At 68.2% G+C, this 108,067-nt stretch carries 101 protein-coding genes and 1 riboswitch; of the genes, 52 read left to right on the top strand and 49 right to left on the bottom strand.

Translation table 11 applies throughout. The annotated features are described in order from the left end of the window. The first annotated feature begins 228 nt into the window (after positions 1-228). Positions 229-1,353 carry an FUSC family protein gene (locus RN51_RS03190; RefSeq protein ID WP_052674560.1) on the top strand — a complete coding sequence of 375 codons (1,125 nt, stop codon included), beginning with the start codon at positions 229-231 and terminating at the stop codon, positions 1,351-1,353. 5 nt (positions 1,354-1,358) lie between these two features. On the opposite strand, the gene RN51_RS03195 is transcribed toward RN51_RS03190, so the two are convergent. Next, positions 1,359-1,949: an ArsR/SmtB family transcription factor gene (locus RN51_RS03195; protein WP_045262606.1), complete on the bottom strand. Its 591-nt coding sequence runs from the start codon at positions 1,947-1,949 to the stop codon at positions 1,359-1,361. 74 nt (positions 1,950-2,023) lie between these two features. Here RN51_RS03195 and RN51_RS03200 point away from each other — a divergent pair, with 74 nt between their 5' ends. After that, on the top strand, positions 2,024-3,409 hold the full coding sequence (locus tag RN51_RS03200; RefSeq protein WP_045262607.1) for an MFS transporter: 1,386 nt from the start codon (positions 2,024-2,026) through the stop codon (positions 3,407-3,409). 24 nt (positions 3,410-3,433) lie between these two features. On the opposite strand, the gene RN51_RS03205 is transcribed toward RN51_RS03200, so the two are convergent. Continuing rightward, positions 3,434-3,652 carry an SCO4848 family membrane protein gene (locus tag RN51_RS03205; RefSeq protein WP_045262608.1) on the bottom strand — a complete coding sequence of 73 codons (219 nt, stop codon included), beginning with the start codon at positions 3,650-3,652 and terminating at the stop codon, positions 3,434-3,436. A 188-nt stretch (positions 3,653-3,840) separates the two neighbouring features. Here RN51_RS03205 and RN51_RS18145 point away from each other — a divergent pair, with 188 nt between their 5' ends. The 6 genes from RN51_RS18145 (at position 3,841) to RN51_RS03230 (ending at position 10,891) form a co-directional block, all read left to right on the top strand. After that, entirely contained in the window at positions 3,841-4,398 is a 558-nt protein-coding gene (locus RN51_RS18145) for a MauE/DoxX family redox-associated membrane protein (RefSeq protein ID WP_197073171.1), read from the top strand. Between the two features lie 702 nt (positions 4,399-5,100). After that, a complete protein-coding gene (locus RN51_RS03210) occupies positions 5,101-5,382 on the top strand; it encodes a hypothetical protein (RefSeq protein WP_197073172.1) in 282 nt (93 codons plus the stop codon). A gap of 86 nt (positions 5,383-5,468) precedes the next feature. Beyond that, positions 5,469-6,149 (top strand): RNA polymerase sigma factor, encoded by a 681-nt coding sequence (locus RN51_RS03215; RefSeq protein ID WP_231579198.1) that lies wholly within the window; start codon positions 5,469-5,471, stop codon positions 6,147-6,149. Then, a complete protein-coding gene (locus RN51_RS03220) occupies positions 6,146-6,601 on the top strand; it encodes a hypothetical protein (RefSeq protein ID WP_045262610.1) in 456 nt (151 codons plus the stop codon). The genes RN51_RS03215 and RN51_RS03220 overlap by 4 nt, the downstream gene beginning before the upstream one ends. 57 nt (positions 6,602-6,658) lie before the next feature. Further along, a complete protein-coding gene (locus tag RN51_RS03225) occupies positions 6,659-8,227 on the top strand; it encodes a S8 family peptidase (protein WP_045262611.1) in 1,569 nt (522 codons plus the stop codon). Positions 8,228-8,440: 213 nt separating this feature from the next. Beyond that, positions 8,441-10,891 carry a CHAT domain-containing protein gene (locus RN51_RS03230; RefSeq protein ID WP_045262612.1) on the top strand — a complete coding sequence of 817 codons (2,451 nt, stop codon included), beginning with the start codon at positions 8,441-8,443 and terminating at the stop codon, positions 10,889-10,891. Between the two features lie 246 nt (positions 10,892-11,137). Here the strand turns inward: RN51_RS03230 and RN51_RS03235 are convergent, their stop codons facing one another. The 7 genes from RN51_RS03235 to RN51_RS03265 all read right to left on the bottom strand — a co-directional run bounded on the left by RN51_RS03235 (position 11,138) and on the right by RN51_RS03265 (position 15,587). Further along, the gene (locus RN51_RS03235) at positions 11,138-11,485 is read right to left on the bottom strand and encodes a type II toxin-antitoxin system PemK/MazF family toxin (RefSeq protein ID WP_045262613.1); all 348 of its coding nucleotides are present in this window, start codon (positions 11,483-11,485) and stop codon (positions 11,138-11,140) included. After that, positions 11,482-11,718, bottom strand: a complete 237-nt coding sequence (locus tag RN51_RS03240) for a hypothetical protein (RefSeq protein WP_045262614.1) — start codon at positions 11,716-11,718, stop codon at positions 11,482-11,484. Before RN51_RS03240 ends, RN51_RS03235 begins: the two co-directional genes overlap by 4 nt. A 33-nt stretch (positions 11,719-11,751) precedes the next feature. Further along, the gene (locus tag RN51_RS03245; protein ID WP_045262615.1) at positions 11,752-12,528 is read right to left on the bottom strand and encodes a DeoR/GlpR family DNA-binding transcription regulator; all 777 of its coding nucleotides are present in this window, start codon (positions 12,526-12,528) and stop codon (positions 11,752-11,754) included. Next, positions 12,525-13,382 carry a class II fructose-bisphosphate aldolase gene (locus RN51_RS03250; RefSeq protein WP_045262616.1) on the bottom strand — a complete coding sequence of 286 codons (858 nt, stop codon included), beginning with the start codon at positions 13,380-13,382 and terminating at the stop codon, positions 12,525-12,527. The genes RN51_RS03245 and RN51_RS03250 overlap by 4 nt, the downstream gene beginning before the upstream one ends. Then, a complete protein-coding gene (locus tag RN51_RS03255; protein WP_045262617.1) occupies positions 13,379-14,323 on the bottom strand; it encodes a 1-phosphofructokinase family hexose kinase in 945 nt (314 codons plus the stop codon). The genes RN51_RS03250 and RN51_RS03255 overlap by 4 nt, the downstream gene beginning before the upstream one ends. Further along, the gene (locus RN51_RS03260) at positions 14,320-15,126 is read right to left on the bottom strand and encodes an ROK family protein (RefSeq protein WP_082066323.1); all 807 of its coding nucleotides are present in this window, start codon (positions 15,124-15,126) and stop codon (positions 14,320-14,322) included. The genes RN51_RS03255 and RN51_RS03260 overlap by 4 nt, the downstream gene beginning before the upstream one ends. A gap of 161 nt (positions 15,127-15,287) precedes the next feature. Beyond that, a complete protein-coding gene (locus RN51_RS03265; RefSeq protein WP_021200128.1) occupies positions 15,288-15,587 on the bottom strand; it encodes a chorismate mutase in 300 nt (99 codons plus the stop codon). A gap of 63 nt (positions 15,588-15,650) precedes the next feature. Here RN51_RS03265 and RN51_RS03270 point away from each other — a divergent pair, with 63 nt between their 5' ends. Then, a complete protein-coding gene (locus RN51_RS03270) occupies positions 15,651-16,883 on the top strand; it encodes an AI-2E family transporter (RefSeq protein ID WP_045262618.1) in 1,233 nt (410 codons plus the stop codon). Between the two features lie 25 nt (positions 16,884-16,908). Here the strand turns inward: RN51_RS03270 and RN51_RS03275 are convergent, their stop codons facing one another. From RN51_RS03275 to RN51_RS03310, 8 genes are all read right to left on the bottom strand, one after another. Beyond that, positions 16,909-18,312, bottom strand: coding sequence for an ABC transporter permease (locus RN51_RS03275; protein WP_045262619.1), 1,404 nt, complete (start codon positions 18,310-18,312; stop codon positions 16,909-16,911). 137 nt (positions 18,313-18,449) lie between these two features. Then, entirely contained in the window at positions 18,450-19,364 is a 915-nt protein-coding gene (locus RN51_RS03280) for an ABC transporter substrate-binding protein (protein WP_045262620.1), read from the bottom strand. 83 nt (positions 19,365-19,447) lie between these two features. Then, positions 19,448-20,173: an ABC transporter permease gene (locus RN51_RS03285; protein ID WP_045262621.1), complete on the bottom strand. Its 726-nt coding sequence runs from the start codon at positions 20,171-20,173 to the stop codon at positions 19,448-19,450. Then, on the bottom strand, positions 20,170-20,853 hold the full coding sequence (locus tag RN51_RS03290; protein ID WP_045262622.1) for an ABC transporter permease: 684 nt from the start codon (positions 20,851-20,853) through the stop codon (positions 20,170-20,172). The genes RN51_RS03285 and RN51_RS03290 overlap by 4 nt, the downstream gene beginning before the upstream one ends. After that, positions 20,850-21,722, bottom strand: coding sequence for an ABC transporter ATP-binding protein (locus RN51_RS03295; RefSeq protein ID WP_045262623.1), 873 nt, complete (start codon positions 21,720-21,722; stop codon positions 20,850-20,852). Before RN51_RS03295 ends, RN51_RS03290 begins: the two co-directional genes overlap by 4 nt. Before the next feature lie 100 nt (positions 21,723-21,822). Continuing rightward, positions 21,823-22,125: a DUF427 domain-containing protein gene (locus RN51_RS03300; RefSeq protein ID WP_045262624.1), complete on the bottom strand. Its 303-nt coding sequence runs from the start codon at positions 22,123-22,125 to the stop codon at positions 21,823-21,825. A 160-nt stretch (positions 22,126-22,285) separates the two neighbouring features. Then, positions 22,286-23,722: a dihydrolipoyl dehydrogenase family protein gene (locus RN51_RS03305; protein ID WP_045262625.1), complete on the bottom strand. Its 1,437-nt coding sequence runs from the start codon at positions 23,720-23,722 to the stop codon at positions 22,286-22,288. 113 nt (positions 23,723-23,835) lie between these two features. Beyond that, complete coding sequence (locus RN51_RS03310; protein ID WP_045262626.1) at positions 23,836-24,423, bottom strand: biotin transporter BioY; 588 nt, start codon at positions 24,421-24,423, stop codon at positions 23,836-23,838. A 131-nt stretch (positions 24,424-24,554) separates the two neighbouring features. On the opposite strand from RN51_RS03310, the gene RN51_RS03315 reads away from it, so the two are divergent. Then, positions 24,555-26,027, top strand: coding sequence for a class I adenylate-forming enzyme family protein (locus RN51_RS03315; protein WP_045262627.1), 1,473 nt, complete (start codon positions 24,555-24,557; stop codon positions 26,025-26,027). Further along, positions 26,024-27,268, top strand: a complete 1,245-nt coding sequence (locus RN51_RS03320; protein WP_045262628.1) for a beta-ketoacyl-[acyl-carrier-protein] synthase family protein — start codon at positions 26,024-26,026, stop codon at positions 27,266-27,268. The genes RN51_RS03315 and RN51_RS03320 overlap by 4 nt, the downstream gene beginning before the upstream one ends. Positions 27,269-27,280: 12 nt before the next feature. Here the strand turns inward: RN51_RS03320 and RN51_RS03325 are convergent, their stop codons facing one another. From RN51_RS03325 to RN51_RS03355, 6 genes are all read right to left on the bottom strand, one after another. Then, a complete protein-coding gene (locus RN51_RS03325; RefSeq protein ID WP_045262629.1) occupies positions 27,281-28,390 on the bottom strand; it encodes a lactonase family protein in 1,110 nt (369 codons plus the stop codon). 10 nt (positions 28,391-28,400) lie between these two features. Next, a complete protein-coding gene (locus tag RN51_RS03330; RefSeq protein WP_045262630.1) occupies positions 28,401-29,687 on the bottom strand; it encodes an adenylosuccinate synthase in 1,287 nt (428 codons plus the stop codon). A gap of 216 nt (positions 29,688-29,903) precedes the next feature. Beyond that, the gene (locus RN51_RS17915) at positions 29,904-32,912 is read right to left on the bottom strand and encodes an AbfB domain-containing protein (RefSeq protein ID WP_156149072.1); all 3,009 of its coding nucleotides are present in this window, start codon (positions 32,910-32,912) and stop codon (positions 29,904-29,906) included. Positions 32,913-32,955: 43 nt separating this feature from the next. Then, a complete protein-coding gene (locus RN51_RS17920; protein WP_156149073.1) occupies positions 32,956-35,406 on the bottom strand; it encodes an FG-GAP-like repeat-containing protein in 2,451 nt (816 codons plus the stop codon). Positions 35,407-35,505: 99 nt separating this feature from the next. After that, positions 35,506-36,666 (bottom strand): hypothetical protein, encoded by a 1,161-nt coding sequence (locus RN51_RS03350; RefSeq protein WP_045262631.1) that lies wholly within the window; start codon positions 36,664-36,666, stop codon positions 35,506-35,508. Positions 36,667-36,693: 27 nt separating this feature from the next. Beyond that, entirely contained in the window at positions 36,694-40,533 is a 3,840-nt protein-coding gene (locus tag RN51_RS03355) for a putative toxin (RefSeq protein ID WP_156149074.1), read from the bottom strand. A gap of 472 nt (positions 40,534-41,005) precedes the next feature. Between RN51_RS03355 and RN51_RS03360 the strand changes: the two genes are divergently transcribed. Both RN51_RS03360 and RN51_RS03365 read left to right on the top strand, forming a co-directional pair. After that, positions 41,006-41,953: a DMT family transporter gene (locus tag RN51_RS03360; protein WP_052674565.1), complete on the top strand. Its 948-nt coding sequence runs from the start codon at positions 41,006-41,008 to the stop codon at positions 41,951-41,953. 58 nt (positions 41,954-42,011) lie between these two features. Further along, positions 42,012-42,704 (top strand): Pr6Pr family membrane protein, encoded by a 693-nt coding sequence (locus RN51_RS03365; RefSeq protein ID WP_045262632.1) that lies wholly within the window; start codon positions 42,012-42,014, stop codon positions 42,702-42,704. Between the two features lie 52 nt (positions 42,705-42,756). On the opposite strand, the gene RN51_RS03370 is transcribed toward RN51_RS03365, so the two are convergent. After that, the gene (locus tag RN51_RS03370; RefSeq protein WP_156149075.1) at positions 42,757-44,178 is read right to left on the bottom strand and encodes an NAD(P)-binding domain-containing protein; all 1,422 of its coding nucleotides are present in this window, start codon (positions 44,176-44,178) and stop codon (positions 42,757-42,759) included. A 470-nt stretch (positions 44,179-44,648) separates the two neighbouring features. Between RN51_RS03370 and RN51_RS03375 the strand changes: the two genes are divergently transcribed. The 10 genes from RN51_RS03375 (at position 44,649) to RN51_RS03420 (ending at position 55,754) form a co-directional block, all read left to right on the top strand. Next, a complete protein-coding gene (locus RN51_RS03375) occupies positions 44,649-44,903 on the top strand; it encodes a putative quinol monooxygenase (protein ID WP_045262633.1) in 255 nt (84 codons plus the stop codon). Between the two features lie 157 nt (positions 44,904-45,060). Beyond that, entirely contained in the window at positions 45,061-45,327 is a 267-nt protein-coding gene (locus RN51_RS03380) for a hypothetical protein (RefSeq protein WP_045262634.1), read from the top strand. A gap of 198 nt (positions 45,328-45,525) precedes the next feature. Then, positions 45,526-46,611: an AAA family ATPase gene (locus RN51_RS03385; protein ID WP_231579199.1), complete on the top strand. Its 1,086-nt coding sequence runs from the start codon at positions 45,526-45,528 to the stop codon at positions 46,609-46,611. Positions 46,612-46,638: 27 nt separating this feature from the next. Continuing rightward, positions 46,639-47,526 carry a DUF58 domain-containing protein gene (locus RN51_RS03390; protein ID WP_045262635.1) on the top strand — a complete coding sequence of 296 codons (888 nt, stop codon included), beginning with the start codon at positions 46,639-46,641 and terminating at the stop codon, positions 47,524-47,526. After that, positions 47,513-48,004 carry a hypothetical protein gene (locus RN51_RS03395; RefSeq protein WP_045262636.1) on the top strand — a complete coding sequence of 164 codons (492 nt, stop codon included), beginning with the start codon at positions 47,513-47,515 and terminating at the stop codon, positions 48,002-48,004. The genes RN51_RS03390 and RN51_RS03395 overlap by 14 nt, the downstream gene beginning before the upstream one ends. Next, positions 47,995-48,981, top strand: coding sequence for a VWA domain-containing protein (locus RN51_RS03400; protein ID WP_231579200.1), 987 nt, complete (start codon positions 47,995-47,997; stop codon positions 48,979-48,981). The genes RN51_RS03395 and RN51_RS03400 overlap by 10 nt, the downstream gene beginning before the upstream one ends. Beyond that, positions 48,978-50,027 (top strand): VWA domain-containing protein, encoded by a 1,050-nt coding sequence (locus RN51_RS03405; RefSeq protein ID WP_045262637.1) that lies wholly within the window; start codon positions 48,978-48,980, stop codon positions 50,025-50,027. Before RN51_RS03400 ends, RN51_RS03405 begins: the two co-directional genes overlap by 4 nt. Before the next feature lie 190 nt (positions 50,028-50,217). After that, complete coding sequence (locus tag RN51_RS03410) at positions 50,218-53,706, top strand: PKD domain-containing protein (RefSeq protein WP_045262638.1); 3,489 nt, start codon at positions 50,218-50,220, stop codon at positions 53,704-53,706. Positions 53,707-53,862: 156 nt separating this feature from the next. Beyond that, positions 53,863-54,654: a hypothetical protein gene (locus RN51_RS03415; protein ID WP_231579201.1), complete on the top strand. Its 792-nt coding sequence runs from the start codon at positions 53,863-53,865 to the stop codon at positions 54,652-54,654. Then, the gene (locus tag RN51_RS03420) at positions 54,651-55,754 is read left to right on the top strand and encodes a DUF4064 domain-containing protein (protein WP_231579202.1); all 1,104 of its coding nucleotides are present in this window, start codon (positions 54,651-54,653) and stop codon (positions 55,752-55,754) included. The genes RN51_RS03415 and RN51_RS03420 overlap by 4 nt, the downstream gene beginning before the upstream one ends. 15 nt (positions 55,755-55,769) lie before the next feature. On the opposite strand, the gene RN51_RS03425 is transcribed toward RN51_RS03420, so the two are convergent. Further along, complete coding sequence (locus RN51_RS03425) at positions 55,770-56,765, bottom strand: helix-turn-helix domain-containing protein (RefSeq protein WP_231579203.1); 996 nt, start codon at positions 56,763-56,765, stop codon at positions 55,770-55,772. A 67-nt stretch (positions 56,766-56,832) separates the two neighbouring features. Further along, the gene (locus RN51_RS03430) at positions 56,833-57,804 is read right to left on the bottom strand and encodes an alpha/beta hydrolase (protein ID WP_045262694.1); all 972 of its coding nucleotides are present in this window, start codon (positions 57,802-57,804) and stop codon (positions 56,833-56,835) included. 203 nt (positions 57,805-58,007) lie between these two features. On the opposite strand from RN51_RS03430, the gene RN51_RS03435 reads away from it, so the two are divergent. After that, positions 58,008-58,418, top strand: coding sequence for a pyridoxamine 5'-phosphate oxidase family protein (locus RN51_RS03435; protein ID WP_045262641.1), 411 nt, complete (start codon positions 58,008-58,010; stop codon positions 58,416-58,418). 48 nt (positions 58,419-58,466) lie between these two features. On the opposite strand, the gene RN51_RS03440 is transcribed toward RN51_RS03435, so the two are convergent. Both RN51_RS03440 and RN51_RS03445 read right to left on the bottom strand, forming a co-directional pair. Beyond that, complete coding sequence (locus RN51_RS03440; RefSeq protein WP_045262642.1) at positions 58,467-59,174, bottom strand: ZIP family metal transporter; 708 nt, start codon at positions 59,172-59,174, stop codon at positions 58,467-58,469. Positions 59,175-59,371: 197 nt separating this feature from the next. Beyond that, the gene (locus RN51_RS03445) at positions 59,372-59,857 is read right to left on the bottom strand and encodes a hypothetical protein (protein WP_156149076.1); all 486 of its coding nucleotides are present in this window, start codon (positions 59,855-59,857) and stop codon (positions 59,372-59,374) included. An 80-nt stretch (positions 59,858-59,937) separates the two neighbouring features. Between RN51_RS03445 and RN51_RS03450 the strand changes: the two genes are divergently transcribed. The 3 genes from RN51_RS03450 to argG are packed head-to-tail and all read left to right on the top strand — an operon-like array spanning position 59,938 to position 62,056. Then, positions 59,938-60,168, top strand: a complete 231-nt coding sequence (locus RN51_RS03450; RefSeq protein ID WP_156149077.1) for an AbrB/MazE/SpoVT family DNA-binding domain-containing protein — start codon at positions 59,938-59,940, stop codon at positions 60,166-60,168. Next, entirely contained in the window at positions 60,152-60,568 is a 417-nt protein-coding gene (locus tag RN51_RS03455; protein WP_045262644.1) for a PIN domain-containing protein, read from the top strand. The genes RN51_RS03450 and RN51_RS03455 overlap by 17 nt, the downstream gene beginning before the upstream one ends. A gap of 42 nt (positions 60,569-60,610) precedes the next feature. After that, entirely contained in the window at positions 60,611-62,056 is a 1,446-nt protein-coding gene (gene argG / locus RN51_RS03460) for an argininosuccinate synthase (RefSeq protein WP_021200085.1), read from the top strand. 77 nt (positions 62,057-62,133) lie between these two features. Here argG and RN51_RS03465 read toward each other — a convergent pair whose 3' ends face one another. Beyond that, entirely contained in the window at positions 62,134-63,117 is a 984-nt protein-coding gene (locus RN51_RS03465; RefSeq protein ID WP_331454177.1) for a GntR family transcriptional regulator, read from the bottom strand. Here RN51_RS03465 and RN51_RS03470 point away from each other — a divergent pair. The 5 genes from RN51_RS03470 to RN51_RS03490 all read left to right on the top strand — a co-directional run bounded on the left by RN51_RS03470 (position 63,034) and on the right by RN51_RS03490 (position 69,844). Further along, positions 63,034-63,684 carry a TetR/AcrR family transcriptional regulator gene (locus tag RN51_RS03470; RefSeq protein WP_045262696.1) on the top strand — a complete coding sequence of 217 codons (651 nt, stop codon included), beginning with the start codon at positions 63,034-63,036 and terminating at the stop codon, positions 63,682-63,684. The two genes, RN51_RS03465 and RN51_RS03470, sit on opposite strands and share 84 nt — an antisense overlap. Continuing rightward, positions 63,681-64,391, top strand: a complete 711-nt coding sequence (locus tag RN51_RS03475; protein ID WP_045262646.1) for a hypothetical protein — start codon at positions 63,681-63,683, stop codon at positions 64,389-64,391. Before RN51_RS03470 ends, RN51_RS03475 begins: the two co-directional genes overlap by 4 nt. After that, on the top strand, positions 64,388-66,223 hold the full coding sequence (locus RN51_RS03480) for a YhgE/Pip family protein (RefSeq protein WP_045262647.1): 1,836 nt from the start codon (positions 64,388-64,390) through the stop codon (positions 66,221-66,223). The genes RN51_RS03475 and RN51_RS03480 overlap by 4 nt, the downstream gene beginning before the upstream one ends. Before the next feature lie 139 nt (positions 66,224-66,362). Further along, a complete protein-coding gene (locus RN51_RS03485; protein WP_082066342.1) occupies positions 66,363-69,026 on the top strand; it encodes a penicillin acylase family protein in 2,664 nt (887 codons plus the stop codon). A gap of 56 nt (positions 69,027-69,082) precedes the next feature. Next, the gene (locus tag RN51_RS03490) at positions 69,083-69,844 is read left to right on the top strand and encodes an alpha/beta fold hydrolase (protein ID WP_045262648.1); all 762 of its coding nucleotides are present in this window, start codon (positions 69,083-69,085) and stop codon (positions 69,842-69,844) included. Positions 69,845-70,021: 177 nt separating this feature from the next. Here the strand turns inward: RN51_RS03490 and mnhG are convergent, their stop codons facing one another. The 6 genes from mnhG to RN51_RS03520 are packed head-to-tail and all read right to left on the bottom strand — an operon-like array spanning position 70,022 to position 76,376. After that, entirely contained in the window at positions 70,022-70,411 is a 390-nt protein-coding gene (mnhG, locus tag RN51_RS03495) for a monovalent cation/H(+) antiporter subunit G (protein WP_045262649.1), read from the bottom strand. After that, the gene (locus RN51_RS03500) at positions 70,408-70,677 is read right to left on the bottom strand and encodes a monovalent cation/H+ antiporter complex subunit F (protein ID WP_021200077.1); all 270 of its coding nucleotides are present in this window, start codon (positions 70,675-70,677) and stop codon (positions 70,408-70,410) included. The genes mnhG and RN51_RS03500 overlap by 4 nt, the downstream gene beginning before the upstream one ends. Continuing rightward, entirely contained in the window at positions 70,674-71,264 is a 591-nt protein-coding gene (locus tag RN51_RS03505) for a Na+/H+ antiporter subunit E (protein WP_045262650.1), read from the bottom strand. The genes RN51_RS03500 and RN51_RS03505 overlap by 4 nt, the downstream gene beginning before the upstream one ends. Beyond that, positions 71,264-72,814 (bottom strand): Na+/H+ antiporter subunit D, encoded by a 1,551-nt coding sequence (locus tag RN51_RS03510; protein WP_045262651.1) that lies wholly within the window; start codon positions 72,812-72,814, stop codon positions 71,264-71,266. The genes RN51_RS03505 and RN51_RS03510 overlap by 1 nt, the downstream gene beginning before the upstream one ends. After that, positions 72,811-73,407 (bottom strand): Na(+)/H(+) antiporter subunit C, encoded by a 597-nt coding sequence (locus RN51_RS03515; protein WP_045262652.1) that lies wholly within the window; start codon positions 73,405-73,407, stop codon positions 72,811-72,813. The genes RN51_RS03510 and RN51_RS03515 overlap by 4 nt, the downstream gene beginning before the upstream one ends. Then, on the bottom strand, positions 73,407-76,376 hold the full coding sequence (locus tag RN51_RS03520; protein WP_045262653.1) for a Na+/H+ antiporter subunit A: 2,970 nt from the start codon (positions 76,374-76,376) through the stop codon (positions 73,407-73,409). The genes RN51_RS03515 and RN51_RS03520 overlap by 1 nt, the downstream gene beginning before the upstream one ends. A 120-nt stretch (positions 76,377-76,496) precedes the next feature. Between RN51_RS03520 and RN51_RS03525 the strand changes: the two genes are divergently transcribed. Continuing rightward, a complete protein-coding gene (locus RN51_RS03525; protein ID WP_045262654.1) occupies positions 76,497-77,996 on the top strand; it encodes a hypothetical protein in 1,500 nt (499 codons plus the stop codon). 15 nt (positions 77,997-78,011) lie between these two features. Here the strand turns inward: RN51_RS03525 and RN51_RS03530 are convergent, their stop codons facing one another. Continuing rightward, entirely contained in the window at positions 78,012-79,073 is a 1,062-nt protein-coding gene (locus RN51_RS03530; RefSeq protein ID WP_045262655.1) for a LacI family DNA-binding transcriptional regulator, read from the bottom strand. 60 nt (positions 79,074-79,133) lie between these two features. Between RN51_RS03530 and RN51_RS03535 the strand changes: the two genes are divergently transcribed. After that, positions 79,134-80,372, top strand: coding sequence for an MFS transporter (locus tag RN51_RS03535; RefSeq protein WP_045262656.1), 1,239 nt, complete (start codon positions 79,134-79,136; stop codon positions 80,370-80,372). A 12-nt stretch (positions 80,373-80,384) separates the two neighbouring features. Here RN51_RS03535 and RN51_RS03540 read toward each other — a convergent pair whose 3' ends face one another. Next, entirely contained in the window at positions 80,385-81,029 is a 645-nt protein-coding gene (locus RN51_RS03540; RefSeq protein WP_045262657.1) for a hypothetical protein, read from the bottom strand. Between the two features lie 139 nt (positions 81,030-81,168). Here RN51_RS03540 and nucS point away from each other — a divergent pair, with 139 nt between their 5' ends. Further along, a complete protein-coding gene (gene nucS, locus RN51_RS03545) occupies positions 81,169-81,864 on the top strand; it encodes an endonuclease NucS (protein ID WP_045262658.1) in 696 nt (231 codons plus the stop codon). A 10-nt stretch (positions 81,865-81,874) separates the two neighbouring features. Here nucS and RN51_RS03550 read toward each other — a convergent pair whose 3' ends face one another. Then, a complete protein-coding gene (locus RN51_RS03550) occupies positions 81,875-82,351 on the bottom strand; it encodes a hypothetical protein (RefSeq protein WP_045262659.1) in 477 nt (158 codons plus the stop codon). 143 nt (positions 82,352-82,494) lie between these two features. Between RN51_RS03550 and RN51_RS03555 the strand changes: the two genes are divergently transcribed. Further along, a complete protein-coding gene (locus RN51_RS03555; RefSeq protein WP_045262660.1) occupies positions 82,495-83,160 on the top strand; it encodes an HAD hydrolase-like protein in 666 nt (221 codons plus the stop codon). A 115-nt stretch (positions 83,161-83,275) separates the two neighbouring features. On the opposite strand, the gene RN51_RS03560 is transcribed toward RN51_RS03555, so the two are convergent. Next, positions 83,276-83,482, bottom strand: a complete 207-nt coding sequence (locus tag RN51_RS03560) for a cold-shock protein (protein ID WP_017203899.1) — start codon at positions 83,480-83,482, stop codon at positions 83,276-83,278. Between the two features lie 645 nt (positions 83,483-84,127). Between RN51_RS03560 and RN51_RS03565 the strand changes: the two genes are divergently transcribed. Together RN51_RS03565 and RN51_RS03570 are read left to right on the top strand one after the other, a co-directional pair. Continuing rightward, positions 84,128-84,952 (top strand): shikimate 5-dehydrogenase, encoded by an 825-nt coding sequence (locus tag RN51_RS03565; RefSeq protein WP_269430484.1) that lies wholly within the window; start codon positions 84,128-84,130, stop codon positions 84,950-84,952. Between the two features lie 22 nt (positions 84,953-84,974). Further along, complete coding sequence (locus RN51_RS03570; protein ID WP_045262661.1) at positions 84,975-85,682, top strand: aspartate/glutamate racemase family protein; 708 nt, start codon at positions 84,975-84,977, stop codon at positions 85,680-85,682. A 6-nt stretch (positions 85,683-85,688) separates the two neighbouring features. Here RN51_RS03570 and RN51_RS03575 read toward each other — a convergent pair whose 3' ends face one another. Next, positions 85,689-86,126, bottom strand: a complete 438-nt coding sequence (locus RN51_RS03575) for an SRPBCC family protein (RefSeq protein WP_045262662.1) — start codon at positions 86,124-86,126, stop codon at positions 85,689-85,691. A 158-nt stretch (positions 86,127-86,284) separates the two neighbouring features. Between RN51_RS03575 and RN51_RS03580 the strand changes: the two genes are divergently transcribed. After that, the gene (locus tag RN51_RS03580) at positions 86,285-87,613 is read left to right on the top strand and encodes a cytochrome P450 (protein WP_045262663.1); all 1,329 of its coding nucleotides are present in this window, start codon (positions 86,285-86,287) and stop codon (positions 87,611-87,613) included. 104 nt (positions 87,614-87,717) lie between these two features. Then, a complete protein-coding gene (locus tag RN51_RS03585) occupies positions 87,718-88,902 on the top strand; it encodes a zinc-dependent alcohol dehydrogenase (protein ID WP_045262664.1) in 1,185 nt (394 codons plus the stop codon). Positions 88,903-88,930: 28 nt separating this feature from the next. Here the strand turns inward: RN51_RS03585 and RN51_RS03590 are convergent, their stop codons facing one another. Beyond that, complete coding sequence (locus RN51_RS03590; RefSeq protein ID WP_045262665.1) at positions 88,931-89,233, bottom strand: hypothetical protein; 303 nt, start codon at positions 89,231-89,233, stop codon at positions 88,931-88,933. After that, positions 89,230-89,400, bottom strand: a complete 171-nt coding sequence (locus RN51_RS18330) for a hypothetical protein (protein WP_156149078.1) — start codon at positions 89,398-89,400, stop codon at positions 89,230-89,232. The genes RN51_RS03590 and RN51_RS18330 overlap by 4 nt, the downstream gene beginning before the upstream one ends. A gap of 153 nt (positions 89,401-89,553) precedes the next feature. On the opposite strand from RN51_RS18330, the gene RN51_RS03595 reads away from it, so the two are divergent. Together RN51_RS03595 and RN51_RS03600 are read left to right on the top strand one after the other, a co-directional pair. Next, a complete protein-coding gene (locus tag RN51_RS03595) occupies positions 89,554-89,796 on the top strand; it encodes a hypothetical protein (RefSeq protein ID WP_045262666.1) in 243 nt (80 codons plus the stop codon). Then, positions 89,796-90,791 (top strand): Clp protease N-terminal domain-containing protein, encoded by a 996-nt coding sequence (locus RN51_RS03600; RefSeq protein WP_045262667.1) that lies wholly within the window; start codon positions 89,796-89,798, stop codon positions 90,789-90,791. The genes RN51_RS03595 and RN51_RS03600 overlap by 1 nt, the downstream gene beginning before the upstream one ends. Before the next feature lie 246 nt (positions 90,792-91,037). Here RN51_RS03600 and RN51_RS03605 read toward each other — a convergent pair whose 3' ends face one another. Next, positions 91,038-91,643: a hypothetical protein gene (locus RN51_RS03605; protein WP_045262668.1), complete on the bottom strand. Its 606-nt coding sequence runs from the start codon at positions 91,641-91,643 to the stop codon at positions 91,038-91,040. Then, complete coding sequence (locus RN51_RS03610; protein ID WP_082066344.1) at positions 91,621-93,327, bottom strand: cytochrome b; 1,707 nt, start codon at positions 93,325-93,327, stop codon at positions 91,621-91,623. Before RN51_RS03610 ends, RN51_RS03605 begins: the two co-directional genes overlap by 23 nt. 179 nt (positions 93,328-93,506) lie before the next feature. After that, positions 93,507-93,571, bottom strand: a riboswitch (guanidine-III (ykkC-III) riboswitch). Positions 93,572-93,709: 138 nt separating this feature from the next. Here RN51_RS03610 and RN51_RS03615 point away from each other — a divergent pair. Continuing rightward, positions 93,710-93,994, top strand: coding sequence for a hypothetical protein (locus RN51_RS03615; protein WP_045262669.1), 285 nt, complete (start codon positions 93,710-93,712; stop codon positions 93,992-93,994). Positions 93,995-94,135: 141 nt separating this feature from the next. Beyond that, positions 94,136-95,287, top strand: coding sequence for a calcium:proton antiporter (locus RN51_RS03620; RefSeq protein ID WP_045262670.1), 1,152 nt, complete (start codon positions 94,136-94,138; stop codon positions 95,285-95,287). A gap of 23 nt (positions 95,288-95,310) precedes the next feature. On the opposite strand, the gene RN51_RS03625 is transcribed toward RN51_RS03620, so the two are convergent. Beyond that, complete coding sequence (locus RN51_RS03625; RefSeq protein ID WP_045262671.1) at positions 95,311-97,155, bottom strand: MOSC domain-containing protein; 1,845 nt, start codon at positions 97,153-97,155, stop codon at positions 95,311-95,313. Between the two features lie 205 nt (positions 97,156-97,360). Here RN51_RS03625 and gap point away from each other — a divergent pair, with 205 nt between their 5' ends. The 6 genes from gap to RN51_RS03655 all read left to right on the top strand — a co-directional run bounded on the left by gap (position 97,361) and on the right by RN51_RS03655 (position 101,218). Next, positions 97,361-98,392: a type I glyceraldehyde-3-phosphate dehydrogenase gene (gap, locus tag RN51_RS03630; RefSeq protein WP_045262672.1), complete on the top strand. Its 1,032-nt coding sequence runs from the start codon at positions 97,361-97,363 to the stop codon at positions 98,390-98,392. Continuing rightward, positions 98,385-98,942 (top strand): peroxiredoxin family protein, encoded by a 558-nt coding sequence (locus RN51_RS03635; protein WP_045262673.1) that lies wholly within the window; start codon positions 98,385-98,387, stop codon positions 98,940-98,942. Before gap ends, RN51_RS03635 begins: the two co-directional genes overlap by 8 nt. 108 nt (positions 98,943-99,050) lie before the next feature. Further along, positions 99,051-99,548, top strand: coding sequence for a MarR family winged helix-turn-helix transcriptional regulator (locus RN51_RS03640; protein WP_045262674.1), 498 nt, complete (start codon positions 99,051-99,053; stop codon positions 99,546-99,548). Beyond that, positions 99,545-100,348, top strand: coding sequence for an SDR family oxidoreductase (locus RN51_RS03645; RefSeq protein WP_045262675.1), 804 nt, complete (start codon positions 99,545-99,547; stop codon positions 100,346-100,348). Before RN51_RS03640 ends, RN51_RS03645 begins: the two co-directional genes overlap by 4 nt. 304 nt (positions 100,349-100,652) lie before the next feature. Further along, entirely contained in the window at positions 100,653-100,919 is a 267-nt protein-coding gene (locus RN51_RS03650) for a hypothetical protein (RefSeq protein ID WP_045262676.1), read from the top strand. After that, the gene (locus RN51_RS03655) at positions 100,916-101,218 is read left to right on the top strand and encodes a hypothetical protein (RefSeq protein ID WP_045262677.1); all 303 of its coding nucleotides are present in this window, start codon (positions 100,916-100,918) and stop codon (positions 101,216-101,218) included. Before RN51_RS03650 ends, RN51_RS03655 begins: the two co-directional genes overlap by 4 nt. Positions 101,219-101,235: 17 nt before the next feature. Here the strand turns inward: RN51_RS03655 and RN51_RS03660 are convergent, their stop codons facing one another. After that, positions 101,236-101,874: a hypothetical protein gene (locus RN51_RS03660; RefSeq protein WP_045262678.1), complete on the bottom strand. Its 639-nt coding sequence runs from the start codon at positions 101,872-101,874 to the stop codon at positions 101,236-101,238. Between the two features lie 142 nt (positions 101,875-102,016). On the opposite strand from RN51_RS03660, the gene RN51_RS03665 reads away from it, so the two are divergent. Then, positions 102,017-102,985 (top strand): GNAT family N-acetyltransferase, encoded by a 969-nt coding sequence (locus tag RN51_RS03665; protein WP_045262679.1) that lies wholly within the window; start codon positions 102,017-102,019, stop codon positions 102,983-102,985. A gap of 61 nt (positions 102,986-103,046) precedes the next feature. Here the strand turns inward: RN51_RS03665 and RN51_RS03670 are convergent, their stop codons facing one another. Together RN51_RS03670 and RN51_RS03675 are read right to left on the bottom strand one after the other, a co-directional pair. Further along, positions 103,047-104,222, bottom strand: a complete 1,176-nt coding sequence (locus tag RN51_RS03670; protein WP_197073173.1) for a serine hydrolase domain-containing protein — start codon at positions 104,220-104,222, stop codon at positions 103,047-103,049. 209 nt (positions 104,223-104,431) lie between these two features. Beyond that, positions 104,432-105,847, bottom strand: coding sequence for an MFS transporter (locus RN51_RS03675; protein WP_045262680.1), 1,416 nt, complete (start codon positions 105,845-105,847; stop codon positions 104,432-104,434). A gap of 94 nt (positions 105,848-105,941) precedes the next feature. Here RN51_RS03675 and RN51_RS03680 point away from each other — a divergent pair, with 94 nt between their 5' ends. Then, positions 105,942-106,997, top strand: coding sequence for a LacI family DNA-binding transcriptional regulator (locus tag RN51_RS03680; protein ID WP_052674567.1), 1,056 nt, complete (start codon positions 105,942-105,944; stop codon positions 106,995-106,997). A gap of 3 nt (positions 106,998-107,000) precedes the next feature. On the opposite strand, the gene RN51_RS03685 is transcribed toward RN51_RS03680, so the two are convergent. Next, positions 107,001-107,933, bottom strand: coding sequence for a nucleoside hydrolase (locus RN51_RS03685; RefSeq protein ID WP_045262681.1), 933 nt, complete (start codon positions 107,931-107,933; stop codon positions 107,001-107,003). Positions 107,934-108,067 lie beyond the last annotated feature (134 nt).

Here is a 108,067-nt window from a genome sequence, read left to right on the forward strand (position 1 = left end):
CTCCACACTCCCTCCCACCCTCCACACTCCCTCCGCACTCCTGACACTCCACCCGCCAAAACGGAGACCATCCGCCCGCACCCCGCGTGTCGCCCCCGAGACTGAGGCCGACGCGCCGAGCCAGCTCCGGACGGTCTGGGTTTTCGCCTGGGCACGCCTCCTAGCTGCGGAGCGCGGCAGAAGCAACCGGGTGCACAGGGCGGTCGACGGTCGCTACGCTCGGTGCGCGTGAAGGTCCCTCCCCGTCTGCGTGCCCGCCGTTCGGGTATCGCCCGCTCGCTGCATGAGGCCGTGCTCCCCGCGCGCCTCCTGCTCGTCGCGAAGACGATGCTCGCGGTCGGGCTGGCCTGGGCGATCGCACCGCACATGCCCGGTGTCACCGACGAGTACCCGTATTACGCCCCGCTGGGTGCGCTGGTGAGCATGTATCCGACCCTGATGGGCTCGGCGCGATCGAGCCTGCAGACCTTGCTCGGGCTGGCCACCGGAATCGGCCTCGCGACACTCATCGTGATCACCGTGGGCCCGACGTGGTGGTCGATCCCTCTCGTCGTCGGCCTCGGCGTGCTCGTGTCGGGGACAGGGTGGTTCGGCGTCGGTCGCGAGTACGTGCCGATGGCCGCCCTCTTCGTGCTGATCATCGGCGGACAGAACGCCGACGACTATTCGCTCGGGTATCTCACGCAGATGGCGGTCGGGGTGGTCATCGGCCTGGTGGTGAACCTGATGATCGCACCGGCACCACTCACCATGGCCGCAGCCGGACGGGTGGCCGACTTCCGCGAGCAGCTGGCCGCGCATCTGCACGACATCGGCTCGGCGGTCGCGGAGTCGTGGCCTCCCGAGCACGAGCAGTGGGCCGACGATGCGGCCTCGCTGGCTGACACCTCCTCGGAGCTGAGGACGGCTCTGACGGAGGCGGAGGAGAGTCGGCGCGGCAATCCTCGCGCGAAGGGACACCGCTCCCGGATTCAGCAGAGCGACGATGAACTCGCGGCCCTCGATCGCATCGGCCACCTCATCCGCGACATCGCCGACGAGATCGCCGACACCATCTGGGAGAGGCCGGCAGGCTTGGCTCTCGACCCCGCTCTCCCGGAGCCGCTGTCGGCCGCGTGCCATGCGGTGGCCGAGGTGATCGCGCGCGGCGATGCCTCCTCCAGTGAGGATCACCGTGTCCGCGCCGAGGCGGCGCGCGCGATCCGACTGCTTCTGGAGGCAGTCGACGATCGCACCATCGACGTCCGACGATCGATGGGACCGGGAGTGCTCACCGCGATGCACCTGCGCCGCATCCTGATCCTGAGCGGCACGGGCTCACCCTCCGGCGCGAGCGAAGAGGAAGCTGAGTAGTCGCGTCAGATGGTGTCGTCGGCGGCGATCACGTCCACCTGCCAATAGCGCCCGTCGGGGTCGGCGTCGTCGTGCGCGTCGTCGGCAGCACTCATCAGTTCGTTCACCTTGACCATCAGGTCGTCGAACTCAGCCTCGGTCAATCTGATCGTGCGCTGCGTGAAGGCGGCGTGCACCTCAGCCGTGCGCCCGGCGACGTACTCGGGGGTCCAGGCGGTCACGCGGCGCATCAGATCCTGGTGATCCTCGACCAGCGCGGCGATCACGGCGTTGCCGAGTTCCTCGTCGACGACCGGACTCTCCGGGCCACCCACATTGAGCGGTCCTTTGTGTCCCGTCCAGACACGGTCGCGCCGGTCGCGGGCCTTATCCGGCGCCTCTTCGATGAGCCCGGCATCGGCGAGCGCACGCAGGTGGAAGCTGGCACTGTTCGCCGGCACACCCAGCTCGGCGGCGATGTCGGCGGCCCGCAGGAACTCCCGCCGGGCGAACAGCCGGATCATCTGGCGCCGAAGCGGATGCGAGTAGGCCTTGAGCATGGCCGACGTCATCCAGGCGGGATCCTCGCGCGTGCTCTTCGTGCGATCCTCCGTCATCCCCCGATCCTATCCGCACTCACAATTGCGCAATAAGACTTGCGCAATATTTCTTGCGCATCTAGTCTCGACGCATGACGACCCTGACCGAGCCTCATCGCCTGTGGCGGAACACGCGCTATCTGACCTGGCTGGCGAGCGATACGAGCAAGGGACTCGCGGCCGCGCTGTTCGGCTTCGCGATCCCCCTGCTCGCTCTGATCGTGACGAACGACCCCGCTCAGGCGGGCATCATCGGCGGCGTCGGGATGGCGGCCCGGCTCCTCGCGACCCTTGCAGGCGGCGTACTGGCCGATCGCCATCGCCGTATCGCGCTGATGCTCCTCGGCTCGCTCATCGGCATCGTGCTCGCCGGGGGCTTCACACTTCTCGCGCTGGGAGACGCTCTGACCTTCACCTCGCTGCTCGTGATCGATGTGCTGCTCGCCGTGCGCAGCGGCCTCTTCGACGTGGCGGGCGAGAGCGCCATCAAGGAGATCGTCCCCGACGACGCGATGGGGCGCGCCCAGGCCGCGAACCAGGGGCGCGATGCCGCACTTCAACTCGCCGGGGGCCCGCTCGGAGGACTGTTGCTGGGCGTCGGCGGCTGGCTCGTCGGCGTGGTCATGACCCTGTGTCACGTGATCGCGGCTGTGACTGCATGGATGCTGGGGCGTCAGGCGCGACGTGCCGGAGTGGTCGATGCGGGCGAAAACCCAGACGACGTGCCCGCACCTCGGCGAGTCGAGCCCGAACACGCCGCGAGTGCGGCGGATGGTCTGGGTTTTGGCACAGCACCCACCTCGACCTCGGCACCGACCCCGCCCGCGGCGAAGCCCGACGCGTGGAAGGAGCTCCGCGAGGGGTTCGGGTGGCTGCTCTCCCGGCCCGACCTGGGCGGGGTGCTGCTCATCACGACGGTCATCAACCTCGGCTTCAACGCCACGATCACCACCATCATCTACGCCCTCCAGCAGGACGGGCACTCCGAGCTGCTGATCGGCGCCCTGAGCGCGTCGATCGGCGCCATGATGCTTGCGGGAGCCGTGGTGGCCCCTCTGCTCATCCCGCGCATCAAAGCCGGAATCCTGACGATCGCGGGGCTCTGCGTGATCTCGGCAGGCGCCGTCGTGCTGTCGCTGGTCACCGACCCGCTGATCATCGCCGTGGTGCTCGGCGTCTCAGTGCTGCTGGTCCCGGCGCTCAACGCCGCCATGATGGGCTACTTCATGGTCGCGACCCCGAGCCACCTGCTGGGACGCGCGAACAGTGCCGCCGGCGTGCTCGGCATGGGCGCGATGCCACTCGCACCGCTCATCGCCGGCTTCGGCCTCGCCTGGATCGGCCGGGAGTGGACCATCCTGGTGTGCGCAGCGCTCTGCCTCGTCGCCGTGGTGATGGCTGTCAGCAATCGGGCGCTACGCGCTCTGCCCGTCGAGTCCCGCTGGGCCGACCACGCGAAGCAATACGAGAGGGCCTGAGCTCCCGGGAGAACGCGGTCGGCGCTAGAGCACCCCGGTCAGCGCGGCGATCCCCGCCAGCAGTGACACGAGAGCGAGCACGAGCGCAACCGCGATGAGGACGGCATGCACCTTGAGGAACGGAGTGGCCTTTCCGTTCTGGTCCCGCGCCCGCGGGTCCTTGGACACGCGCTTGTAGAACTGCGGCCAGACCAGGGCGTTGAAGGCGGCGTTGAGGAACAGCAGGACGGCGAGGGTGATCACCCCTCCACGCTATCGACTTCATCTATGGGCCGATCGTCTGAGCCTTGCCGCCACGGACGCTTCGGACTTTCGCTCACCAGCGGCGCGAGATCTACATGTCCCCCAAAGAGGGGACAGAACGATGGGAAGAGAAGAGGTAGCTTGGAGAAGTAACACGTTAGATGTTAAATGCTCACAAGGGAGTGGCCGTGTCAACATTGGGTTACGCACTGTCGGCGCTGGTCGGGCTCATTCTCGTCTTTACTGGCGTCCTCAAGCTTCGAGAAGGACGCAAGCTCGGCGAGACGATCGCGAGGTACCGTGTCCTTCCTCCGCCGATGGTGCGCCTGACGGCTTCCTTCCTCCCGCCGATCGAACTGGCGGTTGGGCTTTGCCTGGTCCTTGGAATCACAGGACCCTGGCCATTCGCGGCCGCTGGGCTCATCGTGATCTACACCTCGGCGGTGGTCTCGGTGATAACCCGAAGGATCTCGACGGACTGCGGGTGCTTCGGCTCAGTTCTCAGATCACAGGCCAACTGGGTCGTGGTCGGGCGCAACGCTGTCATGATGCTCGCCCTGCTGCCTTCAATTCTTCTGCCCCCAGCGGCGTTGATCGAAGGGTGGGTCGGATGGTGTCTCGTCGGCGTGGCAACCCTCGCTGGTCTAACTCGGGCGCTCTCACCGGACCAGCACACGGCAAAGGAAGACGAGAGCGCCGCGCCTCGAACTCAAACAGTGGCGCAACGGATTGGAGATCCATCGTGAGCATGAAACGCAGATCGTTCATCGGAATCGGGCTCAGCGGTCTCGCTGCAGTGGTATTCCCCGAGTTCGCGAGTGCCGGGATGCGTCCACCCGCGGCAGAAAGCTCCGACGGAGAAGCGCCCTGGCAGTGGCAGCCGAGAGAGGCAAGAGCAGCGACTGAAGAAGAACGTGCGAGGTATCTTCGCTTCTTCGAAGACGACCTCGAGAGGATGGAACGCAGTTACGGGGCGCGCGCAGAAGGCGCTCCATTGCCCATGTCTGTTGCCGCGGGCATGTCCGGCACGGTTGTCGCCCTCAGCGCCTCCTTGGCCACGTCGCGCATCTATGCCCGACACGTGCAGTTGGCATCTGACGACACCGTCCTGCGTACTGCGACGACGACCTTCACGGTCTCGGAGGATGGCAGAAACATGAACTTGGATTCCATGGGAGTGGACGCGCGGTCAGCGATGACGAGTCGAGCGAAGTTCGACGCGAGGGTTGCCGCATCCGCAAAGGCTTGCCCTCCAGGAAAACACTCGTGCCGCACGTGTTCTGATCTGAACACAGCGGCGGTTCTCACCTGCTGCGGTGGCTGCGCATGGGCGGGAGGAAATCCGATCGCGCTCCTGTCTTGCGCAATCATCATGTGTTCTCTGTGCGCTTCTCAGAATTGTCGGAGGTGGACCTATGCGTGCTGCGGTGTCTGACCTGGAGAACACTGTGTTGGACGATGACGACGGCCAGACTCAGCGCGCGAAACGGTGGGCACTTCTGTCGTTGACTTTCGCGTTCAACGCTTTCGCGACGTACTACTACCTCGCCAAGGCAGAGATAACGCACCCCGCCGTGCTGACCACAGGCCTCGTGGTTCTTTGGGCCGTTTGGGTGGCCCTTCTGGTCGTCGCTCTGACCGCACGTCGAGCGAAGCGGATACACCGCGCCGTGGCCAACGTTGCCCCGGTGTGCGTCGTCATCGGTGTGGCTCTGTACTTCCTGGTCTAGCGGGACGCTGCACGACGCTCGGCCCCCGCCTCAGCATTGACATACCGATCGCGCACGATCATCCGCGCGGATTCTTGGATGCGGACATGTATCAGAAAGCCCTTGCCGCGCTCCTGGTAGGTGTGATCACAATGGGCTTCATGATCGACGGTGCACCCGGCACCGCTCACGATCCTGCCTCGGACGACGGGCGCGCACGCTGGGAGCGCGCCGCCGATCTGTTCGATGCATGGCGCGAGAGCGACAGCCGCGCGATGGACGAGCTCGTACGGCTGATGACGCCCGTGCTCTGGCACGTCGTGCGCGCCTATGGGCTGGAGCGCACCCTCGCCGAAGACGTGGTGCAGACCACCTGGCTGCAACTCGTCCGCGGCCACGACTCGATCAGCGACTCACGGGCCGTATCGGCTTGGCTCACGACCACCGCCCGCCGGGAGGCCTGGAAAGTCGCGAAAGCGCACGGCAAGGTCGACACGACCGACACGGACGACCTCGATACGCTGCTGCCTGAACAGGCGTCGGCCGAAGAGCACGCCACCCTCGGCGACGAGAACCGCCGACTGTGGGCGGCTGTGCGGCGTCTGAACGAGCGCTGCCAGAAGCTGCTGCGTGTGATCGCGTTCGAGGATCGTCCGGACTACGCCCGCATCGCCACCGACCTCGCCATGCCCATCGGCAGCATCGGCCCCACGCGGAACCGATGCCTCGCCAAACTGCGTGCCCTGCTGGACGCGCCACCGACAGCGCAGGCAGGGGGATTCGCATGACCGAACACGAGGACGCCCAGATGTTCGCCCGGCTCCGCTCCCTGTGGAGCGACGTGGATCCGGTGCCCGCCGGCCTCATCGACCGCATGGTCGCCGCGGTCGCCGCCGACGGCTTGAACCGTGAGTACGCGCTGCTCACCCTGGTCGAAGGGCAACTCGGCGCGGTGCGGGGCGAGGCCGACGCGCTCACCCTGCAGTTCAGCGACGGATCGACGAGCATCCTGCTGCACGTGACGACGACGGCTTCCGGGCGCCGCCGCGTCGACGGCTGGGTCGACACCGCAGCCGCCGAGATCGTCCTGACTCAGGGCGAGAAGACCAGGTCGACCACGCCGGAGGAGACCGGACGCTTCGTGTTCGACGACGTCCCGCCGGGCCTCACGCGCGTTCAGCTGACCACCGTGATCGGGGACGAGACGCGCACGCTGGCGACCCCGCAGTTCGAGCTGTGACCACGGGCGCCGCCCGTCGATGAAGACGCGGGTCCACCCGCAGGAAGAGGATGACGCATGGATCAGCCCAAGGGATGGACCTGGCAGGACCGCGCGGAGGGATCGATCCGACGGGGTACGGCGCTCGACCCGAGCACGGAGCCGGTGGACGGAATCCGCGCGTTCCCGACGGCGTACCTGCCGGAACGCCTGCTGATCACCCGCGCTCTCGGCGATGAGGAGGCCTACGACCGGGAGGTGCGCACGCTCCGCGACGCGGCGGACACGTTCGGCTGGCAGCTCGAGATCGAGGACGACACCCGCTCAGCGGTCGACGGCGAACTCGTGCCGGGCGTCCCCGGTTTCCTGCGCGCACGACTGCGCACGCCGGACGAGCCGGTGCGCGGTGAATCCCCCGTCGCACCGGATGCCTGGCGGGTGCTGCAACGTGCACGTCGCATGTCCCGCTCCACGATGCCGCGCACGAGCCTCGACCACGTGCTCTCCATCGACCCGGTCGGGCTCAATCCCTTCACCAGGACGAACCCCTTCACCCGCACCAACCCGTTCACCCGCACCAACCCGGTGCGCGGGGCGGGCGGCGCCGGCGGCAGCGACGACTACCTGGAGCCCGGACGCGGAGCACGACAGCCGGTCACCTGGTTGGGGCCCGCACCCCTGCGCGGCCCCAACCCGAAGCGTGGCCGGCGCCCGGTGGTCGCCGTGCTCGACACCGGCTGCGGGGAGCACGCCTGGCTTCCCGCCGACATCGTCACCCGCACCGTCGAGCTCGACGGAGTGCCGGTCGGGCTGACCGATGACGCCGATCCGGAGCGTTACCCCGACCTCTACGGGCAGCTCGACGGGGAGATCGACGCGGTCGCGGGACACGGCACCTTCATCGCGGGACTCGTCCGACAGGCTGCTCCGGATGCGGACATCCTCTCGATCCGGGTGGCGGGGGCGCTCGGGGTCGTGGACGAGAGCACCCTCCTCGAGACGGTCGCCCAGGTCGTGACGCTGCTCGCCCGCCACCGCGAGAACCCGAAGACGGGCTTCCCGATCGACGTGCTGAACCTGTCGCTCAGCTACTACCACGAGACGCCGACCGACGGGCTGTTCAGTCTCACGCTCTATCAGCTGCTCGCCAAGGCCCGCGAACTCGGCTGCGTCGTGGTGTGCTCCGCAGGGAACGACGCGATCGATCGCCCCTCGTTCCCCGCGTCTCTGTGGCCATGGCCGGGCGCGGACAACGGCATTCACCGCGATAAGGGCGCACCGCTCGTGTCCGTCGGCGCACTGAATCCGTCCGGTGATTCGGTCGCGCTGTTCTCCAACATCGGCCCCTGGGTGCAGGCCTATGCGCCCGGGGCCGCGGTGGTGAGCACCTCTCCCGCGTTCGTGGGGGGCGCTCAAGCGGCGACGAGGGCCGACGTGGATGGTCTCCGCCGCGAGACGATCGACCCCGACGATTACCGCGGCGGCTTCGCGGTGTGGAGCGGCACCTCGTTCTCGGCACCGTATGTCGCGGCTCGCGTCGCCGCTCAGCTCGGCACGGTGCCGGTCGGCGGCGCAAGCCCCGGCGCAGCGGCGAAGGCGGTCGCCGCCGTCCTGAAGTCGCTGCCGAGCCCGGTCGATCCCGTCTGACGCACCCCCGGGACGAGCCGTCCGTACCGATGCGGGCGGCTCGTCCTGGTGCCGGGCGGCTGCCCGGGGCGCCCGGCGGTGCACCTGCAGGACGAATGCACGGATGCCGGATCAGGACGCGGCGCGTCGTCCGACGAATGAACTTTCTCCCGACGGGTGTCACGCTCGACCCGCACTCTTCCGCGGAGCCCGGGAGCACGGCATCCTGGAGGGATGCCCCTGTCCGCGATCGAGCTGCACCGGCGCGGCGTCGAGGCGGCGAATGCCCGGCGGTTCGCGCAGGCTCGGCGAGCCCTCGACGCCGCATCCGTCCGCGCTGACGATCCCGATCTCCGCGCACGCATCGATGGCACCGTCGCCTACGTCCTCGCTCAGACGGGGAAGCCGACCGCCGCCGAGCAGCTGTGCCGCGAAGCGCTCGGCCGATCCGGCCTGCGGAACGAGACGATCGCGGTGCTCAGCGGGCAGCTCGGCACCCTGCTCATGCACGGTGGTCGACTGGCCGAGGCGGAGATCGAGCTCGGACGTGCGATCGACACGCTCACCGCGATCGGAGACGCCACCACCGAGCTCGCGAACTGTCTGATGAACCGCTCGGTGGTGAGGATGCAGCAGCGTGAGCTGGAGACCTGCGTCGAGGATCTGCGGCGCGCGGTGGCCGTGTACGAGGCGAATGACGACGAGGAGCCGCTCGCCGAGGCCAGGCACAACCTCGGGTACGCGGCCCTGCTCGGAGGCGATCTCGTCACCGCGCTCACCCTGATGACCCGTTCCCGTCCGAAGCTCGCCGCGATCAGCGACCTCGCTGCGGCCATCAGCGACCTCGACCGCGCGGAGGTGCTGCGAGATGCGGGGCTCACGACCGAGGCCGAAGCACTCCTCGAACAGGTCGCCGTGCAGTTCGGGGCCCAGCGGATGCGACAGGCCAGAGGCGAGTCGGAGTTCCACCTGGCTCGCTCTCTCCTGCGGCATGATCCCGCCGCCGCCGAGCGCGCAGCGCGCACGGCGGCGCGGCGCTTCACCGCGCTCGCGAACGACGGGTGGGCGGCCCGAGCGGACGCGGTGCGGCTGGAGGCGCAGCAGCGGGCGAAGCCGCATCGCCGCATCGACGACGCGGAATTCATCCGGACGGCGAAAGCCCTCGAACGCAGCGGCTTCCGCACCGAGGCGACAGGGCTGCGTCTGAGTGCGCGCCGTGACGGCTCCGGCCGCCTGCCGCGACTCGACGACACCGCGCCGACACCCCTGCGCCTGCGTGCCCAGGAAGTGCGTGCGGCGCGCGCCGCGGCTGCCGGCCGTGACCGCGATGCTCTGCGCGCCGCCGCCGATGGCCTCGATCTGCTCACTGCGTGGCAGCAGTCGTTCGGCGCCCTCGACCTGCAGGCCTCGGTCGCCATGCACGGCAGCGACCTGATGTACGCGGGGCTGTCCGCTGCGGCCCGGCTGCGTGATCCCGCCACACTGTTCGAGTGGTCCGAGCGTGCGCGCCATCTCAGCCAGCAGGTCGCTCCGGTGCGACCGCCCCACGACGAGTCCCTCGCGATGGACCTGGCCGAGCTGCGGATGCTGCGCGCCGAGCTGGCCGGGGGCGACTGGACGACGGATGCGAGGGTGCGGGCGCTCCGCGACAGGGTGCGCGAGCGGCAGTGGGCGGCCACCGGTTCCAGCGGCACCAGGGAGCGGCTGGGACTCGCGGAGGCGACGGCACTGCTCGACCCCGACTTGGCGATTCTCTCCTACGTCTTCACCGGACGCGACCTGCAGGCCGTGGTCACGACATCCGCCGGCGCGACCATCGTCGACCTGTCGTGGGGGCGGGTGCAGACGGCGCTCGACGGCCTCCGCGCCGATCTCGACATGGCCGCGCTCACGCGCGGGGGACTGATGGGGGCGGTCACCCAACGGGCGCTCATCTCACGGCTGGGGCTCCTCGACGCCGAGCTGCTCGACCCCGTGCGCCGTGCCGCGCCGTCCGCGTCGCGCGTGGCGATCACGGTTCCCGGCGCGCTCGGCGGAGTCCCCTGGGCGATGCTCCCCGGCATGTCCGGCATCCCGTTCACTCTTGCGACGTCGGCGTCCCGCCTGCTCGGGGGACCGTCACGCACGACCACCGCGCCGTCCATGATCGGCTTCGCCGCCGGTCCGCGAGTCGCCCGCGCCGACGACGAGATCGAGCGCGCGGCGGAGACCTGGCGAGCGACCGGCCGCGCACCGCGAGTGCTGGACCCTTCGGAGGCGACGGTCGCAGCTGTGGCCGAGCTCGCGGCGGCGTCGGATGTGCTCCACATCGCCGCGCACGGCAGGCATGCGGTGGACAACCCGTTGTTCTCCGGTTTCGAGCTCGCCGACGGCGTGCTGTTCGGCTACGACGTCGACCTGATCCCGGAGGTGCCGTCGACCGTGATCCTGTCGGCGTGCGAGCTCGGGCGCTCGTCCGTGCGATGGGGCGAGGAGGCCCTGGGCATGACGCGGGTGTGGCTGCACGCCGGGGCCGACTGTGTGATCGCCGCCCCCGTCGCCGTTCCGGATGACGTCGCAGCCGAGCTCCTCAGCGCCGTGCACACCGGCCTGTCCGAAGGTGCCGCACCGGCCGTCGCGCTCGCGCGGGCATCCACCGAGACCGGCCTGAGCGCGCCATTCCAGTGCCACGGCAACGGATTCTGAACTTTTCCTCCATTCGGTGTATCAGAAGGAGGACCGCTGACTCCTGTTCTTCGGAAGGTGCCATGCGAAGGGCCTCGAAGGGAGAGGCGCGAGGGAGGCGCAGTCGGATCTGGGGATCATGCGCACTGGGGAGCGCGAACACGACACGGACACCATCTGCTCGAGGATGATGCGGCAGGCCGCCGCGGCACCCTCAGAGGGCCTCGACGATCTGGGGACGTCGGGGCCCTTGGGGTGCGACGCTCCTCAGAGTTCGAGGAAGTCACCGAGCCAGGCACGTACCGAGGCCAGGCATTCCTCCGTGACCTCACCTGCCGTCCCCGTGAGGCGGTCGCGGGAAAGCGTGCGAGGTTGCTCGGTCATGATCCACGATGGCCGATCGAGTCCGCTCGGCCCGTCCACGACGACGTGATTCGGCCAGCCCCGGTCGGTCGTCGTGATCGGCAGCACGATGGCCAGCGTGGTCACGGCATCCACGTATCCAGCCGAGGCCACGACCAGAACGGGACGATGTCCCCCCTGTTCCCTGCCGCGCACCGGCTCGAGTGCGGCCCAGACGACTCGTCCTGGTGCGAGCTCCGAGGAGGAAGTCACGCGGTCGCGTCGGTCAGGTCAGTCCGCTCCCATTGGGCGGCTTCTGCAGCATGCGATTGCTTGTCGGCCGCAGCCGTCCGCTCGATCGCATGCTTCAGCGACTGCAGTCTCCGACGGCGGTCCTCCGCGTCGGCAAGGTGAGCGAGATGCGCGCCGAGAGTGAGACCGTCACGCGCGGCCTGCTCCTTCAGCCGGTCGCGCAGGTCATCGCTCACCTTGATCGTCGTAGTCATACTTTGAGTATACCGCGCTCGGTGCGTGACCCGTCAGGCCACAAGCACCGCGTAGCCCGCGGCACGGAGCGCTGCGAGCACCTCGGCGTCGGCTCCGGCGTCGGTGATGACGGTCGGGAAGAGGTCGACGCCACCCACGGTCGAGAACGCCTCGACGCCGAGCTTGCTGCCGTCGGTCACCACGACCGCTCGGCGTGCGCGTTCGGCCATCATGCGGTTCACCGCGGCCTCGCGCTCGTCCTGCGTGGTCGCACCGGCGACGGCGTCCATGCCGTTCACGCCGATGAAGGCGATGTCGAGCCGCACCCCGCGCAGCAGCTGCTCCACGAAAGGGCCGACCAGTTCGTAGCTGCGCGAGTGGATGACGCCACCGGTGACGACCACCTTGATGTCGGGCCGGGTGGCGAGCTGGGCGGCGATGTTCACGGCGTTGGTGACCACGGTGATGCCACCGCTCCCCGCGAGGTCGTCGCGCGCGGCGAGCGCTGCGGCGATCGCGGTCGTGGTCGTCCCTCCCGAGAGCCCGACCACCATCCCGGGTGCGACCAGGCCGGCGGCGGTCTGCGCGATGCTGGCCTTCTCGTGCGTGCGCAGGTGGCTCTTGTATCGGATGGGCAGTTCGTACGCGACGGTCTGCGCGACCGCTCCGCCGTGCGTCCGGGTGAGCAGACGCTGCTCGGCGAGCGTGTCGAGGTCTCGACGGGTGGTCGCGGCAGACGCCTCGAACTGCTCCACCAGCTCTTCGACCGTCACCTCGCCCTTCGCGGCCAGCAGGTCGAGGATCGCGTTCAGCCGGGCAGCGCGCTTCATCGGGTGACCGGTTCCGCAGGCTGCAGCGCGAACAGCCGGAGCATGCGCGCCGCCTCGTCCGCGAGGGCGTCGCGAGCCGGGGCGAGGTACTTGCGCGAGTCGACCAGGCGTTCGTCGGCGGCGAGCTTCTCGCGGACGGCACGCGTGAAGAACCCGTTCAGGTGCGTCGAGACGTTGATCTTGGTCATGCCGGCGCGCACGGCATCGGCGATCACGGCATCCGCGACACCCGATGATCCGTGCAGCACCAGCGGCACGGGGAGGGCCTCGTGAAGGCGCCCGATCAGGTCGAGATCGAGCGATGCGGTGCGGTCGGTCATCGCGTGCGACGAGCCCACCGCGACCGCGAGAGCATCCACACCGGTCGCCGCCACGAACGCACGCGCCTCGTCGGGATCGGTGCGCACGCCGGGTGCGTGGGCTCCGTCCTTGCCGCCCACTTCGCCGAGCTCGCCCTCGACGTAGACACCTGCCTCGTGCGCGCGCGCCGCGACCGCCGCGGTGAGCGCCACGTTGTCGTCGTAGGGCAGCGCGCCGCCGTCGAACATGACCGAGCCGAAGCCGAGCGCGATGGCCTCGTCGACGAGCTCCGGCCGCTCGGCGTGGTCGAGGTGCACCGCCACAGGCGTCTGCGCGCGCCGTGCCACCGCGAGAGTCGCCAGGGCGATGGGCTCGAGACCACCGTGATAGTCGGCGCAGTTCTGGGAGATCTGCAGGATGACGGGGAGCTGCGCGAGCGCGGCGGCCCGCACCAGGCCCTCCGCGGTCTCGAGGTGGATCACGTTGAACGCGCCGATGCCCGTGCCGGCAGCGGATGCGGCGGAGACGAGGTCGCGAGCGGAGACGAGGGTCACGAGGGGTCCTTCCGGAAGGATGTGGGGTCGGGGTGCGAGACGCGCAGCTGCTGTTCGAGCTCGGTCCAGCGCGGGGAGATGTCACCCGCGAGAGGCGAGAGCACCGCAGCAGCCGACCAGGCCGTGGCCCGGCGGAGGATCTGCTCGGGGTCGCGCACCCCGGCGGCGTAGAGCACGGCGCAGGCCGCGACACCGGCATCGCCCGCACCCGTCGGGTTGCCGGAGAGCGGTTCGTCCAGGCGCGCATGCACGAGCTCGGTCGCCGTGACAGCGAGCATGCCCTCGGCGCCGAGCGAGAGCAGCACGAGCTCCGCGCCCCTGGCGATGAGCGATCGGGCTCCGTCGACCGGGTCTGCGTTGCCGGTGGCTTCGACCAGCTCGGCCGCATTCGGCTTGAGCACGGTGGCTCCGGCGTCGGCGGCGAGCAGCAGCGCAGGGCCGGAGGTGTCGACGATGACCGGCACGCCGGCATCCCTTCCCACCGCGATGAGCATGGGGATCAACGACTCCGGCGCACCGGGTGGCACACTGCCGGACACGACGAGCACCCGGGCACCCGCGAGCCGTTCGACCACCTCGGCGAGCAGCGCGGCCCACTCGACGTCGGTCGGGTTCACGCCCCGTTCGTTGATGATCGTGGTGTCTCCGAGGGTCTCGTCGACCACCGCGATGCTGCGACGGGTCTGGGCGGAGACCGGCACCAGAGCGTGGGGCACTCCGCTCGCCCGCAGCTCCTCCGCGAACTCCTCGCCGACCCGACCGCCCACGGTGGTGACCGCGAGCACGGCCGCGCCTTCCGTGTGAGCCACGCGGGCGACATTGAGCCCCTTGCCACCCGCGCGTGCAGCTCCGGCCTCCGCGCGGTGCGTTCCGCCCTCGACGAGTCGGTCCACGCGCCACGTGAGATCGAGGGCGGGGTTGGCGGTCACGGTGAGGATCACGTGAGCTCCCGAGCTCGAAGCGCGGCGCCGAGCAGACCCGCATTGCCGGAGAGTTCGGCCGGGACCAGAGCGGGGATGCGGTGGAAACTCAGCCGCTCCGCCAAGCGCGTGCGCAGTTCGTCGAACAGTGCACCGCCGGCACGCGACAGCCCCCCTCCGACACCGCCGCCCAGGTGGATGAAGAGCCGGTAGCCGGACGGCGACTCCTCCATGCCGGCTTCGGCGATGGCCTCCGCGTCGACGTCGTTGATCAGCAGCACCGGCGCACCGAGCACACGCTCGAACCGTTCCGCGAGGGGGACGTTCTGCCACTTCAACTGCACGCTCTCGAGCACCACGCGCCCATCGGTGGTGCCCGGCAGCTGCACACCGGCGGCGAGCAGCCTCCCGCCGAACTCCTCTGCCACGGCGGAGACGGCGTCGTCGAGGGTGCGGTCGCGGTCCTCCACGGAGTAGCTCACGCGCCGGCCGTCCACCTCGGTGCCGTCGAGCGCGACGAGAGCGATGTCGGCGTGACGGGGTTGGATGACCAGCACCAGGATCACGTGGTGGCTCGCGTCGACGCTCAGGGTGGTCGCCCGCTTGCCCCCCGTGCTCGCCGCCTGCTCCCCCTCGACGATCAGCCGGTTCTCGATGAGCTCGGCCACGAGGGACGACGCGGTGGCGGCGGTCAGACCGGTCGAGCGTGCGATGCCCGCGCGCGTCTGCGTTCCCGGGTTCCGGAAGACCAGCTGCAGCGCCCGCCGCAGGTTCGCACGCCGGACGGACGCCTGGGTGTCGAGGCCGTCATCGGTGCTGAGCATGTGTTCCCGTTCCGAGGCTCGCTCCTTGCGAGCTGTTGACAGATCGTCGTGCGATCCGTAGTCTCTCCCTAAGTTTATTCATTGAACTTAGTTGGTCAATGAACCTCGAGCTCCGGACGGGCGAGTGCTGCACACACCGTCGCCCGTCCGGCACCTTCTTCTCAGCGACTCTCGGCCGCTTCGGTGTGGTGGCGGATGACCTCCGCCACCACGAAGTTGAACCACTTCTCCGCGAACTCCGGATCCAGGTGCGCCTCCTCGGCGAGCGCGCGCAGTCGGGCGACCTGCTGCTCCTCCCGATTCGGGTCCGACGCCGGCATCTCGTGCTCCGCTTTGAGATGCCCGACCTGCTGCGTGGCACGGAAGCGTTCCGCCAGCATGAAGATGAGTGCGGCGTCGATGTTGTCGATGGTGGCACGAAGTCGGAGCAGTTCGGCCTTCGGGTCTTCGGCGGCGGTCATGCCCCCTACTCTAGAGCCGCGTGACAACCTGGTTTCGATCCGGCCCACCGCTATCGTGAGCACATGAGCAACGAAGAGTCGCCGGAATCCGCGCCGCACGACGAAGACGCACCCGCCACCGCTCCCGCCACGCGGACTCCCGGCCGCCGTCGACACTCCACCCCCGACTCCGCCGCCGCGGTGATCGCCTCGGCGGCCGACTCGCCTCGTCCGGTCGTGATCGAGCCGACGACACCGAGCCGCTCGTTCTGGACGCGCATCGACCGTCCGTTCGTGTTCGGGTTCCTGGTGACTCTGGGTGGACTGGGCGCGATCGTGATCGGGCTCGCGCTGTCGAACCTGTCCACCGTGCTGATCTACATCGCACTCGCGCTGTTCGGTGCGCTCGGCCTCGATCCCGCCGTGCGGTTCCTGGAGCGCCGCGGTCTCTCTCGCGTCATCTCGGTGGTCATCACGATCCTCGCGCTCATCGTCGTGTTCGCCCTGGTGCTCTGGATGATCGTGCCGGTGGTGATCGATCAGATCGTGAGCTTCGTGGAGTCCGTCCCCGGCATGATCAAGGACTTCACGCACAGCGACATCTACGCGACTTTGGAAGCGCAGTTCGGCGATCAGTTCCAGGACCTCGTCGCCCAGGTGCAGTCGTTCCTGACCGACTTCGGCAACCTGGCCACGATCGGCGGCGGTGCCCTCGCGGTCGGAGCCTCGATCGCCACCAGCATCTCCGGCGCCATCGTGGTGCTCGTCCTCACGCTGTACTTCCTCGCATCGCTCCCTTCCATGAAGCAGGGGATGCTGCGTCTCGCTCCAGCGCGCGACCGGGCTCGCGCCGGAGACATCGCCGACCAGATCACCGATTCCGTGGGCGGTTACGTGATGGGCATGGTGATCCTCGCGTTCTGCAACGCGACACTGGCCTTCCTCCTCTACTTCTTCCTCGGTCTGCCTTTCCCACCGCTGATGGCGGCGATCGCCTTCTGCGTCACCCTGATCCCGCTGGTCGGTTCGGTGCTGTTCTGGATCCTCGGCACCTGCCTCGCGCTGTTCACCAACCCGATCGCCGCCCTGGTCTTCGCCGCGATCTACCTCGTCTACATGCAGATCGAGGCGTACGTGATCACCCCGCGCGTGATGAACCGGGCGGTTTCGGTCCCCGGATCCCTGGTCGTGATCGGAGCTCTGGCCGGCGGCACCTTGCTCGGCCTGCTCGGCGCTCTGGTGGCGGTGCCGGTGACCGCGTCGATCCTCATCATCATCAAGCAGGTCCTCGTGCCGAAGCAGGACGCCAGGATCTGACCCCCGCGCGAGTGCAGCACGACCTTCACACCGGCTGAAGCGCTTTGATCGGGCTGGAGCGGAGCGCCCGCCGCGAAGGTGCAGCGGTCGCGATCAGAGCCAACGCAGCGCTGGCGACGATCACGGCACCGATGAAGACCCACGGGATGCTCGGTGCCACGAAGCCGCCCACCAGCGACCCCAACAGGGATTGCGCGCCCGCCCACCCGAGGAAGACGCCGAGCAGCAGGCTGACCCCCACGCCGGCAGCAGTCGTCTGCGCTACCTCCCAGAAGATCAGACGCCGCACCTGAGCGGCCGTCAACCCCAGCGCGCGCAGAAGTCCGAGCTCGCGGCTTCGTTGCGAGATGCTCAGGCTCACATTGTTGACGAGTCCCACGCTCGAGATGATCGTCGAAAAACCGAGGATCGCACCGAGAATTGCCACCGTCGTTCCGATGACCCCGTCACCGCCGGACTCCGTGCCCGTATCGAAGCGCGCCAACGCATCAGCGAAGGTCGCGGATGCGACGGCCAGAGTCATCACGAGCGTCAACCCGATCACCAGACCGACCAGGGTGCGGATGCTTCGTTGCGGGTTCTGCCGCAGCGACGTGGCCGCCATCCGGCCGAGTGCGCCGCGCCGCAGCGGAAGGCCGACGAGCCAGAGAGACGAACGGGCGAGCAGGTGATCGCCGACGATCACACCGGAGAAGACGAGCACGCCTCCCACGAATGCGGGAGCGAGGGCGAACGGCGTGTGGATGCCGAGTGCGACGGAACCGCCCAGCGCTCCGAGACCCACCAACAGCAGGAGCACACTCGACACGGTGCGCACCGGGCGGCGGTGAGCGACCTCAGGCACCGGTTCCACATCACTGTTGAGGGCTGCGAGCGGCGAGACGGCGGTGACTCTGCGAGCGCCCGTCCACGCCGCTGCCCAGGTGACCGTCGTGACGACCACGATCGGGGCAAAAACGATCGGGGTGACGACCTGATACTCGAGGTCTGGTATCGCCTTCGTGAGCACGAGCAGCGGCACAGCCCCGGCGCACAACCCCAGGGCGATTCCGGTCCCGAGCGTGCTGCCCACGATACCGACGAGCAATCCGTCGCGAGCTGCCTGACGGCGAAGAGTGGTGGCCGACGTGCCCAGGAGGCGGAAGAGGGCGATCGTGCGGACGCGTCCGGCCAGTGCCGTGGCGAAGGTGTTCGCCGTCACCACTCCGGCGACGTAGAAGGCGATCGTCGAGAAGATCCCGGCGATGACGGTGAGGAGAACATTCACCGTGAACGATTCCCCGACGCTCGACCCCTGGACGACGACCGTCAGGAAAGCGGTGGCGACGAGGAGCGTGGTCCCGAACCAGGCGCTGAGACCTGACACCAGCACCGTGGCCCCTCGCCCGGCGGAGATGTGCGGTCGGATCGTGCGAGTAAAATTATACATTCTTCAATGTTGACAACTTCTGGCATGGGAAGCGTCATCCGCGAGCATTAACTCTGCCGTCGGCAGGATGACTCTGCCTTCCGGCAATGACGAAGCGCCCGAACCCTTGCGGGTCCGGGCGCTTCTGTCTGCCCGACTCAGCTGAGGTCGTTGTCGGCCAGCCACTTCTTGGCGATGTCCTCCGCCGACTTCTGGTCGACCGTGCTCTGCACGTTGAGAGCGACGAGCTGCTCGGCGGTGAGCTTCTTGCTGATCGCGTTGATGACGTCGGAGATCTCGTCGGCGACGTCGCTCGAGGCGATCGGCACGACGTTCGAGGCCAGGATGATGTTCTCCGGGTCCTTGAGCGCGACGATGTCCTCAGTCTGGAATGCGGGGTCGGCCGAGTAGATGTCCGCCACCTGGATCTCGCCGGCGAGCAGGGACTCCAGCGTGGTCGGGCCGGTCGCCGAGAAGCCGAGGTCGACGCCGTAGACCTCCTTGGCCTTGGCGGGGCCGTAGGGGCGCTGCTCGAACTCCGGCGCGGCGCCGATCGTGACCGGGGTGGTCACCTTGGAGAGGTCGCCGATCGAGGTGAGGCCGTTCTCCTCGGCGAAGCTCTTGAGCACGGTGTAGGTGTCCTGGTCGGAGGCCTCGGCGTAGTCGAGAGCCGTCAGCCCGTCGGGCAGCGCGTCCTTCAGAGCCGCATAGACGTCGTCCGGACTCGTGGCGGTCGCGTTCTTGTCGAGGTACTCGAGCAGGTTGCCCGTGTACTCGGGGAACAGGTCGATCGCGCCGGACTCGACGTCGGGCATGTAGGCGTCGCGCTGGCCGATGTTGAACTGCTTGTCGACCTTGAAGCCGGCGCCCTCCAGTGCCTGGGCGTAGATCTCGGCGATGATCTCGTTCGAGTAGTAGGCCTGCGAGCCGATGACGATGGTGTCGTCACCGGAGCTCGATCCTTCGGTCGGGGTATCGAGCGGGTTGCTGTTCGCGCAACCGCCGAGGACGAGCACCGCGGCGAGCGCGGCTCCACCGGCGAGGGCGAGACGTGACTTCCGTGCTGTGAACATGGGACTTCCTCTTCTCTGGGACAAACGGGGGTGAGGCTGTGGAACGGTATTGGGCTGTGGGATGTATAAGGCTGTGATGCGCGTCAGGCGGTGGCCGGCGTGGGCGAGGCCGCGGCCGCGCGGGAACGGCGCTTCGTGATCGGTGCGCGCACCCCTGCGGGAACGGCGGCGTGCTGGAGGAGAGCGAAGATCAGGTCGACGACCAGCGCGAGCACGGCCACGAGGATCGCACCGCCGAGCACCTGGTCGAACTTGCGCAGCGGGATGCCCTGGATGATCGGCCAGCCGAGACCCCCGAGGTTCACGTAGGCGGCGATGGTGACAGTGGCGATCACCTGCAGCAGGGCCGCGCGGATGCCACCGACGAGCAGCGGGAGCCCGAGGGGCACCTCGACCTTCCAGAACACCTGCCACTCGGTCATGCCCATCGAGCGCGCGGAGTCGAGCACGCGACGGTCGATGGCCTCGAGCCCGGTGTAGGCGCCGGCGAGGAGGGAGGGGATCGCGAGGAGCACGAACGTGATGATCGCGGCCTCGGGCACCCGCAGCACACCCAGGATCAGCACGAGCAGCACCATCAGGCCGAACGAGGGGATGGCGCGTGCCGCACCCGAGACGGCGACGGCGATCTCGCGGCCCTTGCCGGTGTGGCCGATGAGCCACCCGAGCGGTATCGCGATGACGCCGGCGATCAGCACCGAGATCAGCGTGTAGTACATGTGCTGGCCGAACAGGACCGGCAGCGAGTAGGTCCCCACCCACCGGTCGGGGGAGAACAGCCAGGCGAAGGCTTCCGTGAAGACGTTCATGCGGCGGCCCCCAGTGCGGCGGTCTGCTTCGCGGCAGACGGCGTCTTGGCGGCGCGCGTCCAGGGCATGAGTGCGCGACCAAGGAGCATGAGCAGCAGGTCGATGAGGAGAGCGATCACGACGACGGCGATCACTCCGGCGAAGACCTCGGCGAGGATGCGTCGCTGCAGGCCGTTGGTGAAGAGATAGCCCAGGTTGGTCACCCCGACGAGGATGCCGACCGTGGCGAGGGAGATGGTGCTGACGGCTGCCACGCGCAGGCCCGCGAGCACGACGGGACCGGCAAGGGGGAAGTCGACGGTCCAGAACCGGCGGAAGCCTCCGTAGCCCATGGCGGTGGCGGATTGCCGGATGGCGGGGTCGACCGAGTCGAGGCCGTCGGACACGGCCCGTACGAGGATCGCGACGGCGTAGATCGTGAGGCCGATGATGAGGTTCACAGGGCTGCGGGCGGGATAGCCGGCGACCGAGGGGAGCAGGATCAGCAGCGCGAGCGAGGGGATCGTGTAGAGCAGTCCGGTGAGGACGATGACCGGCCCCTTCACCAGCTGATATCGCCATGCGACCCATCCGAGGGGCAGCGACAGCACGAAGCCGAGCACGATCGCGATCGCACTCTGCTGCAGGTGGATGGCGGTCAGCTCGAGGATGAGGCCGATGTTGTCGACGATCCAGTTCACGGAGCGCCCTTCGTCACGCTCTCCTCGCTCAGGAGCGCGTCGGTCACGGCATCCGGCACATCGACGATCGAGCCCTGAGTGCGCCCTTCTGAGTCGACCACGACCGTGCCACGGGGAGTCTGCTTGAGGTGCAGGGCGCGGCGACCACGGTCGGCGCCGATGAACGCCGAGACGAAGTCGTCCGCAGGGTTCTCGATGATCTCGCTGGGGCTGCCGACCTGCACGATGCGCGCGCCCTTATCGAGGATGACGACCTGGTCGCCGAGCAGGAACGCCTCGTCGATGTCGTGCGTGACGAACACCACGGTCTTGTCGAGCTCGTGCTGCAGCCGCAGGGTCTCCTGCTGCAGGTCGGCCCGCACGATGGGGTCGACCGCGCCGAAGGGCTCGTCCATGAGCAGGATGTTCGGGTCGGCCGCGAGCCCGCGGGCCACGCCGACGCGCTGCTGCTGACCGCCCGACAACTGGCTCGGGTACCGCTCGGCGAGTGCCTGGTCGAGGCCGACCGTGTCGAGCAGCTCCCGTGCGCGCTTGTGGGCGGCAGTCTTCTTCACACCGGTCAGGCGCAGCACCGTGGCGACGTTGTCGATCACCGTGAAGTGCGGCATCAGGCCGGAGTTCTGCATGACATAGCCGATACGTCGGCGCAGAGCGACCGGGTCACCCTGGAGCACGCTCTCGCCGTCGATCTCGACCTCGCCGGAGGTCGGCTCGACCATGCGGTTGATCATGCGGAGCAGAGTGGTCTTGCCGCAGCCGGACGAGCCGACGAACACCGTGGTCTTGCGCGAGGGCAGCACGAGGCTGAAGTCGTCGACGGCGAGGGCGCCACCGGGGAATCGTTTGGTGACGTTGCGGAACTCGATCATGGGCTGGTCTCCAGTCGGTCGATCGATGTGAGAGCGGAGGAGTCTGTGCTCTTCAGATGCTTACGGGGGCTCTTCAGATGCGTACGGGCTCTTCAGATGGCTACGGGCCGACCTCGACACGGGGATCGAAGGCCACGAACCCGGAGAAGTCCTTGCCCACCCGATCGAAGGCGGAGGGGTAGGGGTTCGGATACGACCACGCGTAGTCGGTGTGGAGCTCGCCGTCGGTCTGCACCGAGTAGTACTGAGCCTCACCCTTCCACGGGCAGGTGTAGGGCGTGGGGCTCTCGACGAGAACTCCGGGCGTGATGGACGCCGGCGGGAAGTACCAGTTCCCCTCGATGCGGGCGAGATCGCTCTCGTCGGCTTCGGCGATGACGGTTCCTGCGAGTACAGCCTTCATGGTCCTGCCTCCTCGGATGTGGGTATGAGCGTATAAGACGGGTGCGACATCGTGGGTGAGGGTTGCATCGGGGTCGTCAATATGAGAAACAATCCGGATCCTGTTCGGCACGATCACACGAACGGATTGGGTCGGGATGCGCGCCAGACGCCGTCGTCGATCAGGCGGAGTCGCGGCCGTAGCCCTCCAGCAGCCGCAGCCAGATCTCGCTGATCGTGGGGTACGACGGCACCGCGTGCCAGAGGCGGGCGATCGGCACCTCTCCGACGATCGCCACGGTCGCCGCGTGCACCAGCTCGGCCACCTCGGGCCCGACGAACGTCGCACCGATCACGACGTCGCGATCGGTGTCGACCACGAGTCGCGCCTGGCCTTCGAAGCCGTCTTCGTAGAGGCTCGCGCCGGCGACCCAGCCCAGGTCGTAGTCGACGGCGTTGACCGCGATGCCGGCCTTCGTCGCCTGAGCCTCGGTGAGTCCCACCGATCCGACCTCGGGGATCGAGAACGTGACCTGCGGGACGGCGGCCTGGTCGGCGGTCGCGACGTGGCGACCCCACGGGGCATCGTCGACATCTTCGCCCTTGGCACGGGCGACGATCACGTCGCCGGCGGCGCGCGCCTGGTACTTGCCCTGGTGGGTGAGGAGCACGCGGCCGTTCACGTCGCCGACCGCGTAGAGCCAGTCGGATCCGGGGACGCGGAGCGTGTCGTCCGTCTCGATCCAGCGACCGGGTTCCAGGCCCACGACGTCGAGGCCGATGTCACCGCCGCGGGGCGAGCGCCCCGTCGCGACGAGCACCTCGGTGGCGGTGATCTCCTCGCCACCGTCGAGGGTGATGGTCACGCCGTCCGCGCCGCGGCGCACGGATGTGGTGCCCGTGCCGGTGCGCACGTCGACGCCGAGTTCCCTGAGGCCCGCGGCGACGCGTTCGCCCGCGAAGGGCTCCATCCCGCCGAGCAGACCGCTGCGGGCGATCACCGTGACCTTCGAGCCGAGTGCGGCATAGGCGGTTGCCATCTCGACGGCGACGACGCCTCCGCCGATGACAGCCAGGCTGTCAGGCAGCTCTTCGGCGCTGGTGGCCTCGCGGCTGGTCCATGGGGTGGCTTCGCGGAGTCCGTCGATGGGTGGGATGACGGCATCCGATCCTGTGCTGATGGCGACAGCGTGCCGGGCCGTGAGCACGCGCTCTGCGCCGTCGGCATCCGTCACCGTCACTTCGCGCTCCCCCGTGATGCGGCCGTGGCCACGAGCGAGGTCGATGCCGGCCGAGTCGAGCCACTTCACTTGGCCGTCGTCCGACCAGTTGCTGGTGAAGGAGTCGCGGCGGTCGAACACAGCCCGCACATCGAGCTTTCCGGTCACCGCCTGGGAGGACCCACCCACGTGCTGTGCGGCCCGGAGCGCCTGCGCCGCCCGCAGCAGCGCCTTCGACGGCATGCACGCCCAGTAGGAGCACTCACCTCCGACGAGCTCTCTCTCCACGATGATCGCGGTGAGTCCGCCCTGCACGGCTCGGTCGGCGACGTTCTCGCCCACCGGACCACCGCCCAACACGATCAGGTCGTACTCGTCGGTCTTCTCCGCAGCGTTCATGCGTCGCACCTCTCCGTGAGCCGATTACGTGGCCCAGTCTCGCTCATGACCAACGCCGAGTCACGGGTGAGTTGTTCCCTGCGGCGTGGTGTCAAGCCCGGCGGAGGTGGCCCTCACGCCCCCGCAGCCACCGCCCGGCCCCGCCCGCCATCAGCGAAAGCACGCGGGTAGGCACGACGGAGCGCGACGACGACCAGCGTCGCGGCCACCACCTTGATCAGGTCGCCCGGCAGGAAGACGAGGCTCGACAACGCCGTGGGCCCGAGGGGTACTCCGGTCACGAGCGCCTGCACCGGGATGCCGAATGCGTAGACGACAAACACTCCGCCGATGAGCGCCGCCCCCGCGGACCGCCACCACATGAAGCGGCCTGTGCGCATGAGGAGCCCGATCACCACGACGCCGGCGATCCACCCGAGGAGATACCCGGCACTCGGTCCGACGAAGACACCCAAACCCCCGCGACCTCCCGCCAGCACCGGCAGACCGACTGCGGCGAGCGCGAGCACGAGCACGACCGCGAGTGGTGCGAGGCGCGGACCCAGCACGAGTCCAGCCAGCATGACCCCGAGGGTCTGCGCAGTGATCGGCACTCCGCTCGGCAGGGGCACGATGACGGCGCCGAGCACGACGATCAGTGCGGCGAAGACGGCGATGCGTCCGAGCGAGGCGCTCGCGTCGGTGGCGCGGGACATGGACATGAATCCTCCTGAACACCGTTCACCTGAACGGTGTTCATTAGAATAGGGAAGCGCCGTGTCTCCGTGCAAACCGCTCTCCCGCAATCCGTCCCCCGCACACCAGCCGAGGAGTTGTCACGTCTCTCTCCCCGATGCTCCATCACGTCGCCACCGCAGACCCTGACCGTCCGGCGATCGTCGGCACGGACGCGCGCCTGACCTACGGCGAGCTCCACACACAATCCCGCGGGATCTCCGCGAGTCTCGACCGGGTGCTCGCGACGACGCGCTCGGGATCGCCCGGTCACCCACCGCTCCCCCCGATCGTCGCCATCTGCCTGTCGACCGCCTTCGACACCGCCCGCATCGTCGTCGCTGCGGAGGCGGGTGACCGCATCCTCACCGTCATCGACCCGCAATGGCCCGTGACGCTGCAGCTCGAGCTGATCGTCGCGTGCGAGGTGACCGCCGTGATCACAGACGTGCCGTCACTCCGACATGCCCTGCGATCGCGCGGGTGGCCGGGCCTGGTGCTCGGGCTCGCCGACGTCGGACCCTCCGCCTCGGCTATCCCCGCCACCGGCGAAACCCCGGCCGATTCTCCCTTCCTGCTGCTGACCTCGTCGGGCACGACGGGCGCTCCGAAAGCGTTCCTCAAGACGCGGACCCACTACGCGGCGAACATCGCCGTCTCCCGAAGCTACCTGGGCGCAGACGAGCGCGTCGCCACCTTCGCTCCGGGGCCGATGTCGTACAGCCTGACGCTCTTCACACTGTTCGAGGTGTTGGCCACGGGCGGCGAGCTGCACGTCGCCGACCGCCTCGACGACCTGTGGCTCACCTCCCGCGTGCACGACGAAGGGATCACCCGTGTGGTCACGGTGCCCGCGGCGGTGAGCACTCTCGTCGATGCAGCCCTGCGCCATCCAGGCCGATACGACGCCATCGAGCTCATCGTGACCGGTGGCGCCGCGCTCTCTGCCGCCACCCGAGCACGCGCCGCCCTGGCACTCCCGCACGCCACGACAATCGGCTACTTCGGCACGGGCGAACTCGGCTTCATCGGCGACGACCGTGCCGGCGACGGCGACATCCGCCTCTACCCGCATGTCGAAGCCCGCGTGCGCGACGACGAAGGCAACGACCTGTCGCCGGGCGAGCTCGGCAGCCTCTGGGTACGGTCCCCCTCGTGTTCGACGACCTACCTGCGGAGCACCACCTCGGTGCCGCTGTCGGACACCGACGGCTGGGCGAGCGTGCACGACCAGGGACGGCTGCGCGACCGGGACTTCGCGTTCGTCGGCCGCCACGGCGACGTGGTCACCACCGGGGGACACACCATCGCCCTCGACGAGGTGCAGCGCGCCTTCGAGGGGATGCCGGGTCTCGGCGCCTGCTGCGCGATCGCCCAGCAGGATGATCGACTCGGCACGCGGATCGCACTGGTCGTCGAGGGGGAGGCCCCGACCACCGCGGAGCTGCTCGGGTGGGCGCGTGACCGGCTCGCCCCGGCATCCGTTCCCCGTCGTTGGTACGCAGTCCCGGAGTTCCCCCGAACCGCCGGCGGAAAGATCCGTCGCGCGGCCGTCGCAGAACTCGTGACGCGCAGAGGAGGACGATCATGAGCACCGGACGACCCGTCGTCCTCACCGGCGTCGGCGCGGTGACGCCGAGCGGTCTCACGGCGCCGGAGCTCTGGTCCTCCGTGCGCACCGGACGCAGCGGAATCACCGCACTCCCTCCGGAGATCGTCGGATCCGGGCCGGTGCGAGTCGGCGGAGTGGTGCGTGGATTCGTCGACCCCTCCGGCCTGTCGGCCCCTCTCGCACGGCGCCTCTCGCCGATGCAGCGGTGGTCGATCGGCGCCGCGGACGAAGCACTCTCGGACGCAGGGTGGAACGACCGGCCGGGGGACGCCTGGGCAACGCAGGTGATCGTCGCCACCGGATCAGGGCCGATGGATGCGACGGTGCGGGCCGCGCGTGCGCTGGGCGAGGAGGGTCCGCGCCGGGTGCCCGCAGGACTCACCGTCTACGGCACGGCCGACGCCATCGCCGGGGTGCTCAGCCGACGACACGGCTTCCTCGGGCAGACTCACGCCGTCGCCGCGGCCTGTGCGAGTGGAGCCGTGGCCCTCGGGGAAGCCCTCCGACGGATCCGACACGGCTACGCCGACGCCGTGCTGGTCGTCGGAGTGGAGGACTGCCTGAACCCGCTGCACCTCGCCGCGCACGCGAACCTGCGCTCGGTCGTGACGGGGTTCGACGACGACCCCGTCTCGGCCTCACGCCCGTTCGACAAGGCACGCACGGGCTTCGTCATGGCTCAGGGAGCAGCCGCCGTGCTGCTGGAGGCTGCGGACGTCGCCCGAGCTCGCGGCGCCCGGCCCCTCGCCACGCTCGCCGGATTCGGTGCGACCAGCGACGCGCATCACGCCACGGCACCCGATCCCACTGCGACCGGGGCGACGAGGGCGATCACCGCCTGCCTGGAGGACGCGGGGCTCCACGCAGCAGACATCGACCACGTGAACACCCACGGCACGGGCACGGTGCTCGGCGACACGGCAGAGCTCATCGCCCTCGAACAGGCTCTGGGCACGCGAGCCAGATCCGTTCCCCTGACCGCGACCAAGTCGAGCACCGGACACCTGCTCGGAGCCGCGGGTGTCGTCGAGGCCGTCATCGTGGCACTGACCCTGCGCGATCAGGTCCTCCCTCCGACGATCAACCTTTCGCATCCGTGCGCGGAGGGATGGGACTTCGTCCGCGACCGCGACCGAGCACATCCAGTCCGCACCGTGCTGTCGACCTCTTTCGGCTTCGGCGGGCACAACGCGGCGCTGCTGTTCACCGCGAGCGAGTGAATCGCGCCGAAGTCAGCGCACCGGAAGGAAGTGCGTCGGCGTCGGAACCTGCGCTTCGTGGCGGACGCCGAGGGGCGCGCCCGTGCGCTCGTCGAGGTCGATCAGGCTGATGGTGTCGGAACGCTGCCCCGCGACAAGCATCTTGCCCTCGTGGACGAGGTGGTGCCGAGGCCAGTCGACGCCGGAATCCGCCAGCGCCACCGACTCCAACGCCTCGCCCCCGCCGCGCACCCGCAACGCGGCGATCGTGTTGCTTCCACGCAGGGCCGTATAGAGGAACTGTCCGTCACGGGTGCGGGCGAGCTCGGCGGGGAAGTCTGTGCCCACTTCGGAGATCGGGCTCGTCAGGGTCACCGACACCACGCTCCAGGTGCCATCGACCGCGCGGCCGAGTGTGAACACCTCGCACGAGTACTCGGTGACCACGTGCAGGTGCCCGCTGGGGTGCAGCACCATGTGCCGCGGTCCAGTGCCGAGCGGCAGAACCACCTCGTGGTCGAGCACCAGCCCGCTGCCACCCTGCCGCCAGAACCTCACGAGGTCGAACCCGAGGTCGGTCGTGGCGACGCGTCCATCGGGGAGGAACACCGCGGCGTGCGCATGCGAGACACGGTCGCCGCCCACCCCGTACGGGTCCACCGCCGCGACGCCGTCTCCGGGAGGGGTCGGAGCGGGAGCATCAGGATCCGCGTCATCACCGAACAGTGCGGCCCGGAGTGCCGCCGCCGCATCCGCCTTCGCGGGGACTATGCGCCCTTCTGGGTCCAGCCCGAGCCTCACGACACGGCCGTCGCCGTAGCAGCTGGCGATCAGCGCCGAGCCGTTCGGGGCGACCGCCACATGACACACGTACTGACCGACCGGCGCGGGCGCACCCAGCGGCACCAGCACACCCTCACCCGCACGAACGAACGCCTGCACCGCGGAGTCTCCTTCGAGCGCCGCGTAGACGACGTCGAGGGTCGGATGCTGCGCCAGCCAGGACGGCGAAGGAACCTCCACCGCAGCGCCACGGTAGGCGAGAGTGGACGCCTCGCGACCCTCATCTCCTGCGAGCAGGCCGATGCCGTCGGCCGAACCGTCCATCGCGGGGCCGTAGCCGCCGAGCCAGAAGCGCGTCATCGGGTGCGGATCAGTCGAGCAGGTCGTGACGGACGATGACCTGGTCGCGCTCCGGACCGACACCGATGACCGAGATGCGCGTGTTGCTCATCTTCTCGAGCGCCAACACGTAGTCCTGCGCCGTCTGCGGCAGGTCCTCGAAGGTCCGCGCGACCGAGATGTCCTCATTCCAGCCGGGGAAGTACTCCAGGATCGGCTTCGCGTGGTGGAAGTCGGTCTGGTTGACCGGCACCTCGTCGAACCGCTCGCCGTCGACGTCGTAGGCGACGCACACGGAGATCTGCTCCAGGCCCGTGAGGATGTCGAGCTTCGTGAGCACGAGGTCGGTGATGCCGTTGATGCGCGTGGCGTAGCGCGTGATGGGGGCGTCGTACCAGCCCACCCGGCGCGGACGGCCGGTCGTGGTGCCGAACTCGAAGCCCTGCTTGCGCAGCCACTCGCCCTGCTCGTCGAACAGCTCGGTCGGGAACGGACCAGAGCCCACGCGGGTCGTGTAGGCCTTGACGATGCCGACGATGCGGTCGAGCGCACCGGGACCGACACCGGAGCCCGTCGCCGCTCCTCCGGCCGTCGCCGAAGACGAGGTCACGAACGGGTAGGTGCCGTGGTCGATGTCGAGCATCGTGGCCTGGCCGCCCTCGAACACGACGACCTCATCGCGGTCGAGCGCCTCGGCGATCAGGTAGCCCGTGTCGGCGACCATCGGCCGCAGCCGCTCGGCGTAGGAGAGCAGGTCTTCCACGATCTCGTCGCACGTGACCGCGCGGCGGTTGAAGACCTTCACCAGCAGGTGGTTCTTCTGGTCGAGAGCGCCCTCGACCTTCTGGCGCAGGATGTTCTCGTCGAACAGATCCTGCACCCGGATGCCGACGCGGTTGATCTTGTCGGCATAGGCCGGGCCGATGCCCCGGCCGGTGGTGCCGATGTTGCGCTTGCCGAGGAACCGCTCGGTCACCTTGTCGAGCGTGCGGTGGTACTGCGTGATGATGTGCGCGTTGGCGCTCACCTTGAGTCGAGAGACGTCGATGCCGCGGGCAGCGAGAGCTTCGAGCTCGGAGAACAGCACCTCGAGGTCGATCACCACGCCGTTGCCGATCACGGGCGTGACGCCGGGAGACAGGATGCCGGAGGGCAGCAGGTGCAGCGCGTACTTCTCGTCGCCGACGACGACGGTGTGACCGGCGTTGTTGCCGCCGTTGAACTTCACCACCCAGTCGGTGCGCTCACCGAGCAGATCGGTGGCCTTGCCCTTTCCTTCGTCGCCCCACTGCACGCCGACGATAACGATTCCTGGCATGGGTAACCCCCTGGCTTTCGCCGGGTTTGCACCGGCCGATGAGCTGGCCCTCTTCGGGCCGTCCCATCCTATCGGCAGGGGCCTGGTGCACCCCTTCTGGGGCGTGCCGCTCGCCCGCCGCCGACACGCTCCCGTCGCAGTTTCTGTCGTTCTCACCTGCTCAGAGCGACAGAAACTGCGACGGGAGTGGAGACATGGTTCCGTCCGAGTAGCTGACTACGGTGCAGTCACCCAGGGGGCGCCGATCGTCCATGCGACGTCGGGGATGTAGTTCTGAGTGTCATCCGCGTTCGGAACCCCCGTCCACCAGGAGACACCGCCGTAGACGAGGCCGTTCTTGTGGCTGCGCAGCACGCGCCACGAATCACTGGAGATGCTGAAAGTCAGCCCCTTCCCGAACGCCGCATCCTCCGCGCACCACGTCGCGCGGTACGGAACCGTGGGAGCAGCCACCGAAATGCTCTCACCGACGTTCAGGTAGAGGTAGCGCCCCGGCGCCGACAGCGACTCGAAGCTGTAGCACTGCGGGTTCGCGAGGCCCGGGACCACTCGGAACGTGGCATCCGTTCGCGCGCTCAGCGGCGACGCATCGGTAAGCATCGGGATCGTGGCCTGAGCACCGCCCGCGGTCGCGGACAGCGACTTCCCGGTCTCCGCGGTACGAAGCGAGACGAGACTCCCCACAGGGGCGATGTCGTACCGCATCTGGGTCGCATTGCGGTAACGCCACTGCTGCTGCGGCGACGCGGCGACGGGCGCAGCGAGCGCCACGGTGCCGGCCGTCGGAGCTGCCAGGGCCTTGCCCGACCCGGCGTTCAAGACCGTGACCACACCGGAGGGAAGGGTGGTGAAGGACCACCGCTGCTTGGCATCGGTCAGATCGCACGGCGCCTGCACGACCGCGCTGCCCGCCGCGTCCGCGCTCCCGAGGCACAACGTCCGGGTGACCGTGTTGCGCAGTGCGAATGCCCCTGCGCCCGACTCGATCAGCTCCCACTGACGCACCTGCCACACCTCGGAGCAGCCCACCGCGACGATCACCGCACCCGCGACAGCGCTACGGTCCTTCGCCGTCACGCACTTGCCACTCTGCGCGACGCTCTCAAGTTCGAGCACCTGCGCGGGAGCCAGTGTCGGCGGCGCCCAGGCCTCACCGATCGTCCACGCGGTGTCGGGGACGAAGTTCTGCGTGTCGTCAGCGATCGGGATGCCGGCGTACCAGGAGGCTCCGCCGTAGACGAGGCCATTCGAGTGGCTGCGCATCACACGCCACGGGTCCGTCGCGGTCGAGAAGGTGACGCCTTGACCGAATGCGGCGTCCTCCGCGCACCAGGTCGCACGGTAGGGAACAGTGGGAGCGCTCACCGTGACGAGTCCGCCGATGTTCATGGTGAGGTACTGCCCCGGAACCGTGAGCGACTCGAAGCTGTAGCACTGCGCGTCAACGAGACCGGCCACGACCCGGAAAGTCGACGCCGTTCGTGTGGCCAACGGCGAGTTCGCGACAACGTCACCGACCGTCACCTGCGCCGAGGCCGCACCGGCGACCACGGACTTCCCGCCGACAGCGGTGCGCAGCGAGACGTAGCTGCCGATCGTCGCTGCGTCGTATCGCATCTTCGTGACGTTGCGGTACTTCCAACGGTCGGCATTCGCCCCGGTGTCGGCACGCAGCGAGAGGGTGGTCGCGGTCGGCGCGGAGAGGACATTGCCGGAAGCGGCGTTGACGATGCTCACGGCACCGGCGCGCTGCTCACGGAAGGTCCACTGCTGCTTCGGGTCGGTCGTAGCGCACACGGCCTGCACGACGCCCGTGCCGGCTGCATCGGCCGCGATGCACTTGTCCCGATTCACGTAGTTGCGAAGCGCGAAGACCGTCGGGGTGACCTCGACGAGCTCCCACCGACGCTGCTGCCAGACCTCGGTGCAGACCACTCCGACGATCACGCTGCCCACACCGGTGTTCCGGTCCTTCGTGGTCACGCAGGCTCCCGCCTGAGAGATGTTCTCGATCTCCAGCACCTGTGCGGCGCTGATTCCGGCGAGCTTGCGTCCGTTCTCGATGGTGGTGGCCACCCAGGGTGCGATGATGTCGCCGCGCGTCGCCGTGACCGATCCGGTGCCGGCGGGGATGCCGGACCCGTAGCAACCCGCCTGCGAAGCCTGCGAGGCGACGGCGACGAGCGTCTTGGTGCCGTTGACGTCGCGAACCCCGGGGGCGCCGCCATCACCGAGGCAGAGCGATGCACCGGACGCCGAACCTGTCACGGTGGTCGCGTTGACGGCCGTCACCGGGTAGGTGTTCGTGTGCGCAGCGAGTGGGACCCAGACGGACGCGGTGCGACCGAAGCCGGTGAAGGCGATGTCCTGACCGGCGACCGGAGCGGTCGTGGCGATCGGCATGGGGGTGATGTCATCGACCGGCGCCTCCAGCTTCGCCAGGACCGCGTCCTGACCGTTGCCGGCCGGCTCCAGGTGCGTGATCTTCACGCCCAGATCCCCGGTCCCGCTCATCGTCTTGTCGTTCGCGACATCCGGGCCGAACAGCACTCGAGCCGGAGCTGCCGGGGCTCCCGCGACCAACGTCGCCGGGTCGGCCGCGAAGCAGCTCGCCGCCGTCAGCACCCACGACCGGTCCACGAGCGTTCCGGTGCAGGACCCGAGACCCGTGCGGATCTTCGTGCTCGCCGTCCGCGGATGCGTGGTGGTCGTCGCCGGCACATCCGTCGACACCGCGTCAACCTCGATCTTCACGACCGTCGACTGACCCGTCTGCAGCTCGTCGACCGTCCGCCGTCCATTCGCAGGAACCGGGAGCTCCTTCTCCGGAGCACCCGCGACCGAGTATGTGACGTCCATCGGCTGCTTGCCGGCCTTGACCCCGAACGACGCCGCGATCTCCAGATTCAGTACCGCTGGACGGAACACCGTCTCAAAACACACCTTCGCCTTCTTGCCGGCCTTCTCGAACTCGACCTCGACCTGCCCGGTCCCCGTCGCGCACGTGACCACCCGCAGGCCGCCGTTGCCGTCCTTCAACACGATCCCGGCCGCCGCACCCACCGCGGCCCCCTCCGGATACGCACCCGACTCCACCAGGAACCCCGGAGCATCATCCGCCACCGCCGACGACACCGGAACCGAGACGAGCAACGCCGACACCAACGCCGCCGCCACCCCCACAGCCACACCACGACCCCGACGGGGAACTTTCAATGAGAACATGCAATGCCTTTCAAGAGAACCGAGAGTGAGTGTGAGAGTGGGCTCAGCTGAACAGTCGGAGCGAGGTCCATCCGTTGCCGACGCGTGTGGAGGCTCCGAACCCGGATATGCCGAGTCCGGGGTACACGTACAGTCCGCCGTCACCCGTCCGGCCGAAGAGGTCGGCTTTGCCGTCCAGGCCGTAGTCGACGCCTCCCGTGATGGCCGTGATGTTGTTCCACCCGTTGCCGACCTGCGGACCACCCGTGAGCGTCACGTTGTTGCCCGGATAGATAAGGAGGTCTCCGGTCGACGAGGTGGCGAGGATGTCGCCCTTTCCGTCACCTGTCCAGTCACCGGCGAGGACCCGAGAGATCCCGCCCCAGTCGTGGCCGATCTTCATCTTGGCTCCGAATGTGCCGTTCCCGTTGCCCGGGTAAGCGTAGAGGTGGCCGTCGGGCTCCCGGGCGACGAGGTCGGCCTTCTGATCGCCGTTGAAGTCGATGCCACCCGTGATCAGCCCCTTCGTGTCCCACCCGCGGGCGGCGAGTGCCTTCGTCGGGAAGCCCAGCGCACCATCACCCTGGTAGTACCAGAGCGTGCCGTCGGTGTTGACGACCATCATGTCGCCCTTGCCGTCCCCGTTGTAGTCGCCGTGGGTGATGGTCTTGGCCGACGCCCACCCAGCGCTGACGGAGGTCTGGGTCGTCCATCCTCCGTTGCCGTTGCCGTGGTAGATGTACAGCGCGTTGGATGAGGTGATACCGATCACATCGGCCTTGCCGTCGCTGTTCAGATCGAACGACGGCTTCGCCGGCGTGAGCGGCACACCGTGGTACTCGAAGTGGTTGTGGGAGCAGTCCTCTTCGGTCTGCGCCCAGCCGTTCGGAACTGTGAGTGCCGGGCGGCACGCGACCTGACCGATTCCCGCGGGCGCCGGCAGCGCGGTGAACATCGCGGTCGCCAGAGCCAGGTCCTGAGCGGTGTTGCCTGTCGCCGCGACGCCGTTCACCACGCTGATGTCGACGGCGTGACCGCCGCTGTCCTTCGCGTGGTAGCTCGTGGCCGACGGCGTCGCCGTGAGGCAGTACTCATTGAGAGACGAGACCGTGACCGTGAAGTGCTGATCCACCACGACGTTCTTCAGCGCGGAGAGGATGACGGGATCGATCGTGCAGTCGCGAATCTGTCCGCCGATCAGGTGGCCGCGCTTGAAGCCGTCGGCATACGCCTGGATCTGCGCAAGCGCCTCGGTCCCGCTCACGCGTCCGGTAGCCACGATCTGCTGCGCAAGCGCCTGATCCGCCGCGGCCACCGGGGTCGTGTCGAGCCCCTTCTGGACCGTGGCAGCCACCCATCCGGCGATCACGTCGCCACGGGTCGCGATGCTCGAAGCGGTGCCTGCCGGGATGCCGGAGCCGTAGCAACCGGTCTGCGAAGCCTGCGAGGCGACAGCGACGAGCGTGTCCGTTCCATCGATGCTGCGGACGCCGGGGGCGCCGCCGTCACCGAGGCAGAGGGACGCACTGGATGCCGCGGCGGTCACGGTAGCCGTACTGACGGCGGTGACCGGGTACGTGTTCGTGTGCGCGGCAAGGGGGACCCAGACGGACGCGGTGCGACCGAAGCCGGTGAAGGCGATGTCCTGACCGGCGGCCGGAGCCGATGTCGCGATCGGCATGGGGGTGATGTCGTCGACCGGCGCCTCCAGCTTCGCCAGGACCGCGTCCTGACCGTTGCCGGCCGGCTCCAGGCGGGTGATCTTCACGCCCAGATCCCCGGTCCCGCTCATCGTCTTATCGTTCGCGACATCCGGGCCGAACAGCACACGAGCCGGAGCTGCCGGGGCCCCCGCGACCAACGTCGCCGGGTCGACCGCGAAGCAACTCGCCGCCGTCAACACCCACGACCGGTCCACCAGCGTTCCCGTGCAAGACCCGAGACCCGTGCGGATCTTCGTGATCGCCGTCCGCGGATGCGTGGTCGTCGTCGCCGGCACATCCGTCGACACCGCATCCACCTCGATCGCCACGATCGTCGACTGACCCGTCTGATTCTGGTCGACAGTGCGACGCCCACCCGCCGGAACCGGGAGTTCCGTCTCCGGACCACCCGCGATCGAGTACGTGACATCCATCGGCTGCTTACCGGCCTTCACACCGAACGACGCCGCGATCTCCAGATTCAGTACCGCTGGACGGAACACCGTCTCGAAACACACCTTCGCCTTCTTGCCCGCGTTCTCGAACTCCACCTCGATCAACCCGGCCGCGACCGGAACCGGGACCGGACACGTCACCACCCGCAGGCCCCCGTTGCCGTCCTTCAGAACGATCCCACTCGCCGCCCCCACCGACGCCCCATCCGGATACGCCCCCGACTCCACCAGGAACCCCGGAGCATCATCGGCCACCGCCGAGGTGACGGGAACCGAGACGAGCAACGCCGACACCAACGCCGCCGCCACCCCCACAGCCACACCACGACCCCGACGGGGAACTTTCAATGAGAACATGCAATGCCTTTCAAAACGTTCTGGCTGTCTGGCCAGCTTTGCGATAGAGAGCTGCCTGGGTACAAGTTCCTTTGAGCGAATTCTTCGTGTGGTGATTCGCTAGTCCGACGATTTGAATCCGAAGAACCCTCGCAAAAGCCGATGGCTGGTTCTCGCTCCGGACCCGCCCAGTTCGGCAGGCCGCAGACGGGCAGGGGCTGTGGCCAGCCGCGGATTGTCTAGATCGTCTTGCACAGGCGTCAACTTCTCGGGCAACCAGGACCGCCGTCCTGAGATGCGCGCGATCTCCTCCGCATCGACCGGGTGCAGCGCCCAGCGATGGAGGATCCCCTCCGGGTAGGTCACGGTTTGCTCTGGTTTCAGATACGGTCGCACTAGTTCTCCGTAGCTAGGGGAGAACCATGTGAGCCATTGGGGAACGCGTGGAAGACCCGGCCATTCGCCGGTACCAATCTGCGGGACAGCCGACGCGAACTCGCTATCGTTGACCTCGATGCAGGCAAAGAAGCTCGACGTTCGCTTTGCAAACTCCACGAAGAACGTTTCCAGGCCGCTCAGGTCGGCGGAACGAGAGCCTGTCAGCTCAAGTGTCAGTCGGACCGACGGCCACAGCGGATCTGACCATTCGGAAATGAATCCCCTGATGAGAACACTTTCCCCTTTGATAATGAGCCTGCTCGCTGAACATTCATCGCGAAAATAGCGGTCAAAACCATCATCCCCGTCCCTGCGGAGACTGCCTGACAATGGGTCGTGCGTCCCAAACCGAACGGGTGCCACTCTGTCATAGAACCGCCTGCCGGTCTCGAGATAGATGGCGGCAAGTTCTGGGCTCCCCTCACCGAAGTACCACTCAGCATGAAGGAATCGCGAACCCGGAGGCCGGCCATCCTTCTTAGCACCCACGGACTGCGTTTGAGGATCCACCACCCATCCGGCAACTCGTGCGGCCAGGCGCTCGGCGAACGCTTTCGCTGAGAACACACCATCAGCACCGCCGCGCTCCACCACGATTCGATACAGAACCGTCGCCAGCGCGAGATCAGACTCGTGGCCTGCCGGCAGATCTTCCGGTTCAATTCGATAGGCACCGGACAACACGAAGGCGTACTTGCCGGACTCCGCGAAGATAATAGGGACAGCAGGAGGCGCCAATGCCATGGAGTCATCAACGATCAACTGATCGTCGGCGATCACGAACTCCCTCATTTCGTGTGACGACAATTCGATTCGACCATAGACCTCCAGGTCGTACGACATACGATCACCTCCTCCTCAGAAGCACAGTCACTTGCAGATCGTCTTGATCATGTTCTCCGAAAGTCCGCCACCGTTCTCATCAGGGAGGTACTTCACGAAGATACTCACACCGGTTGGTGGCGAGCAGAGGACGCCCTTCAGATCAGGATGAAGTTTCGTGTCGTCTCGGATGATAAGACCGAACTCAGAGGCCTTGTCGGTCTCACCCTTCTTCGGCGCTTTCGACATTGCGTACGCCATGTAGTCCTGCAACTGGTTGGTGTAACGCAGCATGGCAACATTCTTCACATCCGCAATCGTTGTCTTTGTTACACCCGCAGTTTCCGTTTTCAGAAGAATATCCGGCTTGCGATAAGCGGCCGTCCCATTGAGCGATTCGATGCGATTGTTCATCCCGGGTGGAATCCCCGCGTTGCGTTCAGCCCACCGACCGATGTCTCTAATTCCCGGCATCTGTCCCGGGAGCAATTTACCCGGGTTCGTTGCGGCGAGCTCCAGCGTGAGGTTGCACCCATCTCCATCGAGGCATTGGCCTCGGACCATATCGCCGGCCTGGGTCTTGTTCTTCTTGAGAAGGCTGAATGCGTCGCCGACCTTGTTGACGAAGCCGACGACCTTGTCGGCGAGCTTCATGATCAGCGGGATCGACTCGACCAGCTTGGCCAGCTTGCCCCAGGGGGCGAATCCGATGATCGCCATGAAGCACGCACCGACGTCTCCCTTGGTGACGCAGTCCATGATGTCGGTCACGCCGATGAGGTCGAGGAGGACCGTGCCGCCCTCTTGGATGATGAAGTTCAGCAGCGCATCGGGCTGCGTCAGCGCGTGGGCGTCCTTCAGCCGCTGCACCTCGGCGTCGCCACCGAGCGCGTACGCAGCATCGATCTGCTCCTGCGTCAGCTCTCCCTCCTTGCCGGCAGGGGGCGGGTAGTTGTCAGCCCCATCCTCCGCGCGCTGCTTCGACGCCGCGATCTCGCGTGCCTCGGTTGCCGCCTTCACGGCAGCTTGCGCATCCAGCCCCGCGTTCGTCGCCGATGTGGCCGCACGGCTCGCCGCATCGTTGGCCCGCGACGCCGCCGCGCTGGCCGACTGCGCCGATGACGTGGCCTGCGCGGCGAACCCGTTGGCCTTCCTGGCGTCCGCTGTCGCAGCCGTCAGCGCCTGATGCGCCCGCTGCGACGACTGACGCGCCTCGTTCTCGGAAGCTGTCGCCTGGTTGGCTGAGGTGGCCGCCTGCGCAGCCCAGCCCTGCGCCTCCTGCGCATACTGCCGAGCCTGTCGGGCGCTCTCCTCGGCCTCCGCCGCCGCCTGCCGTGCTGTCGCTGCCGCCTTCTCCGCGAGCGCAGCTGCTTCCCGCGCAGACGCCGCCTGCTGGTCGGCCAGGTGCAGCATGCTCTGCATCTGCGCCACGTGCGCCGCGGTGTCGTTGTCGCGCTTGGCGGCCTCGTACTGCCCCTGCTCCAGGAACCTCTTCAGCGCCGTCTTGGAACCTTCGAGCGCGATGTTCGCGGCCGCCTGCACCTCGGGGCCGCCCGACGTGCTGAGGGCGAACGCCGCCGCACGCTGGTCTACCTCCAGTGCGTCGTACTGTCCTTCGGCGATGAACTTCGCGAGAACCGCGGGGTCATCGGCGTCGAGCGCACGGTTCGCCTCGCGCTGCATGGCCGGTCCACCCTCAGTGGCCAGCACGAACGCGATCTGCCGGTTCTCGAGGTCACGGATCTCGGGTAGCCGTTCGGTGAGGAATGCGGCGACGTACTCCTCGCCGTTCTCGAGGACGTCGTACGCCTCGCTCTGCAGCATCGTGTTCTCGCCGTCGTACAGCAGGGCCTTTGCTTCGTCCCACTGGTCCTGCTCGAGCGCGATGCCATACCCGTTCTTGAAGAATTCGACGACGGCCTCATCGTTCCCGATGACAGCCTGCTCCGCCGCGGCGGCGATCCACGGGGTTCCCGACGTGATCAGAGCCAGCATCGCCGAACGCGCCTCCGGCAGCAGCTCCTGCAGGTTGGCATTCGGAGCCGTGATCTTCTTCAGGAACGCGCTGCTCTCAGCAACCGCTGCCGCGCCCTCCTTCTTGGCCTCGTCCTTGAGCTCCTTCTCTTCGGCTTCCTCTGCTGCGGCGATCTCCGCCTGTGCCAGCCCGAATTCCTCTTCAGCTGCCAGGCGCTCCGCGTCGGCCTTCCGCGCCAGGGCGAAGATGGTCTTCGCGAGTTCGACATCCTTCGTCGCGGCATCGGCAGCGGCCGCCGCCTTCGCCGAAGAGGCGGTCGCCCGAGCCGCAGCGCCCTGCGCCACACCGGCCTGAGCCGCGGCCGTGTCCGCCTCGATCGCAGCAGCGTTCGCGTTGTCCGCCGCACGACCGGCCGCATCCCGCGCCTGCTGTGCGACAGCCGAAGTCTCGGCGGCAAGACGATCCGTCCGCGCCGTCGCGGATGCGGCGCGGCCCTTGGCCGCATTCGCCTTCGCCGCAGCAGCCCGCGCCTGCGCGGCAGCCGCCGACGACACTCCCGATGCCTGGGAGGCTTCCATCGCGTACCCGGCCGCCTCGCCCGAGTAGCCTGCCGCAGCACCCGCCGCCTGAGATGCACGGTTCGCTGCATTCGTCGCGGTCTCCGCCTCGGCCGCAGCGCGCTTGGCCTTCGCTGCCTTGTCGGCGGCGTCGCGCGCCTTCTCCGCCTCGGCGCGCGCCGCAGCTGCCATTCCTGCCTGGCCCGCAGCATTCGCGGCCGCACCATCGGCGTTCGCGGCCGCACGGTTCGCCCGAGCCGCAGCCGAAGCAGCCGTTCCGGCCGCGCTCATCGACGCATTCATGGCCTGGTGCGCTGCGGCAGCTGCCTGCACCGCGAGATCGGCAGCGTCGGCCGCTTGACGCGCGAGTCCCGCCGCCCTGCTCGCGGCGGCACTCGCCTGCTCAGCGTTCCCCTGCGCGGCGGCGGCCTGCTGGGCGGCGCGCTGCGTCGCCTCCTTCGCGAGCTTGGCGGCGAGGACCGCCTGGGCGGAGGCGTTGTCGGCGTTGCGACGCTCCTCCTGAGCGACCATGTTCGCCGCGATCACCTGATTGGTCAGCTGGGCGATCGTCGCCGCCTCGGCATCGCGCGCGCCGGCGACGAACTGCCCGTATCGCAGGAAGTCGGCGACGGCCTGCGCGTCCTCGGATCCATCCGGGAGAGTGGCGTCGAGCGCCGCCTCCGCCGCGGCGATCACACTCGGCGACCCGGTGGAGGCGAGCACATAGACCGCTGCCCGGTCATCGATGATCTTGGCGTCGTACTGACCGATCAGCAGGAACTGCGAGACAGCGCTCGGGTCGTCGGAATCCAGCGCCTTGTTGGCCTCTCGCTGGACTGTCGGCGTCCCGGTGTCGGCGAGCACGAACGTCGCCGAGCGGTCGTCGACTTCCCAGGCGTCCTTCCACCCCTCGGTGACGAAAGTGCGAAGCTGGTCGGGATTGTTGGCCGTGAGCGCGGACTCCGCCTGCTGCCGGACGGCACGGCCACCCGCGAGGCTCAAGCGCAGGGCGATGAGGCGATAGTCCTGCGCGATCGCCTCATGCTGACCCGTGGTGATGAAGTGCTCGATGCTCTGCCCGCCCTTGAGCAGCGCCTGCCTCGCGGCCGCCTGCACTGCAGGCCCGCCATCGGTGAACTGCGTGACCACACCGGCAGCATCCGTCGACGGAGCGAAGAGCCCCGCTGGCGGCGAGACCTGAGTACGCGCGGTCGCCGCGGCAGTCGCCGCCGACGCCTCGAGAGGCTGGAACAAGCCCACAGCGACGATGGTCGCCATCAACATCGCGGCGAGCGCGAACGGAAGTCGCCGAACAGGCGCGAAACGCAAGTGCCGACGGCGAGGTCTGGTCTTCATCGCAGGATTCTTCTCCAGGGGGACACGACAGGGTTCGAACCGCGCGGCGATTGCGAACGCTGCGACGACGGCGCCCCCGAGCGAATCTGGGCGCACGCGCACAAGCACGACGGAACGCACGCAGACCACGACCTCGAACGGGACCGTCACGCTTCGACCGTGGGCTTGCGGCGGTACTCGCTGGGGACTCTATCCGTCAGCTGTGAGTCTTGTCTGTCCCCCGAACGGCCTACTTGACGCTGAGTGTCAGCTGTGAAGCATGCAGTAATGGCAACATTTGACTACATTCCATGCTCATGCGACTGGCCTGCGGTGCGCGAACTTTTTTCCACTCAAGTGAGGAACGTGAACTGGCGGCGAAGAATTCGTGAATCGACACCATCGAATCGCGGTCCGAGATCGGCTGAAATCCGACGACGGGTGTCACTCCGACGGCTCGTCCGGCGTCGGTGCCACCTGCCAGGATCGGAAGATGTCAGCAGCCACATCCGGCGACCCCGGGATCACCTCCGACGGGATCCGCGCCGACGGTGGGGCACCCAAGAAGCAGGGCGCGCTCGTCCTCGCCGCCGCGCTCGTCACGGTCGTGCTGTGGGCGTCCGCCTTCATCGGCATCCGCGGTGCGGGTCCGCACTACGACCCGGGTGCCCTGGCGCTGCTGCGTATGGCGGTCGGCACGGCCGTGCTGACGATCATCGCGGTTCGACACGGCATCCACATCCCTGCCCGTCGGCACTGGCTGCTCATCGCGGCGTGGGGCATCGGATGGTTCTGCGTCTACAACCTCGCCCTCAACAGTGCGGAGTTGACGCTCGATGCGGGCACCGCCGCGATGGTCGTGAACCTCGCTCCCCTCATGGTCGTCGTCTTCAGCGGCCTGTTCCTGCGTGAGGGTTTCCCGAAACCGCTCGTGATCGGCGCACCCATCGCCTTCCTCGGGGTCGTACTCATCGGCATGAACTCCACCACCAGCGCCGGGCCCGACATCACGGGACTGTTGCTCGCGCTCCTCGCCGCGATCATGTACGCCGGGTGCACGCTCGTGCAGAAGCGCCTGCTCACCTCGGGCGTCGACTCGACCACTCTCACCTGGCTCGGCGCGGGCGTCGGCACCATCGCGTTGTTGCCCTGGCTGGGCAGCCTCATCGGCTCCCTGCAGTCGGCACCACTGGATGCCACGCTCTGGGTCGTCTACCTCGGCGTCTTCCCCACGGCCATCGCCTTCACGACCTGGGCCTACGTGCTGCAGCGCAGCACCGCGGGGCAGACCTCGGCGACTACCTACGTGGTTCCGGCGATCGCGATCCTCATGTCCTGGGCGATCCTCGGCGAGGTACCGACGCCGCTGATGTTCCTCGGTGGCGCGCTCTGCCTCCTCGGCGTGCTCATCACGCGTCTCCGCTGGCGGCAGCGCTCCTGACGCCACTCACCGCCCCGGTCTACGTCGGAGTGACGCTACAGTTTCGCTCGGAGGCGAAATGACGACCTGGTGGCCCTACGCACGACTCGCAGCATCGGTTCTCGCCGTGGCGGCCATCGTCGCCCAGCTGGTGCGGACCCTCGAGATCGCGCTCGCGTCCGAGACCGCGTGGGGCGCACACCTGCCCACGGTCTTCGTGAACTTCTTCAGCTTCTTCACGATCCTGTCGAACGTGCTGGCTGCCGCCGCGCTCGCCATCGGTGGGATCTGGGCACTCGCGAATCGTCGCACGGCATCGCCGGAACCGGGCTGGTTCGCCGTGTTCCTGGTCTGCGCGAGCACGTACGCGATCGTCACCGGGGTCGTCTACAACACCCTGCTGCGGGGAATCGAACTGCCCCAGGGGTCGACGGTCCCCTGGTCCAACGAAGTGCTGCACGTGGTGGTTCCGCTCATCATGCTGCTCGACCTGCTCTTCGCACCACGACGCCGAGCGCTCGGTTGGGGCGCCGTCGGAGTCGCAGCCATCTTCCCTATCGTCTGGGTCGCCTACACGCTGATCCGAGCGAACCTCGTGATCTCTCCATCGACGGGTGAGCCGTGGTGGTACCCGTACCCGTTCCTGAATCCGCACAGGTACGGATATGGCGGCGTCGCGCTCTGGGTGCTGCTGATCGCCGCGATCATCATGGCCACCGCCGCTCTCGTCGTCTGGGTCGGACGCCGGCGAGGCACCCGCGACCCCGCCTGACGAGAACGCCCCTCCCCTCCGTGAGAGAGGGAAGGGGCATCGAAGCACCGGGTCAGACTGCGGCGAGCGCCTCGCGGTCGTCATCGCGTGGTGCGTCCATGATCCGCCGCGCCTCGAGGGAGTCGGCGTCGACGTCCAGGTAGCGTTCGAGCGAATCGTCGAGCTCCTGGAGCCACGGTGTGTGGTGCACGACGGCGATCGTCCCCGTCATCACCGACTCGTAGGTGCGGTCGCGATAGCCCATGATGTCTTCCTTCTTGTCGTGCTTCCACGCGAGGAAGATCTCCACGACCCGGTCGAGGTCGAACTCCGGGTAGTCGGTGAGCTGGAGGAGGTCGCGGATGTAGTCGGCCTGGAAGCGGATCTCCGTCGCTGCCGAGTCGATCTCCGCGAACCGCTTCCGCCACGCGGCGATGGACGCAGCGCGCTCGGCCTCATCGGGCAGGGTGATCCGGCCGAGGATGACGTCGCGCACGAACCAGGCCTGCGCGTCGAACATGTTGAACGTGAACCACTGGTCCTGCGCACCGAGGTAGGCCAGGCGCGGGTTGCCCTGCCACAGAATCCCGCGGTACAGACCGTCGGGGTAGACGTTGTTCGGCGACGACAGCGCGAGGTCTGCCGGCAGGAACGGGTACTTGTGCAGGTAGCCGGTGCACAGGATGACCGCATCGACCTCCTTCGACGTGCCGTCGGCGAAGTGCACGGTGCGACCCTCGAAGCGCTCGACGCACGGACGCTCCTCGAAGCCCTCGGGCCAGTCGTACCCCATCGGGGCCGTCCGGTAGCTCGCGGTGACCGAACGGGCGCCCATCTTGAAAGCCTGGCTGCCGATGTCCTCCGCTGAGTAGCTCGACCCGATCACGAGCACATCGCGGTCTGCGAAGGCCTCGGCGCCTCGGAAGTCGTGGGCGTGGCTGACATAGCCGGGGAAGGTCTCGATCCCGGGCACGTCCGGCACATTCGGGAAGGAGAAGTGTCCGCTGGCCACGATGACGCGGTCGAACTCCTCCGTGGTCGTGCGTCCCGTCGGCAGGTGCTCGCTGGTGAGACGGAACACCTCACGATCCTCGTCGAACTCCACCCATCGCACCGAGGTCTCGAAGCGGATGAGGTCGCGCACGCGGGTCTTCGCGAGGCGCCCTGCGATGTAGTCCCACAGCACCGGGCGCGGCGGGTACGACGAGATCGGCCGTCCGAAGTGCTCGTCGAAGGTGTAGTCGGCGAACTCCAGCGCCTCCTTCGGGCCGTTCGACCACAGGTTGCGGTACATGCTGGAGTGCACGGGTTCGCCGTGTTCGTCCAGCCCGGTGCGCCAGGTGTAGTTCCACTGTCCGCCCCAGTCGGCCTGCTTCTCGAAGCAGACCAGTTCGGGGATCTCCGCCCCCGCGCGGGCTGCCGACTCGAAGGCCCGCAGCTGCGCCATGCCCGAGGGGCCGGCGCCGATGATCGCTACTCGTTCACTGTTCGTCACGTATCGTCCTCACACTTCCGTCATGTATCGATGAGCGGCCGCGTCCGAGCGAGGAACAGTTCTGTCCCGGTGGGAGCGGAAAGCTCGACCAACCCGGAAAGCGGCTGCCCTTCGACGTTAGCAGGGCCGGTGATCGGCACCGGAGGAGCGGAATCGCGCGCGAGAAGTGGAGGTCGAGGAGCCCAGACCCGCCCCCGGGGTCCGAGCTCGGGAGAGATGTCCTGCCCACCGGGAACGCCGAAGACTCCGGAGTACTGTGCAGGCGCGAAGGGCGTTCCGTCAGCCACCGTGGAGCTTCGAACCGCGAAGGTCGGGACGTCGGGAAACGTGAGGGAGGGTCGTTCTTCTTCTGCGTGTGCTCTGTCCTGCGAGGACGGTACCGACGGGCACGTGGTTTCCCGCAAGGGGTGCAGGTCGCCTGCGGGTAACCACCCGACGCCCGACGGGATCAGAGACCGGGGAAGCGCTGGATGTTCGCCTCGACCCAGTCGCGCAGGCTCTGCAGGGGCTTCGCGACGTCGGAGCCGAGCGCGGGCAATCAGGACTATGTGCTGTTCGAGTCACGCAGCGAACCGGGCACGTTCTACATGCGCGAGGCCTTCGATGACCGGGCCGCGCTCGACACCCACTTCGCGACACCGCACTTCCAGGCATTCGCTGACGGCGTGGATGCGCTGCTCGCCGCGCCGCTGGAGCTGCTGTTCCTCGACCGCCGGTCCGAGTAGCCGTCTGCGCGACGCGACCGCCGTCGTGCCCCGAGCGGAGATCATCCGCTGGATGTACGACGCCGGCACTCAGGGCCGATGCCCCGCAGTACCGACCCGTCCTAGCGTGGAAGACATGTCAACGACCGTTTCCCCTTCAACCGTGTCTCCTTCAACCTTGTCCGACCCTGCGACCTCGACCGCGAAAGGGACCGTCAGTCTCGTTCTCGGGATCTGCTCGCTCTTCGCCGGCTGGACCTTCTTCGCGCCGGTCATCGGACTCATCGTCGGCATCCTCTCGCTGCGTCACGAGCCGCAGGCGCGCACCAGGGCCGGGTGGGGAGTCGCCCTCAACGCGATCGCCATGAGCGTCTGGGTCATCATCCTCGTCCTGGCCCTCGCGCTCGGAGGCATCGCAGCCGTCGCGACGATGTTCGGTCAGTAACGGCGTCCCCCGAACGCATGATCTTTCGACGGATGCAGGAGGTCTGCGCGACGCCTCTTCCTGCATCCGTACTCAGTTCATGCAGGTGAGCGGAGCGGTAGTCGTCAGACCGCACACAGCCGGCCGCTCCGTCGTTGCGATTACGCTGGTCCGCGGGGGACGGCCGCGTCGCGGGTCCCCGAACGAGGGAGCCTACCGATGACCGAGTCCTCCACGCCGGACCTGCGGACGATCTCCGCCCCACCGCCTCCGCCCGGTCCCGCGCACACGCCCGCACCTGCCGCCGCACCCACGAACGCCGCCCCCACCGATGCCGAGATCCACCGCGCGATCGAGGTGCTGCGAGTCATCTCCACCTCGTACTCCGCGAAGATGGTCGGCCAGGAGCGCCTGCGAACCAGCCTGCTCGTGGCTCTGATCGCCGGCGGGCACATCCTCCTGGAGAGCGTGCCGGGACTCGCCAAGACCACTGCGGCGAGCACCCTCGCCGACACCGTGAAGGCGCAGTTCAAGCGCATCCAGTGCACCCCCGACCTGCTGCCGAGCGACATCACGGGCAACCAGATCTACGATGCGGCGACCGGCTCGTTCCGCACCGTGCTCGGCCCCGTGCACGCGAACTTCGTGCTGCTCGACGAGATCAACCGCTCCAGCGCGAAGACCCAGAGCGCCATGCTCGAGGCCATGCAGGAGCACCAGACCACGATCGGCGGAGAGATCCACCACCTGCCCAAGCCGTTCCTCGTGATCGCGACGCAGAACCCGATCGAGCAGGAGGGCACGTACGAGCTGCCCGAGGCGCAGATGGACCGCTTCCTGCTCAAGGAGATCGTCGAGTACCCGAGCCCCACCGAGGAGCTCGAAGTGCTCAGCCGCATCGACTCCGGCGTGCTCGACCCCGACCGGCACGTGACCAGCGCCGTCAGCCTCGACGACGTGCACCTGCTGCAGGACGTGGCGAGCCGCATCTACGTCGACCCCGCGATCCGCAACTACATCGTGTCGATCGCCTACGTCACCCGCAATCCCGCTCCGTACATCGGCGAGGAGCGCGCCCGCTTCATCAAGTACGGCGCGAGTCCGCGCGCGAGCATCGCCTTCCTGCAGGCCTCGCGCGCGCTGGCCCTCCTCAAGGGACGAGCGCACGTGCTGCCCGAGGACATCCGCGAGCTGCGTCACCTGATCCTCCGGCACCGCGTGCTGCTGACCTTCGAGGCCGACGCCGAGGGCATCCGCAGCGAGGAGATCATCGACCAGATCTTCGCCTCGGTCCCCACGCCCTGACCCGGGCGACCTCGGACACACCGCCACATGGCCAGCCTGATCACGCAGGTGAAGAGCAAGCTCTTCATCCACTCGACGCGCAAGTCGCTGCACGCGCTCGACGGCGCCTACGCGTCGCTGCTGCGTGGGCGGAGCCTCGACTTCGAAGACCTGCGCAAGTACGAGTACGGCGATCAGGTGCGCGACATCGACTGGCGTGCGACCGCCCGACTGGGGACGCCGCTCGTGAAGCGCTCGCGCGCCACGCGCATGCACACCGTGTTGTTCGCGGTCGACACAGGGCGCTCGATGTCGGCCCTCGCGGCGGACGAGCAGTCGAAGAAGCAACTGGCGATCCTCGCCACGGGAGTGCTCGGCGTGCTGACCCTGCGTCACGGCGACGACTTCACCATGATCTACGGCGACTCCTCGAAGGTGCGCCGCCTCGCGCCCGGCCGCAGCGAGGGCGCACTCGAACATGCGCTGCGCACGATCGACAGGGCCGTGGACGAGAGCAGCGCCCCGAGCGACCGCGACGCCCTGCTCTCGTTCGTCACCCGCACGATCGCCCGCCGCATGATCGTGGTGGTGATCACCGACGAGGCTCCCCTCACGAGCGAGACCGAGCGGATGCTGCGTCGACTACGTGTGCAGCACGACGTGCTGTGGCTCACACTGCGTGACGCCGAGCCTGTGCTCGATCACGCCACAGGACGCATCCGCAGCGACGTCGACAGCCGGTGGCAGGTGCCGGGCTTCGTGCAGGGCGACCGGGAGATCGTGCAGGAGCTGACCGCCCAGCGAGAGGCCGATGCCGCTTACCTCGACGAGCTGCTCACCCGCATGGAGATCAGCCACTCCACGTTGGAGGGGCAGGATCACGCCATCGCCCAGCTGCTGACGTTGCTGAATCGGAGGTCGAATGCCCGGCTCTGACGACCTCTACCCGCCGGCCCAGTACGGCTGGGGGTGGATGCTGCTCGCGATCGGCATCCTCGCCCTGCTGGTGCTCGGCGCGTGGCTGTTGATCGTGCTCACGCGACCCCGTCGGGCCCTGGCGACCGTGGACCCGAACGCGGGGCAGGCTCCGCTGATCATCGACGTGCTGTCGCAGCTGCGCACCGAGTATCAGGCGCGCATCCAGCAGATCGAGACCGACTACCGGGAACGGCGCCTGTCGGCTCGGCAGGCGAACGTCGAGCTGAGCCGGGTCGTGCGCGCCTTCGTGAACGAGTACAGCGGCCTGGAGGCGCCGGTGCTCGCGCTCGACGACCTGGTGGCACGCGGCGTCCACCCCGCACTCATCGACGCGCTCGGCAGGCACTACTATCCGAGCATCTTCCGGCCCGGCCCGGTGATCGACCCCATCGCCGGCGCCGAGGCGGCCAGGACGGTGGTGCGCACGTGGCACTAGCGAACATCTGGATGCTGGTCGCCGCGGTCGCCGTCGTGGTGGTCGCACTCGCGGTCGGGCTCATCCTCGGCCTCCGACGCGAGGGACGCGCCGGAGGTGGCGGTGCCGCCCGCGTCGCCCGAGCGGAACGCCTGCGGACACTGCCGTCCTTCCGCCGCGCCCTGACGCGCAGGGCGCTCGCGCTCTCCGGCATCCTCGCGCTCGGCGCAGCCGCCGCGATCGTGTCGGGAGTGGTGGCCGCGCGGCCGATGTCGGCGCAAACCGTGCAGCCCGTCAACACCAGCCGCGACATCATGCTGTGCCTCGATGTCTCCGGCTCCATGACCGAGGTCGACGTCGAGGTGCTGAACGTCTTCGACGAGCTGTTGGACAGCTTCGAGGGAGAGCGCATCGGCCTGACGATCTTCAACAGCTCGCCCGTGCAGATCTTCCCCCTGACCGACGACTACGACTTCATCCGCGAGCACCTGGCCAGCATGACCGAGAGCTTCGACTTCGTCGACCGCGTTCCGGAGCACTGGATCGGCACGCTCAACGGCAACGGCGCCTCCCTGATCGGTGACGGCCTGGCCGCCTGCGCGATGGGCTTCGACCACCCCGACGACGAGCGTTCGCGCTCGGTGATCTTCGCCACCGACAACGAGGTCAACGGCGCCTCGATCGTGACGCTGGAGGAAGCCGCCGCCTACGCCGCCTCGAAGGACGTGCGGGTCTTCGCGCTGAACCCCGTCCAGGGCAAGGACGCAGACGTGAGCGCCGAGCTCAGTGCGGCAGCAGAGGCGACGGGGGGCGCGGCGTTCGGACTGCGCGACACGACCACCGTCTCCGACATCGTGGACCAGGTGCAGGAGCAGGACGCGACCGAGCTTCGCGGAGAGGCCCAGGTGGTCTGGACCGACACCCCGAACCTGTGGATCGTGGTGCTCTGCCTCAGCGTGCTCGGGTTCGTCGTGGTGCTGTGGAGGGTACGACTGTGATCTTCCAACCCGTGCTCAACCCGCTGCTGATCGCTCTGCTGTGCGCACCGGTCCTCGCCGTGGCCGTCTGGGTGCTCGTCCGTCCGCCGAAGTCTGGAAGCGTGCCGATCACGGACGGGCGCGCACTCGCCGGACATCGTGCGCTGTGGGCCATGCGTCTGCTGCTGGTGCTCGCCTGCGTCGCGCTCCTGCTGCGTCCCGGCATTCCCGGCGGAGCCACGCAGACCCTCGCGACCGACACCGACATCGTGTTGGTGGTCGACACCACGGCGAGCATCGTGGCCGAGGACTGGGGCGACGGGGAACCGCGGCTCGACGGCATCCGCGAAGACGTGCGCGCGCTCGTGGAGGAGTACCCGGGAGCACGCTTCGCACTCATCACCTCGGATGCCTCCGCACAGCTGCGGGTTCCACTGACCACGGATACCACCGCGCTCCTGGGTTCGCTGCAGGTGCTGCGCCCCGAGGTCACCAGCCAGTCACGCGGAAGCTCGATCGGCATCGCCGCTCCGCTGCTTTCCGAGACGCTCGCGTCGGCGGCCGAGTCCTCCCCTGACCGCTCGCGCATGGTCTTCTATCTCGGCGACGGGGAGCAGACGGTCGATACCGCACCCGAGTCGTTCGGCTCCAGCGCGAAGTACACGGACTCGGGGGCGGTGTTCGGGTACGGCACGGCCGAGGGCGGGCCGATGCGCATCACCACGGGGGGAGTCTCGGACCAGGCGGGCGACTACATCCAGTACCAGGGTGCGGACGCGCGGTCGGTGATCGATGAGTCGAATCTCCAGGCCATCGCCGACGACCTCGGCGTGGAGTACTCGCACCGCACGGCTGACGCTGCGCCGCCGCTTCCCGCTGCCCCGTCGACCACCACCGACTATGCCGATTCGGGCGAGGTCGGCAACCTGGTGGAGCTGTACTGGATCGCGGCTCTCGTCATCCTCGCCATCCTCGGCATCGAGCTCACCCGGGCCACGATGCTGATCGCGCGGCTCCGACGACTCCGCGCCCCGAGGCACGTCTCGAGCTCCCGAAGCGGCGACTGACCGGCGACAATACGGGATTTCGGATGGTATTGTGTTACCTGTCGTGGACTGTCCTGGTCCCGACGGGGGTTCGCAGAGGTCGTGACGACCGCGGAAACACATGGGCTTGGGGAAGCTCCCGCGGTTCGGATCGCCCTGCGATGTCATGCTGGCGCGCGCGTCGGCACCGGATTCACTGGGGAAGCAAAACATGGGGAACAAGCGTGTTCTGAAGCGCGCCCGGAAGACCGTCATCGCGACGGTCGTCGGAGCATTGATCGTGAGCGGGCTCGGATCGTTCGGCGGTGGAGCCGCGGTCGCCGCGGACGCACCACCGACACTGCCACCGCTGCTGCAACGTGACGGCGACGTCGTCACGTCTGATCCGATCCCGACCGTGCAGATCGACAACGGGTACGTCTGGGCACAGACGACCGTCGGCTCGACGGTTTACGCGGTCGGAAAGTTCGACAACGCCCGCGAGCCGAAGGCCGCCCCGGGGACAGCGCTGACGGCACGCTCGAACGTGCTCGCGTATGACATCGTCACGGGTGCACTCCTGCCGTTCGCCCCGAAGGTCAACGGGGTGATCAAGGCCGTCGCCGCGTCGCCGGACGGCTCCCGCATCTACATCGGCGGCTCGTTCAACAAGGTCAACGGCAAGGACCGCTGGAACATCGCCGCGATCGACGCGAAGACAGGCGAGCTCGTCCCGGGCTTCGTGCCCTCCATCGGCGGATCCGGCGTCTACGCGCTGGCGACGTCGGGGACGACCGTCTACGCCGGCGGCCTGTTCACCCAGGCCAACGGCACTCCACGGAAGAACCTGGCCGCCTTCGACACCACGAACGGCGCCCTCCGGCCCTGGGCTCCGCAGACCGACCTCCAGGTCGATGCGATGGTCATGGACCCTGCCGGTGCGGACACGATCGTGGGCGGACGCTTCTCCCAGGTCAACGGCAACACCGAGATGCGGGGCAGCGCCTCCGTCGACAAGACCACCGGAGCACTGAACACCGAGTGGGAGCTGGCGAAGACGGTGAAGAACGGCGCGGGGTCGGGCATCTACGCCGGCAAGGCCGGGACCTTCGGTCTCGCCGCGGATGCCACCGGGGTGTACGGCACCGGGTGGGGCTTCGCCGACGCCGCGACCGGCAGCCTCGAGGGCACCTTCGCCGCCGAGGCCGGTACCGGCAAGGTGCGCTGGATCGCGGACTGCATCGGCGACCACTACGGCGTGTATTCCACAGGCAAGGTCGTCTACACGACCAGCCACACCCACACCTGCGAGACCCTGGGTCTCCACCCCGAGCAGGCTCCGCGCGTGCACCGGTACTCCGAGGCGTACTCCGCCGACGCCCGCGGCACGCTGGCCCCCCAGCCCGCCGCGCCCGGCCGCAAGGACTGGGGCGGTACGGCGGCACCGTCGCCGTACGCCTGGTCTCCGGACTGGGCTGTCGGTGTGACCACCGGCCTGGGTCAGGCCGGTCTCTCCATCACCGGCACGGGGAACATGATCTCCATCGGCGGCGAGTTCCGCTCGGTCAACAACGGCCAGTTCGAGGGCCTCGTACGGTTCTCGACGACTCCTCCCGGTGGCGCGAAGGACGGCCCCCGCCTCTCCGGGGACAAGTGGGCGCCGACGGCGACCTCGCTCCCCTCGGGTGCCGTGAAGGTCTCGATCCCGGCCAACTGGGATCGAGACGACCTCACGCTCACCTACGAACTGCGCCGCGCCGGCTCGACCACTCCGCTGTTCACCACCAAGGCGGACTCCACCTGGTGGAACCTGCCCGCCGTCACGTTCGAGGACACGACGGCTCCGGCCGGCTCGCAGCAGAAGTACACCTTCACGGCCACCGACAGCAACGGCAACACGGTCACGAGCAAGACCGCGACCGCCACCGTGGGCGCGGCGACACCGGCGTACTCCCGTGCCGTGCTCGCCGACGCCCCTCAGCTCTACTACCCGCTGGGGACAGTGGCCCAGGACCTCGCCGGCACGAACAACCCGATCTTCCGCTCGGGAACGAAGCCGCTGTCGTCGGACGGGGGCGCGACGGTGCTCGACGGCACCGACACCGGTCGTGTCGACACCACCACGAAGATGCCCGCGCCGACCACGTACTCGGCCGAGATGTGGTTCCAGACATCGACGACGACCGGCGGCCTGCTGTTCGACTTCGAGAGCTCGGCCGCAGGCTTCTCGCGGAATCATGATCGGAACGTCTACCTGTCGAACGACGGGCGCCTGAACTTCGGGGTGTACGACGGCGGCACGAAGGTCATCACGACAAAGGCCGCGTACAACGACGACAAGTGGCACCACGTCGTCGCGTCCGTGAGCCCCGAGGGGATGAAGCTCTTCGTCGACGGGCAGCTCAACGACCAGATCGCCGGTGTGACCAACGGCCAGGACTACCAGGGCTTCTGGAAGATCGGCAGCGGGAAGCTCGCCAACTGGCCCAACGCACCGAAGTCGGTGTCCCTGACCGGCAACATCGACGAGTTCGCCGTGTACCCCTACGGTCTGAGCGCCGCGCAGGTCAAGACGCACTACAGCGTGGGCAACGGCTCCACCGCCCCCGTCGCCGCCTTCACCGCCACCGCGAAGGGCGTCGATGCGGCCTTCGACGCGAGCACGTCCGTGCCGCCCGGCTCCACCACGATCTCGGACTACCGCTGGGACTTCGGCGACGGCTCGACGGGCACCGGCAAGACTCCGACGCACACGTACACGAAGCCCGGCACCTACCAGGTCAAGCTCACGATCACCGACAGCCAGGGGCTCGTGGGGTCCGTCACGAAGCCGGTCCTCGTACAGGGAGCCAACGCTGCCCCTACGGCCTCGTTCACGCTCGCGACGACCGGTCGGTCGGTGTCGGTCGACGCCTCGGCATCTGCGGACTCCGACGGCACCATCAGCGGCTACCGCTGGGACTGGGGTGACGGTACGACCGGTGACGGTGCGGTCGCGAACCACACCTACGCGTCGGCGGGAACGCGCACGGTGACGCTCACCGTGACCGATGACCTGGGCGGCGTGGCGACCACGACGAAGGAATCCACCGTGAACGAGCCCGCCGCTGTCGCGAGTGATGAGTTCGAGCAGCCGTCCGGTCGAGGTTGGGGGAACGCGCTCGTGGGCGGCGCCTGGAAGATCACCGGCGGGTCGACCCTCACGACGAGTGTCGCCGGCGGAGCGGGCGCGCTCAACCTGGCCGCGGGCGACACCCGCCACGCGACGCTCAACGAGCCCTCGATCGCAGACCCGATCCTTCAGACGACGTTCCGCGTCGACCAGGCTGCGGCGACCGGAGGGGCCTACATCGGCGTCATCGCACGCGATTCCGCCGCCGGCCGCTACCTCGTGCGCGCCTGGCTCCGCCCCGACGGCAGCGTCTGGCTCGTCGCGCACCGCGACGGAACCGTGCTCGCCACCAAGGCCGTCTCCGGAGTCACCTTCGAAGCGAACGGTTCGTACACGCTCAAGGTGTCCGTGACGGGCACTGCACAGGCCACGATCGGCGCGAAGATCTGGACGACCGGAGCCACGGAGCCTGCCGACTGGCAGTTGAAGGCGTCGGACAATGCAGCGCTCCCCGCAGGCGGAGTGGGCCTGAGCGGCAACCGCTCCGGCAGCTCGACGACAGCACTCGGCGTGGCCTTCGACACGTTCCGCGTCACCACGGCCGAGTAGCGCAGGAGCCGCACGACGACGCAGCCGACCCGGTTCTTCCCCAGGTCGGCTGCGTCGCGTCCGGAGGTTCCGCGGATAGGATGTTCAGCGCTTCGTCCTGCCGCTTCGAGGACCACGATCCTCGTGCGCAGTAAACGACCGGTGAGGGGGTTGAGCGTGGCAGATCGGTCGGCACGCTCGGTGCCCGAGGCCGGCTCCTCGGCCGCCGTCGACACCGCCACCGAAGGCGCCGCCGCGCTCCTGCGATCGAATCGGCTCCGACGCCGCATACGTCTCTGGGTGGCGATCGGGACCCTCCCTCTCACGCTCGCGGCGCTTCTCTTCGTGGGCAAGCTGCTGAGCATGTACGCCTTCGCCCATCAAGCCATCACCGCGTACGTGGTCGACGACTTCGCCGGGGCCGAGGCATCCGCGCGCGGGCAGGCGTTCCTCAACTGGTTCGAGCCATACAAGGCACCCTTCAACATCGGCACGGCTCTCGGCGGGGCCGAGCAGCTGCCCGAAGCCCGCGTCCAGCTCGAAGAGGCGCTCGACCTCGCGGCCGGCCTCGAAGTGTGCGCGGTGCGGATCAACCTCGCCCTGATCATCGAGCGCATGGGCGATGCCGCCCGTGCGGACGGCGACGGCGCGGGCGCAGCGGCGCTCTACGGCGAGGCGCTCGGAATCACCGTCGACACCCCGGAGGAATGCCGCAGCGAGGAGGCGCAGCAACAGTCTCCCGACCCGCAGCGCGACATGTCCGATGCCCTCGACGGCACGGCGGACCGGCTGAAGCAGAAGCAGCAGGAGGAGCAGCAGCCCTCACCCCAGCCACAGCCCGGCGAGAAGGAGCAGCCTTCCGAGGACAAGCTCAAGGGCCTCCAGGACAAGCTCGAGCAGGGCACGCAGGAGCGCGATCAGCAGCAGGGTGACGATCCCGGCGGTTCGGGAACGGAGAAACCCTGGTGAGCGATCACGAGCGACAGCGCGCGCGCTACATCGCGGGCACCGAGGGGGCTCCGCCCGTTCCCCCGCCCGGAGGCTATCGCGGCGCTCGTCGAGAGGCGTGGGGCTCCGCGCCCAGCCCGACCGCCCTGGTGTCGGTGCCGATCGACGAGCCGAAGGAGCCCGCGAACGCCCTCGGCTGGATCGCCCTCACCACATCCATCCTCTTCGCCCTGATCCTGTTCGGCACCTTCGTCGCCGGCGGCACCGACCTCCTCTACGGCGTCACGATGCTCACACTGCAACTCGTGGTCGTCGGCGTGACCGTCGCGGCTCTCTTCTCCACGCGCGGACGGAGGCTCGGGGCAATCGCCCTGGTCATCTCGATCCTGTTCAACGTCGCGACCGTGGGCGGCATGAGCGCCCTGCAGACCTCGGCCTCGGGCAACTACGAGGGCACGAAGACGGCGGCCCAGAAGCACGCGGAAGCCTATCCAGGGATCAAGGGCACCGATCCGCAGCAGGCGCTGTCTCAGCAGTCGCTCGACGAGGTGCGGGCAGAGACGGAGACCCTGTTCGCCGACATCCGCGCACGACTCACCGACGAGTTCGGCTTCACCTGGACGCGGGTGGGTGACGAAGACCTGCGCCCGGAGCGCAACGGCTACGGCGGGGAGTCGATGCTGGTCGAGTTCACCTCCACCGCCTGGGCGACCAACGAGCCCGTCCAGGGCTACGACCGAAAGCGCGCCGTGATGGCCGTGATCAGCGAGGTCGTCGTCGACCACGGCCTGTGGGACCTGTACTCGTTCAACGACCCCGCGGTGTCGGGCATCGACCCCGCGATGATCGCGAAGCTGTACGGCAGTGACGACCCGCGCACGCAGACGACGTGGGAGTACTACACCGAGAACTTCCCCGACCCGCTCCGCTTCTACGCCACGATCAACGACCTCTCGAACGATACGGACGGCGGCTTCCTCGCCGGGCGCGAGGCGCAGAACGCGCGCACCGGCGAACCTCTGGAAGGTCTGCAGCTGACGGCGATCGCCAGCGGAGTGCTCAGCGAGGCCGATCGCGCCGAGTTCCAGGAGAGGCTGAAGGACTACCCCGGCTTCGAGTGACCCCTCGGACGCCGTTCAGGATCCGAGCGTCGCGAGCATCCGCGCCACCACGTACCTGGCGTGGCCGCGGGGCGTGCGCGGGTCATAACCGAGCGCGTCCACGAGCGCGCTCAGGCGTTCCTGCACGCTGGAGTGGTGCCGCCCGAGCCGCGCGGCTGCGGCGCGCACGCTCCGTTCCTCGCTGACGGCGTCGAGAAGCTCCCGACTGCGCTCATCGAGTGCGACGAGTGCCGCCGCATCAGGGTGGAGGTGCCCCTGTCCCGCAGCCTCGGCGACGAGCAGCAGACCACCGAGGTCGGCGGCATCGACCACCGGCTCCTCCGGACTCGTCAGTCGCACGGCCACGAGCGCCGACGTCCACGACGCGGGAAGACCCTCCGCCGGGCCGACGATGCCGAGTCCCAAACGCAGGTCTGCACGGTGCGGCCAGGCATCGACGGGTTGCATCTCGGCGTCGAGGATGGTCGCTCGCGTCAGGCCGTGCCGGGTGGCGACGACAGCCGAGGGATGCACCGGCAGCGGAGCGGGGTCGGGGGGAGAGGCGACGAGCCGCAGGGAGTCCGCAGCGATGCGGAGTCGAGGCAGTGCCGCGGCTCTCTCCTCCGCACCGGCATAGGAGCTGATGGCGAGTTCGACCGCGCTCTCCGGGCCGACCGATCGGCGCGCCCTGATGATCCCGAGGGCGAGACTGAGCCGTTCCAGGATCATCGCGTCGTTCGTGTGCGCATCGCCTTCGCGCTCGATCCAGGCGACCGCACCCGGTCCGCTCTCGCGTACGGGCCAGGAGTGAGACGGCTCGACGGGATCGATGCGCACCCCGTCGGCCCGCACGCGCATGATCTGTCTGCCGTCACGCTGTCCGACGGTTGCGCCGCTCAGCACCGCCGCACCTCGCAGCATGCTCTCGACGCCCACGGAACGGGCGACAAGGGCGTCGAAGTAGGTCACGACCTTGAGCGTCTCGCTCGCGTCCGGGTCGAGGGCGGTGAGACGCCCCAGCAGATCTTGCATGTCGGGCTCCATCGCACGGGGATTCCACCCTATGGGGTGGGAGTTCCCTCTTCCGGTCGACGCGGGCTCAGGAGAGCAGCCGGTTCACCCAGTCGTCGCGGGCGGCGAGCATGGCCTGCGCGACGGCCGTGTGCGGAGCGAACATGTCGAAGCCGTGGAACCCCCCTGCCCAGACGTGCAGTTCCGCCTGCACCCCGGCCTCCCAGAGCTTCGTGGCGTAGGCGACGTCCTCGTCGCGGAACACCTCCGCGCTGCCGCAGTCGATGAAGGCGGGCGGCAACCCGCTCAGGTCGGTCGCGCGCGCCGGGGCGGCGTACACGGAGACGTCGTCCGTCCCGACGCGGTCGCCCAGGAGCGCGGTCCACCCCGTCACGTTCGAGCCGCGGTCCCAGACGCCGATCCCGTCGATCTGGTGCGTCGACACGGACTCGTCTCGGTCGTCGAGCATCGGGTAGATGAGCAGCTGCCCGACCAGTTCAGGGCCACGTCGATCACGGGCGAGAAGCGCCGTGCCTGCTGCCAGCCCACCCCCGGCACTGCCTCCGCCGATCAACAGCCGGGAGAGGTCGATGCCGAGCTCCTCGGCGTGCTCCGCGGTCCACAGCAGGGCCGCGTAGCAGTCCTCCACCGGGTACGGATCCGGGAACTCGGGGGCGAGCCGATACTCGACGGTGACGATCACTCCGTTGAAGCGCTCCGCCCAGTCGAGGAAGCCGGCCACGCCGAGCCAGCGATTGCCGATGATCATGCCGCCGCCGTGCGTGTGGAAGAAGCCGGGGCCGGTCCCGGTCCTGCCCTCCTTCTCGATCACGGAGACGACGATCTCGTCGCCACCATGACCCGCGATCGAGACGTCCCGTCGGGTGAAGCCGCGGTCGGCGAGCACCGCGAAGATCTCGTCCTCCCCGCTCACCGGCGACCGGCGCAGCAGCGGGATCATCTCCGCCGTCAGGGTCGGCGGCAACTGGTCGGCTACGAGGGCGAGAGCGGCCTCGAGCTCCGGGTCGAACGGCGGTCGCGCCAGGGTGGTGTCAGTCATCAGAACTCCTTTGTCCTCGGCCGCCATCGCAGCGGCTTCCCGTCAGCCTCGTGCACACCGCACCCGAGGGTAACCCGCCAGCCGGGGCCGATCCTGCGCCGTGTGTCCGCCGAGTGGCGGGTTCTCCCGCGCCGAGGGTGAGGACTCCCTTGAAGGGCGTCGACGCCCTGGCTACCCTGGCGCCACAGGGAAGGAGTGCACGCATGATTCGAGTACTCGACGAACAGCAGGCATACGAGCTGCTGACCACGACCACGATCGGGAGGATCGGTTTCGTCCACGAGGGGCGGGTGCAGATCTACCCGGTGAACTTCGCACTGTCCGGACGCGATCTGCTGTTGCGCACGTCGCCCGAGGGCGTCCTCGCCGACCTCACACGGGAACCGGCGGTGCAGGCCTCCTTCGAGGTGGACTACCACGACCCGCTCGGCAGCACGGCGTGGAGCGTGCTGGTGCACGGCGCGTTGTCTCGGGTGGCGGACGACGAGGCCGCCGGCATCGCCGCGCGCGTCAATCCGTGGGCGGGAGAGGGGCGCGATCTCCCGCTCGCCCTCCGAGTCGAGAGCATCGCCGGACGCAGCGTGCGCCGTGACTCCGCGCGGGGGAAGATCTGAACCGACCGCTGTGGGGCCCTCTGCTGAGGCCCTCCTGCTGAGGCGTGATCAGGAAGCGAGCGCCAGTCCCGCGGCGAGCGCGAAGCCCAGCACGGTCGCGAGCCCCGTGGACTCCTTGGCCTTGGACTGCGCCTCGGGAACCATCGAGTCGACCAGCATCACCAGCAGCGCACCGGCTGCGAACCCACTCGCCGCCGAGCGGAAGTCATCGCCCGTGATGCTCGCGAGCCCGAAGCCCGCGACCGTCGCGAGAGCGCAGATCACGGCCACGCCCGCCCACAACAGCAGCACGCGCGACTTCGCCATGCCGCCTTCGAGCAGGTCGGCAGCCGAACCGATCGACTCGGGCAGGTTCGAGACCAGGATGGCGACCACGAGCGCGATGCTGACGGGCTCGCCGGAAGCGAGTCCGATGCCGAGCACCAGCTGCTCTGGGATGCCGTCGAGCAGGGCGCCCACCGCGAGTTGCCCTCCGCCTGCTTGCTCCTTGGTCCTCGCCGCTCTGGCATCGAGGATGCGGTCGGCGATGTAGTAGCTGATCGCTCCCGCCGCGACGCCCACCACGAGCGGGATGGGTCCGGCGAGGTCGAGCCCTTCCTCCCACAGCTCGAATGCGATCGATGCCATGAGCGCGCCGGCACCGAAGCCCAGCACGATGCCGAGCCACTTCGGGGGCCACTTCCGCAGCAGAGCGAGCACTGCACCGACGAACAGCGGCGCCGCAGCCACCGCACCCCACAGGATCGCTCCGCCCATGTCCGACCTCCGTGCGCCTACTCTCCCACTTCATCGCCTCAGCGGACCCGGTGCCGTGCGAAAACAGAGACGTGTCGCGCGTGCCGCGGCGTGCCGCACCATGACACACCGTGTCGCGGGCGATGCTCCTCCGTTTTCGCACGGCGCCCGCGGAGGACTTCTCTCCCCTGCGCGACAGCGCACCACGAGGATGTCTCTCAGCCGGAGTAGACGTCCGGGGTGACGAATGTCGCTGTGTAGTCCTGGGTGCAGGGGGTCAGGACATACACCTTGCCCCACCCCCAGCCCATGAGCAACGGATCGTCCTGACGGAGCCGGGTCTGCCGTTCGCCCACCTCGATCACGACCCATCCCGCGTCATCCGTTCTCCAGGTCGCGCTCCCCGCCACAGGGCTCACGTCGCCGTCGAGACACGCGCGCCCATCGTCGAGCTTCCGCTCCTCGGAGCCGAGCATGAGCGCTGACACCTCGGCTGTCCCGTCCTCCTCGAGAGTGAATCCGGCGTTGTGCGAAGGGGCATCGAAACCGTGATACGACGCGGGGAACACGAGGTTCGCATCCATATCCTGTCGCGCGAGCGTCGACCCGCGAAACGTCTGAAGCACCACGAAGAAGACCACTGCGAGGAGTATGCCGCCCCCTACCGCGAGCAACCACCAGGGGCGCGTCAGTGCTTTCCGCATGGCAGCACGCTAGCGGAGTCCTGGGGCCTGGCGTCGGAATCGACAAGGCACGGCAACCATTGCGATGGTATCCTGATGGCATGAAGGCGACCATCGACAAGGCAGGAAGGATCGTCATCCCCGCAGCGCTCCGCGAGCGGGTCGGACTGATCCCCGGTCCGGTCGACCTCGTCCTCGACGGCAACGGCATCCGGATCGAGATCGAAGCCCCCGACAATCTCGTCGAGAAGGACGGACGACTCGTCATCACGGGCGGACCGACGCTCACCGTCGACGACATCCGGGAGCTCCGACTTGCCGACCAGCGCTGAACTCCTTTTCGACACCAGCGCCGCGATAGCGCTGGTCCACGACAGGAATCCAGCACACGAACGGGTACTCGAACTCGCACACGGCCGCGTGATCGGGCTCGCCGGGCACGCAGCATTCGAAACCTATTCGGTGCTCACACGCTTGCCCGGCGAGGCACGGGTCAGCCCCGGTCGTGCACACGAGATCATCGAGCGATCGTTCCCGGTGCTCGCATCCCTCTCCGCGGCCTCCGCGCAGGCTGCCATCACGACATTCGCCGACGCGGGCATCGCCGGGGGATCCGTCTACGACGGGCTCGTCGGCCTCGCTGCACACGACGCGGGGATCCCTCTCGTCACGTGCGACCGTCGGGCGATGGGCACGTACGCGGCACTCGGCGTCATGGTGAACCTCATCTGAGGCGACACGGGGCGACACGCCGCCGCGGATAGACTGGGAGCCATGTCCAAGGTCCTCCAGTCCCTGCCCGTCGGCGAGCGCGTCGGCATCGCCTTCTCCGGAGGACTCGACACCTCCGTCGCCGTCGCGTGGATGCGCGAGAAGGGCGCCGTGCCCTTCACCTACACCGGCGACCTCGGTCAGTACGACGAAGACGACATCGCCTCGATCCCCGGCCGCGCGCTGGAGTACGGCGCCGAGGCGTCGCGCCTGATCGACTGCAAGACGGCCCTGGTCGAAGAGGGTTTCGTCGCCCTCTCCTGCGGCGCGTTCCACATCCGCTCCGGCGGCAAGACGTACTTCAACACGACGCCTCTCGGCCGCGCGGTCACCGGAACCATGCTGGTGCGCGCCATGAAGGAGGACGGCGTCGACATCTGGGGCGACGGCTCGACCTACAAGGGCAACGACATCGAGCGGTTCTACCGCTACGGGCTGCTCGCCAACCCGCGTCTGCGCATCTACAAGCCGTGGCTCGACGCCGATTTCGTCACCGAGCTCGGTGGCCGCAAGGAGATGAGCGACTGGCTCGTCGCCCGCGACTTCCCGTACCGCGACTCCGCCGAGAAGGCGTACTCGACCGATGCGAACATCTGGGGCGCGACGCACGAGGCGAAGACACTCGAGCACCTCGATGTCTCGCTCGAGACCGTCGACCCGATCATGGGCGTGAAATTCTGGGACCCCTCGGTCGCGATCGAGACCGAAGACGTCACCGTCACGTTCGAGGCGGGACGCCCGGTCGCGATCAACGGCGTGGAGTACTCCGACCCGGTCGCCCTGGTCATGGAGGCGAACACGATCGGCGGACGCCACGGCCTCGGCATGAGCGACCAGATCGAGAACCGCATCATCGAGGCGAAGTCGCGCGGCATCTACGAGGCTCCGGCCATGTCGCTGCTGTTCATCGCCTACGAGCGCCTGGTCAACGGCATCCTCAACGAAGACACCCTCGCCACCTACCACGAGCAGGGTCGACGCCTCGGTCGCCTCATGTACGAAGGACGCTGGCTCGAGCCGCAGTCGCTCATGCTGCGCGAGTCGATCCAGCGCTGGGTCGGCCTCACGATCTCCGGAACCGTCACGATCCGCCTGCGCCGTGGTGACGACTGGACCATCCTCGACACCGTCTCGCCGAACCTCTCCTATGGTCCGGAGAAGCTGTCGATGGAGCGTGTCGGGGATGCCGCGTTCGGCCCGGTCGACCGCATCGGCCAGCTGACCATGCGCAACCTCGACATCGCCGACTCGCGCGCGCGCCTCGAGCAGTACGCGGGCCTGGGCCTCGTCGGAGGAGCGACCGGTGAACTGGTCGGCCGCGTGACCGCCGGGGAATCCAGCGAGATCACCGAGTCCGTCCACGGCTCGATCTCAGAGGCTGACGAGACCCTCGCCGACGCCGTCGACTCGGCCTCCGAGGGTGCAGCCTTCGACTCCGGCACCGACTGACGCGACGACGGATCCACCGATGCGCCGGCGCCCTTCGGGGGTGCCGGCGCATCGTGCGTTCAGGGCCGGTCGTGGAGTCAGCGACCTCGCGCCGCCGTGCGGTCGACGACCCCGGGCAGCACATCGTCGAAGAGGATCACCAGGGCAGCCCGGGTCTGCACCGCATCACGACGGACGATCGCCTCTCGGATCTCGCGCGTGGACCGCTCGCTCGCTGTCCAGTCGAAGGCTCCGCCCGACCGTTGCGTGAAGCGTCGGATCTGCGGCCCGAGCAGTTCGATCACGGACTCGCGCAGGGCATTGCCCTCGAGACGGGCGAAGCCAATGGCGATGGCGCGCAGCGCGACTCCGTAGGCGAGGACATCGCGCGCTTGCCCCGCGGCGGACATATCGTCGGTGAGCTCCACGAGATAGGCAACGTCATCCTCTCGGATCTGCGGCATCGCATGCCGCACCGAACCGATCCAGCTGTCACCGAAGAGGGCGATGGCGTCGCGGATCTGGTCGAAGTCGAGCGGCGCCACACGGGTGGCACCGTTGCGGTGCACCTCGACGAGCCCGTGTTCCATCAGCCGTGTCAGTGCATGCCTGACCGGCGCCGAAGAGGTCCCCAGGCTCTCCGCGAGCTCCCCGTCTCGAAGACGCTCCCCCGGTCTCAGCTCCCCATCGACGATCGCATCGCGCAACCGACGATAGACATCATCTCCCCCAGTTCGGCGTTCCCACGCGACATCGATGCCTGCCAACGCACACCCTCCCTCGACCACAGCAGTTCCCCCCACCACTCGATACGGTCGACACTCGCGTACCGGACGCTCACGCATCCGAGACCGGCGCCATCCCCCGTACGCGCCAACGCGCAACGCGTAACATAACACGCGGCGTTTGGCCTCCGCTGGGCGCACGCACCTGAGTGCCTCCCCCGAATAAGTGGAACGATCTTGCACAACTATGTGCATGATCACTACCATGAGGTCGTGACCACTCGTGCACCCCGTCGCGACGCCGTCGAGAACCGCGCCGGCATCCTCTCGGCCGCCCGCTCGACTCTGGCGGTGCATCCGCACGCCTCCATCGACGTCATCGCCCGCAGCGCCGGGCTCTCGCGTCGCACCCTCTACGGGCACTTCGAGGACCGAGATGCCCTCATCCGAGAACTCATCTCCAGCGGCACCCAGCGGTTCAACGCCATCGCCACCTCGATCGACGACACCGACGCCTGTCTCGCCCTCGCCCGTCTCGCCGCTCTGCTCTGGCACGAAGCCGCGCACGTGCAGGTGGCCGCGGCGCTCGCACTCGACGAGGCGCACGTCGAGCACACGGCGGCCGCGCTGGCCCCGTTGCGCCGCACGGTGTCGTCACTCGTGAGACGCGGACAGGACGACGGCAGCTTCCGCACCGATCTCGCCGCCCCCACGCTCTCGCGCCTCATCGAGGAGATGGCCCGCACCGTGATCTCGCGCACGGACGCGACCAGCACGGGCGCGGCCGATGTCGCGGTGCGGACCGTGCTGAGCATCGCCGGTCTCTCCTGGCGCGAAGCCGACGAGCTGCTCGCCTCGCATCCCGACATCGCCGCAGCCGCCGCTCCCACCGACTCCGCCATCGATCCGGAGGGCCGCGCATGAAGATCTCCCTACGTGATGTGAGCAAGGGCCGCAACGGCCAGGCGCTTCCCACCATGTCGCTCGAGTTCCACACCGGAGCAGTGCGTTTCGCGATCGCCGAGACCGAACAGCGGCCGACCGTGCTCGGCCTGATCGCAAGCGGCCGCATGCGTCCGGAATCCGGACGCGTGAGCATCGACGACGCTGTCGACCCCAAGTCTCTGCGTCGACGCGTGGCGCTGGTCGACGCCCCGGACGTCAGCGACCCCCACCCCGACGTCGCGCTCGTCGGCGTCGTCGAAGAGGAGCTCATGTTCGCGGGCCTCGGCGCCACCCCGCTGCACGCGCGGCGCTGGCTCGCACGTCTGGGTTACGCCGAGCTCGCCGCCGCACCCATCGGCACCGTCGATCCGGCCGCGCGCGTGCGCATCCTGTGCGAACTGGCCGTGCTCCACTCCGGCGTCGAGGGCATCGTGCTCGTGTCGCCCGACCGTCACGGCGGCAGCCCCGATGGATGGTGGCGCATCGCGACGGAGTTCGCCGACCGCGGTTACGCGATGCTCGTGATCGTCGGCGGCTCCGCGGCCGTGGCCCTGGAGCGGATGCACGAGTTCGACGCGATCAACGCCTCCGGACCGGTCGAGCCGCTCGTGCTCGACGAACCGGTGGACGAGGCCGTCCCTGACATCGCGGACACCCCCTCAGACGAGAACGGAGGCACGCGATGAAGGTTCCCGCCATGATCGCCGCCGAGCTCCGGCGACTGACAGCGAGCAGGATGGGCATCATCGCCCTGGTCGCGCTGATCTGCGTTCCGATCCTGTACGGCGGTCTCTACCTCTGGGCGAACCAGGACCCGTACGCCAAGTTCCCCGAAGTCCCCGTCGCCCTCGTGGTGGACGACGAGGGCGCGCCGGCCCCCACGACGAGCGCGGAGCCCGCGACGGGCGAGACCGTCAACTACGGCGAGGACGTGGCCGAGAACCTGATCAAGGGCAACGCCTTCGACTGGCAGCTGATGTCGGCGGACGAGGCCTCGGAAGCGCTGCGCCACGGCACGGTCGACTTCACGGTGACCATCCCGACCGACTTCTCCTCGGCGCTGACCTCGGCGGCGGGCACCGACCCGCACCAGGCGCGCATCGATCTCGAGACCAACGACGCGAACAACTACCTCGCGTCCTCGATGGGGACCCAGGCCGTGGAGAAGATCCGCAGCTCAGTCGCCGAGATGGTGGGCAGCCAGGCCGCAGAGCGCCTGCTCACAGGCCTGAGCGACGTGCGCGACAAGCTCGTCACGGCGACGGACGGCGCCACCCAGCTCGCCGACGGCGCCGGCACCGCGGCGACCGGGAGCGCGACCCTCGCCGAGGGCACAGCGCAGCTGGCTGACGGCACGGCGCAGCTCGCGACCGGCGCGCAGAACCTCGCGAACGGCGCACAGCAGGTGAGTGCGGGCAACCGACAGCTCGCCGACGTCGCCGACCGCGCGGGGTCTGCGGTCCAACAGGCCGCGAACGCCCTGCCGCAGGTGCGCTCCGACATCGCGAACACATTGGCGCAGCAGGGTCTCACCCCCGAGGAGATCGATCAGGTGCTCGCCCGGCTCGATCCGCTGGGCGCACGCCTGCAGGAGGGGAACACGCAGGTGCAGGCCGCGGTCGGAAAGGTCGATCAGCTCGCCGCCGGTGCCGCATCCCTCGCCGCGGGTGCGAACGAGCTCGCTTCCGGCGCGGGCACGGTCGCCACCGGTGCCTCCGCAGCCAACGACGGCGCTGCACAGCTGCGCGATGGACTGGCCACGCTCGCCTCCGGCACGGCCGAACTGCGCGACGGACTCGCGCAGGGTGTCGAGGCGATCCCCGCCTCGACACCCGATCTGCGCTCCCGGCAGGCCGAGACCATCGCAGATCCCGTGAAGGTGTCCAGCGACAAGGTCGCCTCCGCGGAGGACTACGGCGCCGGTCTCGCCCCTTTCTTCGCCGCCCTCTCGGCCTGGATCGGCATCTACGCGCTCTTCCTGATCGTGAAGCCGATCTCGCGGCGGGCCATCACCGCGCTGCACTCGCCCGTCCGCATCACACTGGCCGGCTGGCTGACCCCGGCGATGCTCGGCGCGGTGCAGATGCTCGGACTCATGGGTATCCTCGCCATCACGCTCGGCTTCACCTTCGACCATCCGCTCGGAACCCTCGGGGTGATGATCTTCGCGTCGGCCACCTTCACGGCGATCATCCTCGCGCTCAATGTCTGGCTCGGCTCGGTCGGACAGTTCCTCGGCCTCGTGCTGATGGTGCTGCAGCTCGTCACGGCCGGTGGGACCTTCCCCTGGCAGACGCTGCCCGCACCGCTCGCCGCCCTGCATCATGTGCTGCCGCTGGGATACGTCGTCGATGCGATGCGCCAGCTCATGTACGGCGGCGACTACGTGCGAGCCGGGTGGGATCTGGCGGTGCTCGGAGTCTGGCTGGTGGGCGCGCTGCTGCTCGCGATGATCGGGGTGACCCGGATGACGCATCGCCGCACGCTGCGCGACCTGCAGCCGAGCCTGATCGGCTGACCAGTCGGGGTGCTCGGCGCGGAACGCCCCCGCGCCGAGCACCGAGGTGGATATGATGCGAAGGCGCGACCCTGACACGCGCACTGGGGCTCGGTGGGACTGAGTTCCACCTGTCTACCCGAAAGAGTTCTCGACGATGATGACCGATTCGCAGGAGTCCGCCGCACCCTCACGCCCCTCGCTGGGTGTCCGCATCGGGCGCATCGCGTTCCTCGTCGTGGCCGCGATCGTCGTGGTGGCCGTGGCTGCCGCGTTCTTCGTGACCTGGACGATCCAGCGCTCCTTCCCGCAGACCGGGGGATCCATCGAGCTCGACGGCCTGCAGGCCGAGGTCACGGTGCAGCGCGACGACCGCGGCATCCCGACGATCACCGCGAACTCCACGGACGACCTGTTCTATGCGCAGGGCTTCGTGCACGCGCAGGACCGCTTCTTCGAGATGGACTTCCGCCGCCACGTGACGGCAGGACGGGTCGCCGAGATGTTCGGGGAGTCGCAGGCCGGAACCGACGCCTTCCTCCGCACGCTCGAATGGCGCAAGGTCGCCGAGGCCGAGGTCGAGGCGATGGACGACACCACCCGCGGCTACTACGAGGCCTACGCGGATGGGGTGAACGCCTACCTGGCCTCGCGTTCGGGTGCCGAGCTCTCGCTCGAGTACGCCGTGATCGGGCTGCAGAACCCCGACTACGCTCCAGAGCCCTGGGAGCCCGCCGACTCGGTGGCCTGGCTCAAGGCCATGGCCTGGGATCTTCGCGGCAACATCGAGGACGAGACCGAGCGATCGCTCCTCGCCGCCGAGTTGAGCGGTGGCGCGGGTGGGGCGGGGACGGGCGATCCCGCTGTCCCCGACGTGCTGGCGAAACTCTACCCCGACTATCCGTTCGACGAGAACCCCGTGATCGTCCCGAAGATCTCGACCGTTCCGGCGCTGGGCGTCGGCGCTGAGCCCGCGGCCCTCACCGTCACCGACACCGAGGGCGAGGCGCAGCAGGCGTCGACCACCGTCGACTGGGAGGAGACCTCGAACGTCATCGAGGCCGCCAGCGTCCTGGTGGGCGATGTGGGCGAGGGCATCGGATCGAACTCGTGGGTCGTGTCCGGAGACCTCACCGAGACGGGGATGCCGCTGCTCGCCAACGACCCGCACCTCGGTGCCTCCCTCCCCTCGGTCTGGTACCAGGTGCAGCTGAAGTGCTCGACCGTCGACGAGGAGTGCCCGTTCGATGTGGGCGGCTTCTCGTTCTCCGGGCTGCCGGGCATCGTGATCGGCCACAACCAGAAGGTCGCGTGGGGATTCACGAACCTCACCACCGACGTCACCGACCTCTACGTCGAGCGCGTCGAAGGGGACAAGTACTGGCGCGACGGAGCTCTGGTGCCGCTGGAGGAGAGCACCGAGACGATCAAGGTCGCCGGCGGCGACGACATCGATCTGACCATCCGCTCCACCGTGCACGGTCCGATCATCTCCGGGCTCACGGACGACTTCACGAAAGTCGCCGACGACCCGGAGCCTGCACTCGGCGCCGAGACCTCCGCGCCGATCGCTCCCGTCCCCGGGTCGGAGGATGCCGAGTACGCCGTGAGCCTGCGGTGGACCGCGCTCGATCCTGGGACGGCTGCGACGGCGATCTTCGCTCTCTCCACCGCGCAGGACTTCGACGACTTCCGCTACGCCGCCTCGCTGTTCGACGTGCCGGCGCAGAACCTCATCTACGCCGACACCGAGGGCAACATCGGATACCAGGCCCCCGGCCGCCTCCCCATCCGCGGCGCCGGCGACGGGTGGATGCCCCAGCCGGGGTGGGACAGCAGCTACGACTGGACGGGCTTCATCCCGTTCGAGGAGCTGCCGGTGTCGTACAACCCGAGCTCCGGGTACATCGTCACCGCGAACAACGCGATCGTGACGGACGACTACGCCTACTTCCTCTCCCGCGACTGGGATTACGGCTACCGGGCGGCCCGGATCGCCCACCTCATCGAGCGGCGGGCGGCCGTCGCCCCGCTGACCGCCGCGGACATGCGCGACATCCAGATGGACAACGAGATGTGGATCGGAACGCAGCTGGCGACCGCCATGGCCGACGTCGACGTCTCCGGGGCCGGACCGTCCGACGCCGTGGACCTGCTGGAGACCTGGGACGGTCAGAACAACGCGTCGGCGGCGGCCGCCGCTTACGCGAACGTGCTGTGGTCGAACCTGGTGCAGAACATCTTCGCCGAGCGCGAGCAACCTCTCCCGATCGATGGTCAGGGGCGCCTGTTCACGGTCGTCTCCGCCATGCTGACCGATCCGTCCGACCCGCTCTGGACCAACGAGCAGCTCGACGTCGACGGGATGGAGCAGATGCTCGCGCTGTCGGCGGAGGAAGCCTACGACGAGCTCGCAGCGCTGCAGGGGACCACGATCTCGCGATGGAACTGGGGTGACCTGCACGCGATCACCCTCACCAGCGACACGCTCGGCTCGTCGGGGATCGCCCCGATCGAAGCACTGTTCAACCGTGGACCGTTCCCCGTGAGCGGAGGGGCGTCCGTGGTGAACGCGACCGGGTGGGAGCTCGGCGTCTCGTATGCAACGACGACGGTGCCGTCGATGCGGATGGTGGTCGATCTCTCCGACTTCGACGCCTCGACCTGGAACCACCTGACCGGCGCCTCCGGGCACGCGTTCCACGAGCACTACACCGATCAGACCGCCGACTGGGCGGCCGGTGTCCAGAAGCCGTGGGCGTTCTCGCCGAAGGCGGTGAAGGCCGCAGCCGTCGACACCCTGGTGCTCACTCCGGCCGGCTGAACGCGAAGGGTGGGGCGTCCGAGCAGTGCCCCAGGATGCTCGGCTAGCGTGGATGGGTGCCAACCAGCTACCTCGCCCCCAAGGGCACCCCCGTCACTCTCCTGGAGTTCGAGCACGGAGGTGCGACCCTCATCGCCGAGACGTTCGGTGAAGGACCGCACACCTACCTGCTCCTGCACGGCATCGGCATGGGCCGCAGCGTCTACCTCGACGTCGTGCAGCGTCTCGACGGACGGGTCATCGCGGTCGATCTGCCTGGCTTCGGGGAAGCGCCAGAGCCCACGCGCACCCTCACGATGGAGCGGCACGCCGACCTGGTCGCGGCCTACCTCCAGCACGTGGACTCCGGTCCCGTGCTCGTGATCGGTCACTCCATGGGCAGCCAGATCGCGGCAGAGCTCGCCGCACGCCATCCGTCCCTCGTCGAAGGAGTGGTGCTCGCCGGTCCCACCGTGAACAAGGCGGCACGCAACATCGGGGCTCAGGCCCGCTACCTGCTGACCGACCTCATCGGCGAACGACCCCTGGTCATCTGGCGTGGAGCGCGCGAATACCTCCGCGGCGGACCACACCTCTTCCGCAAGATGCGCGCAACGATCGTGCACGAGCCGGAAGACGCCTTCGTGCGCATCGAGTGCCCGGTGCTGGTGCTGCGCGGGGAGAGCGACCCGCTCGCACCGATGAGCTGGTGCCGCGAGATCATCGACGCCATCCCGGGCGCCGACCTCGAGGTCATCCCCGACCACGGACACGGCACCCTCATCAGCGACTCCGAGCCCGCGGCGCGCCTGATCCACGAGTTCGCCGCCCGCCTCTGAGCCCTCGACCGCGCGCCCTTCTCACGAGCGGCTCGCGGGACGAGCGGCTCGAGCGGCTCGCGGGATCAGGCAATCGCGCCGCATCAGGCCGATTCGCTTCGAGACGGCCTGATCCGGCGCGATGGCCTGATCCGACGCGGCGTGCCGGCACCGAGCACCCCGGGGCAGCCCGCGAGGTCAGCCCGCGGCGGGAGGAGTCTGCTTCGACTCGGCGAGTTCGTCGACCACGAGGCCGCGCTGCTCGATCGTGCCGTTGCGATAGGCCTGCCGTCCGACCATGTGGGCCGAGAGCGGAGCGGTCGCGAACTGCATGAGCACGACCGGGGCCACGAGCACGAAGCCGAGCAGGACTCCGCCGATCGATCGCTGCGACAGCGCGATGGCGATGCAGATGAGTAGCAGACCGAGCACCTGCGGCTTGGTCGCCGCGTGGAGTCGGGACGGCACGTCGCGGAAGTGCAGCAGACCGACCGCCGCCGACAGGCACAGCACGGCACCGAGCAGGATGAGCACGAGCACCGCCACGTCGATGACGGCGTCGGGGATCATGAGACCGAACACGTTCATGGTGTCGTGTTGTCCCTTCTCGCGACGAAGCGGGCGACGGCGATCGACCCGAACACCCCGATGGCCGCGATGATCAGGAGCACCGGGATGTTCCTGGTGTGACCGTTGATGGCCATCTCCGCACCGATCACGCACATCACCTCGGTGAGCAGCACGTCGGAGGCCACTGCCCGGTCGAGGATCGACGGCCCTCGCACGATGCGGATGAGCGCGAGCACGGCGGCGATGCCGAACACCACCATGATCAGCAGCAGGAGGATGTTCATCGGGCACCGCCCTTCGTCAGTCCGAGGCCGGCACGCCCATCGGCCTTGAGGGCACGATACTGAGCGGGGTCTCCGAGCGCACGCACGACCCGCTGCTCCCAGCGCAGCACGCCCTCACGCTGCTTCTCCACGTCGTCGAGGTTCCGGACGCCGATCACGTGCAGATAGAGGATCCGGCGGTCGCGGTCGGTCTCCACGACCAGCGACCCGGGGATCAGCGACGACACGACAGCGACGTGCGTCATCACGAGGTCGTCTGCGTAGCGCAGCGGAACTGCGATGATGGCCGTGCCCGGCTGTCGGCGGAAGTCGAACACCTGCACGGTGACGGAGAGGGCGCCACTCAGCACGGCGAACAGGAACTGCACCACGAAGAGCGCCGCGTACCAGAGGTTGATCCGGCCGGAGAGCGCGACGGTCGGCAGGCGGAAGACGCGGGTGACGAAGATCGCGACGACGAGCCCGGTGAGGAAGGACAGCACCGTGAACTGCGCCCACAGCAGCATCCACAGCACGACCAGCCACGCGAGGAACGGCAGCTGCACGCGGATGTCGCGCCACAGGTGACGCCGGAGGTCACGGCCCATCAGCCCACCTCGTCTTCCAGCTGCACGAGGCTCACGGGCTGCAGCAGTCCGGCGCCGATGCGGTCGCAGAGGGCGTACAGGGGCCCGGCGAACACGGTCAGAGCAAGGGTCACGGCGACCATGCCTCCGGTCGCGAGGGTCATGATCTTCGGGATGCGACGACGCTCCTGCTGCTCGTCGGCGGCGGGGGCGTTGCCCAGGTAGGAGATGCGACCCTCGGTCTCTGTGGAGTCCTCCTCCTCGCGCCAGAAGGCGAGGTTCCAGGCGCGCATCAGCGCGTACAGCGTGAGCAGCGAGGTGATGATGCCGCCGAAGATCAGCACGATCATGATCGGAGTTCCGACGGATGCGGCAGCTTCGAACAGCGCGAACTTGCCGATGAACCCCGAGAAGGGCGGTAGCCCACCGAGGTTGATCGCGGGAACGAAGTACAGCACGGCGATCACGGGTGCTACCTTCAACAGCCCCTTGACCCGCAGGATCGACGTGCTTCCCGCTCGGCGTTCCACGAGGCCGACGGCCAGGAACAGCGTGGTCTGCACGACGATGTGGTGCACGATGTAGTACACCGTGGCGCCGATCGCGGCGGGCGTCGCTATCGCCAGGCCGAAGATCATGTATCCCACGTGGCTGACCAGTGTGAACGACAGGATTCGTTTGAGTTCGGCCTGTGCCACGGCGCCGAGCACACCGACGATCATGGTCGCGAGCGCGATGATCAGGAGCAGCGTGTCGATGCTGTTCGAGGCGAAGAGCTGCGTCTCGGTGCGGATCAGCGCGTACACGCCGACCTTCGTCAGCAAGCCGGCGAACACCGCGGTGACCGGGGCAGGAGCGGTCGGGTAGGAGTCGGGGAGCCAGAACGACACCGGGAAGATGGCGGCCTTGATCCCGAAGGCCACCACGAGCATCAGGTGCAGCACCAGCTGCGTCTCCTGCGGGAGCTCCGACATCCGCTCGGCGATCTGGGCCATGTTGACCGTGCCGAGCGCGCCGTAGATCATCGCGATCGAGGCGAGGAACAGGATCGAGGAGACGAGTGAGACGACGATGTAGACCGCGCCAGTGCGGATACGGGACTCGGTGCTGCCGAGCGTGATCAGCACATACGACGCGACGAGCAGGATCTCGAATCCGACGTACAGGTTGAACAGGTCGCCGGCGATGAAGGCGTTGAAGATGCCGGCCGCGAGGATCAGGTACGACGGGTTGAAGATCGAGATCGGGGTCTCGTCGGTGCCGTCCGCTGCACCTTGACCGATGGAGAAGAGCAGCACCGCGAGCAGCACGATGCTGGAGATGAGCACCAGGAGCGCAGCGAGCCGGTCGACGTAGAGCACGATGCCGAACGGTACGGGCCATCCGCCGACGGACACCGCGAGCGGAGCACCGGAGTCGACCACGACGAGCAGCACGGCGGCGATGATCGAGACCGCGGCGAGGGTGGCGACGGTGACGACGACCTGGAGGCGCGCGTTCCGGCCGAACACGAGAGTGACGGCGGCACCGAGCAGCGGCAGTGCGACGAGGAGGGGGACGAGGGCGGTCATGGCCTGCCCTCCTCGTTCTCGTCGTGGTCATCGGGTTCGTCCGAGCGCGGTTCTCGGCCCTCGTCCGCGGCGGAGGGTTCGCTCCCCCAGTCGGTCGGGGCGTCGTACGGCGCGTCGTCATGGATCGAGGGGTGATCCCGCATGTGCAGCACCGTGATCGGTGCGGTCTGCACGCCGACGAAGTCTGTCGTCGCCTCGTCGTCGTCGGTCTCGGACTCGTCGTCCATGAGGTCTTCGTCGGCATCGGTGCGCTCACGCAGGGCGATGTCGGCCTCGTCGTCCTCGACCGTGTCGGCCTGGCCCAGTTGCCACGAGCGATAGATCAGCGCGAGGAGGAAAGCCGAGACCGCGAACGTGATGACGATGGCGGTGAGGGTGAGGGCTTGCGGGAGCGGATCGCTCATCTCGCCCTCGGTGCCGAAGAACGGGGCGTTGCCCGGCACACCCATCACGATCAGGAGCAGCAGGTTGGTGGCGTTGCCGAGCAGCAGGAAGCCGATCAGCACGCGGGTCAGGCTGCGCTCCAGCATCGCGTACACGCCGCAGGCGAAGAGGATGGCCATGATGACGATCAGGGTGAGCGAGACATCCATCAGCTGCTCCTCCCGCCTCGGGAGAGGAATCCTTCAGGGCCGGGCGTGGTCCGCAGGGCTGCCTGCCGGTCGACCTCGGCCCCGAGGCTGCGGAGCACGTCGAGCACGAGACCGATCACGACGAGGTAGACACCCACGTCGAAGATCGTCGACGTGACGAACTCCATGTGCCCGATGAGCGGGATCTCCCACTCCCAGAACGTGCTGGTCAGCGGTGCGAGGCCGAAGAAGAGCGGAACGACGGCGGTGCCGACGGCCAGGATGAGGCCGGCGCCGAGCAGTCGGCCCGCATCGGTGGGGGCGGCGGCTCCCAGCTCCCAACGCCCACCGGCGATGTAGCGCATCACCAGCGCCATTCCCGCGACCAGGCCGCCGGCGAATCCACCTCCCGGCAGGTTGTGGCCCGCGAACAGCAGGAAGATCGACACCACGATGATCGTGTGGAACAGGATGCGGACGATCACCTCGAGCAGGATCGACCTGTTCTCGGGCTTCATCTTCTGCCCGCCGACGAGCCAGGCCCGCGGGCTGCTCTCGTTCTCGGAGGTCTGGAAGCGGATGCCCTCCGTCGTCTCGACGAGGGGGCGGCTGCGGGCGGCCTTGCGCGTGGCTCGCGGCAGGTTCTTGGTGGCGGCGAGCAGGTCGGCGCGGTGGGTGACGAACACGAGGGAGGCGACGCCGGTGGCAGCGAGCACGAGCACCGAGAGCTCGCCCATGGTGTCCCAGCCACGCAGGTCGACGAGCGCCACGTTGACGACGTTCTTGCCGTGGCCGATCTCGTACGCGATCTTCGGGAACACCTCCGAGATCGGGTCGGCGATGCGCGACTGGGTGGCGACGACCGCGACGAAGGCCATCGTCACGCCCACGCCGATGGCCAGCAGCGCACGCGGGATGCGACCGACCGAGGCGTTGTGCTCGCCCATGCGGGCCGGAAGGCGGCGCAGCACGAGGGCGAACGTGACCATGGTGACCGTCTCCACCAGGATCTGCGTGAGAGCGAGGTCGGGCGCACCGCTCGTCGCGAACAGCACGACCATGCCGAGGCCCGTGACCGAGACCAGCACCACTCCGGTGTAGCGCTTCTGCGCACGCACCGCGAAGATGCCGGCGATGGCCATGATCGGCGCCACGACGATCTGCGCGGGAGTGTGCCAGGCGGACAGGTTGTAGCGATCGACGTCGCTCGCGATCAGTGCGGTGACCTCGGCTGCGACGAACACCACGAAGATGGTGCCGACGTACACGGGCAGCGATCCTCGCTGGGTGAGCGTGGTGCTGAGAACGGAGAGCCGGTCGACCCCGCGCATGACGAAGTAGTAGACATCCGCGGCGGTGAAGCGGAGGACACGGGGCTTGCGGTCCCAGGCGGTCTTGCGGGTGAGCAGGAAAAGTCCGACACCGAGCAGGATCGACAGGATCGAGATGCCCAGCGCGGGCTCGAAGCCATGCCAGAGCGCGAGGTGGCCAGGGCCTTCGACGGCTTCACCCGCGTGGTCGAGACCGGGCGTCGCAGTGAGGGCGTACCCCTGCAGAGCCGTGTCCAGGGCCGGGGAACCGATGCCCGCGGCGAGCGTGACGCCCGCGAGGATGATCGGCGCAGACAGGAAGCCCACGGGCGGGTCGGGCCAGGCGGTGTCGGGCAGCTGCTGACCCTGCTCGTCGCGCTTCTTCCAGAAGGCTCCCCAGAGGAAGCGCACACCATATGCCGCAGTCAGCATGGAACCGAGGATGATCCCGATCAGCGCGACGAGACCCCATGCGGAGCCGCCCTGTGCGTCGTCGAGGAGAGCGGTGAGCGTCGACTCCTTGGCCACGAAGCCGATGGTCGGCGCGATCCCGGCCATGGAGGCCACCGAGATGAATGCCGCTGTGGCCATGACCGGCGCCTGCCGCCCGACCCCCGAGAGCTCGTTGATGTCACGGGTCGACAGTTGGCGGTCGATCACTCCGACGATCAGGAAGAGCGCCGACTTGAACAGCGCGTGGCCGATCACCAGAGCGAGACCGGCGAGAGCGGTCGCCTGCGTGCCGTAGCCGATGACGATCGCGAAGAAACCCAGCTGGCTCACGGTGCCGAACGCCAGGATGCGCTTGAGGTCGGTCTCTCGCAGGGCCTGGATGCCGCCCAGCAACATCGTGACGATGCCGAGCGTGATGACGATCGGCCGCCATGTCGTGCTGAAGGCGAAGATCGGGGCGAAGCGGGCGATCAGGTAGATGCCGGCCTTCACCATCGCGGCCGCGTGCAGGTATGCGCTGACCGGTGTGGGAGCAGCCATGGCGCCCGGAAGCCAGAAGTGGAAGGGGAACAGCGCCGACTTGCTGATGGCTCCGATCAGCAGCATCACGATCGCCGCATCGATGAGCGGGCCGCTGGGCGCGAGCGCGAGGATCTCGCGGATGCTCGAGGTGCCCGTGTCGACCACGAGCAGCACCACGCCGACGAACATCACGAGACCGCCGAGCGTGGTCACGAGCAGGGCCTGCAACGCCGCACGACGGCTGGCCGCGCGCCGGCGGTAGTGGCCGATCAGGAGGTAGGAGAGGATGCTCGTGACTTCCCAGAACATGACGAGCATCACGAGATCGTCGGTCAGGACGAGTCCGTACATCGCCCCGGCGAAGCCGAGCAGGACACCGGCGAACTGGCCGACGCCCGCAGAGTCCTCGTAGAAGTACCAGCGGCAGTACAGGAGCACGAGAGCGCCGACGCCCGTGACGATCAGGGTGAGCACCCAGCCGAGCACGTCCATGTTCATGGAGAGGTTGAGACCCAGCTGCGGGATCCACTCGACCGACTCGAACGGCACCGGACCGTCGAGCACCTGTGGCGTCATGACGAGCGCGTGCACGAAGGCGGCGGCCGGGACGAGGGCCGCGATGGCGAAGGCCTGAGCTCCGAGCCAGCGCACCAGAACGGGCATCAGCAGCGACCCGAGGAGGAACACAGCGAGGAGCATCAGCATATACGCGGCTCCCTCAGGGCTCGTCGGCCAGATCGGCACAGGCGGGCGGGTGTTCGACCAGTTTACCGGCGCGAGAGGTTCCTGAGGTCCACTCCTGCACGATCGTGCAAGAGTGTCCCCATGCGGCGGGTCTGGGTGCGAGAGGTCGCGGGCTGGTCGGGGGCGCTGGCGGTGGCCGTGATCACGGTGGGCCAGGTCGCATCCTCTGCCCGTTCCGACCTGCTGTTCCGCGACGGAGATTCCCTGATCGTGGGGCTGTTCTCCCGGTCGCTCCTCTCCGGGATGCCTCTGGACTGGGCGATGTCCAGCGTGCTGTTCGTCCCCGAGATCTCGGTGTTCTCCGGGCTGGATGCCGCGCTTCCGCTCGATCTGAACGGATTGTTGGCGGTGAATGCCGTGATCAACATGCTGGCCCTCTACGGCGCATTTCGCGTCGCCGCGGGGCGTCGGCGCGACGGAGCAGCTCCCGTCGCCTGGGCACTCCTGGGCCTCGGCGTCTTTGGCATCCTCGCCATGACCGATCTGTCGGCGTCCCGGGACGCGCTGGATCTCGCGTCACTGCTGCTCACGGCCACCTACTACTCCGCCACGGTGGTCGCCGTCGTGCTGTCCGTCGGCCTGGTCCGTCGAGTGGTCGACCGACGAACGGGCGGAGTCGGTTCCCTGATCGCGCTCGGGGGAACAGCCGCCGTCTCGACGCTCTCGAACCCCCTGTTCGCCGCCTGGGCGACGTTCCCGCTTTCCCTGATCCTCCTCGTGATGCTCCTCCGCTCGGCACCACGGGTCCGCTCCGCGACGATCCTCGTCGTCCTGGCGATCGGCACCGTGCTGGGGTTCCTCGGACGCATTCCCTTTCGGGCATGGATCGCCAACACCGGCGCCGGCTACATCCAGCCCGCGCTCTGGACGGAGTCCCTCGGCTACTACGGCGGCCTTCTCGTCGACCGTCTGGCGACACCCGCCGGGGTCATCGGCACCGTCATCGTGATCGCCCTCGTCGCGTGGGCGATCGTCCGCATGCTGCGCGAGGACGACATCGGCTCGTGGTTCGTCGCCGCGGTCTCGTGGGCGATGCCCGCTCTCGTCCTGGTCGGAGCGATCGCGCTCGGCACACACGCCGCCCGCTACCTGCAGCCACTCGCGTTCGGACCGGTGCTCGCGATGGTCGCGGCTCCTCGTGCCTGGCGGGGCCCGGTCAGGCTGCGGCGCATCCTCACGGCTGCGACTGCCGTGCTCCTGCTGATCGGCGGAGCGCTGAGCGTGCCTCGCCTCGTCGCGGCGATCGCGACACCCGATCCCGATCTCGCCTGCGTGACCGACTGGGTGGATGCCTCGGAGCGGATCGGTGCCGGACAGTTCTGGACCGTGCGTCTACCGAAAGTGCACCTCGACGACCCCCGCCGGCTCGTGCAGGTCGATCATGAGCTCAACGCCTACGCATGGTTGGTGAACCGCGAGGACTTCGACGTCGACGGAGTCTCGTTTCTCGTCGAGGACTCCCAGACCGTCTCCTGGCAGCTCTCGACACCGGCGAAACCCGACGAGGTGGTCGAGTGCGGGCGCTACCGCATCCTCGACTTCGGCGACCGGGTTCTGCCCCTCGGGCCACAGCACAGTTGAGGCGCGGGGCTGCTGTCAGCGCGGAACCGGGCCTGTCGTCGTGCCGGCTCGGAACACGCAGGTGAGGTGCTGCGTCACCCCGGGCTCTCCACGCAGCATGCGAGCGACCTGCTCCCCCGCGGCGCGGCCCTTCTCGACCGCAGGCTGCACGCTTGTGGTGAGGGTGAGATCGCCGAGTCCGTCGACCTCGATGCCGTCGAAGCCCGCGACGGAGAGATCCTCGGGCACGCGGAGACCCAGCTCCTCGGCTGCCCGGATGACGCCGACTGCGAGCAGATCGCTCTGTGCCAGCACGGCCGTGGGTCGAGTGGCCGGGTCGGTCAGCAGCATGCGTCCGACCAGCACACCCTCGTCGATGAAGCTGCCGGACGCCGAGATCGCCGGCGCGTCCGGGAACACCTGGCGCATCCCCTCGAGACGGTGCACCGAGACGTCGACGGTCGCGGTCGCCACGCGCTCGGGCGTCACCAGCGCACGCTCTCGCTCGCTGTCGAGGGAGAGGGTGACCAGCGCCACGTCGCGATGTCCGAGGTCGTAGACGTGCTGGGCGACGTCGGCGGATGCCGCGACGTTGTCGAGGGTGATGCGCGGGATGTCCTCTCCGGCGTCGCCCTCGATCACGACCACGGGCAGTCCGCGGCCGAGGACCACCTCGAGCGAGGCCTTCGTGCGCCCGGAGCAGCCGATCAGCACGAAAGCGTCGACGGGGGCGTTGGTGATGGCGGCACCTTCCTCGCCCGGCTCGTCGCGCATCAGGAGGATGCCGGCACTCAGGTCGGCGAGTCCGTCTGTGAGGCCGTCCATCATGGCGGTCGTCACCGGGTCGAGGAATGCGGCACGCAGATGACCTTCGAGCACCACGGCGACGATGCCGCTGCGTCCGCGGCGCAGCGAGGCCGCACGAGGGTCCGGTCCCGCATAGCCGAGGTCGGCTGCGGCGGCGAGGACGCGCTCCCTCGTGGCGGCGGCCACGTTCGCCTTGCCGCTGAAGACGACGGATGCGGTGGAGGTCGCCACGCCCGCCTCACGTGCGACGTCGGCGATCGTGGGCCGACGCGGCGTCTCCTGGCTGCTCATACTTCGAGGATAGCTCCCCGCGCTTCCCCAGGGTCGAATCGATTCGATAAGCTGTCCGGCATGGAAACAGCCCTCTCTCGTTCGCAGTTCGTGCGCTGGCGCGCGGCGATCTTCGCCATCTTCCTCGCGAGCGGACTCTCGATCGCGACGTGGGCGTCGCGCGTGCCCGGGATCAAGGAGGCGCTGGGACTCGACAACGCGCAGGTCGGGCTGATCCTCCTCGGCATGGGCATCTCGTCGATCGTCGGCATCTCGACGGGCCCCGCGGTGATGGCGCGCTTCGGAGCCCGGCGCGGGATGCTCCTCACGATGCTGACCTTCGCGCTCGGCATCGTGCTGGTCGGCCTGGGCGCCAACGTGTTCGGTTCCGTCCCGGTCGTCATCGTGGGCATGGTGCTGTTCGGCTTCGGCAACGGATCTGTCGACGTGATGATGAACGTCGAGGCGACGGCGATCGAACAGCAGATGGGCCGTACGATCCTTCCGGTCTTCCACGCCTTCTTCAGCTTCGGCACCGTCATCGGAGCGGGAATCGGTGCCCTCGCCGCTCAGCTCGCGGTCAACGTCGCCACCCACGCCGCGATCATGGGCGCATTGATCGCCGTGATCGCGATCGTCTGCTTCTTCCAGGTGCCGGTGCGTGAGGCGGCCCTCGATCCCGCAGCGCATGAGAAGCCTGCCTTCCGCGTGCGCATGCACACCGCCCTCGAAGCGTGGCGCGAGCCTCGCACCTACCTGATCGGCGTGGTCATGCTCGGCATGTCGTTCGCCGAGGGCGGCGCGAACGACTGGATCGCGCTCGGCACCGAGCAGGGTCACGGCTTCTCCGAGGGCACCGGAGCCGTGTCGCTCGCCGCGTTCTCGGTCGGCATGACCGTCGTGCGCCTCTTCGGCGGTCCCCTCGTGGATCGCTTCGGCCGCGTCCTGGTCCTGCGCATCCTCGCTGTCACCGCGGCGTCGGGCATCCTGCTGTTCATCCTCGCCCCCACCTTCCCGCTCGTGCTGGTCGGAGCCGCGCTGTGGGGAATCGGGGCATCGCTCGGCTTCCCGCTGGGCATGTCGGCGGCGGCAGACGACCCCGCCAAGGCAGCGGCCAGGGTGAGCGCGGCCGCCACGATCGGCTACATCGCCTTCCTCGGCGGCCCGCCGGTGCTCGGAATCATCAGCGAGCACATCGGTCTGCTCAACACGCTGTTCATCCTGGTCGCGCTGGTCGTGATGTCCGGACTGTTCTCGGGTGCTGCACGTCCGCTCCGGGACGACGAGAAGAGCTCGGTCACCGCGAACGCCCAGGGCTGAGCGTCGGAGCGCTCAGCGTGTGATCGACTCGCTCTCTCCGTCTTCGACGTCGAAGGAGGCAGCGTCGAGGTCGGGGGTGATCTGCCGCGCGCTGAGCCGGTAGATCCGCCGCGGAACCACAGCGATGGATGCGTGCCTGTGGAGGTCGAGTCGTGCGCGTTCGGCGAGTTCCCCGTCTGCGTGGACGTTGTAACCGGGGCCCTCGGCGGTGTTCACGTGGAAGGAGACATGCGGAACGTGATGCGGCAGCGTCTGCGTGTACACCGGGGACGTGTTGACGACGCCCGTGATCTCCGTCATGCCATCGGGGGTGAGAGCCTCGAGGTAGGCGATGCTCGATGCGACGGCGGCATCGACGACGGCCGTGGTATCGGCGTCGAGGGGCTGCCCGTAGATGTGGGTGATCCGTGAATAGGAACCGTCCTTCAGCGCCCAGTTCACGAACAGCTGGCCGAGGTGTGCTCTGTCGGTATCGCGACCCCCTTCCTTGATCTCGATCCCCACGATGCGGAGTGTGCGGCCGTCAGGCGCCTGCGTCTCGTAGGGTGCGTCGAGGTCGAACCGGGACCCATAGACGCGGGATCTCGTCCGGGGCTCTCGGTCGAGCTCTCGGATGGCGATGGGGGTGACAGCGACCGGTGCGGTGAGGGTGGCCATGAGCTTCTTCTTTCCTGCGATGTGTGGTCCCAGCGGGGGTACAAGGAATGAGTACTCTCAGGAGGGGTTCGTGGACCGAGCCGTGTTGGATTGGTCCCCATGCGAACGCGCAGCACTCCCGACGAAGTAGGCTCGACGGGTGCGTCTCGTCATCGCCCGCTGCTCGGTCGACTACACCGGTCGGCTCAATGCCCATCTTCCGCTCGCCACGCGTCTGCTCGTGCACAAGGGCGACGGGAGTCTGCTCGTGCACTCCGACGGCGGCAGCTACAAGCCGCTGAACTGGATGAGTCCCCCGTGTTCTCTCTCGAACGAGACTCCGGGTGAGGAAGAGGCGAGCGCCGGCGTCGTCGAGGTCTGGCGGGTGACCCACAAGAAGACCGGTGACGCGTTGCGCGTGCAGATCTACGAGATCATCCATGACACCTCGCACGAGTTGGGCATCGATCCCGGACTGCAGAAGGACGGCGTCGAGGCAGACCTTCAGCGGCTTCTCGCGGAGCAGGTCGAGCGCATCTCCGAGGGTGCGACGCTCGTGCGCCGCGAGTACCCGACGGCGATCGGGCCGGTCGACCTGCTGGTGCGCGATGCCGACGGCGCGGCGATCGCCGTCGAGATCAAGCGCCGCGGCGACATCGACGGCGTGGAGCAGCTGACCCGCTACCTCGAGCTGCTCGGCCGCGATCCACATCTCTCCCCCGTCCAGGGTGTCTTCGCCGCCCAGGAGATCAAGCCGCAGGCGCGTGTACTCGCCGAGGATCGGGGCATCCGCTGTCTGGTGCTCGACTACGACGACATGAAGGGAATCGAGTCGGGCATCCCCCGCCTGTTCTGAGCAGACGGTCTCAACGGACGGGGATGAGCCGCGGCGTCGGCCCCTCCAGACGCGCGATCGCGATCTTCACCTCGAAGATCTCCTGCTCGACTCGATCGAATCGCGTATCCACGCGGTCGAATCGCGATTCGAGACTCGCGAACCGTGCGCTGAACTTCGCATCCTGCGCATCGAGCTTCGCATCCTGCGCGTCCTGTTTCGCGTCCTGCGCGTCGAACTTCGCGTCCTGCGCATCGAACCGCGCATCGAGCTTCGCGTCCTGCGCATCGAACCGTGCGTCGAGTCGTGCGTCCTGCGCCGCGAAACGCGCATCGAACCGCGCATCGAACTTCGCCTCCTGCGCATCGAACCGCGCATCGAGCCGCGCGTCCTGCACCGCGAAACGCGCATCCATCCGGTTGATCGTCCAGCCGAATCCGCCGATGATCGCCACCAGCAGCGTCGCGGCCGTGGCCAACATCGTGATGATCTCCACCGACACGTACATACCCCCATTCTGACTCGCACATCCGCCGTTGTCACGACCTTATATGGGGACAGAGAGTGCTCACATGAGACGTGGATAGGCCCGGTTCGTGCACACCTGTGCAGGAAAGGCGACCGTCCTCTTCCGGGCCATAGGGTGGAGGGGTGCCTCACTCCCCTTACTCCTGCGTGCTGTGGGACGTCGACGGCACCATCGTCGACGCGTCCGTCGGCATCCTTCGCCGGCTCGACATCGCGCTCACGCACTTCGGCCACCCCGCGCCCACGCGCGAGCAGCTGGTGCACTGGATCGGTCCGCCCATGTTCCAGTCCTTCCAGGACCAGGCGGGAATGACCCCGGAGCAGTCCGCCGAGGCCGTGGCCTTCTACCGCACGCTCGGGAAGGCCGACGGCTACACGACCGATGTCGCGACCTATCCGGGCGTCGTCGAGCTCATCAACGAGCTGCACGCCGCCGGGGTGCCGCAGGCGACCGCCAGCTCGAAGCCCGAGAACCAGGTCGATGCCCTCGTCGATCACTTCGGCCTGCGCCCCGCGTTCCTGACCACAGTCGGCGCGACCCCCGACGAGTCGACTCTCGCCTCGAAGACCGACATCGTCGCCGAGGCGCTTCGTCGGCTGCGCGCGCTCGGCGCCGACACGTCGCGACCTGTCCTGGTCGGTGACCGCCATCACGACGTGGAGGGCGGCAACGCCAACGACGTCCCCGTCATCTTCGTCGAATGGGGCTTCAGCGACAGGCACGAAGGCGATGACGCCGCATTCCGTGTGGCATCAGTCGCCGAGTTGCGCTCGCTGCTACTCGACTGACCGCGTCTCGGGCGTCACTCGCACCTGCGCTGGAGTCCCTCAGAAAGCACAGAACTCCCCGCCGGATGGCGCATCGGGTGCGTGATCCGGTGGGGAGTTCTGCGTCTCGCCCGTCTCAGACGGGGCGGATGTTCTCTGCCTGCAGGCCCTTCGGGCCCTGTGCCACATCGAACTCGACTCGCTGGTTCTCTTCGAGAGACCGGTAGCCGGATGACTGGATGGCGGAGTAGTGCGCGAAGACGTCAGCGCCTCCGTCGTCGGGGGAGATGAAGCCGAAGCCCTTCTCCGAGTTGAACCACTTGACCGTGCCCTGGGTGCTCATGTACTGCCTGTTCTGCTGGTGAAGAAGCCGACGCAGGGATGCCCCGACATCGCTAACGCTAGTGGAGGAGGCCCCGAGCGGAATAGCCGCTGCAAGAAGGTAATCCAAATGTTGCACGAGCGGCATCCGCCCGTCATGCGTCGCGTCCCGACCCGCACGGCACCTGGGGCGCCCGGAAAATGGTGTGGCCCTCACCGCGGGGGGAGCGATGAGGGCCGAAGACGACCGGAGGGTGCGTCAGAAACAGCTTAGCCCCCTTCCGACGTTCTTGTCCCCCTTTTGGGGGACAAATCTGAACTTCGGTGGGAGACTGGACGATAGCGGCCCCCTCGAGTAGCCCATTGGGGACTGAACTACTCGAGAGGGCCCAGTCGCATGCACGGATCGTCTGCCCCTGGGGAGGGCCGCCGTCTTCTGGGGAAAGACGGAGACGATCGATCCCCGTGTGCATGCACCTTCACCATAGGGGAGGATGCACGATGTCGCCACGGACTCTCGTCCGAGCGACATCCGAGAAGGTAGGGGTACTGATCCCGCAGGGATCGCAGGTTTCGGGTGGAGAGGCGACGCACAGCACGGAGGCACCTCCGTCGTCGTCTCTCTCCCGAATCCGCGGGCTTCCCCGCGCGCGAGTAGCCTGATGCGGTGACTCTGCTCAACAAGGACATGACGCTGTGCATCTCGCTCTCCGCACGGCCCAGCAACAACGGCACGCGCTTCCACAACCACCTCTATGAGGCGCTCGGGCTCAACTGGATCTACAAGGCGTTCGCCCCCACCGATCTCGCCCAGGCCATCGCCGGCGTCCGCGGGCTCGGGATCCGCGGCTGCGCCATCTCCATGCCCTACAAGGAAGACGTCATCGCCCTCGTCGACCGGATGGACCCCTCGGCGAGCGCGATCGACTCGGTCAACACCATCGTCAACGACGGCGGTGTGCTCACCGCCCACAACACCGACTACTCCGCGATCGCGCAGCTCATCGAACGCGAGCACCTGGACACGTCGAGCTCGGTGCTGCTGCGCGGGTCGGGCGGCATGGCGAAGGCGACCGCGGCGGCGTTCCGCGACGCCGGATTCACGCGCGTCACCATCGTCGCCAGGAACGAGGAGAGTGGACGCGCTCTGGGCGACCTGTACGGGTTCGACTGGTCGCCGGAGGTGGGCGAGGCCACGGCGGACGTGCTGGTGAACGTGACCCCGATCGGCATGGCCGGTGGCACGGAGGAGCACGCGCTCGCGTTCTCGGAAGAGGCGATCGCCAGGGCGTCCGTGGTGTTCGACGTGGTCGCGCTCCCCTCCGAGACACCGCTGATCGCCGCTGCTCGTGCGGCGGGGAAGACCCTGATCACGGGAGCAGAGGTCGCGACGCTGCAGGCGCTGGAGCAGTTCGTGCTCTACACCGGCATCCGACCATCCGCTGAGCAGGTGCGCGATGCCGAGGAGTTCATGCGCGCCGGGAACGCCTGACGGCGAGGGGAGGGGCGCGTCGATGAAGACGATCGGTGTCCTGGGCGGGATGAGCTGGGAATCGTCACTGGAGTGGTACCGGCTCGCGAACGAGCGGGTGCGCGCCCAGCTCGGCGGCCATCATTCGGCACGCGTCCTCCTGGACTCGCTCGACTTCGCGGAGATCGAGACGATGCAGGCGCGCGGCGACTGGGAGGCTGCGGGCGATCTGCTGGCGTCGCGCGCCGCTGCCCTGGAGGGTGCAGGGGCGGAGCTTCTCGTGCTCGCCACCAACACCATGCACCTGGTCGCCGACCGGATCCGAGGAGCAGTCGGGATACCGTTCCTGCACATCGCCGATCCCGCAGGCGACGCGATCACCGCCGCGGGTCTGCAGACTGTCGGGCTTCTCGGCACGGCGTTCACGATGGAGCAGCCGTTCTACGCGGAACGCCTGGCGCTGCACGGGGTCCGCACGTTGACCCCCGGCGCCGACGATCGAGCCCTGGTGCACGCCGTGATCTACGACGAACTCGTGCACGGTGTCATCCGAGACGAGTCCCGTCGACGCTACATCGAGGTGATCGAGCGACTCGTGTCCGACGGCGCAGAGGGCATCATCCTCGGCTGCACCGAGATCGAGCTGCTCATCTCGTCCGACGACGCATCGGTGCCCGTGTTCCCGACGACGGCGTTGCACGTGGACGCCGCGATCGCGCTCGCTCTCGCCGGAGACCCATCGGACGGGTGATGCGAGTCACTCCGCATGCCCTTCGGCGAGGTACGCCAGACGGTGGAGGGTCTCGGCATTGCGCCAGCGGAGGATCGGCGCGGTCAGGAATCGTGGGATCAGAGCCGCCGGCCCTGCGACGGGCTCCTCGTCGATGCGCACCTGGCATCCGGTCGATGTGGTCCGTGCTCGCAGTGTGACCCTGGCCTCACCCATGGGCCAGCCGCGCGCCCTGAGCACGACCTGCCGTGGCGGGTCCCATTCACTCATCCTCGTCGTGTCGTCGAGCAGCACGGGCCAGACCCCCACGGAGTGATGCAACTGCGCCCCCACCGCCGGCCACGCCTCATCGACGTCGCGCATCCGGGAAGCGCCGACCACCCACGCGGGGTACAGCCAGCCGTTCGCGAGCACGCGGAACACGTCATCCGTCGCGCACGCCAGATCACGGGTGTTCGTCGCCATGTCTCCTCCTTGCCGCGTCTCCTTCTTGCAGCGCCATCCTGCGCGGGTTGCGCGCGCCAGGGGACCCGCTTGACATCTCGGACCCGACCGGAATAGCACACTCCGATCCGGAGCGCGCCCCCCTGGAGGGATCATCCGACTCCTGGCACCGTCGGAGCATGTTTCAGAGACTGAGCTCACGCGTGGTGCAGGCCGTCACCGCCGTCGCCCACGACGATTCGCCCTCACTCCTCACGCGGGGCTACGACTTCGGCGCACGCATCTGGCGGCGTGCGGAGCCCGGCGCACGGTCGGCTCCGATGCGACTGCTCGGAGACGACGCGGTGTTCGTGCGGGGAGTCGAGGGCATCGACCTGTTCTACGACGAGACACGCATCGCACGCCACGGCGCCATGCCGAAGATCGTCCAGGAGACGCTGTTCGGGCACGGGTCCGTGCACAGCCTGGACGGGGCGGCGCACCGACACCGCAAAGCGACATTCGTCGAGGTCGCCTACGAGGATGCGCAGGTCGCGCGGCTGACTCCCTGGCTGGAGCGCGAGTGGAGAGCGGAGCATGACGCCTGGCTCGATGGCGGAACCCGCAGTGCGTACGACGCGGCGGTCGGAGCCTTCGGTCGCGCGATCATGGGCTGGGCGGGGCTTCCCGGAACGCCGGCCGCGAAGACCCGATGGGCGGCTCGACTGGCGCAGATCGTCGACGGCTTCGGTGTTCCCTACTCACCCGAGTACGTGGCCGCCTTCGTGAACCGGATGTGGTCCGATCGGCATGCGGAGCGCCTCATCGACGCCGTCCGATCCGGCTCGCTGCACGCCGAAGATGGCACAGCTTTGGCCGAGTGGGCCGACCATTGCGATCAGGACGGCTCGTTGCTCCCGGCTCGCCTCGCCGGCATCGAGCTGCAGAACAGCATCCGCCCGATGATCGCCGCGGCGCGTTTCGTGGCCTTCGCGGCCAAGGAGCTGCATGACAGACCCGAGTGGCGCGAGCGGATCGCCGCCGAGACCGTCGAACGGAATGCGCTGGTGAGCGGGCAACTGGCGGTGATGTTCGCGCAGGAGGTGCGGCGCACCGCGCTGTTCGTGCCCATGCTGCCGGGACGCGCGCTCGTCGATATCGAGATCGGAGACGTGCGGGTGCCGGCAGGGGGCCGCGTCGTGCTCGACATCCTGGGCACCGACACCGACGAGCAGTCGTGGGCCCACCCGCATCGTTTCGCCCCCGAGCGATTCACCGATGTCGATGATCACGAGTCGATCCGCACCTTCATACCGCAGGGTGGCGCAGACGTCGCCACCGGGCACCGCTGCCCCGGCGAGAAGCTCGTCGTCGCGGGGCTCTCCGCGGCGATCGCCGTGCTGAGCGACCCGCGTCTCGACATCCTCGGCACCGGACTCGAGGTGAACCGGCGACGACTGCCGACCAGACCCGCATCGGGTGGTGCGGTGCGCAGGAGCGGCGCCACCCGCGGCTGCCCGTTCCGCTGACACGCACGTCCGCACGTTGATCGGCACCTGTCAACCCGGTAGCCGGTCGACCCGAGAGCGACGAGCGTGGCGCGGACGACGAAGACAAAGGATCGGAGGACATCATGAAGGCATTGACCTGGCAGGGCAAGCGCACGGTGACGGTGGAGGAGGTTCCCGATCCGGTGATCCAGCAGCCGGACGATGCGATCATCCGAGTCACCTCCTCGGCGATCTGCGGTTCCGATCTGCACCTGTACGAGTTGCTCGGCCCGTTCCTCGATCGCGGCGACATCCTCGGCCACGAGCCGATGGGAGTGGTCGTGGAGGTGGGTGCGAACGTGAAGACGCTCGCCGTGGGCGACCGCGTCGTCATCCCGTTCAACATCGCGTGCGGGGAGTGCTTCCTGTGTCGACGCGGCTTCCAGTCGCAGTGCGAGACCACCCAGGTGCGCGAGTACGGCAGTGGCGCGGCGCTCTTCGGGTACACCAAGCTCTACGGGCAGGTGCCCGGAGGACAGGCGGAGTACCTGCGGGTGCCGCTGGCCGACTACAACCACATCGCCGTCGCGAGCGACCTGCCCGACGAGCGATATCTCTTCCTCAGCGACATCCTTCCCACCGCGTGGCAGGGGGTGGAGTACGCGCAGGTACCGGATGACGGAACCTTCGTGGTGATGGGGCTCGGGCCGGTCGGGCAATTCGTCTCGCGCATCGGACGGCACCGCGGACACCGGGTGCTCGCCGTCGACCCCGTGCCGGAGCGTCGTGCCATGGCAGAGCGCCACGGCATCGAGACATTCGACCTCACCGACACGATCGTCGACGAGCTGCGGGACCTGACCGACGGTCGCGGTGCCGATTCGGTGGTGGACGCCGTGGGACTCGAAGCGCACGGCAACGCGGGCGTGGAGTTCGTGCAGAAGGCGGTGGGCGTGCTGCCCGATCCCGCCGCGCGTCAGCTGCTCGACAAGGCGGGCATCGATCGTCTGGCTGCCGTGTACGCCTCCATCGACACCGTGCGTCGCGGCGGGACCGTGTCACTGAGCGGGGTCTACGCGGGGGACGCCGACATCATGCCGATGAAGACCCTGTTCGACAAGCAGATCACCCTGCGCATGGGCCAGTGCAACGTGAAGAACTGGATCGACGAGCTGCTGCCCCTGGTCGAGGACGTCGCCGATCCCCTCGGTGTGATGGACCTCACCACGCACAGTGCACCGCTCGACGACGCACCCGAGCTGTACAGCACCTTCCAGAAGAAGGAAGACGGCTGCATCAAGGTCGTGCTTCGACCGTCGACGGTCTGAGCTGAGTCTGTGGATGAGGGCGGAGACCTCAGGCGCGGCGCCCGGGGTCTCCGTCCTCGCGATTGGCCTCGTCGATGTCGGGCCGACGGGTGCCGATGCCCGGGTCGTCGTTGTGCGTCGACTCGTCAGGCACCGACGAGCGGGAGCCGGGCTCGACGCCGACCGCCGACGCGGCACCGGAGTCGGCGCCCGCCCCTCCGGCCGGCACATCGCCCGGATCAGCGGGCTGGTCGCCTCCGCGCTCGGCGAGGTGCTCGGCGATGCGGGAGTCGGCGTCGCCCTCGACCGGTGAGCGCGCTGTCTCCGGACGCGATCCGTGGTCCCCGCTCACTCGGTGCCGTCCCTGAGGTCGGTGGGGGCGTCGCCGCTGTGGCCCGTGCCCTCGTCCTCCGGGGCGATGTCACCCTGGCCCTCTTCGCCGAGCTCCGCCTCGATCGGGTCTTCGCCCTGCGTCTCCGGCTGCTCTCCATCGGTGGGATACACGTCGGGATTCGACATCCTGCACTCCTCTCGTCGGGATCACCAGGGTGGAACGGAATCCGCGGGTCCGCAGGACCGTTGACACCCGGACGACGGGCAGGTATCTCCGAATACGGAGAACGTGAGCAACCTTGGTTGACAGTTTTGGGATGAGCAACGTAGGTTGACAGCATGGAATCCCTCGACGTCGCACAGATCGCGGCAGACACCACCGATCCCAGGGCCGGGCTACGCGCGGTCGCATCTCTGCGCCGACTCGCGGATGCGCTCGAACTGCGCCAGGTCGAAGCCGCGCTCCGGTCCGGCATGAGTTGGCAGTCCATCGCCGACGCCTTGGGCGTCACCCGCCAGGCCGTGCACAAGAAGCACTCGAAGCGGATCGATCCGTCCATCGACATTCCTCGGAGGGGATGATGAGCAGATTGGTGCAGGCCGCTGGCACGATGCACACCCTGTCGTTGGCCGCCATGGAAGAGGCCTCGCGTTTCGGGGTGCGTGATACCGACATCGATCATCTTCTGCTCGCTCTGACCATCGACCCCGACACGGGGGGTCAGATCCTGCGCGGCATGGGTGCCGGGCTCGACGCGGCGCGCGCGGCCGTCGCGGCGCAGCACGCCGCTCAGCTCGAATCCGTGGGCGTCGCCACAGGTGTGGACGAGCCCGGCCGCATCGTCTTCCACGAGACGTCGGGATACGAGTGGACGGACCGGGCGCTCGCGGTGTGGACCGTGGCATCGAGTGGCCGCCGCCGCGGCGACTCCGCTGCGGTGCTGCGCGCGCTCGTGGATGAACCGAGCGGCCTCGTCGAAGAGATCCTGCGACGACTCGATGTCGACCCGGACACGCTGAGATCTCGCCTCGACGACACGCGGGTCGTCGATCCCGCGCGCACAGACAGGCTCGACGAGAAGAGCTTCTCCGCCAGCCGTTCGATCTTCGTCCCCGCCCCCGTCGAGGACGTGTGGGAGCTGCTGTCGTCGGCCTCTCGCATTCCCGAGTGGGATCACGGGGTGGGCGAAGTGGGCTCAGCGATCGCCCCCACCGGCCCCTGGGAGGCGCGGACGATCACCGTCCGCAACGGCAAGCCGGTGACGGTCAAGGAATCCTACGAACGTCAGCAGATCTTCCTGGATCGATTTGAGGACCGCGCCTTCGTCACCTGGCGCTTCACCTATCCGGACGCGAGTATCAGCACGTCACGGGTGCTCGCATTCGCGCTCGAACATGCCGCCGGGGGAATGCAGATCCAGGTGACGCTCACATGGGAGGTCGAGCGACGCCGACGAGGAATTCTGCACAGCATCCGGCGTCGCATGCTCCGCCCCATCGCGCGGCCGGTCGCGCACATCCTCACCTACTTCCAGCTCACTCAGACCGAGAGCGGCATCTCGCGGGTGTTCCGCTGAGGTCGCGCCCGGGTGGGCGCATCGCGCAGACCTCGCCGATGCGCCCCGGGCCGGGTCCGCTCAGCCCTTCGCGCCCTTGCGGGGCTTGATGAACTCGGCCGGCGCGTTCTTCTCGCGCTTCGCGGCTCGCTTCTCCTTGAGCGTGAGCTGCGGTGCCTTCTTGGTCTTTCCGGACATGGTGTCTCGCTTCCCCTTCAGTGGCTGGCGTAACCTCCGACCATAGTGAGAAACCAGAGGAAGTCAAATTTACCCTTGACCGGGAAATTTCCTTCGCCGCTCGCCGGCAGAACCCAGTCCTTCGAGAACCGCATAGGTTCCGAGCGCCGGCGCCGCGCCCGGCTCCGCGCCATCGTCGACAAGAAGGAGGACGTAGCCCGATTCCTGCGCCGCCCGCCCCCATCCCGGCGGCAGGGCGCTGACGCGATCGGCTAAGAGGGTCGGCGCCGCACCGCGACCATGCAGGTCGCGTACCGCGAGACTCCGGTCCCCCTGGAAAGCGACGCCGACACGACCGAACGCCCCGAGCGGCCCCTCGAGAGGTGGCTCGAGGAGGCTCCATCCGCGCCCACGCAGATGCTCCGTCATCCGCTCCGGATCTCCGTCGCCTACCCGGAAGCGCATCGCGGCGATCGCGACCTCGCCTCCGCCCAGAATGAGGAAGGTGCATTCCAATCTCGGAATAGAAGCCTGCTGTCGGCCTGCGCGGCGAACCGCGGCGATGCCGACAACGACGATGAAGACTCCGAACGCTCCCGGAAAACCGCCCAGCAGGAAGCCGAGCGCGACGCCGCACACGGCGAGTGCGTGCGTCGCGCTCGGCCGCCAGCGGTCAGCCTTCTCGGGAGTCGGCATTCTCACTCGCCCCGACCTCGGGTTCGGATCGTTTTCCAACTGAACTGTTCGGCCCCCCGTGGTGCCCGTCGACCGCGTCGATGTCGGCCTGCGTGAGCGGCACCAATCGGTCTTCGAAGAACCAGCGCGATACCGCCGAGCGCAGGTTCTCCGTCCACGGGATGCGACCCTTCGCGTTCGGACGCACCACGAGCGGCTCGTAGGTGTGAACGTCGATGAGCTTCCAGCGGTCGTACTCGTCGACGGGCTGGTGCACCTCGACGAACTCGCCGCCAGGGAGGCGGACGATACGGCCGGACTCGAAGCCGTGCAGCACGATCTCGCGGTCCTTCTTCTGCAGCGCGATGCAGATGCGCTTCGTGATGAAGTAGCCGCAGAGGGGCCCCAGGAACAGCAGCGCCTGCAGCGAGTGGATCACACCCTCCATCGTGAGCATGAAGTGCGTGGCGATGAGGTCGGACGACGCTGCCGCCCACAGCACGGCGTAGAAGATCATGCCGGCGACCCCGATCGCGGTGCGCGTCGCGGCATTGCGGGGACGCTCGGCGATGTGGTGTTCGCGCTTGTCGCCCGTGACCCACGCCTCGAGGAAGGGGTAGACCGCGACCGTGACGATGAACAGGCCCATGACGGCGACCGGGACGATGATCCCGAACGACCAGGTGCGATCGAACATCACGACATCCCAGTTCGGGGGTGCGAGACGCAGGGCTCCGTCCGCGAAGCCGATGTACCAGTCCGGCTGCGTGCCGGCCGAGATCGGCGAGGGATCGTACGGGCCGTAGATCCAGAACGGCAGGATCTGGAAGAACGTGCCGAGTACGACGATCACGCCGAAGACGATGAAGAAGAAGCCGCCCATCTTCGCCGCGTAGACCGGCATCATCGGGTAACCCACGACGTTGTCGTTCGTGCGGCCGGGGCCGGCGAACTGCGTGTGCTTGTTGATGATCATCAGCATGAGGTGCACGACGATCAGCGCGATCACCAGCATCGGAAGGATGAGGATGTGCAGCGTGTAGAGCCGCCCGATGATGTCGGTCCCGGGGAACTCGCCGCCGAACAGCATGAACGAGGTCCAGGTGCCGATCAGGGGAAGACCCTTGATCATGCCGTCGATGATGCGCAGACCGTTGCCGGAGAGCAGGTCGTCGGGGAGCGAGTACCCGGTGAAGCCCTCGGCCATCGCGAGGATGAAGAGGATGAAGCCGATCACCCAGTTGAGCTCACGGGGCTTGCGGAAAGCACCGGTGAAGAACACCCGGAGCATGTGGAGACCGATGCCCGCCACGAAGACGAGAGCCGCCCAGTGGTGGATCTGGCGGACCAGGAGTCCCCCACGGATGTCGAACGAGATGCGCAGAGCCGAGTCGAAGGCAGCTGTCATCTCCATCCCTCGCATCGGCGCGTAGGCGCCCGTGTAATGGGTCGGCACCATCGAGGCCTGGAAGAAGAACGTGAGGAAGGTGCCGGAGAGGAACACGACGACGAAGCTCCACAGGGCGATCTCGCCGAGCATGAACGACCAGTGGTCGGGGAAGACCTTTCGACTCAGCTCCTTGAGGAGTCCGGAGACGCTGGTGCGTTCGTCGATGTAGTTCGATGCGGCACCGACGAAGCGTCCGCCGAGGGGCGGCTCCTTCTTCTGCGCGACGGGATCCAGAGTCGGAGACTCACGTGACATGGTGCGGTCCTCTTCGGTCGTGGCGGGCCAGGGAGCTGTGAGGCTGCGCATGCAGGAACGCGCGCGACGGATCGGCAGCGCGAGACATCCGTCGACGGGCGCGACGAAGAGGCGTCCACGGGGGACGGCGAGCGAGATTCGGGGTGGTTCCACACGCACAGGGCAACACGAGACGACCTTCTGGTCAGTCTTGTCGCTGTGCGGGTACTGCGCCCTCGTCCGCCGGTTCAGGAACGAACCTGCCGCCAAGCTACCAGAGAACGGACGGCTCCACGGGTGCGGCCATCGTCGGGCCGTGTTTGCTACCCTGGGGAGGACACGACGGCGGGGGACGACCCCCGACGGTGAGACCGACCGGGGACGACCCCGACAGGAGTCTCCCGTGAATCACTCATCCGCGTGGCCAGTCTGGATCGCATCCCGCGAACCCCGAGCCGCCCGCGCCACACTCGTGCTGTGCAGCGCCTCGTTCGCGATGGTCAGCGCTGCGGCCCTCAGCGTCGGCCCGGAGGGGATCTGGCTCGAACTACTCCTCTCCACGGGATTCCTCGCGTGGGCGACCGCGCAATGCGTGTGCATCGAGCGCCGTCGACGTCGGGAATCGACCTTCCGCCGCGAGGTGGAGCGCGACATCCGCAGCCTCTCCGAATCCTCCGCTCCGGAGTGAGACTCCGCGCCGTCGATGGCGAGGCCGCCCTCGTGATCGACCGCGTACCATCAGATGCACTGCGCTCCCTCAGCGCTGCGACCGGGACGACCCGGTCGTGTTGATCATTCGGGGACGGCCCCACCTCGAAGGAGTCCGGCGATGTCACGCACGGAACTGAAACAGTTGATCGGCCCAACGGACATCGTCCGTGTCCTCCTGGGATGGGGAGCCTTCGCCGCCCTCCTTCTCCTGCACCCGGTGCTGGCGCCTCCCGTGCCCACCCCGGTGCTCATCGTCGCGCTCGCGGTCATCATCGCGGTGATCCTCGTCTGCGCGTTCGGCGTCGTGAAGCAGGCCGAAGCCCTCGCGCATCGGCTGGGCGACCCCTACGGCTCGCTCGTCCTGACGCTCTCGATCGTGATGATCGAGGTCATCCTGATCTCGGCCGTCATGCTCGGACCAGGTGAGCACGCGACCATCGCCCGCGACTCGGTCATGGCCGTCGCGATGATCATCCTGAACCTCGTGATCGGGCTCGCCCTCCTCGTCGGCGGACTCCGCCACCGCGGCATGGCCCACAACCGCACCGGCACCTCGGCCTACCTGTCCATGCTGGTCGTGCTCGTCGCGCTCGCGTTCGGCCTCCCCGCCCTGATCGGCACGGACGGCTCATACACGGTGGCGCAGGAGATCCCGATCATCGTGCTCACCCTCGCGCTCTACGCGTTCTTCCTCTACCGGCAGATGGGCGCGCAGGCAGACGACTTCACCGAGGTCGACCCGCGCCTGCTGCAGAGCTCGCACCGGCAGGAGAAGACCGAGACGCAGGAGGGCATCCGTGACGTCCTCGCGAAGCATCGCACCGAGGTCCTCGTCCGCCTCGCCCTGCTGGTGGTCACCGTCATCCCGATCGTTCTCCTGTCGCACGACATGGCGGCGCTGCTCGACGACGGTCTGGGCCGTCTCGGTGCTCCGGTCGCCCTCGCCGGCGTGCTCATCGCGGGCATCGTGTTCCTCCCCGAGTCGATCACCGCGGTGCGCGCCGCTCTCGGCGGAGAAGCTCAGCGCGTCAACAACCTCTGCCACGGCGCACTCGTCTCGACCGTCGGACTCACCATCCCCGCCGTGCTGATCATCGGCATGCTCACCGGCCAGACAGTGGTGCTCGCGGAGTCTCCGGCCAACCTGTTGATGCTCGGTGTCACGCTGCTGCTGTCGGTGACGACCTTCGCCGCGAAGCGGGTGACGGCGATGCACGGCGCCGCGCACCTCGTGACCTTCGCGGTGTACCTCGTGGTGCTCTTGAGCTGACCCGGGCCAGGACCCCTCCGGTTTCAGCTTCCGGCAGGTGCGCCGTCCAGGCGCAGAGGGGTCAGTGGTGCAGCGCTGCAGACGGCGACGCGCCCTGGTCCCGGCTCGCACAACGGCTCGTTGAGATACTCGAACTCGCCGTGGGTCACGGTGCGCACGCACGTACCGCAGACGCCGACGCGGCACTCGCTCGGCCAATCGAGACCTGCTCTCTCGGCGGCGTTCAACAGGCTTCCCGCCGCGGGCTCCCACACGAAGGAGCCCGCAGCGGACTCGATCCGCAGTGGAAGGTCGGCGCGCGGGGCACGCGGCGGTCCCCACTCCGAACTCGCCGGAGAGGAGAACAGATCGACGTGGATGCGGTCGGGAGCGAATCCCGATCGCTCGAGCAGGGCGCGCATATGAGCGGCGAACGTCGGTGGACCGCATACCGAGGCGTCCGCGCGGTCGAGATCCAGCTCGGCCACGATGGATGCGAGGGCGTCGGCGTCGATCAGCCCGCCGACGGCGGTGAAACCATCGCAACGCTCGGGCGGTGGCGTGTCTGTGACATGGAGCCGTGCCGTGGCGTCCGGGAGTTCGGCGACCGCCCGACACGCCTCCTCCCACAACGGCAGGGACGTCGAACTGCGCGCACTGTGCACCACTCGTACACGTCCTGTTGCACGTTGCGCGACGCGCGAGCGGAGCAGAGCCATGGAGGGAGTGATACCGATGCCTCCGCTGACCAGCAGAAGGTCCCGAGACGCATCGTCGCCTCCGACGCCGTGCGGCCCCGACACGAGTATCGTGTCGCCGACCGCGTGGGCGTCGTGCAGCATGGTCGACACCCGCCCGTCGCGCTTCACGCTGATGCGGAACCGACCCGGCGCGGTTCCGGAGATCGTGTACGACCGCCAGTTGGGGGTCGGGGCGTCGGGAAGGTGCACCCGCACGTGGGTTCCCGGAAGAGCGTTCGGGAGCAGATCGAGGGGGTCCGTGAGCCACAGGCTGACGACATCATCCGACTCGTCCTCCTTGGCCAGCACCCGGGCAGCACGCGGCCACCCGGGCTTGCCCTCCAGGGAGGCGACGGCGCCGGTCTCCTCGCGGACCGCGTCACCCGGGCGGACGCTGCCTCCGCCGACGACCCGCGCATACACGCCGCAGTACGCGTAGCCGTAGCGAGCGGCCAGAAGGCTGGGAACGTTGAGGTCGGACACCCCGTCGACAGGGCGGATGGTGGTGGCGCGACAGCGGTCGGTCGGCTGGAAGATCTCGAGTTCGGCATCCCCGACGCGGATGCGTCTTCCCACGAGCTCGAACTCCTCGAACGGCGCCAGCCCGGTGAGGTAGAGGTTGGCCCGGAAGCGGCGACGATCGACGGGCATACCCGCCTCTCGCGCCAGCTCTTCGAGAGTCGCGAGGTTGATGATCGACACGTGCGCGTGCTCCCAATCCCAGAGCCCCTCGGATGCGGCCTCGACCAGGCGGGCCTCGCCATGATCGGCCCCGAGGGTCCGACGCAGGAGGTCGTCGATGGCGGTCGAATCGAACGCCCCGACCTCGCCGGAGGGCGAAGACCTTCGCTCTCCTCGCGCCATACCCTCCGACGTCTCGACGACCAAGGTGGAGGACTCCGATCCCTCCTCCACGAGTCCGAGCGAGATGCGGGCGAGGTGCTCGTGGCGGGCGAGGTGGAAGAAGTGCTCGCGGGGAAGCCATCCCGTGGCGCTCGGAGTCGAGTCGCGACGGGCTATCGCGAATGCTCGGTCTCCGCGCAGACCACGACCGGGCTCGAGACGAACGGGGTCGAGCGTCGGCACACCGGCGAGCCCCTTGACCGGATAGCGCACGATGCTGTCGACGAAACCTCGGCTGCTGTTCATGTACTCCTCTTCTCTGGCTCTCCGGATCGATCATCATCCTCTGCTCTCATCCGCTCTCGACCCTCGGTATTCCGGCATTGGATCACACGGCTTCCCTGGTCCGCCTTCACGGGGACAGAATCCGCGCCGGTGTCTGCGCATCGTGATATTTTTGGCATAGGCCAAAAGTCACACACCGCCGGAATCCGGCACGGGAGGGAGCACCATGTCCACCAAGATCGCCATCAACGGCTTCGGTCGCATCGGGCGGAACTACTTTCGAGCCCTGCTCGCGAAGCACTCGGATCTCGAGGTCGTCGCCGTCAACGACCTCACCGACACGCGCACGCTCGCGCACCTGCTCAAGTACGACGCGGCGAACGGCACCATGGCCGGCCCCGTGAAGCATGACCAGACGCACCTCTTCGTCAACGGACAGGCGATCCGGGTGTTCTCGGAGCGCGATCCGGCCCGCCTGCCCTGGGCCGAGCTCGGCGTCGACATCGTGATCGAGTCCACCGGGTTCTTCACGAAGGCGGAACTCGCCGCGAAGCACATCGATGCCGGCGCCCGGAAGGTGATCATCTCGGCGCCGGCGACGGGCGACGACGGAACGTTCGTCCTGGGTGTGAACGAGCACACCTACGATCCCGAGCAGCATCACATCATCTCGAACGCCTCGTGCACGACCAACTGCCTCGCCCCCGTGGCGAAGGTGTTCCACGACGCATTCGGGATCGAGGCCGGTCTGATGACCACGGTTCACGCGTACACCGCCGACCAGAACCTGCAGGACGGCCCGCACTCCGATCTGCGTCGCGCGAGGGCAGCCGGCGTCAACATCGTGCCGACCAGCACCGGGGCGGCCAAGGCGATCGGGCGAGTCATCCCCGAACTCGAGGGCAAGCTCGACGGCTTCGCGCTGCGTGTGCCGGTTCTCACCGGATCCATCACCGACCTGACGGTCACCGCCTCGCGGCCCGTGACGGTGGAAGAGGTGAAGGCCGCCTACCGCGCCGCTGCCGAGGGACTGCTCAAGGGGATCCTGCGCTACACCGAGGAGGAGATCGTCTCCGCGGACATCGTCGCGGACCCGCACTCGTCGATCCTCGATGCGGGACTGATCCGGGTCATCGGCGATCAGGTGAAGGTCTCGGCCTGGTACGACAACGAGTGGGGGTACTCGAACCGCCTGGCGGATCTCACCGAGTACGTGGCCGAGCGACTGCCGGTGCGCGAGGAGGACGCGCATGCCTGAGTCGCCCACCGACACGGCGGACTTCACCCTCGACGTATCGGAATGGGTGAACAGCGCTCCGGTCAGCCCGGAGTCGCTCCGCGGGCGGGTCGTGGTGATCGAGGCCTTCCAGATGCTGTGTCCCGGATGCGTGAGCCACGGCCTCCCTCTCGCCCAGCGCCTCCACGGCATGTTCGACCGCAGCGAGCTCGTGGTCCTGGGGCTGCACACGGTGTTCGAGCATCACGAGGTCATGGGGAGGGAGGCGCTCGAGGTATTCCTGTCGGAGTACCGGATCGAGTTCCCGGTGGCGATCGACCGCCCGATCGACGGCCAGGCCATCCCCGCCACCATGCAGCGCTACGGCCTCAGAGGAACACCGTCGATGATGATCGTCGACAGGGAAGGGCGCGTGCGGCAGATCGCTTTCGGCGCCGTGGACGAGCTGGCGCTCGGGACCTACCTGGGGCGGCTTCTCGTGGAGAGGACTCCTCACGACGCCTCGTCGATCACCGGTGGGGCGGAGCGGTCCGGGGAGGAGTCCTGCGACGTCGACGGTTCGTGCACCTGACGCCCCGGAGCTAGCTCACGACACTTCGTAGACGAGGGTGACCCTCGCCCGACGAGAATGTCCCTCGACAACAGTTGCCTCACGCAACTGAGCTGTTACAATGGAGTCATGGCTGTCCACGATGAGCTCGATGACATCCGTGACTCGCTGGTCCGAGTGGTCACGGAATGGACGCAGAGCGAGCTGCAGGTACGGATCGCCGAGAGCGTCGACGACTCCCTCGACGCTCTCGAGGTGCGGGCCCTGTATCTGGTCGGCATGAGCGGCGGTTCCCTCGGATTCGGCCGGCTGGCGGATCGGGCGGCACTGTCGCGCCCGACCACCTCGAAGCTGGTATCGCGCATGTCCGCTCGAGGGCTCTTCGACCGGATCCGATCAGGACGCACGGTCGACGTGCAGCTGACTGATGCCGGGCGGGCGGCGTATGCGCGCCTTGTCGACGCCGGGCAGCAGATGGTCGGCGGCGCCCTTGCGGGGTGGTCCGCTCAGGAGATCACGCAGTTCCAGGCCCACCTCAGCCGTTTCGTCGCCGCCCTTCCCGGGGCGACGCTCGCGACCATATCCCGGTCGCCCGATCCCGTCCCATCACCCCTGGAGGAAAAATGACCCGCACTTATGTCGTCACCGGCGCCGCATCCGGTATCGGCGCCGCAACCGCCGAGCTGCTGCGCACACAGGGACACTCGGTCATCGGCGTCGATCTGGCCGGAGTGGAGGTCACGGGCGATCTGTCGACACCCTCGGGCCGGCTCGCCGCCGCGGACGCGGTGATCGCGGCCACCGACGGAGACATCGACGCGGTCATCGCGTGCGCCGGGATCTCCGCCCCCATCGCCAAGACCATGGCCATCAACTACTTCGGTGTGACCGAGTTCCTGACCGCCCTGCTGCCGAGCCTGAGCCTGGCCGACCAGCCCCGTGCCGCGGTGGTCTCCTCGATGGCGTCGCTGCAGCCCGTCTCGGCAGATCTCGTCGATGCAGCACTGAGCGGCGATGAGAACCTCGCGCTCGAGATCGGAGACCAGCTCGCCGCCACGCCGGAGGGCGGGTTCCTGAACTACTCGTCGAGCAAGCGCGCGCTGTCGCGGTGGGTCCGTCGCGCATCCGTCTCGGAGGAATGGGCCGGAGCCGGCATCCCCCTGAACGCCGTCGCGCCGGGAACCGTCATCACGGCGATGACCGCAGGTCTGCTCGCGAGCCCCGAGGGATTGGCGCAGGTCGACGCGGCCGTGCCGATGCCGCTGAACTACCACCAGCCGGCCTCCTCGATCGCCGAGCTGCTGGTGTGGCTGACGAGCCCGGCCAACACCCACATGGCGGGCCAGACCATCTACTGCGACGGCGGAGCCGATGCCGTGCTGCGCGGCGACGACATCTGGTCGTGGAACGACGCACCGCGCAGCTGACCCACGCGAGACGAGAAGGCCCGATCCGGTTCACGGATCGGGCCTTCTCGTCGTATCGATCACGTGACGCACCCCGCACTTATTTTGAATGACTAAAAATAACGTGGTACTGTCAGAGGGAACCGGACGGCCAGATCGTCCTTCCCTTCATCGACATCCGACAGCTCTTCGGGAAGGCACCTGGCCGCAGGACGAGCATGCCGTCCATCGGGGGCACATCGCCCCGGGTGGCTTCGGCGCGCCCACGCACAGGACCGAGTGCGCCCGCATCCGACGGCGCCCGGCGAGACGAGAGGAAGCACTGATGAAGGAGACCCGAGACGGCTGGAAGCCGAACCCGGTGTTCAGCTCGATGCCGCATTCGATGGGCCGAGGCTCCCGCGAGGACATCGTCTGGGAAGCGCTCGACCGCGTGAACGGCAAGCCGGCCCCCACGATGGGAGCGATGCAGGCCGCGATGGGGAACGAGGCGCAGATCCGCATCGTGCACGACACGATCCGTGCCTACCTCGACGCGCACGGACTCAACGACACCAGCGAGCTCGGCGTGCGCGCCGGAGACGTCGCATGAGAGGCCGGAGCGGGCAGGCCGACCTGACGATGCGCATCCGCCCGACCGAGCTGTGCCGCACTCCGCCCGAGACGCTGGACGGCGATCAGTTCATCGCCCAGCTCGGCTCCGTCGGCCTCGGCAGCACGTCCTACGTGGTCGGACGTCGCGACCCGCACGCCCCGGAGTGGATCGTGCTCGACTACGCCACCGGAGCACACGAACGGGTATGGAGACAGACGGGCGAGCACGCGGATGGCGTGCTGACCTACGTGCTGGTCGACGACGACTCCTCGAAGGGATACGTCTCGGCCGCCTGACGATCACTGCCTGAGGGTCATCCGCCGAAGACGACCACCGCTCCGGGCCGAGCACGCGCGGCCCGGAGCGCCACGGCGCCCAGGGCTCCGGTGGCGAGGATGCGCGTGAGGATCAGCACGTTGGAGACCGTGATCATCGCGTTCTGGTCGGATACGCCGCCCGACATGACGGCGACCTCCATCAGCGAGCCCAGCACCACCGCGGCGAGCGCGATCGCCGGGATGAATCTCCAGGGCGTCACGAGCGTGCTGCGCAGGACACCGGCGACGATCGTCCCCGACAGCGCCAGCTCCACGAGCGCGTTCACGAAGAGAGGCGCCGCCGATGTGAGGTCGAACGAGGCCGTCAGCAGCGGGGGCCCGGCGGGCAGCCACAGGGCGAGGAGGACGAGGGATACGACGACGGACTGGGGCAGCCGCAGGGTGTCGTCGCGGCGCAGGGCTCCGATCCCGGCGGCGACGAGCGCAAGGCTGAACGCCACGGTTGCCGTGGTCGATATCCCGACGAGCGCATCCCCGCTGAGCGAGCCGGGGAGGCTGCGGAAGGCCCCCATCAGGGCAGAGCCGATGAACAGCACTCCGGATGCCAGCCACCAGGGCGACCACCGCATCGGCGCCGCCTCGACCGTGACCGCCGAGGTGTCAGATCCGCTCATCGCTCACCACTTCGTCGTCGGGGACAGCTCCTGCATCCAGGCTCTCAGATACCCGGGAGCCCCAGAGCCGGGCGATCGGTGCCGACACATGGCACCCTGGGTGAGCCCGTCCGACTTCGAACCGAGAGCTTCACGACCTTCGATGGATATCCGTATCATGCACGTCGACCCGCAGCACACCGCGCTGTTGATCCGATGGAACGGCATCCTCCGCGACGGATACGCGGCCGGACGCCGGAAGGTATGGTCGCGCAGCGACGAGGCGACGCGTCGGCAGTTCCAGAACCCGCATCCGACCCGCATCTCAGTGCTATTGCTCGCGGAGATCGACGGAGTGCCGGTGGGCGCCGCAGAAGCCCACGTGCACCCCGGAGATCCGGCCGACGTCGAGATCGCCGTCCTCGATCGCTTCCGTCGCCGCGGGATCGCCCGCGCCCTGCTCCGCGCTGTCCGCGACGCAGTGCGCGGCACCGCCACACTCGTGCGCACCGAGACGTACTCCGAGGCGGGGGTCTCGTTCGCGCGGTCGGAGGGGCTGCGGGTCGGTATACGCGAGAGCCGGCAGGTGGTCGACCTGCCGCTGCCCGTGGGGACGCTCGAAAGCCTGCCCGCTGCGCACCCCGATATCGAGGTCGTCTCGTGGGTCGGCGCGTGTCCGGATGAGCTGCTCGCCGACTGGGCGCGGCTTCGCACGCACATGTCGGACGACGTACCGATGGGCGACCTCACCCGAACGGCAGCAGCAGCCGACGTCGCAGCGGTTCGTCGGAACGAAGAGCGCATGTCGGAACAGGGGTACGCGCTCGTGCGCAGCGTCGCCCGCACCGGGGCGAACGCCGTCGGTTACACCGAGATCCTGCTCTCCCGGCCCGACCCGACGATCGCGCTGCAGGACGACACCTTCGTCGAGGAACGGGTGCGAGGTCGCGGCATCGGCCGGGCCCTGAAGGTCGCCAATCTGCGACTGCTCATGACCCTCCCGGAGAGCTCGGCGTCACGGTTCCTGCAGACCTACACGGCGCCGTCGAATGCACCGATGCTCGCCCTGAACAGATCGGTCGGCTTCACCGAGGTCGACGTCCTCACGGTTCTCGAAGGTCCGCTGGGCTGACGGCATCGTCGCAGAGCGGATGGCGGCCCTCCCGCGCTCCACCGCGAGAGGGCCGGGACGATCAGCCGAGCTGATACACGTTCTCGGGGGTCAGCAGTTCGGTGACGGGCGTCAGCAGGCCCGGACCCAGGTCGGATTCACCGTCGACGTCGGAGTTGACGAAGGCGACCACTGTCATCTCCTTCTCGGGAAGGTAGATCGTCACCGTCTTGTATCCGGGGAGTCCGCCGTTGTGTCCGATCCACCCGTCGAGCCGGAAGAGTCCGAGGCCGTATCCGGATTCCTTGTCATCGGGCGAGACGGGAGTGACGGTGAGGCGTTCCTTCTGCAGTTCCGGCGACAGCAGTTCACCGGTGGCCAGCGCGGGGACCCAGACCTTCAGGTCTTCGAGGTCGGAGATCATCCCGCCGGCAGCCCACGCCCACGACGGGTTCCAGTCGGTCGCCGCCTTCTTGGAACCGTCGGGGGTCTGCACCGTGTAGCCCTGCGCGTGCGGCTCCGGGAAGTCGTTCCCCTCGGGAAGGAAGGTGTGCTCCAGCCCCAGAGGGTCCGTCACCTCCTTCCGCACCACGTCGGCCAGAGGCATGCCCGTGATCTTCTCGATCGCGAGCCCGAGGAGGACGGTGTTGGTGTTGGAGTACTCCAGCACCGTGCCCGGCTCGTCGTTCAGAGGCGCGTCCTTGATCCCCTCGATCAGGCTCTGTGGCGTCAGCGGAGCGAAGGGATCGGCGAAGTAGGCGTCCTGCCACGCCTTGTCGTTCGTGTACTCCGGAACACCCGAGGTCATGCCGGCCAGATCGCGGATGGTGATCCGGTCGCCCTCGCGCAGACCGTCGACGTAGGTCGAGATCGGGTCGTCGAGGGAGACGGCGCCGTCGTCCACGAGGCGGAGCAGCGCGGTCACGACGAAGGTCTTGGTGACGCTGCCGATGCGGTGGTTCAGCTCGGGGGTCATCTCGGTCTTCTTCTCGACATCGGCGAGACCCGCAGACGAGACGTAATCGCCCTCCGGGCTCCAGATCGCCAGCGTCACCCCCGGCATGTCGTGTTCCGAGATCGCCTCGTCGAGGATCTGATCGAGCTTCTTCACCGTGTCGGCGTCGAACTTCCCGGTAGTCGTCGACGAGGGGGCCGGTGGAGCGGGCGATGCACAGGCGGCGAGCGCAAGCATCGACGTGCTGAGTCCGACGGCAGCCAGGGCCAGAGCGAAACGGGGGCGGGGGGCGTGTGATTTCACGGTGTGCTTTCCGATGGGGGACGAGTGAGATCCCATCGTCCGCGGGAGCGGCACACCGCCGCGTCGACCTGCGGTAGCTCGCAGGTGGTACCGCAGGCGGACATCCCCGCCCCCACACGACGGCACATCGTGCTGCGGGGTGAATCCCGAGCCCGCCCCACACGACGGAGCCCCCGCTGCTCTCGGCGGGGGCTCCGTGCACAGGGCGCTCAGCGCACCAGTTCGGCACTCACCGGCTTGGGGATGAACATCGAGAAGGCGAGCGCGCCGAGGAGGACGACGGCCCCGGTGATGAGCGCCGCGACATATCCGCCCGACGGCACCTCATCCGAGGCGAACGAGGTCTGGGCGGCGTAGATGACGACGAAGCTCAGCCCGGCGCCGAGGTTGATGGCGCCGGTGTTCAGACCGGGGAGCGAACCCGGGCGATCCTTCGGCGAGAGCACGACACCCAGGCCGTTGAGCATGATGTTGCCGATTCCGGCGTAGGTGATGCCGACCGCGATCGAGAGGAGAAGCAGGACGAATCGCGATGAGGTCTCCACGTTGGCCACCATGAGTCCGAGGACGAGCACGGTTCCGCCCAGCCCGATGCGCAGCATCGTGCGGTATCCGACCGTGGCGGCGAGTCGGCCGCTGAGCGGACCCATCAGGAGCCCGGCGAGGGCGTAGGGCATCAGGATCCACAGTGACACCTCCTCCGCACTCATGGACAAGTTCATCGCGGTGTCCTGCGCGAGTGCGGGGACCACGCCATTCATGATCGCGAAGATCCCCGAGAGGGTCAGCAGCGAGGTGGCGCTCAACGCCCAGGTGGCGCGCTGCTTCAGCTGGGGGATCGAGACGAGCGGATGCGCGATCCGCGCCTCGAGCTTCCAGAAGGCGGTGAAGGACGCGACCGCGACAACTGCGAGGACGATCACGAGCAGCAGGTCTGCACCGGCGAGCTTGCCGAGCTCGTTGAGCGCCACGAGCATCGACCCCACCGAGACGACCAGCAGCAGCGACCCCCACCAGTCCATGCGCGGGCGGTCGTCGGCCATCGTCTCCGGGGCGAGGAAACGCACGGTCAGAGCGGCGAGGATCGCCACACCGGCCATGGTCCAGAAGATCGACGCGAAGCCGTGATTCGTCGCCAGGTATCCGCCGAGCAGGGCGTCACCCCCGGCGATGCCTCCGTTGACGGCGGTGACGACCCCGAGGAGGGTGCCGTACGCCTTCGGGTCCTTCACCGCGGCGCGCAGCATGATCAGGCAGAGCGGAACCACCGGCCCCGACACCCCCTGGATCAGTCGGCCGATGAACAGCATCGGGACGTTCGTGGCCAGCGCCGCGACGACGCAGCCCACGGCCATCACCACGAGCATGCCGACCAGCACGCGTCGACGTCCGATCAGGTCCCCCAGGCGAGGGAGGAACAGCGTGAACAGCGCCGCCGCCGTGAAGAAGACGGTCTGCGTCGCGGCGATCTCGGTGGAGGTGGCGGCGAGTTCGCGCTCCATCGTCACCAGCGCGGGGCTCAGCATGCTGGCATTGAGCTGGAAGGCGAGACATGCGGCGAGGAGGGCGATCATCAGCGACGCCACGTTCGTGCAGGTGCGTACCGCTTCTGTTTGGTTGGTCATTGCTCACTTCTTCGTGTCTGAGTGGGGGTCGGTGGGTGGCAGATCGGTGGCCGGTCGCGTGCGTAATCCTTTACGCACGCCCTATCTTGGACTGATGGTGTCGACGGCGGCACCGATGGGGGGTCGGGTCGTGGTGAAGAAGGCGTCGGTCACGCTGCACGAGGTGGCGGCAGCCGCCGGGGTGTCCATCGCGACCGTCTCGCGGGCCCTCAACGGAAAGGACCGCGTCTCCGGCCGCACCGCCGAGCATGTGGCCGAGGTCGCCGAGCGACTCGGCTATCGCGTCAATCTCATCGGTCGCGGACTGCGGGCGGGCAGCGGTGCCACGATCGGCGTCGTGGTCCCGGTGATCAGCAACCCCTTCTACGGCGAGCTCATCCACCGCCTCGAAGACCATCTTCAGCGCCGGGGCTTCGACCTGGTCATCGCCGATTCGCACGGCGAGGTCGACCGCGAACGCGATCGGCTCCGCATGCTGGTCGAGCGTCGTGTCGAGGGGATCTTCGTCGTACCGTCCGATGCCGAGCTCTCGTACGACGCCGTCGCGGACACCGCCCGCAGAGTGCCACTGGTGCAGCTCGACCGTCGCGTGATCGACCTGTCCGCCGACTTCGTGGGAGTGGACAACGACGCCGGCATCGACCTCGCCGTCGACCACGTCACCTCCCGCGGTGCGAGTCGAGTCGTGCTCGTCTCCGGCAACGACGTCACCTCGGTGGGACGTGAACGACGGGCCGCGTTCGAGACCACCGTGCGGGAACGCTCGCTGCCCCGCGAGGACAACATCTTCGGGGAGTACCTGCTCTCCTTCGGAGAGAGGGCCGTTGAAGAACTGCTGGCGCGCGGGCCCCTCCCCGATGCGATCATCGCCGGCGACGACCTCGTCGCAGCCGGCGCCATCGCCGCGTTGAAGCGCGCGGGCAGGAGCGTTCCGTCCGACGTGCAGGTGACGGGCTTCGACGGGACGATGCTCGCGGATGTATGCGAGCCGCGGCTGACGACCGTGGTGCAGCCGTTCGACGAACTCGCCCGCGAGGCGACCGAAGCCCTGGTGCGCCGGATGGAAGATCCCGAGGCCCCGTACGTGCTCCGTCGCCTCGCGCCGAGCCTGCGGGTGGCCGAGTCGACGACTCCCGCCGCTACGCACTGAGCATCACGCCAGTGCGCCGACGGCGTCGGTCACCAGGTTCCAGAACTTCGGCACGTCGAGGGTGATCGCGACGTCGGTGTTCGGCTCCTTGCCCAGCATGTCGTGGAGATCGACGCAGGTCGCGCCGGCGGTGAACTCCCCCGTGGTCTCGATGTCGACGTGGCAGCGCTGCACGGAGGCGACGGCGCGGTCGATCGCGATCGCCACGGTGATGGGGTCGTGCAGAGGACCCTCTGGCATGCCCTCCGCCTTCTCGTAGGTGCTGCAGAAGAACCGGAGCAGCTCGACGCCGAAGGCCGCGGTCTCGTTGCCGACGGCCCCGATGCGCTGGATGACCTCTTCGGTGATGAGGGCCTGGTGGGAGATGTTGAGTCCGACCATCGTCAGCGGCAGACCGGAGGCGAACACGACCGCTGCCGCTTCCGGATCGGCCCAGGCGTTGAACTCCGGGTATGCGCCCACGTTGCCGCGTCCGGTCGAACCGCCCATCCAGATGATCTCCTTGATCTGCGACATGACCTCGGGGCGCTGCTGCAGCAGGAGGGCGATGTTCGTCAGAGGGCCGGTCGGGATCAGCGTGATCGGCTCCGACGATGCGGCGAGCGTGTCGGCGAGGAAGTCGACGGCGTGGCGGGGGTCGAGCGGCACCGTGGGTTCGGGGAGCACCGGACCACCGAGCGCATTCTCCCCGTGGATCCATGCCCCCGGGGTGAGTTCGCGCGTGAGCGGCTTGTCGGCCCCGGCGGCGACCGGCACGTTCGTGACCCCGGCCACCGTGAGGGCGATCCGCGCGTTGCGGGTGGTGTGCTCGAGGTAGCCGTTGCCGCCGACGGTCGTCACACCGCGCAGGTCGATGGCGTCGTTTCCGGCCGCGAGCCAGATCGCGAAGACGTCGTCGTGGCCCGGATCGCAGTCGAGAAGGACGGGAGTGGTCATGGTGCTCCTTTGCAGATGTTCGTGCGTAAACGTTTACACTTTCTTGCAGGAACGTCAAGTCGGCAGCACCGACATCGCTCCGCACCCCGCCCCACGATCCGAAAGCCGCCGCCATGGTCACCCCTGCCTCCCCC

This window comes from Microbacterium oxydans (assembly GCF_000956405.1).
Classification (GTDB): Bacteria; Actinomycetota; Actinomycetes; order Actinomycetales; family Microbacteriaceae; genus Microbacterium; species Microbacterium oxydans_C.

Coding starts and splice junctions, on each gene's coding strand:
- RN51_RS03230 (WP_045262612.1), top strand. CDS start 8,441: ATGCCCCTGTCCGCGATCGAGCTGCACCGGCGCGGCGTCGAGGCGGCG.
- RN51_RS03245 (WP_045262615.1), bottom strand. CDS start 12,528: ATGAAGCGCGCTGCCCGGCTGAACGCGATCCTCGACCTGCTGGCCGCG.
- RN51_RS03360 (WP_052674565.1), top strand. CDS start 41,006: ATGTCAGCAGCCACATCCGGCGACCCCGGGATCACCTCCGACGGGATC.
- RN51_RS03535 (WP_045262656.1), top strand. CDS start 79,134: ATGGAAACAGCCCTCTCTCGTTCGCAGTTCGTGCGCTGGCGCGCGGCG.
- RN51_RS03580 (WP_045262663.1), top strand. CDS start 86,285: ATGTTTCAGAGACTGAGCTCACGCGTGGTGCAGGCCGTCACCGCCGTC.
- RN51_RS03270 (WP_045262618.1), top strand. CDS start 15,651: ATGAGCAACGAAGAGTCGCCGGAATCCGCGCCGCACGACGAAGACGCA.
- argG (WP_021200085.1), top strand. CDS start 60,611: ATGTCCAAGGTCCTCCAGTCCCTGCCCGTCGGCGAGCGCGTCGGCATC.
- RN51_RS03215 (WP_231579198.1), top strand. CDS start 5,469: ATGTATCAGAAAGCCCTTGCCGCGCTCCTGGTAGGTGTGATCACAATG.
- RN51_RS03430 (WP_045262694.1), bottom strand. CDS start 57,804: ATGACTGACACCACCCTGGCGCGACCGCCGTTCGACCCGGAGCTCGAG.
- RN51_RS03300 (WP_045262624.1), bottom strand. CDS start 22,125: ATGAAGGCTGTACTCGCAGGAACCGTCATCGCCGAAGCCGACGAGAGC.
- RN51_RS03305 (WP_045262625.1), bottom strand. CDS start 23,722: ATGAACGCTGCGGAGAAGACCGACGAGTACGACCTGATCGTGTTGGGC.
- RN51_RS03280 (WP_045262620.1), bottom strand. CDS start 19,364: ATGTTCACAGCACGGAAGTCACGTCTCGCCCTCGCCGGTGGAGCCGCG.
- RN51_RS03425 (WP_231579203.1), bottom strand. CDS start 56,765: ATGCAAGATCTGCTGGGGCGTCTCACCGCCCTCGACCCGGACGCGAGC.
- RN51_RS03350 (WP_045262631.1), bottom strand. CDS start 36,666: ATGTCGTACGACCTGGAGGTCTATGGTCGAATCGAATTGTCGTCACAC.
- RN51_RS03275 (WP_045262619.1), bottom strand. CDS start 18,312: ATGTATAATTTTACTCGCACGATCCGACCGCACATCTCCGCCGGGCGA.
- RN51_RS03665 (WP_045262679.1), top strand. CDS start 102,017: ATGGATATCCGTATCATGCACGTCGACCCGCAGCACACCGCGCTGTTG.
- RN51_RS03510 (WP_045262651.1), bottom strand. CDS start 72,814: ATGACCGCCCTCGTCCCCCTCCTCGTCGCACTGCCGCTGCTCGGTGCC.
- RN51_RS03575 (WP_045262662.1), bottom strand. CDS start 86,126: ATGGCGACGAACACCCGTGATCTGGCGTGCGCGACGGATGACGTGTTC.
- RN51_RS03550 (WP_045262659.1), bottom strand. CDS start 82,351: ATGTACGTGTCGGTGGAGATCATCACGATGTTGGCCACGGCCGCGACG.
- RN51_RS03610 (WP_082066344.1), bottom strand. CDS start 93,327: ATGTCACGTGAGTCTCCGACTCTGGATCCCGTCGCGCAGAAGAAGGAG.
- RN51_RS03540 (WP_045262657.1), bottom strand. CDS start 81,029: ATGGCCACCCTCACCGCACCGGTCGCTGTCACCCCCATCGCCATCCGA.
- RN51_RS03285 (WP_045262621.1), bottom strand. CDS start 20,173: ATGAACGTCTTCACGGAAGCCTTCGCCTGGCTGTTCTCCCCCGACCGG.
- RN51_RS03375 (WP_045262633.1), top strand. CDS start 44,649: ATGTTCGCCTCGACCCAGTCGCGCAGGCTCTGCAGGGGCTTCGCGACG.
- RN51_RS03445 (WP_156149076.1), bottom strand. CDS start 59,857: ATGCGGAAAGCACTGACGCGCCCCTGGTGGTTGCTCGCGGTAGGGGGC.
- RN51_RS03390 (WP_045262635.1), top strand. CDS start 46,639: ATGGCCAGCCTGATCACGCAGGTGAAGAGCAAGCTCTTCATCCACTCG.
- RN51_RS03450 (WP_156149077.1), top strand. CDS start 59,938: ATGAAGGCGACCATCGACAAGGCAGGAAGGATCGTCATCCCCGCAGCG.
- RN51_RS03620 (WP_045262670.1), top strand. CDS start 94,136: ATGTCACGCACGGAACTGAAACAGTTGATCGGCCCAACGGACATCGTC.
- gap (WP_045262672.1), top strand. CDS start 97,361: ATGTCCACCAAGATCGCCATCAACGGCTTCGGTCGCATCGGGCGGAAC.
- RN51_RS03355 (WP_156149074.1), bottom strand. CDS start 40,533: ATGAAGACCAGACCTCGCCGTCGGCACTTGCGTTTCGCGCCTGTTCGG.
- RN51_RS03410 (WP_045262638.1), top strand. CDS start 50,218: ATGGGGAACAAGCGTGTTCTGAAGCGCGCCCGGAAGACCGTCATCGCG.
- RN51_RS03220 (WP_045262610.1), top strand. CDS start 6,146: ATGACCGAACACGAGGACGCCCAGATGTTCGCCCGGCTCCGCTCCCTG.
- RN51_RS03530 (WP_045262655.1), bottom strand. CDS start 79,073: ATGAGCAGCCAGGAGACGCCGCGTCGGCCCACGATCGCCGACGTCGCA.
- RN51_RS03560 (WP_017203899.1), bottom strand. CDS start 83,482: ATGAGCACCCAGGGCACGGTCAAGTGGTTCAACTCGGAGAAGGGCTTC.
- RN51_RS03645 (WP_045262675.1), top strand. CDS start 99,545: ATGACCCGCACTTATGTCGTCACCGGCGCCGCATCCGGTATCGGCGCC.
- RN51_RS03600 (WP_045262667.1), top strand. CDS start 89,796: ATGAGCAGATTGGTGCAGGCCGCTGGCACGATGCACACCCTGTCGTTG.
- RN51_RS03440 (WP_045262642.1), bottom strand. CDS start 59,174: ATGGGCGGAGCGATCCTGTGGGGTGCGGTGGCTGCGGCGCCGCTGTTC.
- RN51_RS03260 (WP_082066323.1), bottom strand. CDS start 15,126: ATGCTCAGCACCGATGACGGCCTCGACACCCAGGCGTCCGTCCGGCGT.
- RN51_RS03635 (WP_045262673.1), top strand. CDS start 98,385: ATGCCTGAGTCGCCCACCGACACGGCGGACTTCACCCTCGACGTATCG.
- RN51_RS18330 (WP_156149078.1), bottom strand. CDS start 89,400: ATGTCGAATCCCGACGTGTATCCCACCGATGGAGAGCAGCCGGAGACG.
- RN51_RS03395 (WP_045262636.1), top strand. CDS start 47,513: ATGCCCGGCTCTGACGACCTCTACCCGCCGGCCCAGTACGGCTGGGGG.
- RN51_RS03385 (WP_231579199.1), top strand. CDS start 45,526: ATGACCGAGTCCTCCACGCCGGACCTGCGGACGATCTCCGCCCCACCG.
- RN51_RS03325 (WP_045262629.1), bottom strand. CDS start 28,390: ATGACGCGCTTCTGGCTCGGCGGCTACGGCCCCGCGATGGACGGTTCG.
- RN51_RS17915 (WP_156149072.1), bottom strand. CDS start 32,912: ATGTTCTCATTGAAAGTTCCCCGTCGGGGTCGTGGTGTGGCTGTGGGG.
- RN51_RS03525 (WP_045262654.1), top strand. CDS start 76,497: ATGCGGCGGGTCTGGGTGCGAGAGGTCGCGGGCTGGTCGGGGGCGCTG.
- RN51_RS03330 (WP_045262630.1), bottom strand. CDS start 29,687: ATGCCAGGAATCGTTATCGTCGGCGTGCAGTGGGGCGACGAAGGAAAG.
- RN51_RS03265 (WP_021200128.1), bottom strand. CDS start 15,587: ATGACCGCCGCCGAAGACCCGAAGGCCGAACTGCTCCGACTTCGTGCC.
- RN51_RS17920 (WP_156149073.1), bottom strand. CDS start 35,406: ATGTTCTCATTGAAAGTTCCCCGTCGGGGTCGTGGTGTGGCTGTGGGG.
- RN51_RS03365 (WP_045262632.1), top strand. CDS start 42,012: ATGACGACCTGGTGGCCCTACGCACGACTCGCAGCATCGGTTCTCGCC.
- RN51_RS03585 (WP_045262664.1), top strand. CDS start 87,718: ATGAAGGCATTGACCTGGCAGGGCAAGCGCACGGTGACGGTGGAGGAG.
- RN51_RS03240 (WP_045262614.1), bottom strand. CDS start 11,718: ATGACTACGACGATCAAGGTGAGCGATGACCTGCGCGACCGGCTGAAG.
- RN51_RS03480 (WP_045262647.1), top strand. CDS start 64,388: ATGAAGGTTCCCGCCATGATCGCCGCCGAGCTCCGGCGACTGACAGCG.
- RN51_RS03310 (WP_045262626.1), bottom strand. CDS start 24,423: ATGTCCATGTCCCGCGCCACCGACGCGAGCGCCTCGCTCGGACGCATC.
- mnhG (WP_045262649.1), bottom strand. CDS start 70,411: ATGAACGTGTTCGGTCTCATGATCCCCGACGCCGTCATCGACGTGGCG.
- RN51_RS03570 (WP_045262661.1), top strand. CDS start 84,975: ATGAAGACGATCGGTGTCCTGGGCGGGATGAGCTGGGAATCGTCACTG.
- RN51_RS03435 (WP_045262641.1), top strand. CDS start 58,008: ATGATTCGAGTACTCGACGAACAGCAGGCATACGAGCTGCTGACCACG.
- RN51_RS03320 (WP_045262628.1), top strand. CDS start 26,024: ATGAGCACCGGACGACCCGTCGTCCTCACCGGCGTCGGCGCGGTGACG.
- RN51_RS03685 (WP_045262681.1), bottom strand. CDS start 107,933: ATGACCACTCCCGTCCTTCTCGACTGCGATCCGGGCCACGACGACGTC.
- RN51_RS03640 (WP_045262674.1), top strand. CDS start 99,051: ATGGCTGTCCACGATGAGCTCGATGACATCCGTGACTCGCTGGTCCGA.
- RN51_RS03675 (WP_045262680.1), bottom strand. CDS start 105,847: ATGACCAACCAAACAGAAGCGGTACGCACCTGCACGAACGTGGCGTCG.
- RN51_RS03520 (WP_045262653.1), bottom strand. CDS start 76,376: ATGCTGATGCTCCTCGCTGTGTTCCTCCTCGGGTCGCTGCTGATGCCC.
- RN51_RS03500 (WP_021200077.1), bottom strand. CDS start 70,677: ATGAACATCCTCCTGCTGCTGATCATGGTGGTGTTCGGCATCGCCGCC.
- RN51_RS03295 (WP_045262623.1), bottom strand. CDS start 21,722: ATGATCGAGTTCCGCAACGTCACCAAACGATTCCCCGGTGGCGCCCTC.
- RN51_RS03225 (WP_045262611.1), top strand. CDS start 6,659: ATGGATCAGCCCAAGGGATGGACCTGGCAGGACCGCGCGGAGGGATCG.
- RN51_RS03200 (WP_045262607.1), top strand. CDS start 2,024: ATGACGACCCTGACCGAGCCTCATCGCCTGTGGCGGAACACGCGCTAT.
- RN51_RS03515 (WP_045262652.1), bottom strand. CDS start 73,407: ATGGATGTCTCGCTCACCCTGATCGTCATCATGGCCATCCTCTTCGCC.
- RN51_RS03680 (WP_052674567.1), top strand. CDS start 105,942: ATGGTGTCGACGGCGGCACCGATGGGGGGTCGGGTCGTGGTGAAGAAG.
- RN51_RS03605 (WP_045262668.1), bottom strand. CDS start 91,643: ATGCCGACTCCCGAGAAGGCTGACCGCTGGCGGCCGAGCGCGACGCAC.
- RN51_RS03485 (WP_082066342.1), top strand. CDS start 66,363: ATGACCGATTCGCAGGAGTCCGCCGCACCCTCACGCCCCTCGCTGGGT.
- RN51_RS03595 (WP_045262666.1), top strand. CDS start 89,554: ATGGAATCCCTCGACGTCGCACAGATCGCGGCAGACACCACCGATCCC.
- RN51_RS03655 (WP_045262677.1), top strand. CDS start 100,916: ATGAGAGGCCGGAGCGGGCAGGCCGACCTGACGATGCGCATCCGCCCG.
- RN51_RS03650 (WP_045262676.1), top strand. CDS start 100,653: ATGAAGGAGACCCGAGACGGCTGGAAGCCGAACCCGGTGTTCAGCTCG.
- RN51_RS03660 (WP_045262678.1), bottom strand. CDS start 101,874: ATGAGCGGATCTGACACCTCGGCGGTCACGGTCGAGGCGGCGCCGATG.
- RN51_RS03475 (WP_045262646.1), top strand. CDS start 63,681: ATGAAGATCTCCCTACGTGATGTGAGCAAGGGCCGCAACGGCCAGGCG.
- RN51_RS03505 (WP_045262650.1), bottom strand. CDS start 71,264: ATGGGCCGTGACCTCCGGCGTCACCTGTGGCGCGACATCCGCGTGCAG.
- RN51_RS03465 (WP_331454177.1), bottom strand. CDS start 63,117: ATGCACCGCCAGAGTCGAGCGGGCGGCCGAGAGGATGCCGGCGCGGTT.
- RN51_RS03625 (WP_045262671.1), bottom strand. CDS start 97,155: ATGAACAGCAGCCGAGGTTTCGTCGACAGCATCGTGCGCTATCCGGTC.
- RN51_RS03195 (WP_045262606.1), bottom strand. CDS start 1,949: ATGACGGAGGATCGCACGAAGAGCACGCGCGAGGATCCCGCCTGGATG.
- RN51_RS03315 (WP_045262627.1), top strand. CDS start 24,555: ATGCTCCATCACGTCGCCACCGCAGACCCTGACCGTCCGGCGATCGTC.